The organism is Pseudomonas qingdaonensis (assembly GCF_018398475.1).
GTDB classification, from domain to species: Bacteria; Pseudomonadota; Gammaproteobacteria; order Pseudomonadales; family Pseudomonadaceae; genus Aquipseudomonas; species Aquipseudomonas palmensis.
Genome location: NZ_CP074676.1, coordinates 2,055,516 through 2,166,928 on the forward strand (window position 1 = coordinate 2,055,516; position 111,413 = coordinate 2,166,928).

General features: G+C 65.0%; 110 protein-coding genes (1 of these 110 only partly in view). 67 read left to right on the forward strand and 43 right to left on the reverse strand.

The window, feature by feature from the left end; translation table 11 throughout:
* The first annotated feature begins 316 nt into the window (after positions 1–316).
* The 3 genes from brnQ to KH389_RS09360 all read left to right on the forward strand — a co-directional run bounded on the left by brnQ (position 317) and on the right by KH389_RS09360 (position 2,947).
* Positions 317–1,630 (forward strand): branched-chain amino acid transport system II carrier protein, encoded by a 1,314-nt coding sequence (brnQ, locus tag KH389_RS09350; RefSeq protein ID WP_043863133.1) that lies wholly within the window; start codon positions 317–319, stop codon positions 1,628–1,630.
* A 178-nt stretch (positions 1,631–1,808) separates the two neighbouring features.
* A complete protein-coding gene (locus KH389_RS09355; RefSeq protein WP_054915669.1) occupies positions 1,809–2,549 on the forward strand; it encodes a DUF599 domain-containing protein in 741 nt (246 codons plus the stop codon).
* A complete protein-coding gene (locus tag KH389_RS09360; RefSeq protein WP_054915670.1) occupies positions 2,546–2,947 on the forward strand; it encodes an MAPEG family protein in 402 nt (133 codons plus the stop codon). Before KH389_RS09355 ends, KH389_RS09360 begins: the two co-directional genes overlap by 4 nt.
* 49 nt (positions 2,948–2,996) lie before the next feature.
* On the opposite strand, the gene KH389_RS09365 is transcribed toward KH389_RS09360, so the two are convergent.
* A complete protein-coding gene (locus tag KH389_RS09365; RefSeq protein WP_043863130.1) occupies positions 2,997–3,278 on the reverse strand; it encodes a hypothetical protein in 282 nt (93 codons plus the stop codon).
* A gap of 177 nt (positions 3,279–3,455) precedes the next feature.
* On the opposite strand from KH389_RS09365, the gene KH389_RS09370 reads away from it, so the two are divergent.
* The 4 genes from KH389_RS09370 (at position 3,456) to KH389_RS09385 (ending at position 7,168) form a co-directional block, all read left to right on the forward strand.
* The gene (locus tag KH389_RS09370) at positions 3,456–3,914 is read left to right on the forward strand and encodes a PaaI family thioesterase (RefSeq protein WP_078480455.1); all 459 of its coding nucleotides are present in this window, start codon (positions 3,456–3,458) and stop codon (positions 3,912–3,914) included.
* Positions 3,911–4,372, forward strand: coding sequence for a PaaI family thioesterase (locus tag KH389_RS09375; RefSeq protein WP_213607254.1), 462 nt, complete (start codon positions 3,911–3,913; stop codon positions 4,370–4,372). Before KH389_RS09370 ends, KH389_RS09375 begins: the two co-directional genes overlap by 4 nt.
* A 109-nt stretch (positions 4,373–4,481) precedes the next feature.
* Positions 4,482–6,386: a molecular chaperone HtpG gene (gene htpG, locus KH389_RS09380; protein WP_054915672.1), complete on the forward strand. Its 1,905-nt coding sequence runs from the start codon at positions 4,482–4,484 to the stop codon at positions 6,384–6,386.
* A 56-nt stretch (positions 6,387–6,442) separates the two neighbouring features.
* Complete coding sequence (locus tag KH389_RS09385) at positions 6,443–7,168, forward strand: dienelactone hydrolase family protein (protein WP_116053355.1); 726 nt, start codon at positions 6,443–6,445, stop codon at positions 7,166–7,168.
* Positions 7,169–7,228: 60 nt separating this feature from the next.
* Here the strand turns inward: KH389_RS09385 and KH389_RS09390 are convergent, their stop codons facing one another.
* Positions 7,229–8,089 (reverse strand): pirin family protein, encoded by an 861-nt coding sequence (locus tag KH389_RS09390; RefSeq protein ID WP_213607255.1) that lies wholly within the window; start codon positions 8,087–8,089, stop codon positions 7,229–7,231.
* A 113-nt stretch (positions 8,090–8,202) separates the two neighbouring features.
* Between KH389_RS09390 and KH389_RS09395 the strand changes: the two genes are divergently transcribed.
* The 3 genes from KH389_RS09395 to KH389_RS09405 all read left to right on the forward strand — a co-directional run bounded on the left by KH389_RS09395 (position 8,203) and on the right by KH389_RS09405 (position 11,498).
* A complete protein-coding gene (locus KH389_RS09395) occupies positions 8,203–9,207 on the forward strand; it encodes an amidohydrolase family protein (RefSeq protein WP_104572267.1) in 1,005 nt (334 codons plus the stop codon).
* Between the two features lie 60 nt (positions 9,208–9,267).
* The gene (locus KH389_RS09400; RefSeq protein WP_078480459.1) at positions 9,268–9,732 is read left to right on the forward strand and encodes a DUF3859 domain-containing protein; all 465 of its coding nucleotides are present in this window, start codon (positions 9,268–9,270) and stop codon (positions 9,730–9,732) included.
* Positions 9,733–9,872: 140 nt separating this feature from the next.
* On the forward strand, positions 9,873–11,498 hold the full coding sequence (locus KH389_RS09405; protein ID WP_123752250.1) for a methyl-accepting chemotaxis protein: 1,626 nt from the start codon (positions 9,873–9,875) through the stop codon (positions 11,496–11,498).
* Between the two features lie 141 nt (positions 11,499–11,639).
* On the opposite strand, the gene fabB is transcribed toward KH389_RS09405, so the two are convergent.
* The 5 genes from fabB to KH389_RS09430 form a co-directional block, all read right to left on the reverse strand.
* On the reverse strand, positions 11,640–12,860 hold the full coding sequence (gene fabB / locus KH389_RS09410; protein WP_054915677.1) for a beta-ketoacyl-ACP synthase I: 1,221 nt from the start codon (positions 12,858–12,860) through the stop codon (positions 11,640–11,642).
* Positions 12,861–12,871: 11 nt separating this feature from the next.
* Positions 12,872–13,387 carry a 3-hydroxyacyl-[acyl-carrier-protein] dehydratase FabA gene (gene fabA / locus KH389_RS09415; RefSeq protein WP_043863120.1) on the reverse strand — a complete coding sequence of 172 codons (516 nt, stop codon included), beginning with the start codon at positions 13,385–13,387 and terminating at the stop codon, positions 12,872–12,874.
* A 205-nt stretch (positions 13,388–13,592) separates the two neighbouring features.
* The gene (locus KH389_RS09420) at positions 13,593–15,518 is read right to left on the reverse strand and encodes an ATP-binding protein (RefSeq protein WP_116053358.1); all 1,926 of its coding nucleotides are present in this window, start codon (positions 15,516–15,518) and stop codon (positions 13,593–13,595) included.
* Positions 15,515–16,408 (reverse strand): ABC transporter substrate-binding protein, encoded by an 894-nt coding sequence (locus KH389_RS09425; RefSeq protein ID WP_043863118.1) that lies wholly within the window; start codon positions 16,406–16,408, stop codon positions 15,515–15,517. The genes KH389_RS09420 and KH389_RS09425 overlap by 4 nt, the downstream gene beginning before the upstream one ends.
* A complete protein-coding gene (locus KH389_RS09430; RefSeq protein WP_123752249.1) occupies positions 16,408–18,519 on the reverse strand; it encodes a TonB-dependent receptor plug domain-containing protein in 2,112 nt (703 codons plus the stop codon). Before KH389_RS09430 ends, KH389_RS09425 begins: the two co-directional genes overlap by 1 nt.
* Before the next feature lie 170 nt (positions 18,520–18,689).
* Here KH389_RS09430 and KH389_RS09435 point away from each other — a divergent pair, with 170 nt between their 5' ends.
* From KH389_RS09435 to KH389_RS09505, 15 genes are all read left to right on the forward strand, one after another.
* Positions 18,690–19,715 (forward strand): NAD(P)H-dependent glycerol-3-phosphate dehydrogenase, encoded by a 1,026-nt coding sequence (locus tag KH389_RS09435; protein WP_043863116.1) that lies wholly within the window; start codon positions 18,690–18,692, stop codon positions 19,713–19,715.
* Positions 19,716–19,731: 16 nt separating this feature from the next.
* Positions 19,732–20,079, forward strand: a complete 348-nt coding sequence (locus KH389_RS09440; protein ID WP_043863115.1) for a DUF4389 domain-containing protein — start codon at positions 19,732–19,734, stop codon at positions 20,077–20,079.
* Complete coding sequence (gene sixA, locus KH389_RS09445; RefSeq protein ID WP_213607256.1) at positions 20,076–20,531, forward strand: phosphohistidine phosphatase SixA; 456 nt, start codon at positions 20,076–20,078, stop codon at positions 20,529–20,531. Before KH389_RS09440 ends, sixA begins: the two co-directional genes overlap by 4 nt.
* A gap of 26 nt (positions 20,532–20,557) precedes the next feature.
* Positions 20,558–21,001: a hotdog fold thioesterase gene (locus KH389_RS09450; RefSeq protein WP_043863113.1), complete on the forward strand. Its 444-nt coding sequence runs from the start codon at positions 20,558–20,560 to the stop codon at positions 20,999–21,001.
* An 81-nt stretch (positions 21,002–21,082) separates the two neighbouring features.
* A complete protein-coding gene (locus tag KH389_RS09455; protein ID WP_213607257.1) occupies positions 21,083–21,430 on the forward strand; it encodes a hypothetical protein in 348 nt (115 codons plus the stop codon).
* Between the two features lie 92 nt (positions 21,431–21,522).
* Positions 21,523–22,317 carry an alpha/beta fold hydrolase gene (locus tag KH389_RS09460; RefSeq protein ID WP_054915681.1) on the forward strand — a complete coding sequence of 265 codons (795 nt, stop codon included), beginning with the start codon at positions 21,523–21,525 and terminating at the stop codon, positions 22,315–22,317.
* The gene (locus tag KH389_RS09465) at positions 22,314–23,165 is read left to right on the forward strand and encodes an alpha/beta hydrolase (RefSeq protein WP_054915682.1); all 852 of its coding nucleotides are present in this window, start codon (positions 22,314–22,316) and stop codon (positions 23,163–23,165) included. Before KH389_RS09460 ends, KH389_RS09465 begins: the two co-directional genes overlap by 4 nt.
* A 115-nt stretch (positions 23,166–23,280) precedes the next feature.
* Positions 23,281–24,090, forward strand: a complete 810-nt coding sequence (locus KH389_RS09470) for a DUF4892 domain-containing protein (RefSeq protein WP_213607258.1) — start codon at positions 23,281–23,283, stop codon at positions 24,088–24,090.
* Between the two features lie 11 nt (positions 24,091–24,101).
* Positions 24,102–25,154 carry an AI-2E family transporter gene (locus KH389_RS09475; RefSeq protein WP_043863108.1) on the forward strand — a complete coding sequence of 351 codons (1,053 nt, stop codon included), beginning with the start codon at positions 24,102–24,104 and terminating at the stop codon, positions 25,152–25,154.
* A gap of 193 nt (positions 25,155–25,347) precedes the next feature.
* Positions 25,348–25,437, forward strand: coding sequence for a K(+)-transporting ATPase subunit F (gene kdpF, locus KH389_RS09480; RefSeq protein ID WP_043863107.1), 90 nt, complete (start codon positions 25,348–25,350; stop codon positions 25,435–25,437).
* Positions 25,438–25,445: 8 nt separating this feature from the next.
* A complete protein-coding gene (gene kdpA / locus KH389_RS09485) occupies positions 25,446–27,140 on the forward strand; it encodes a potassium-transporting ATPase subunit KdpA (RefSeq protein ID WP_054915683.1) in 1,695 nt (564 codons plus the stop codon).
* A 10-nt stretch (positions 27,141–27,150) separates the two neighbouring features.
* Positions 27,151–29,202 carry a potassium-transporting ATPase subunit KdpB gene (gene kdpB / locus KH389_RS09490; protein WP_213607259.1) on the forward strand — a complete coding sequence of 684 codons (2,052 nt, stop codon included), beginning with the start codon at positions 27,151–27,153 and terminating at the stop codon, positions 29,200–29,202.
* A gap of 14 nt (positions 29,203–29,216) precedes the next feature.
* Positions 29,217–29,777 (forward strand): potassium-transporting ATPase subunit KdpC, encoded by a 561-nt coding sequence (gene kdpC / locus KH389_RS09495; RefSeq protein ID WP_054915735.1) that lies wholly within the window; start codon positions 29,217–29,219, stop codon positions 29,775–29,777.
* A gap of 15 nt (positions 29,778–29,792) precedes the next feature.
* Positions 29,793–32,447 (forward strand): sensor histidine kinase, encoded by a 2,655-nt coding sequence (locus KH389_RS09500; RefSeq protein ID WP_043863104.1) that lies wholly within the window; start codon positions 29,793–29,795, stop codon positions 32,445–32,447.
* Entirely contained in the window at positions 32,444–33,142 is a 699-nt protein-coding gene (locus KH389_RS09505) for a response regulator (RefSeq protein WP_043863103.1), read from the forward strand. Before KH389_RS09500 ends, KH389_RS09505 begins: the two co-directional genes overlap by 4 nt.
* A 16-nt stretch (positions 33,143–33,158) precedes the next feature.
* Here KH389_RS09505 and KH389_RS09510 read toward each other — a convergent pair whose 3' ends face one another.
* Entirely contained in the window at positions 33,159–34,178 is a 1,020-nt protein-coding gene (locus KH389_RS09510; protein ID WP_078480475.1) for a patatin-like phospholipase family protein, read from the reverse strand.
* A 160-nt stretch (positions 34,179–34,338) separates the two neighbouring features.
* On the opposite strand from KH389_RS09510, the gene KH389_RS09515 reads away from it, so the two are divergent.
* The 3 genes from KH389_RS09515 to KH389_RS09525 all read left to right on the forward strand — a co-directional run bounded on the left by KH389_RS09515 (position 34,339) and on the right by KH389_RS09525 (position 36,287).
* Complete coding sequence (locus KH389_RS09515; protein ID WP_043863101.1) at positions 34,339–34,617, forward strand: hypothetical protein; 279 nt, start codon at positions 34,339–34,341, stop codon at positions 34,615–34,617.
* Between the two features lie 14 nt (positions 34,618–34,631).
* Positions 34,632–35,399: a CHAD domain-containing protein gene (locus KH389_RS09520; RefSeq protein WP_043863100.1), complete on the forward strand. Its 768-nt coding sequence runs from the start codon at positions 34,632–34,634 to the stop codon at positions 35,397–35,399.
* Positions 35,400–35,483: 84 nt separating this feature from the next.
* Positions 35,484–36,287 carry an acyl-CoA thioesterase gene (locus tag KH389_RS09525; protein WP_088515671.1) on the forward strand — a complete coding sequence of 268 codons (804 nt, stop codon included), beginning with the start codon at positions 35,484–35,486 and terminating at the stop codon, positions 36,285–36,287.
* A 1-nt stretch (position 36,288) separates the two neighbouring features.
* Here the strand turns inward: KH389_RS09525 and KH389_RS09530 are convergent, their stop codons facing one another.
* From KH389_RS09530 to KH389_RS09540, 3 genes are all read right to left on the reverse strand, one after another.
* Positions 36,289–36,495, reverse strand: coding sequence for a hypothetical protein (locus tag KH389_RS09530; RefSeq protein WP_052504289.1), 207 nt, complete (start codon positions 36,493–36,495; stop codon positions 36,289–36,291).
* 84 nt (positions 36,496–36,579) lie between these two features.
* Positions 36,580–38,058 carry a methyl-accepting chemotaxis protein gene (locus KH389_RS09535; RefSeq protein WP_054915686.1) on the reverse strand — a complete coding sequence of 493 codons (1,479 nt, stop codon included), beginning with the start codon at positions 38,056–38,058 and terminating at the stop codon, positions 36,580–36,582.
* Between the two features lie 86 nt (positions 38,059–38,144).
* Positions 38,145–38,951 carry a TatD family hydrolase gene (locus KH389_RS09540; protein ID WP_213607260.1) on the reverse strand — a complete coding sequence of 269 codons (807 nt, stop codon included), beginning with the start codon at positions 38,949–38,951 and terminating at the stop codon, positions 38,145–38,147.
* A 164-nt stretch (positions 38,952–39,115) separates the two neighbouring features.
* Between KH389_RS09540 and KH389_RS09545 the strand changes: the two genes are divergently transcribed.
* The 3 genes from KH389_RS09545 to KH389_RS09555 all read left to right on the forward strand — a co-directional run bounded on the left by KH389_RS09545 (position 39,116) and on the right by KH389_RS09555 (position 41,745).
* Positions 39,116–40,537, forward strand: coding sequence for an MltF family protein (locus KH389_RS09545; protein WP_213607261.1), 1,422 nt, complete (start codon positions 39,116–39,118; stop codon positions 40,535–40,537).
* Positions 40,538–40,643: 106 nt separating this feature from the next.
* Complete coding sequence (locus KH389_RS09550) at positions 40,644–41,075, forward strand: DoxX family protein (RefSeq protein WP_043863095.1); 432 nt, start codon at positions 40,644–40,646, stop codon at positions 41,073–41,075.
* Between the two features lie 361 nt (positions 41,076–41,436).
* Positions 41,437–41,745, forward strand: coding sequence for a hypothetical protein (locus KH389_RS09555; RefSeq protein WP_054915688.1), 309 nt, complete (start codon positions 41,437–41,439; stop codon positions 41,743–41,745).
* Between the two features lie 4 nt (positions 41,746–41,749).
* Here KH389_RS09555 and greB read toward each other — a convergent pair whose 3' ends face one another.
* Genes greB through KH389_RS09570 form a run of 3 tightly spaced genes read right to left on the reverse strand, consistent with a single transcriptional unit; the run spans position 41,750 to position 45,475 of the window.
* Positions 41,750–42,247, reverse strand: a complete 498-nt coding sequence (gene greB / locus KH389_RS09560; protein ID WP_213607262.1) for a transcription elongation factor GreB — start codon at positions 42,245–42,247, stop codon at positions 41,750–41,752.
* A gap of 36 nt (positions 42,248–42,283) precedes the next feature.
* The gene (locus KH389_RS09565; protein WP_043863092.1) at positions 42,284–44,791 is read right to left on the reverse strand and encodes an ABC transporter permease; all 2,508 of its coding nucleotides are present in this window, start codon (positions 44,789–44,791) and stop codon (positions 42,284–42,286) included.
* Positions 44,792–45,475, reverse strand: a complete 684-nt coding sequence (locus KH389_RS09570; protein WP_043863091.1) for an ABC transporter ATP-binding protein — start codon at positions 45,473–45,475, stop codon at positions 44,792–44,794. It lies immediately after the preceding gene.
* Between the two features lie 10 nt (positions 45,476–45,485).
* On the opposite strand from KH389_RS09570, the gene KH389_RS09575 reads away from it, so the two are divergent.
* From KH389_RS09575 to KH389_RS09585, 3 genes are all read left to right on the forward strand, one after another.
* Entirely contained in the window at positions 45,486–46,091 is a 606-nt protein-coding gene (locus tag KH389_RS09575; RefSeq protein WP_043863090.1) for an arylesterase, read from the forward strand.
* 56 nt (positions 46,092–46,147) lie between these two features.
* Positions 46,148–46,435, forward strand: coding sequence for a hypothetical protein (locus KH389_RS09580; protein WP_043863089.1), 288 nt, complete (start codon positions 46,148–46,150; stop codon positions 46,433–46,435).
* A gap of 113 nt (positions 46,436–46,548) precedes the next feature.
* Positions 46,549–47,520: a L,D-transpeptidase family protein gene (locus KH389_RS09585; protein WP_043863088.1), complete on the forward strand. Its 972-nt coding sequence runs from the start codon at positions 46,549–46,551 to the stop codon at positions 47,518–47,520.
* A 122-nt stretch (positions 47,521–47,642) separates the two neighbouring features.
* Here the strand turns inward: KH389_RS09585 and oprI are convergent, their stop codons facing one another.
* Complete coding sequence (oprI, locus tag KH389_RS09590) at positions 47,643–47,894, reverse strand: outer membrane lipoprotei OprI (protein ID WP_037058464.1); 252 nt, start codon at positions 47,892–47,894, stop codon at positions 47,643–47,645.
* A gap of 509 nt (positions 47,895–48,403) precedes the next feature.
* Between oprI and KH389_RS09595 the strand changes: the two genes are divergently transcribed.
* The gene (locus KH389_RS09595; protein WP_043863087.1) at positions 48,404–48,685 is read left to right on the forward strand and encodes a GNAT family N-acetyltransferase; all 282 of its coding nucleotides are present in this window, start codon (positions 48,404–48,406) and stop codon (positions 48,683–48,685) included.
* Between the two features lie 64 nt (positions 48,686–48,749).
* Here the strand turns inward: KH389_RS09595 and KH389_RS09600 are convergent, their stop codons facing one another.
* Entirely contained in the window at positions 48,750–49,826 is a 1,077-nt protein-coding gene (locus tag KH389_RS09600) for a 3-deoxy-7-phosphoheptulonate synthase (protein WP_043863086.1), read from the reverse strand.
* A 282-nt stretch (positions 49,827–50,108) separates the two neighbouring features.
* On the opposite strand from KH389_RS09600, the gene KH389_RS09605 reads away from it, so the two are divergent.
* The 3 genes from KH389_RS09605 to cysB all read left to right on the forward strand — a co-directional run bounded on the left by KH389_RS09605 (position 50,109) and on the right by cysB (position 52,705).
* The gene (locus KH389_RS09605) at positions 50,109–51,017 is read left to right on the forward strand and encodes a 5'-nucleotidase (RefSeq protein ID WP_043863085.1); all 909 of its coding nucleotides are present in this window, start codon (positions 50,109–50,111) and stop codon (positions 51,015–51,017) included.
* Positions 51,018–51,108: 91 nt separating this feature from the next.
* A complete protein-coding gene (locus KH389_RS09610; protein WP_043863084.1) occupies positions 51,109–51,606 on the forward strand; it encodes a universal stress protein in 498 nt (165 codons plus the stop codon).
* Between the two features lie 124 nt (positions 51,607–51,730).
* Positions 51,731–52,705: an HTH-type transcriptional regulator CysB gene (cysB, locus tag KH389_RS09615; protein ID WP_043863083.1), complete on the forward strand. Its 975-nt coding sequence runs from the start codon at positions 51,731–51,733 to the stop codon at positions 52,703–52,705.
* Positions 52,706–52,861: 156 nt separating this feature from the next.
* Here the strand turns inward: cysB and KH389_RS09620 are convergent, their stop codons facing one another.
* Positions 52,862–53,596 (reverse strand): phosphoadenylyl-sulfate reductase, encoded by a 735-nt coding sequence (locus tag KH389_RS09620; protein WP_116053384.1) that lies wholly within the window; start codon positions 53,594–53,596, stop codon positions 52,862–52,864.
* Between the two features lie 128 nt (positions 53,597–53,724).
* Between KH389_RS09620 and thrH the strand changes: the two genes are divergently transcribed.
* Positions 53,725–54,342, forward strand: coding sequence for a bifunctional phosphoserine phosphatase/homoserine phosphotransferase ThrH (thrH, locus tag KH389_RS09625; RefSeq protein ID WP_043863081.1), 618 nt, complete (start codon positions 53,725–53,727; stop codon positions 54,340–54,342).
* Between the two features lie 65 nt (positions 54,343–54,407).
* Here thrH and pabB read toward each other — a convergent pair whose 3' ends face one another.
* From pabB to rloA, 4 genes are all read right to left on the reverse strand, one after another.
* Positions 54,408–55,751 carry an aminodeoxychorismate synthase component I gene (pabB, locus tag KH389_RS09630; protein WP_213607263.1) on the reverse strand — a complete coding sequence of 448 codons (1,344 nt, stop codon included), beginning with the start codon at positions 55,749–55,751 and terminating at the stop codon, positions 54,408–54,410.
* Between the two features lie 108 nt (positions 55,752–55,859).
* Entirely contained in the window at positions 55,860–56,840 is a 981-nt protein-coding gene (locus KH389_RS09635; RefSeq protein ID WP_043863079.1) for an alpha-L-glutamate ligase-like protein, read from the reverse strand.
* Positions 56,840–58,372 carry an osmotic stress tolerance membrane protein RloB gene (gene rloB / locus KH389_RS09640; protein WP_043863078.1) on the reverse strand — a complete coding sequence of 511 codons (1,533 nt, stop codon included), beginning with the start codon at positions 58,370–58,372 and terminating at the stop codon, positions 56,840–56,842. Before rloB ends, KH389_RS09635 begins: the two co-directional genes overlap by 1 nt.
* A gap of 5 nt (positions 58,373–58,377) precedes the next feature.
* A complete protein-coding gene (gene rloA, locus KH389_RS09645; protein WP_043863077.1) occupies positions 58,378–58,914 on the reverse strand; it encodes a retropepsin-like aspartic peptidase RloA in 537 nt (178 codons plus the stop codon).
* A 210-nt stretch (positions 58,915–59,124) separates the two neighbouring features.
* Here rloA and KH389_RS09650 point away from each other — a divergent pair, with 210 nt between their 5' ends.
* The 6 genes from KH389_RS09650 (at position 59,125) to prpD (ending at position 67,571) form a co-directional block, all read left to right on the forward strand.
* The gene (locus KH389_RS09650; RefSeq protein WP_213607264.1) at positions 59,125–59,841 is read left to right on the forward strand and encodes a GntR family transcriptional regulator; all 717 of its coding nucleotides are present in this window, start codon (positions 59,125–59,127) and stop codon (positions 59,839–59,841) included.
* A complete protein-coding gene (gene prpB, locus KH389_RS09655; protein WP_043863075.1) occupies positions 59,838–60,728 on the forward strand; it encodes a methylisocitrate lyase in 891 nt (296 codons plus the stop codon). The genes KH389_RS09650 and prpB overlap by 4 nt, the downstream gene beginning before the upstream one ends.
* A gap of 58 nt (positions 60,729–60,786) precedes the next feature.
* On the forward strand, positions 60,787–61,914 hold the full coding sequence (gene prpC, locus KH389_RS09660; protein WP_043863074.1) for a bifunctional 2-methylcitrate synthase/citrate synthase: 1,128 nt from the start codon (positions 60,787–60,789) through the stop codon (positions 61,912–61,914).
* 193 nt (positions 61,915–62,107) lie between these two features.
* Positions 62,108–64,696: a Fe/S-dependent 2-methylisocitrate dehydratase AcnD gene (gene acnD / locus KH389_RS09665; RefSeq protein WP_213607265.1), complete on the forward strand. Its 2,589-nt coding sequence runs from the start codon at positions 62,108–62,110 to the stop codon at positions 64,694–64,696.
* A 148-nt stretch (positions 64,697–64,844) separates the two neighbouring features.
* Positions 64,845–66,035 (forward strand): 2-methylaconitate cis-trans isomerase PrpF, encoded by a 1,191-nt coding sequence (gene prpF, locus KH389_RS09670; RefSeq protein ID WP_213607266.1) that lies wholly within the window; start codon positions 64,845–64,847, stop codon positions 66,033–66,035.
* A 51-nt stretch (positions 66,036–66,086) separates the two neighbouring features.
* The gene (gene prpD / locus KH389_RS09675; RefSeq protein ID WP_078480487.1) at positions 66,087–67,571 is read left to right on the forward strand and encodes a 2-methylcitrate dehydratase; all 1,485 of its coding nucleotides are present in this window, start codon (positions 66,087–66,089) and stop codon (positions 67,569–67,571) included.
* Positions 67,572–67,642: 71 nt separating this feature from the next.
* On the opposite strand, the gene acnB is transcribed toward prpD, so the two are convergent.
* The gene (acnB, locus tag KH389_RS09680) at positions 67,643–70,252 is read right to left on the reverse strand and encodes a bifunctional aconitate hydratase 2/2-methylisocitrate dehydratase (RefSeq protein ID WP_054915695.1); all 2,610 of its coding nucleotides are present in this window, start codon (positions 70,250–70,252) and stop codon (positions 67,643–67,645) included.
* Between the two features lie 406 nt (positions 70,253–70,658).
* Here acnB and KH389_RS09685 point away from each other — a divergent pair, with 406 nt between their 5' ends.
* Positions 70,659–71,126 carry a DUF1289 domain-containing protein gene (locus tag KH389_RS09685; RefSeq protein ID WP_043863069.1) on the forward strand — a complete coding sequence of 156 codons (468 nt, stop codon included), beginning with the start codon at positions 70,659–70,661 and terminating at the stop codon, positions 71,124–71,126.
* Between the two features lie 84 nt (positions 71,127–71,210).
* On the opposite strand, the gene KH389_RS09690 is transcribed toward KH389_RS09685, so the two are convergent.
* Positions 71,211–72,077, reverse strand: a complete 867-nt coding sequence (locus tag KH389_RS09690) for a universal stress protein (protein WP_043863068.1) — start codon at positions 72,075–72,077, stop codon at positions 71,211–71,213.
* Positions 72,078–72,236: 159 nt separating this feature from the next.
* Here KH389_RS09690 and KH389_RS09695 point away from each other — a divergent pair, with 159 nt between their 5' ends.
* The 5 genes from KH389_RS09695 (at position 72,237) to KH389_RS09715 (ending at position 77,716) form a co-directional block, all read left to right on the forward strand.
* Complete coding sequence (locus KH389_RS09695; RefSeq protein ID WP_213607267.1) at positions 72,237–72,842, forward strand: MiaE family protein; 606 nt, start codon at positions 72,237–72,239, stop codon at positions 72,840–72,842.
* A 190-nt stretch (positions 72,843–73,032) separates the two neighbouring features.
* A complete protein-coding gene (locus KH389_RS09700; RefSeq protein ID WP_043863066.1) occupies positions 73,033–73,506 on the forward strand; it encodes a MarR family winged helix-turn-helix transcriptional regulator in 474 nt (157 codons plus the stop codon).
* Positions 73,503–74,969, forward strand: coding sequence for an efflux transporter outer membrane subunit (locus tag KH389_RS09705; protein ID WP_213607268.1), 1,467 nt, complete (start codon positions 73,503–73,505; stop codon positions 74,967–74,969). Before KH389_RS09700 ends, KH389_RS09705 begins: the two co-directional genes overlap by 4 nt.
* Positions 74,970–74,987: 18 nt before the next feature.
* Positions 74,988–76,190 carry an HlyD/EmrA/EmrK family protein gene (locus KH389_RS09710; protein WP_043863064.1) on the forward strand — a complete coding sequence of 401 codons (1,203 nt, stop codon included), beginning with the start codon at positions 74,988–74,990 and terminating at the stop codon, positions 76,188–76,190.
* Positions 76,187–77,716: a DHA2 family efflux MFS transporter permease subunit gene (locus KH389_RS09715; protein ID WP_043863063.1), complete on the forward strand. Its 1,530-nt coding sequence runs from the start codon at positions 76,187–76,189 to the stop codon at positions 77,714–77,716. The genes KH389_RS09710 and KH389_RS09715 overlap by 4 nt, the downstream gene beginning before the upstream one ends.
* 127 nt (positions 77,717–77,843) lie before the next feature.
* On the opposite strand, the gene lpxH is transcribed toward KH389_RS09715, so the two are convergent.
* Together lpxH and KH389_RS09725 are read right to left on the reverse strand one after the other, a co-directional pair.
* Entirely contained in the window at positions 77,844–78,566 is a 723-nt protein-coding gene (gene lpxH / locus KH389_RS09720) for a UDP-2,3-diacylglucosamine diphosphatase (RefSeq protein ID WP_213607269.1), read from the reverse strand.
* Positions 78,563–79,066 (reverse strand): peptidylprolyl isomerase, encoded by a 504-nt coding sequence (locus tag KH389_RS09725; RefSeq protein WP_043863061.1) that lies wholly within the window; start codon positions 79,064–79,066, stop codon positions 78,563–78,565. The genes lpxH and KH389_RS09725 overlap by 4 nt, the downstream gene beginning before the upstream one ends.
* Positions 79,067–79,302: 236 nt before the next feature.
* On the opposite strand from KH389_RS09725, the gene KH389_RS09730 reads away from it, so the two are divergent.
* Positions 79,303–81,006 (forward strand): glutamine--tRNA ligase/YqeY domain fusion protein, encoded by a 1,704-nt coding sequence (locus KH389_RS09730; RefSeq protein ID WP_123752235.1) that lies wholly within the window; start codon positions 79,303–79,305, stop codon positions 81,004–81,006.
* Between the two features lie 10 nt (positions 81,007–81,016).
* The gene (cysS, locus tag KH389_RS09735; protein ID WP_043863059.1) at positions 81,017–82,399 is read left to right on the forward strand and encodes a cysteine--tRNA ligase; all 1,383 of its coding nucleotides are present in this window, start codon (positions 81,017–81,019) and stop codon (positions 82,397–82,399) included.
* A gap of 104 nt (positions 82,400–82,503) precedes the next feature.
* On the opposite strand, the gene KH389_RS09740 is transcribed toward cysS, so the two are convergent.
* From KH389_RS09740 to KH389_RS09750, 3 genes are all read right to left on the reverse strand, one after another.
* Complete coding sequence (locus tag KH389_RS09740) at positions 82,504–83,892, reverse strand: sensor histidine kinase (protein ID WP_054915700.1); 1,389 nt, start codon at positions 83,890–83,892, stop codon at positions 82,504–82,506.
* Positions 83,870–84,550: a response regulator transcription factor gene (locus KH389_RS09745; protein WP_043863057.1), complete on the reverse strand. Its 681-nt coding sequence runs from the start codon at positions 84,548–84,550 to the stop codon at positions 83,870–83,872. Before KH389_RS09745 ends, KH389_RS09740 begins: the two co-directional genes overlap by 23 nt.
* 170 nt (positions 84,551–84,720) lie before the next feature.
* Complete coding sequence (locus KH389_RS09750) at positions 84,721–85,740, reverse strand: branched-chain amino acid aminotransferase (protein WP_043863056.1); 1,020 nt, start codon at positions 85,738–85,740, stop codon at positions 84,721–84,723.
* A gap of 376 nt (positions 85,741–86,116) precedes the next feature.
* On the opposite strand from KH389_RS09750, the gene KH389_RS09755 reads away from it, so the two are divergent.
* A complete protein-coding gene (locus KH389_RS09755) occupies positions 86,117–86,647 on the forward strand; it encodes a cysteine hydrolase family protein (RefSeq protein WP_043863055.1) in 531 nt (176 codons plus the stop codon).
* Here KH389_RS09755 and KH389_RS09760 read toward each other — a convergent pair.
* From KH389_RS09760 to KH389_RS09780, 5 genes are all read right to left on the reverse strand, one after another.
* Positions 86,558–88,231, reverse strand: a complete 1,674-nt coding sequence (locus KH389_RS09760; protein WP_213607270.1) for an ABC-F family ATP-binding cassette domain-containing protein — start codon at positions 88,229–88,231, stop codon at positions 86,558–86,560. The genes KH389_RS09755 and KH389_RS09760 overlap by 90 nt on opposite strands.
* Before the next feature lie 165 nt (positions 88,232–88,396).
* Entirely contained in the window at positions 88,397–89,479 is a 1,083-nt protein-coding gene (locus tag KH389_RS09765; protein WP_104572286.1) for a hypothetical protein, read from the reverse strand.
* A gap of 151 nt (positions 89,480–89,630) precedes the next feature.
* Positions 89,631–90,476, reverse strand: a complete 846-nt coding sequence (locus tag KH389_RS09770; protein WP_213607271.1) for an ABC transporter permease — start codon at positions 90,474–90,476, stop codon at positions 89,631–89,633.
* Positions 90,473–91,483: an ABC transporter substrate-binding protein gene (locus tag KH389_RS09775; protein ID WP_213607272.1), complete on the reverse strand. Its 1,011-nt coding sequence runs from the start codon at positions 91,481–91,483 to the stop codon at positions 90,473–90,475. Before KH389_RS09775 ends, KH389_RS09770 begins: the two co-directional genes overlap by 4 nt.
* A 61-nt stretch (positions 91,484–91,544) precedes the next feature.
* Positions 91,545–92,159, reverse strand: a complete 615-nt coding sequence (locus KH389_RS09780) for a LysE family transporter (RefSeq protein ID WP_043863051.1) — start codon at positions 92,157–92,159, stop codon at positions 91,545–91,547.
* 247 nt (positions 92,160–92,406) lie between these two features.
* On the opposite strand from KH389_RS09780, the gene KH389_RS09785 reads away from it, so the two are divergent.
* From KH389_RS09785 to KH389_RS09820, 8 genes are all read left to right on the forward strand, one after another.
* Positions 92,407–93,261 (forward strand): glycoside hydrolase family protein, encoded by an 855-nt coding sequence (locus tag KH389_RS09785; RefSeq protein ID WP_078480494.1) that lies wholly within the window; start codon positions 92,407–92,409, stop codon positions 93,259–93,261.
* Between the two features lie 18 nt (positions 93,262–93,279).
* A complete protein-coding gene (locus KH389_RS09790) occupies positions 93,280–94,626 on the forward strand; it encodes an endonuclease/exonuclease/phosphatase family protein (RefSeq protein WP_054915704.1) in 1,347 nt (448 codons plus the stop codon).
* A 122-nt stretch (positions 94,627–94,748) separates the two neighbouring features.
* A complete protein-coding gene (locus KH389_RS09795; RefSeq protein WP_043863048.1) occupies positions 94,749–94,973 on the forward strand; it encodes an MbtH family protein in 225 nt (74 codons plus the stop codon).
* 10 nt (positions 94,974–94,983) lie between these two features.
* Positions 94,984–95,703 carry a thioesterase II family protein gene (locus KH389_RS09800; RefSeq protein WP_043863047.1) on the forward strand — a complete coding sequence of 240 codons (720 nt, stop codon included), beginning with the start codon at positions 94,984–94,986 and terminating at the stop codon, positions 95,701–95,703.
* A 117-nt stretch (positions 95,704–95,820) separates the two neighbouring features.
* Positions 95,821–96,372, forward strand: coding sequence for a hydrolase (locus KH389_RS09805; protein ID WP_088515689.1), 552 nt, complete (start codon positions 95,821–95,823; stop codon positions 96,370–96,372).
* Positions 96,373–96,385: 13 nt separating this feature from the next.
* Positions 96,386–96,880 (forward strand): DUF1543 domain-containing protein, encoded by a 495-nt coding sequence (locus tag KH389_RS09810; protein WP_043863045.1) that lies wholly within the window; start codon positions 96,386–96,388, stop codon positions 96,878–96,880.
* Positions 96,881–96,958: 78 nt separating this feature from the next.
* Positions 96,959–97,627 (forward strand): hypothetical protein, encoded by a 669-nt coding sequence (locus tag KH389_RS09815; RefSeq protein WP_196932967.1) that lies wholly within the window; start codon positions 96,959–96,961, stop codon positions 97,625–97,627.
* A 63-nt stretch (positions 97,628–97,690) separates the two neighbouring features.
* The gene (locus tag KH389_RS09820; RefSeq protein WP_104572291.1) at positions 97,691–98,770 is read left to right on the forward strand and encodes a DUF1615 domain-containing protein; all 1,080 of its coding nucleotides are present in this window, start codon (positions 97,691–97,693) and stop codon (positions 98,768–98,770) included.
* Positions 98,771–98,785: 15 nt separating this feature from the next.
* Here KH389_RS09820 and KH389_RS09825 read toward each other — a convergent pair whose 3' ends face one another.
* The 6 genes from KH389_RS09825 to KH389_RS09850 form a co-directional block, all read right to left on the reverse strand.
* A complete protein-coding gene (locus KH389_RS09825; protein WP_213607273.1) occupies positions 98,786–100,120 on the reverse strand; it encodes a lysine N(6)-hydroxylase/L-ornithine N(5)-oxygenase family protein in 1,335 nt (444 codons plus the stop codon).
* A 160-nt stretch (positions 100,121–100,280) separates the two neighbouring features.
* Entirely contained in the window at positions 100,281–101,564 is a 1,284-nt protein-coding gene (gene pvdN / locus KH389_RS09830) for a pyoverdine-tailoring periplasmic protein PvdN (RefSeq protein WP_213607274.1), read from the reverse strand.
* Between the two features lie 18 nt (positions 101,565–101,582).
* Positions 101,583–102,935, reverse strand: a complete 1,353-nt coding sequence (pvdM, locus tag KH389_RS09835; RefSeq protein WP_213607275.1) for a pyoverdine-tailoring dipeptidase-like protein PvdM — start codon at positions 102,933–102,935, stop codon at positions 101,583–101,585.
* Between the two features lie 185 nt (positions 102,936–103,120).
* Entirely contained in the window at positions 103,121–104,044 is a 924-nt protein-coding gene (gene pbpG, locus KH389_RS09840) for a D-alanyl-D-alanine endopeptidase (protein ID WP_043863168.1), read from the reverse strand.
* A gap of 191 nt (positions 104,045–104,235) precedes the next feature.
* Positions 104,236–104,424 carry a hypothetical protein gene (locus KH389_RS09845; protein ID WP_043863041.1) on the reverse strand — a complete coding sequence of 63 codons (189 nt, stop codon included), beginning with the start codon at positions 104,422–104,424 and terminating at the stop codon, positions 104,236–104,238.
* 121 nt (positions 104,425–104,545) lie between these two features.
* Positions 104,546–104,911 (reverse strand): hypothetical protein, encoded by a 366-nt coding sequence (locus KH389_RS09850; RefSeq protein ID WP_054915708.1) that lies wholly within the window; start codon positions 104,909–104,911, stop codon positions 104,546–104,548.
* Between the two features lie 192 nt (positions 104,912–105,103).
* Here KH389_RS09850 and KH389_RS09855 point away from each other — a divergent pair, with 192 nt between their 5' ends.
* On the forward strand, positions 105,104–105,919 hold the full coding sequence (locus KH389_RS09855; RefSeq protein ID WP_213607276.1) for a shikimate 5-dehydrogenase: 816 nt from the start codon (positions 105,104–105,106) through the stop codon (positions 105,917–105,919).
* An 87-nt stretch (positions 105,920–106,006) separates the two neighbouring features.
* On the opposite strand, the gene KH389_RS09860 is transcribed toward KH389_RS09855, so the two are convergent.
* Positions 106,007–106,651: a YceH family protein gene (locus tag KH389_RS09860; protein WP_043863038.1), complete on the reverse strand. Its 645-nt coding sequence runs from the start codon at positions 106,649–106,651 to the stop codon at positions 106,007–106,009.
* A 124-nt stretch (positions 106,652–106,775) separates the two neighbouring features.
* On the opposite strand from KH389_RS09860, the gene KH389_RS09865 reads away from it, so the two are divergent.
* Positions 106,776–107,285, forward strand: coding sequence for a DUF1993 domain-containing protein (locus KH389_RS09865; protein ID WP_043863037.1), 510 nt, complete (start codon positions 106,776–106,778; stop codon positions 107,283–107,285).
* 65 nt (positions 107,286–107,350) lie between these two features.
* On the opposite strand, the gene sstT is transcribed toward KH389_RS09865, so the two are convergent.
* Both sstT and nhaR read right to left on the reverse strand, forming a co-directional pair.
* A complete protein-coding gene (sstT, locus tag KH389_RS09870) occupies positions 107,351–108,562 on the reverse strand; it encodes a serine/threonine transporter SstT (protein ID WP_088515692.1) in 1,212 nt (403 codons plus the stop codon).
* Between the two features lie 242 nt (positions 108,563–108,804).
* Entirely contained in the window at positions 108,805–109,710 is a 906-nt protein-coding gene (gene nhaR, locus KH389_RS09875) for a transcriptional activator NhaR (RefSeq protein ID WP_043863167.1), read from the reverse strand.
* Between the two features lie 115 nt (positions 109,711–109,825).
* Here nhaR and KH389_RS09880 point away from each other — a divergent pair, with 115 nt between their 5' ends.
* Positions 109,826–110,080 (forward strand): hypothetical protein, encoded by a 255-nt coding sequence (locus KH389_RS09880; RefSeq protein ID WP_078480500.1) that lies wholly within the window; start codon positions 109,826–109,828, stop codon positions 110,078–110,080.
* A 31-nt stretch (positions 110,081–110,111) separates the two neighbouring features.
* The gene (locus tag KH389_RS09885) at positions 110,112–110,870 is read left to right on the forward strand and encodes a TerC family protein (RefSeq protein ID WP_043863034.1); all 759 of its coding nucleotides are present in this window, start codon (positions 110,112–110,114) and stop codon (positions 110,868–110,870) included.
* 82 nt (positions 110,871–110,952) lie between these two features.
* Here the strand turns inward: KH389_RS09885 and KH389_RS09890 are convergent, their stop codons facing one another.
* Positions 110,953–111,126, reverse strand: coding sequence for a hypothetical protein (locus KH389_RS09890; RefSeq protein WP_167400240.1), 174 nt, complete (start codon positions 111,124–111,126; stop codon positions 110,953–110,955).
* 156 nt (positions 111,127–111,282) lie between these two features.
* Here KH389_RS09890 and KH389_RS09895 point away from each other — a divergent pair, with 156 nt between their 5' ends.
* Positions 111,283–111,413, forward strand: partial view of a peptidase C39 family protein gene (locus KH389_RS09895; protein WP_054915713.1) — the start only. It continues 607 nt past the right edge of the window; only the first 131 of its 738 coding nucleotides appear in the window; its start codon is at positions 111,283–111,285; the stop codon falls past the right edge of the window.

A 111,413-nucleotide genomic window follows, 5' to 3' on the forward strand; every position in this document is an offset into this window, starting at 1 on the left:
CCACCCTCGGGTGGCCTTTGTGCTTTCTGGTGTACGCTGCCCTCTGTAGGAGCCGGCCTTGCCGGCGAAGCAGACAGCGCGTTCTTGCATAAAAGTCGGTCATCCACGCGACATGCATATTCGCTCATCGGACAAGCACCCCTCTGGCAGTGCGTTTTGCGGCCAGATTCGTTAACCTGTGCCCTCATTTTGTGCCAGCACCCCAAAAGGGAGCTACACGCTAAACGGGTCTGCTCCATCCGGGCAGGCAGCATTTCCCTCACCCAAGGGGAAGTCCCTCTCTAAATCCCGATTTCAGAAGTGTGGTATTTCCTTAATGAAAGTCTTGAAAGGCCAGGACATCCTGGCGCTTGGTTTTATGACGTTCGCGTTATTCGTGGGCGCAGGCAACATCATTTTCCCGCCTATCGTCGGCCTGCAATCGGGCCCCTACGTCTGGTTGGCCGCCCTGGGCTTTCTGGTCACTGCCGTGGGCCTGCCCGTGATCACCGTGGTGGCACTGGCCAAGGTCGGTGGCGGCATGGACGCGCTGAGCAGCCCGATCGGCAAGGTGGCCGGTGGCCTGCTGGCGGCTGCCGCGTACCTGGCCGTAGGCCCGCTGTTCGCCACCCCGCGTACCGCGACCGTGTCCTTCGAGGTAGGTGTGGCACCGCTGACCGGCGAGAGCCCGACCGCGTTGTTCATCTATAGCCTGGTGTACTTTGCCGTGGTGCTGGCCGTGTCCATGTACCCGGGCAAGCTGCTCGATACTGTCGGGCGCTTCCTGGCCCCGCTGAAGATCATCGCGCTGGCCGCGCTGGGCATCGCCGCGTTCATGCTGCCGGCCGGCACCATGGGGGTGGCGCAACCTGAATATGTCGCCGCGCCGTTCTCCCAGGGCTTCATCAATGGCTACCTGACCATGGATACCCTGGGCGCGCTGGTGTTCGGTATCGTCATCGTCAACGCGATCCGCTCGCGTGGCGTCGACTCGCCGCAACTGATCACCCGCTATGCCATCATCGCCGGCCTGATTGCCGGTGTCGGCCTGGCGCTGGTGTACATCAGCCTGTTCCGCCTGGGTGCGGGCAGCCACGAGATCGCCGCCGGTGCGAGCAATGGCGCGGCGGTGCTGCATGCCTATGTACAGCACACTTTCGGTTCGCTGGGCAGTGGCTTCCTGGCTGTACTGATCGCGCTGGCCTGCCTGGTCACCGCCGTGGGCCTGACCTGCGCCTGCGCCGAGTACTTCAGCCAGGTACTGCCGTTGTCGTACCGTATGCTGGTGGTGCTGCTGGCCGGCTTCTCGCTGGTGGTGTCGAACCTGGGCCTGACCAAGCTGATCGCGTTCTCGATCCCGGTGCTCACGGCAATCTACCCGCCCTGCATCGTGCTGGTGGCGCTGAGTTTCTGCGGCAACCTGTGGAACTCCCAGACCCGCATCATGGCCCCGGTCATGGCGGTGTCGCTGCTGTTCGGCGTGATCGACGCGCTCAAGGGCGCCAACCTCGCTGGCTGGCTGCCGGAGTCGCTGGCGCACCTGCCGCTGAGCGAGCAGGGCCTGGCCTGGCTGGTGCCTTCGGTGGCGATGCTGGCTGTTGCCGTGGTGCTTGACCGCATGCTCGGCAAGCCGCGCGAAGCGGTCGCCTGAGTGTCGGCCGCGGCAGGCGAGGGCCACAAGCCATGATCGCCTGCCGGGCCAGCCTCTGAAGAGCCCCGCATCCATTCGGATGCGGGGCTTTTTCGTCTCGGGGCCACGTGTCTTTTTGCCGCTGGCAGCGTCGAAAGGCGGACAATGCACCATCCTGTGCCATTTCTTCGGGAGCGCCATGAGCTTCATCCAGAACAACCTGATCAACCTGTTTGCCGCCTGCTGGTTCGTTGCCTGCTGGGGCGGCTACACCCGCTACGCCAGCTGGAAGGCCCGTGATACCGCCTGCCTGGCCAGCGTCATGCACCTGTACCGCGAGGACTGGATGCGCCGCATGCTGCTGCGCGACAACCGCATCGCCGACGCCAGCGTGATCGGCAACCTGGAGCGCAACGCATCGTTCTTCGCCTCCAGCACCCTGATCATCCTGGCCGGTATCCTCACCGTGCTGGGCGCCTCGGACCGTGCCTGGTCGCTGCTGGCCGACCTGCCGCTGGTACAGCAGACATCCCAGGGCATGTCCGAAATCAAACTGTTATGCCTGGCGATGGTGTTCGTGTACGCCTTCTTCACCTTCAGCTGGTGCATGCGCCAGTACAACTTCGCCGCCGTGCTGGTGGGCTCGGCACCGATGATCGGCGAGCGTCAGGTCAGCGAGCAGGAGCGCAAGGCCTTCGCTCTGCGCGGGGCGCGGGTTATCTCGCTGGCGGCCAACCAGTTCAACTTCGGGCTGCGCTCGTACTATTTCGGCATGGCCTTGCTCAGCTGGTTCATCAGCCCCTGGCTGCTGGTGCTGATGAGCACCGGGGTAGTACTGGTGCTGTACCGCCGCGAGTTTCATTCCGACGTGCTCGACGTGATGGTCTATACCCCTACAGAGGCGCCATTGCCTGAGCCGAACAAGGAACCGGTCGCATGAGTATTCCGTTCTGGTGTGTGTTGATCAGCGCACTGCTGATCTATGTGGCGCGGGTGCCGGTGGCGCGTGCGATGAAGCAACAGGGCAGCTACGACAACCACCTGCCGCGCAGCCAGCAGGCGCAACTGACCGGCATGGGCGCCCGGGCGGTGGCGGCGCACCAGAACAGTTTCGAAGCATTCATGTTGTTCGCCGTAGGTGTATTGATGGCGCACACCACCCAGACCCAGGGTTTTCTGATCGATACCCTGGCGATCATCTTCGTGATCGCGCGGATCATCTACCTGCCGCTGTATTGGTATGACTTTGCGTGGCAGCGCAGCCTGGTCTGGTCGATCGGGCTGATCTGTTCATTGTTGCTGATGCTCAGCCCGACCTTTCGCCAACTTCTGGCCTGACATGAAAAAACCCGACCTGAGTCGGGTTTTTTCATTAAAGCGCAGTTGCTTACTTGGCAGGTTCTGCCGGGGCGGCTTCTGGTGCTGGCGTCACAGGAGCGGCCTGGTTGTTTTCTTCTGCACGCTTTTGTTCGGCTTCAGCACTGTCTTTGGCGGCTTCGGCGTTTTCTTTGGCGGCGTCGTTCATCTTATCCTGAGCGTCGTCCATTTTCTTCTGGGCTTGCTCGGCATGTTCTTGAGCGTCCTGGGCTTTGTTTTCGCTGGCTTTATCGCAAGCAGCGAGGCCCAGGGCGGCGGCCAGCATAACGGCAAAGGCAATGGGTTTACGCATGGGGTGTTTCTCCTTGTGGAATAGAGTTGCTTGAATTATCTGAGTTCAAGTAAGCGACATAAGTTCCGCGTCGTTTGCACATATATAAGTGCCGGATCCATATAGACTTTCCCTCAGGCTTATGCAGCACCTGAGTTATTGCACAAGGAGCTGACCGTGAATGAACCGTCACCGTTGATGGCCCAGGCCGAACGTTTTCTTTCAGCGCTGCGCCATTGCCAGTTGTTGAAGATGCGCGTAGAGCGCGCCGATGCCGACGGCATCACGCTGTGCCTGCCGTACTCGCCGCAGATCGTGGGTAACCCGCAGAGCGGCGCGATCCATGGCGGTGCAATCACCACGCTGATGGACACTGCGCTGGGCATGGCCACCCTGTGCGCCCTGGCCGAGTTCGAGGTGTGCCCGACCCTGGACCTGCGCATCGACTACATGCACCCGGGGCAGGCCGACAAGGCGGTGTATGGCCAGGCGCAGTGCTACCGGGTCACCCGCGATGTGATCTTCATCCGCGGCTGCGCCTACCAGGACGACCCCGGCGAGCCGATTGCCCAGGTGGTGGGCACCTACATGCGCCTGGGCAAGGACATCAAGGGCGGCCTGGGCTTTGGCCGGCAGCTCAAGGCGGTGGCGCAATGATTCCCGCGGACGTGCATGCACAGCTGCGCCAGGCGCATGCCCAGGGCAACTACGCGCCATTGCTGCAACTGATCCCCTACGCCAGCCTGATCGGCATCCAGTGCTGCCGTGACGGCGACGACCTGCTGTTCTGCCTGCCGGCCAGTGCCGACAATATCGGCAACCCGTTGCTGCCGGCGATTCATGGGGGGGTGATCGCCGGGTTCATGGAACTGTCGGCGGCGCTGTACCTGCTGATTTTCAGCGAAAGCGCGAGCATTCCCAGGATCATCGACTTTTCCATCGATTACCTGCGCGCCGGCCTGTACCGCGATACCTATGCGCGGTGCCAGCTGTGGCGCCAGGGCCGGCGGGTGACCAACGTCGCGATCACCGCCTGGCAGGGCGACCCGGACCAGCCCATCGCCACGGCCCGTGCGCATTTCAAGATCAAAGAACTGCCCGTGCCCTTGAAATAGATATGCCAGCCCCCATCTGCTGTTCATCCCGCCACGAAAGGCCGGACGCTGCCCCGCGGGGGCCGTCGGCCCGAGTGACTACTGCCATCAGATCGGAGTGTTGAAGACCATGAGTGTGGAAACTCAAAAAGAAACCCTGGGCTTCCAGACCGAGGTGAAGCAGCTGCTGCACCTCATGATCCATTCGCTGTACTCGAACAAGGAAATCTTCCTTCGCGAATTGATTTCCAACGCCTCCGACGCCGTCGACAAACTGCGCTTCGAAGCCCTGGCCAAGCCCGAGCTGCTCGAGGGCGGCAGCGACCTGAAGATTCGCGTGAGCTTCGACAAGGCGGCCAACACCGTCACCCTGGAAGACAACGGCATCGGCATGAACCGCGATGACGTGATCACCCACCTGGGCACCATCGCCAAGTCCGGCACTGCCGACTTCATGAAGAACCTCACCGGTGACCAGAAGAAAGACTCGCACCTGATCGGCCAGTTCGGTGTGGGCTTCTACTCGGCGTTCATCGTCGCCGACCAGGTCGATGTCTACAGCCGCCGCGCCGGTACTCCGGCGAGCGAGGGCGTGCACTGGTCGTCCAAGGGCGAGGGCGAGTTCGAAGTCGCCACCGTGGACAAGGCCGAGCGCGGTACGCGCATCGTGCTGCACCTGAAAAAAGGTGAAGACGAATTCGCCGATGGCTGGCGCCTGCGCAACATCATCAAGAAGTACTCCGACCATATCGCCCTGCCGATCGAACTGCCCAAGGAAGCGACTGCCGCCGAAGGCGAAGAGCAGCCGGCCGTGGAGTGGGAAACCGTCAACCGTGCCAGCGCGCTGTGGACCCGTCCGCGTACCGAGATCAAGGACGAGGAATACCAGGAGTTCTACAAGCACATCGGCCACGATTTCGAAAACCCGCTGGCCTGGAGCCACAACAAGGTCGAAGGCAAGCTGGAGTACACCTCGCTGCTGTACGTGCCGGCCCGTGCGCCGTTCGACCTGTACCAGCGTGAAGCGCCACGCGGCCTGAAGCTGTACGTGCAGCGCGTGTTCGTGATGGACCAGGCCGAATCGTTCCTGCCCTTGTACCTGCGCTTCATCAAGGGTGTGGTCGACTCCAACGACCTGTCGCTGAACGTGTCGCGCGAGATTCTGCAGAAAGACCCGATCATCGATTCGATGAAGTCGGCGCTGACCAAGCGCGTGCTGGACATGCTCGAGAAGCTGGCCAAGAACGAGCCTGAGCAGTACAAGGGCTTCTGGAAGAACTTTGGCCAGGTGCTCAAGGAAGGCCCGGCGGAAGACTTCGCCAACAAGGAGAAGATCGCCGGCCTGCTGCGCTTTGCCTCCACCCATGACGACAGCGGCGAGCAGAGCGTGTCCCTGGCCGACTACCTGGCACGTGCCAAGGAAGGTCAGGACAAGATCTATTTCCTCACCGGCGAGTCCTACGCGCAGGTACGCAACAGCCCGCACCTGGAAGTCTTCCGCAAGAAAGGCATCGAAGTGCTGCTGCTGACCGACCGCATCGACGAGTGGCTGATGAGCTACCTGAGCGAGTTCGACGGCAAGGGCTTCGTCGACGTCGCCCGTGGCGACCTGGACCTGGGCAAGCTGGACTCCGAGGAGGACAAGAAGGCTCAGGAAGAAGTGGCCAAGGACAAGGAAGGCCTGGTCGAGCGTCTGAAAGCCGCGCTGGGCGATACCGTCAGCGAAGTGCGCGTGTCGCACCGCCTGACCGATTCGCCGGCGATCCTGGCCATCGGTGAACAGGACATGGGCCTGCAGATGCGCCAGATCCTCGAAGCCAGCGGGCAGAAGGTGCCGGACTCCAAGCCGATCTTCGAATTCAACCCGGGTCACCCGCTGATCGAGAAGCTGGACAACGAGCAGAGCGAAGACCGTTTCGCCGACTTCTCGCATATCCTCTTCGATCAGGCCGCCCTGGCGGCGGGCGACAGCCTCAAGGATCCGGCGGCGTATGTGCGTCGACTGAACAAGCTGCTGGTCGAACTGTCGGCGTAAGCAGTTGCAGGAAAGCCCGCTTCGGCGGGCTTTTTTCATTGTGCAAGGAGGGGTTCATGAGCAACGTGACGATCGAGTCGCTGGTGTACAAGCTTGACGGCAAGGTGTACGAAAGCCGCCTGGTGTATACCCACGGCGCCAAGGAACAGCCGGGCCTGGTGATGGCGCCGAACTGGATGGGCATCGGCGAGGGCGCCGAGCGCATTGCCAGGGAGGTGGCGGCCCAGGGCTATGTGGTGCTGCTGGCTGACCTGTATGGGCAGACGCTGCGCCCATCCAACATGGATGAAGCGGGGGCGGCGATGATGCCGCTGAAAAATGATCGGGTCGAGCTGCGCAAACGCATGAAGGCGGCGCTGGATCAGTTGCTGGGGCAATCGAAGGCAGTGCTTGCGCCGGGCAAGCTGGCCACCTTCGGCTTCTGCTTCGGCGGTTGCTGCGCACTGGAGCTGGCCCGTGAAGACCAGCGTCTGCGCGCTGCGGTGTCGTTCCACGGTACGCTGGACACGCCGCTGCCGGCCCAGGAGGGCAAGGTGTCGGCAGCGTTGCTGGTGTTGCACGGTGCAGCCGACCCGCTCGTGCCGCGCGAGCAACTGCCTGCCTTCGAGGCCGAGATGGATGCGGCCAAGGCTGACTGGCAGCTGGTGAGCTACGGAGGCGCGGTGCATTCGTTCACCGACCCCGCAGCGAACGTGCCAGGCAAGATGAAGTACGACGCCAGGACGTCCAAGCGCGCGTTCCAGGCGATGCACAACCTGCTGCGGGAAGTGTTCCAGGCCTGATGGCCTCTTCGCTGGCAAGCCCGCTCCTGCCTCTGCAGGAGCCGGCCTTGCCGGCGAATCTCAAGGCAACTCGATTCGCCCGATCTCGCCCGGTACCACCGGCCAATCCCCGGCCGCCCAGCGTGCCCGTGCCTGCTCGATCAGCGCCGGGTCACTGGCGACGAAGTTCCAGTTCATCCGCCGCGGCCCGTCCAGTGCGTCGCCGCCAATGATCACCAGGTGGCATTCGCTGTCGGCGTACAGGCTCATCGCTTCGCCTTCGGGCAGCACCACCAGGCTGCACGGCTCCAGTGGCTGATCGTCAAGGCTCGCCTCACCGTCGAGTACATAAACCGCCCGTTCAGCGTGTTCGGCGGGAATCAGCAGCGTGCTCGCCGCCTGCATGCGCACCTCGGCATACAGGGTCGCTGACAACACCGGCACTGGCGAGGTCAGGCAAAACCCCGTGCCCGCGATCATGCGGATACTCACCCCCAGCGCATCGCTGCTCGGCAAGCTGGCCGCCGGGTGATGGCTGTAGTGTCCCGGCCCCTGTTCGTGATCCTTTGGCGAGGCCAGCCACACCTGCAGCCCGTGCAGGCGCTTGGGCTGACCCAGCAGCTCCGGCGGGGTGCGCTCGATATGCGCCACGGCGCTGCCGGCGGTCATCCAGCTCACCTCGCCGGCCCCCACGCGCTGATCCGAGCCCAGGCTGTCCTTGTGCTGCAACTGGCCTTCGAACAGGTAGGTGAGGGTGGACAGGCCGATGTGCGGGTGCTGGCGAATGTCCATGCCACGCCCGGGCGGGTAGTCGGTCGCCAGCATGTGATCGAAGAACACGAACGGCCCGACGCTGCGCCGCCGTGCCGAAGGCAGCGGGCGCAGGATGGGTTGGCCTTCGACGGATTCGGCGCGCGGGCGGATTACCAGGGGAGGGTTCATCAGGGGCACCAGGGCGATGGAAATAATTGGAAGCATAACCTGCCCGGTGCCCGGGCTGAACCGTTGCGCCCGGCGGCAGGTCTACCCTGGGTCAATTGCACAAGGGGATTGCGATGTGGGCCAGGACGCTGGGGTGCCTGTTGCTGTCGGTGACGCTGTCGGGCATGGCCCAGGCGCGGGAGTACCGCTACAGCGACGCGCACCTGCATTATGTCGATTTCTTTCAGGAAAGCGCCGGCATGGACGAGTTGCTCAAGGCCATGGATGCGGCGCGTATCGATCAGTCGATGATCTCGGGTGTGGCGGTGGCCAAGAAATGGCATGAAGACGAGCCCAAGCGCCCGCGCTACTACGCCGGCGATGATGCCGCAGCCTACTGGTACAGCGCCACCGACATCTATGTGGCAGCGGCGCTGCAACAGTTGCCCGAGCAGCAGCGCCAGCGCTTTCACCCGTTTCTGACCGGCTTCAACCCGGTGGACAAGAACGCGGCCACCCATATCGAGCGTATGCTCGAGCTGTTTCCCGGCCTGTGGCAGGGCATCGGAGAAGTATTCACCCGCCACGACGACCTGACGGCGTTGACCAGCGGCGACACGCCACGGGCCAACAACGAGGCGCTGGGCCTCATCTATCAGCTGGCGGCCAGGCACGACATGCCGGTGCTGATCCACTCCAACATCACCTCCAAGCGCGAACGCAACCCGCTGTACCTGGAAGAGATCGAGCAGCCCCTGCGCGAGCACCCCGATACCCGTTTCATCTGGGCCCACGCCGGCACCAGCATGGAGATTCACCGCCACCAGACCCAGCTGGACTTTCTGCTGCCGACCCTGACGCGCATGCTCGAGCGTTATTCGAACCTGTACATCGACCTGTCGTGGAGCGTGCTCGAACCCTACCTGCTGGACGACAAGGGCGTGCCACGGCCCGAATGGGTTGCGCTGGTGGAGCGCTTCCCCGAGCGTTTCATGCTCGGTTCCGATGTGGTCGGCCGCTTCGCCAGCCTGGGCGAGCAACTGCACGGGTTCGACCGGTTCCTGGATGCCTTGCCCGAGGCCGTGGCGCACAAGGTGGCCAAGGACAACTTTCTCGCGGTACTGCCCAGGTCACGCTGATGTCATCAGCCTGTCATGCAAGCCCCATAGCCTGCCGCCATCAACCTGATGGAGAGCAGTATGTCGAAGAGTCGTTTGGGCGCCCTGGCCGCGCTGATGCTGGTGAGTGCGGTGGCCGGTGCAGAGGTGCGGGTGCAGGGGCCGGTGGAGTACGGCGTGTTCCAGACCCGCCACCAGGACTTCCAGCCCGGTGAACGGGTATTGACCCAGACCAGCCAGACCCTGGAGCACACCGACCGAGTGCCGGCCCGTCTTGGCAGCAAATTCGGCCTGCGCTATCGCCTTGAAGGCAAGGTGGCCGAAGACACGCCCCTGACGCTGCTGTACCTGACCCCCGGGGTGATCACCCCCGACGGCCAGCGCCATGACAAGTTCGAGGTGGTGCAGAAGCTGGTACCGGGGGCCGCGCAGGATGTCATGGCCTATGAATTTACCGAGCACCACGAAGTGGTACCGGGCCAGTGGCACTTCATGGTGTTCCAGGGGGACCGCCTGCTGGCCGAGCAGCGCTTCATCGTGCAATGAGGCATGCGCCGCCTGCGCTCGCAATGACAAGGCGTTTTGATATCACTTTTTCGTCTTACGCAAAAATCTCAAGGGCCGATACCTTCTAATAAGCACGTCAGCTGCATGACCGATGCAGCGCTTTTGGAGGGAACCGGAAGATGAGCTTGAGACGTTTGAACATTGCGCCGCGGGCAGGTCTGGGGTTTGGTCTGGTAGCGTTGCTGGTGTTTGCATTGGGGGCCTTCTCGCTCCTGCAGATGAGCAGCATGCGCCAGCAGTCCGAACAGGTCGACAGCAACTGGCTGCCCAGTGTGATCTCGGTGGGGCAGATCAGCCAGGACATGTTCCGGATACGGGCACTGACCCTGCGCCTGCTGCTCAACAGCGACAACGCCGCGCAGCAGCAGACCCATTCACGCATCGAGCAGATCAAGGGCGAGCTGGGCAAGGAACAGCAACGCTACCAGGCCCTGATTGCATTGCCCGAGGAGCAGGCGCTGTTCGACCGCTACCTCAAGCTCGAGCAGCAGTACCTGGGCTATCAGGCACGGGTAGTGCAGATGGCCCTGCAGGGCCAGACAACGGAGGCGGTGGCGCTGGTCAACGGTGAGATGAACCAGCTGGCCGATCAGCTCACCACCACCCTCAACGAGCTGATCGCCCTCAACAACCATCACGCCAACATGGCCACCGAGCTTGCCGGCACGGTGTATGAGCGTGCCCGCGTGTGGGTGGTCGGCCTGCTGGTGGCCGCACTGGTGCTCACCGTTGTGCTGGCGCTGACCTTGACCCGCAGTATCGTGCGCCCGCTGGCGCAATCGCTGCAGGTGGCCGAGGTGGTCGCCACCGGCGACCTGACCCCGCAGATCAACGTGGAGGGCAGTGACGAGCCGGCGCGCTTGCAGGCGGCCCTCAAGCAGATGCAGCAGAGCCTGCGCGATACCATCGGGCGTATTTCCGATTCGTCCAACCAGCTGGCCTCGGCGTCCGAAGAGCTCAGCGCAGTGACCGAGGACGCTACCCGCGGCCTGCACCAGCAGACCCAGGAAATCGAGCAGGCCGCCACCGCCGTGAACCAGATGACCGCCGCGGTGGAAGAGGTGGCGAGCAATGCGGTGGCCACCTCCCAGGCCTCGACCGAGTCCGATCGCATTGCCCGTCAGGGGCGCGAGCAGGTGCGCCTCACGGTAGCGTCGATCGAGGCGCTGGCCGATGGCGTTACCGCCAATGCCGCGGAAGTCGGGCAGTTGGCCGAGCAGGTGCACGGCATCACCAAGGTGCTGGATGTGATCGGTTCGATCGCCGAGCAGACCAACCTGCTGGCCCTGAACGCGGCCATCGAGGCGGCGCGGGCGGGGGATGCCGGGCGCGGTTTTGCAGTGGTGGCCGACGAGGTACGGGCACTGGCTCATCGTACCCAGCAGTCGACACGGGAAATCGAACAGATGATCGGTGGCATCCAGGAGGGTACCGACCGGGCGGTGGAGGGCATGCAGCAGACCAACCAGCGTGCCCAGGGCACCCTGGATGGCGCGCATGCGGCGGGTACGGCGCTGGAAGAGATTGCCACGGCCATCAGCCTGATCAACGAGCGCAACCTGGTGATCGCCAGTGCGTCCGAACAGCAGGCACAGGTGGCGCGGGAGGTGGACCGCAACCTGACCAACATCCGCGACCTGGCGCTGCAGAGCTCGGCGGGGGCCAACCAGACCAGCGCGGCGAGCCAGGCGTTGTCGCAGCTGGCCATCGAGCTCAATACGCTGGTGGGCAGGTTTTCGGTGTAACGCCTTTGGCCGGCAAGGCCGGCCCCTACAGGCATCGCGTGCCCTGCAGGAGCCGGCCTTGCCGGCCAATTGCCCCGAAAGCCGCAAACAAAAACGCCCCGAACCAGTCGGGGCGTTTCTACAGCAGGGGCGAGCCCTTGCTTACTTGCCAGCCCAGCGCTTGAGCACCAGGGTGGCATTGGTGCCGCCGAAACCGAAGCTGTTGCTCATCACGGTGTCGATCTTGGCATTTTCGCGGGTTTCGCGCAGAACTGGCAGGTCGGCCACTTCCGGGTCCAGCTCGTCGATGTTGGCGGAGCCGGCAATGAAGTTGCCTTCCATCATCAGCATGCAGTAGATCGCCTCGTGAACGCCGGCAGCGCCCAGCGAGTGGCCCGACAGGCTCTTGGTGGAGCTGATGGCCGGGGCCTTGTCGCCGAACACTTCACGCACACCCTTCATTTCGGCAACGTCACCGACCGGGGTCGAGGTGCCGTGGGTGTTCAGGTAGTCGATCGGGGTGTCGACGGTGGACAGCGCCTGCTGCATGCAGCGGATCGCGCCTTCGCCACTTGGGGCAACCATGTCGTAACCGTCGGAGGTCGCGCCGTAGCCAACGATTTCGGCGTAGATCTTCGCGCCACGGGCCAGAGCGTGCTCCAGCTCCTCGACCACTACCATGCCGCCACCGCCGGCGATGACGAAACCGTCACGGTCGGCATCGTAGGCGCGCGAGGCTTTTTCCGGGGTGTCGTTGCGCTTGCTGGACAGTGCGCCCATGGCGTCGAACAGGAACGACTGGCTCCAGTGCTCTTCTTCACCGCCACCGGCGAACACCACGTCCTGCTTGCCCATCTGGATCTGTTCCATCGCGGTACCGATGCAGTGCGCGCTGGTGGCGCACGCCGAGGCGATGGAGTAGTTCAGGCCCTTGATCTTGAACGGGGTGGCCAGGCACGCCGACACGGTGCTGCTCATGGTGCGGGTAACGCGGTATGGGCCGACGCGCTTGACGCCTTTTTCGCGCAGGATGTCCAGCGCTTCCATCTGGTTCAGGGTCGAGGCGCCGCCGGAACCGGCGATCAGACCGGTGCGCGGGTTGGACACCTGCTCTTCGCTCAGGCCCGAGTCCTTGATCGCGTCCTGCATCGCCAGGTAGGCGTAGGCGGCTGCGTGGCCGACGAAGCGATAGACCTTGCGGTCGATCAGCTCTTCGAGGTTGAGGTCGATGGAACCGGAAACCTGGCTGCGCAGCCCCATTTCCTTGTATTCCGGGTTGAAACGGATGCCCGGACGGCTTTTACGCAGGTTTTCGGAGACGGTCTCTTTGTCATTGCCCAGGCACGATACGATGCCCAGACCTGTGATTACGACGCGGCGCATGCGAATAACCCTTAGAAATTTTCAGTGGAGGTAAATACACCGACCCGAAGGCCTTCGGCGGTGTAGATCTCGCGGCCGTCGACGCTGACCGAGCCATCGGCGATGGCCATGTTCAGCTTGCCTTTCAGGACGCGCTTGATGTGGATGTTATAGGTGACTTTCTTGGCGGTCGGCAGTACCTGACCGAAGAACTTCACTTCGCCCGAACCCAGGGCCCGGCCACGGCCTGGCAGGCCTTGCCAGCCCAGGAAGAATCCGACCAGCTGCCACATGGCATCCAGGCCCAGGCAGCCTGGCATCACCGGGTCGCCTTCGAAATGGCAGGCGAAGAACCACAGGTCTGGACTGATATCCAGCTCGGCGACCAACTCACCTTTGCCGTACTTGCCACCCTCTTGGCTGATGTGCGTGATGCGATCCACCATCAGCATGTTAGGGGCGGGCAGTTGCGCGTTACCTGGGCCGAACAGCTCACCGCGACTGCAGCGCAGCAGGTCTTCCCGGGTAAAGGCGTTTTGTTTGGTCATGCGAGCTCCTCAATAGTCACCGTGCGGCACGGGGTAGATCTTCCCGACCGACCCAAAAGCCTCAGGCTTGGGGCGGCAGCCTACACATAGACTATTGCGTTGTAGTGAAAGTCACAGCACAGGGGACGAAGATGTACACTTGTGCACTGAAATTTTTATGACAAGCCCGGCAAGGGCCCGGTTCAGTCTGTAAGACTGCCGCACTTTAGCATTTATCGCCAGTCACAGATGCCTGTGCGGGCAGCCAGCGTTGCAGAATCTGCTGCAGATCAATGCGTTTGAACGGCTTGGTCAGGTAGTCGTTCATGCCGGCGGCCAGGCAGCGTTCGCGATCGCCCTGCAGCGCGTTGGCAGTCAGGGCGATGATCGGCATGGCTGCGGCATGGGGGATCTGGCGGATGCGCCGGGTGGCCTCGTAGCCGTCGATGACCGGCAGGCGGCAATCCATCAGCGTGGCGGCAAAGCGCTGGCGGCTGGCCAGCGCCACCGCCTGGGCGCCATCGGCGGCCACGCACACCTCGAACCCCAGGCTGCGCAGCATGGCCTGGGTCACGGCCTGGTTCACCGGGTTGTCCTCCACCAGCAGGATGCGTCGGCCCTGGCCAGGGTCACTGTTGTCGGCCCTGGGCGCAGGCAGCGTGGGGTTCTGCTGCATGCATAGCGCCAGCGGCATTTCCAGGGTAAAGGTCGAGCCCCTGCCTTCACGGCTTTCGGCACGCAGCGTGCCGCCCATGCGCTCGGTCAGGGTGCGGGCGATAGACAGCCCCAGGCCGGTACCGCCGTAACGTCGTGAAATAGAACTGTCGGCCTGCTGGAAGGCAACGAACATGGTTTCCAGGCGCTCGCTGTCGATACCGATGCCGGTATCGCGCACCGCACAGGTGAACCAGATCAGTTGTCGGTCCAGTACCTGCCAGCGCGGTTCGATCTGCACGCTGCCGTGTTCGGTGAACTTCAGCGCGTTGCCGATCAGGTTCACCAGCACCTGGCGGATGCGGGTCGGGTCGCCGGCCACGCGCAACTGTTCCATGCCCGGCGGCAGTGGCGCCAGCAGCAGCAATCCGCGCTGCTGGGCGACATGCTGGAACGACTGCGTGCAACTGCCCAGCAGCTCGGCCAGGTTGAACTCGATGTGCTCCAGCTCCAGCGTCGTGCGCTCGATCCGCGAGAAGTCGAGGATGTCGTTGATCACCTTGAGCAGATGGCCGGTGGACTCGCTGGCCACGGCCGCGTACTCGCTCTGTTCTTCGCTCAGCGCGGTGGTCTGCAGCAGTTGCAGCATGCCCAGCACCCCGTTCATGGGGGTGCGCAGCTCGTGGCTCATCATCGCCAGGAAGTCCGACTTGGCCTTGTTCGCCTGTTCCGCTTCCTCGCGGGCCTGGATCAGCTGGGCGATGGCCTGTTGCTGCTCGTGGCTGGCCTGTGCCAGGCCGCTGGCCAGGTTGTTGATGTGGCGGGCCAGGTGGCCCAGCTCGCTGTCGTCGACCACCGGCAGCGGCGCATTGAAGTCGCCTTTCTGGATGGCCTTGACCGCGTGCCCCATGTCGCTGATCGGACGCGACAGGCTGCGCGCCAGGCGCCGTGCGAGGATGAAGGTGAACAGCAGGGCGAACAGGGCCAGGATCGCGGCCTTGATCACGATTTCCTGCTGGCGCTGGTTGAAGGCGTCATCGGACATGCCCACGATCACCCGGCCCAGGTAATCGTCCTTGCGGGTCGAGGCCGAGCCACCGTTGTGCAGGAAATCGCTGTCCAGGAAGATCCGCTGCAGGCGGATAGGCGCCTGGAACACCTCGACCTGCTGGGGGCGGTTCTCGTGCTCGTCGGCCTGCTCGACATACACCAGGATGTGGTTTTCGCTGTCCTGCACTTCGAGAAAGCGCACATGCGGGATGGTCAGGGTGGCGCGCATCAGGCTCTCGAGCACTTCGTCATTGCCCGAAATGACCCCGTATTCCGAGGCCGGTGCCAGCTGGTTGGCGATCAGCTGGCCGGTATGGTTGAGCTCCTGGCGCAAGTCCTGGATGCGCACGAAGGTGAAGAAGCTGATCAGCAGCAACGTCAGCAGCAGGGCCGGCCCCAGGCTGATGATCTGGGTGCGGGTACTGATGTCCCAGGTCAGTTTTTTCATCGGTGCTTCTCTCCTGCGGCCACGGCCTGTTGTGCGGCCACCGGGTCTATCGCCTCGATGCCCAGGGCTCGGGCCACCTGCTGGTTGCCGGCCACGCGAAATCGCTCGGGGTACAACGTCCGCGGCCAGGCCGCCGGCGGCTGGTCGAGCAGGCGGTCGAGCACCGCCAGCCAGTCATGCTGGTCGCTCAGGGTACTGGCCAGCCCGCCGGCGCGCACGAACCCGGCATTCGGACCGATCAGCGGGACCTGGCGTGCATAGCTGCTCAGCAGCAGGTGCTTGGCCGTGGTGGCGTTGTACAGCAGTGGGTCGTCCAGGCCCAGTAGCACATCGCTGTTTTTGAGCACGGCCTGCAGCGGCCGATTGTCACGCGGGTCGGGCCAGGCCTGGGCGATGATCTCAAGGCGCAGCGCCTTGGCCGCCTGGCGCAGCTCGTCGAGCAGGAACCGGCTGTTCTCGGTATATAGCACACCAATGCGCCTGGCCTGGGGCAGCAGGTAGTGGGCCAGGCGCAACTGGCGCGCGGGCGGCGGGTCGCTCCACAGCAGGCTCAGGTAGGACGGGCGTCGGTCGCCCAGGTGCCGGCTGGCCTGTACCCGGCTGACCCGCAAGGCCAGCGTTGGCGGGCCTTCGGCCTGTTTCAGGCGCCAGTCCAGTGCGGCCAGGTCGAGCAGAATCAGGCGCGTGCCCGGCTTGAGCCTGTGCCCGGCAGGCAGTTCTGACACGGCGGTGAAGCGCACGTGATCGGTGGGGCGCTGCGCGCGCAGGGCGGTGACGAAGTCGCGCACGCCTGCATTGCCCTGGGCGGCGGTAACCAGAATGTCTGCGGCCGCCAGTGCGCTCAGCGGCCACGCCAGCATCAGCACCAGGCAAGCGTGCAGCAGGCGCATCAGAATTCCAGCTCCGCGCTCAGGTACAGCACCTGCCGGCTGTCGTAGCGGTTCTGCCAGTTGCTGGTGGGCTCGTCATCCAGGCGTTGCTGAAGCATCCCGGCCAGCTCCAGGCTGGCGTTGCGGATGGGGATGCGCCTGGCCACGCGCAGGTCGACACGCTCGAAGCGGTACTGGTTGAGGGCGTCGTCGCCGTAGTAGAACACTGCGCTCGACCAGCCTCGGCCCCAGTCGCGCAGCCAGCCGGCCGATCCGCTGTTGCGTGCGCTGAGGTGGCGGTCATCGGGGTTGCTGGCCCAGGCATCGACATAGGCGTAGGTCAGGCGCAGGCGGTCGGCACTGCGCAGTTGCCAGTCCAGTTGCGCCTCGCTGCCGGTGAAACGCGCCTTGTTGGCGTTGCTGGCGATGGGCCGGTTGTTGCGCAGCGGTTCGCTGACCATGCCGGTGAGCTGGTCATGGAACAGCTTGATGTCCAGGCTCAGGCCGATTTCGCTGAAAAAGCCGTTGTAGCCCAGCTCCTGCGAGCGCATGCGTTCCTGGTCGAGATCGCCCGGGCCGCGGGTGGTGACGAAGTACTCGGCGTGGCGCTGGCCGAAAGCGGCCGGGCGCAGGTTGTCGACGCGGTAGCTCCAGTTGACGTTGTTCTCGAACATGTCCGGCGAGCGTACCGCTTCCGAGTACACCGCACGCAGGCCGTGGCGCGGGGTGATCAGGTAGTTCACGGCCAGGCGCGGGGCCAGCGAGCTGCCCGCCAGCCGGGTGTCCTCGAACATCGCGCCGCCCTGCACGATCCAGTGTTCGTCGGCGCGCCACTCGAGCTGGCCGAACAGGCGCCAGGTGGTGTCGTCGAGGCTGCCATCGTAGTAGGTCTGCGAGTCGGCCCGGTCGTAGCGGTAGGCGACGCCGCTGACCAGGCGCAGGCTGTCGCTCAGGCTCAGGGTGTCCTGCAGCTCCAGGTCCAGGCGGCTTTCGCGGGTACTCTGGTCGATGTCGCCGCACACCGGGTTGGCACCGCCGTTGTGCCACTGCTGGCGGACCTCGCGGGCCAGCGCCTGCTCCTGGTCGCTGCCGGGAGGAATCGGCGCGTCGATGTTGCGGGCCAGGCGTTCGGTATAGCCCGGGTTGAGCCGCCACAGCTGCGCCAGTTGCGGGCTGAAGGCGATGGCCGCATCGCACGCGCGCCACACCTGCTGGCGATCCCAGTGCAACGCCGAACCCTGCAGGTACAGACTGTGCCACGGGTCCAGGTCGATGTTCCAGCGTACCGAGGCGGCGTAGTCCTTGGCATTCACGTCGGCGTTCGCCCCTGCGCCGCTAACGCCGGGGAACACCGGGGTGTAGGCATAGGGGCGCTGCTCGCTGCCTTCCTTGGCGGAAAACTGCCAGTCCAGGCTCTGCTCGGCGTTCAGCGCATGGCTGGCGCTCAGGCTCAGGCGGGTCAGGCGGCGGCCATCGCGGTAGTGCTGGCCCTGCGCGTTGTGGTCAAAGCCGTCGTCCTGCTGGCCCGACAGCGACAGGCGCAGGTCGCCGCCTTCCCAGCCCAGGCCCTGGCTGGCGTACCAGTCGTCGATGCCGCGCTGGCCGCGGATCACCTTGAGCCGCGTGCCATGGCTGTCGGCCGGGCTGCGGGTGAGGATGTTGACCACCGCCATCAGTGCATTGGCGCCATAGCTGACGGTGTTGGGCCCGCGGAACACCTCGATGCGCTCGATATCCTCCAGTGCCAGCGGGATATCGCCCCAGTCCACCGTCGCCAGCCCCGCGCGGTACACCGAACGGCCATCGACCAGCACCTGCATGCGCCGCGCATCGTTGACGCTGCTGCCGTGGTAGTTGGCCGCCGGCTGGTTGCCCGCGCCGTATCCGACCATCATGCCGGGCACCAGGCGCAGCAGTTCGGGTACGTTGCGCGCGCCGCTGGCGCGGATCAGCTCACTGTCGAGCACGCTCATGCTGCCGGGCACCGCCGCCGGCGACTGCCTGAGGCGGGTGGCGGTCAGGATCTGCGGCAGCGCCTGGCTGTCGACGAACAGGTCGTCCGCCACCGCCGGACCGCCCAGCAGGGCAGTCAGCAGAACCAGCGGGCGCGAGGGGGGAGGGCCAAGATGCACGGCGCGGCCTTGATGGCGGGTATCGAGCGGGCATGTTAACCGAGTAGCCGGCTTTTTCCAGCGATCAAACCCGCATTGCTGCGGTCCAATCGCACATCTGGCGCTGGCCGTGGCCTTAACGCTCCGTATAATGCGGGGGTCGCCACTTTATTGGTTTTAACGGATTGGATATGACTGAACAGCAGCCTGTTGCAGTTCTTGGAGGCGGGAGCTTTGGTACCGCCGTGGCGAACCTGCTGGCCGAGAATGGTGTCGAGGTACGGCAGTGGATGCGCGACCCCGAGCAAGCCGAGGCCATGCGCAACAACCGCGAAAACCCGCGCTACCTCAAGGGCGTGAAGATCCACCCGGGCGTCGAGCCGGTCAACGACCTGCTGGCCACCCTGCAGGCCTGCGAGCTGATCTTCGTCGCCTTGCCGTCCAGCGCCCTGCGCAGCGTGCTGGCGCCCCATGCCGAGCTGCTGAGCAACAAGCTGCTGGTGAGCCTGACCAAGGGCATCGAGGCGCACACCTTCAAGCTGATGAGCCAGATTCTCGAAGAGATCGCCCCACAGGCGCGCATCGGCGTGCTCTCCGGGCCCAACCTGGCCCGCGAGGTGGCCGAGCACGCGCTGACCGCCACCGTGGTCGCCAGCGAGGACGAGCAGCTGTGCCAGCGGGTCCAGGCCGTGCTGCACGGGCGTACCTTCCGTGTCTATGCCAGCAACGACCGCTTTGGCGTCGAGCTGGGCGGCGCCCTGAAGAACGTCTATGCCATCATCGCCGGCATGGCGGTGGCGCTGGGCATGGGCGAGAACACCAAGAGCATGCTGATCACCCGCGCGCTGGCCGAGATGACCCGCTTCGCCGTCAGCCAGGGCGCCAACCCGATGACGTTCCTGGGCCTGGCCGGTGTCGGCGACCTGATCGTCACCTGCTCTTCGCCCAAGAGCCGCAACTACCAGGTCGGCCATGCCCTGGGCCAGGGGCTGAGCCTGGACGAGGCGGTCAACCGCCTGGGCGAGGTGGCCGAAGGGGTCAACACCCTCAAGGTGCTCAAGGCCAAGGCCGAGCAAGTGCAGGTGTACATGCCGCTGGTAGCCGGCCTGCATGCCATCCTGTTCGAAGGCCGGACCCTGAGCCAGGTGATCGAGCTGCTGATGCGCGGCGAGCCGAAAACCGACGTCGACTTCATTTCCACCAGCGGTTTCAACTGAATTACAGGAGCAGGGCATGAACGAGTCCCCAAAACAGGCGCAGCGCGAATCGATCATCTTGCGTGTGCTGTGGATGCTGGTGTTCCTACTGGTATGGCAACTGGCCGAGCTGCTGCTGGGTGGCCTGGTGGTGGTGCAACTGGTGTACCGGCTGATCTACGGCGCACCCAGTGCCAGCCTGATGAACTTCGGCGACAGCCTGAGCCAGTTTCTGGCCCAGATCGGTCGCTTCGGCAGTTTCCACACCGACCAGAAGCCCTGGCCGTTCGCCGACTGGCCCACCCCGCGCGCGCCGGAAGGCGAAGCCGCCCACAGCGTGCCGCCTGCGCCACACCCGGCGCGTGACGAAGAGCCCAAGCTGTGAGGCTGTGGGTACTGCGCCACGGTGAAGCCGAGCCCCGCGCCAACAGCGACGCCGAACGCCGGCTGACCGCCCACGGTCGCGAGCAGGTGCTGCGCAGTGCCGCCCAGTTGCTCGGCTGCGCGCCGCAGGTGATCCTGGCCAGCCCCTATGTACGCGCGCAGCAGACCGCTGCGCTGGTCCACGAGGCGCTGGGTTTGGACAAGCCGGTGCAGACCGTGCCCTGGCTCACTCCCGAAAGCGACCCGCAGCAGGTCATCGCCGAGCTGGACAGGCTGGGGGTGGAGCAGGTGCTGCTGGTCAGCCATCAACCGCTGGTGGGCACGCTGGTGTGCCTGCTCGAGCATGGCCATCGCAAGGACCCTGCACCCATGGGCACCGCCAGCCTGGCCGAACTCGACGGCGACCACCCCCTGGCCGGGCTGATGACACTGCGCAGTCTCACTCCCCCCTGATCGCCAACCACGACAAGGAATGCTGCATGAGCCTCTGGAAAACCCAACCCGATATCGACCAGCTCAACGCCCGCCAGAAAGGCACCATCGGCGAAGTGCTGGATATTCGCTTCGAAGGCTTCACCGACGACTCCCTGAGCGCCAGCATGGTCGTCGACCAGCGCACCCACCAGCCGTTCGGCCTGCTGCACGGCGGCGCCTCGGTGGTGCTGGCCGAGAGCGTCGGCTCCATGGCCAGCTACCTGTGTATCGACACCACGCGCTTCTATTGCGTGGGCCTGGAGATCAACGCCAACCACCTGCGCGGTGTGCGCAGCGGGCGCGTCACGGCCACTGCCCGGCCCGTGCACATTGGCCGCAGCACCCATGTGTGGGACATCCGCCTGAGCACCGAAGACGGCAAGCTCAACTGCATCTCGCGCCTGACCATCGCCGTCATCGCGCTGGGCGACAACCCACCGGCGACCTGATATTTCTACCAGTTGTTGCCCATGCCCTGCCTTGCTAGCGTGCCCCCAGGACCCATCGGGGGCGCGAACAGGAGTTTGGCGATGAACACACCGGATCCGGAAATGGCAGGCTCGGCCTACTTCTACGACATCGTGCGCCAGGTCGAGCGTGCCCAGGCGCTGGATTTTGCCGAGTACAACGTGCTCAAGGACAGTGCCGAGGCCAAGCTCGACGAGTTGATGCGACGCCTGGAGGGGCTGCGCGAGCTCAGGCAATTGCGCGAGACGGGCCGCCTGATGGGGCATCAGTTGCAGGCCACCTGCCTGGCACTGCGCCGGGCCGAACTGAGTTGCGAGCACAAGCGCAAGGCACGTGATGCGCTCGAGTACCAGTTGCTGTACCTGCAGGCCTGCCTGCGCCGTTCGATTGCCAGCTTCGACGCGAATTGACCTGATCGTCGTGCTCCCTGGCCTGTACGGATGTTGCCGGGTGTTGCTGCGGCGGGGAAAATGGCCCGATTCCCCTTCGCGGACCGGCGACCATGACGCAGCAGATCTTCTTCGCCCATGCCAACGGCTTCCCCTCGGCCACCTACGGCAAGCTGTTCGCTGCGCTGGCCCCCGATTATCACGTCACCCACCTGCCGCAGCACGCGCACGACCCGCGCTTTCCGGTCAACGACAACTGGCAGAACCTGGTCGATGAACTGATCCATCACCTGGAGCAGCAGCCCGAGCCGGTGTGGGGGGTAGGGCACTCGCTGGGCGGGGTGCTGCACCTGCACGCGGCGATGCGCTGCCCGCAGTACTACCGTGGGGTGGTGATGCTCGATTCGCCGGTGCTGACCCGAGCCGACGAGTGGCTGATCCAGCTGGCCAAGCGCTTTGGCTTCATTGACCGCATCACCCCGGCCGGCCGCACCCTGGGACGCCGCGAGGCGTTCGCCGACCGCGAGAGCGCCCGGGCCTACTTCACCGGCAAGGCGCTGTTTCGACAGTTCGACCCCGACTGCTTCGAGGCTTATCTGGAACATGGCCTGCAGGACGAGGGCGAGCAGTTGCGCCTGCGCTTCGACCCGGCCACCGAGATCAGCATCTATCGCAGCCTGCCCCACGTAAGCCCCGGCCCGGCCCGCCAGCTGACGCTGCCGCTGGCGATGGTGCGTGGCAGCCAGAGCCGCGTGGTACGCCGCCACCACGCGTATGCCGTGCGCAGCATGCCCAGGGGCGAGTTCCACAGCCTGCCGGGCGGGCACATGTTTCCGCTGGAGCGCCCGCATGACACCGCGAGCCTGATCAAGGGCCTGTTCGATCGCTGGCAGGAGGCGGTGCAATGAGTGGCGTGGAGGAAGTGCGCCTGAACCTGGGGCACATCGAACTGGCAGCGCACCTGTTCGGCCCGCAGCAGGGCATCCCGGTAATCGCCCTGCATGGCTGGCTCGACAACGCCAACACCTTCGCGCGCCTGGCGCCCCGGCTGCATGGGCTGCGCATCGTGGCGCTGGACCTGGCCGGGCATGGCTATTCAGACCATCGGCCGGTGGGCGCCGGCTACGCGCTGTGGGACTACGCCCACGACGTGCTGCGGGTAGCCGAGCAACTGGGCTGGCAACGGTTTGCCCTGCTCGGGCACTCGCTGGGGGCGATCATCTCGGTGATCCTGGCCGGTGCCTTGCCCGAGCGGATCACCCGCCTGGCGCTGATCGACGGGGTGATCCCGCCCGGCGCCGGCCCCCAGGACACGGCCGAGCGCATGGGCATGGCCTTGCAGGCGCAGTTGCGCCAGGGCGGCAAGGGCAAGACTGTCTACCCGACCCTGGAGCTGGCGGTGCAGGCGCGCATGCAGGGCATGGTCGCGGTCACCCGCGAGGCCGCCGAGCTGCTGGCCCAGCGCGGCCTGATGCCGGTGCCGGGCGGCTACACATGGCGCAGCGACAGCCGCCTGACCCTGCCGTCGCCGCTGCGCATGAGCGAAGAACAGGCGCTGACCTTCGTGCGCCGCATCGCCTGTCCGACCCAACTGGTGGTGGCCGCCGACGGCATGCTGGCGCGCAACACCCCCCTGCTCGAGCAGCTACCCTTCAAGCTGGAACAGCTGCCGGGCGGGCATCACCTGCACCTGAACGACGAGTCGGGCGCCAGCCTTGTTGCAGACTGTTTCAATCGCTTCTTTGCCATTTCTTGACTTGCGGCGGGCAACTGTCGAGGCTTGGCGGGTTGAACAGGGAGACAACCATGACCAAGCGCGACACCGTTGCACCTTTTTTCGCCATCGAGGCCCTTAGCGCCATGGCCCGCCAATGAGTATTTCGCGTCTGATTCGAACAGGCCTTGCCGGCCTGGCCGTGCTTGCCAGCACGCCACTGATGGCCGATCAACTGCCGATTCCGGTGGATGCCAAGATAGTGGGCCAGACCAGTGCGCAGGAACTGGAGCAGGAACAGGAGCGGGTGTACCCCCTCGGTTCGCTGCGCAAGATCAGCAATGTGGTACGCATGGAGGGCAAGGTCGAGGGCCGCGGCAAGGTCAACTATGCCACCTACCAGCTGCCGGCCGAGCGCAGTGCCAACGAAGCCTTTACCGCCGCCCGCGAAGCCTTGCAGACCGCAGGTGGCTATCCGCTGTTCTGGTGCCAGGGGCAGGACTGCGGTGAAAGCAGCCTGTGGTCGGCGCAGCTGGCCGGGCGATTCAACCTGACCGGTGCCGACAACCAGCAGGCGTTCATTCTGTTGCGCCGCTCCGGCGCCTCCAGCGACACCCTGGTTGCGCTGTACAGCATCACCAAGGGCAATCGGCGCGCGTACCTGCATGTCGAGGAGTTCGTGGCCAACGCACCGCTGGGCGAGGTGTTGCCCACGCCGGCCACCGTGCAGCGGGAACTGCTGAGCACCGGCAAGCTCGACTATGCCGACCTCAAGGGCGAACCGCAGCCGGCCTGGGTCAACCTGCTGTCGCGCAGCCTCAACCTGAACAGTACCTTGCGCGTGACCCTGACCGGCGCCCAGGCCGAGGCCTGGCGCGAGCAACTGGTCAAGGCCGGGGTGCGCGCAGCACGGCTTGAAGTGGGGACGCAGCCGGCTGCCGGGCTGCATGTCGAACTGATCCGCTGACCGGGGCCGCTATGCTCAACAACGATCGCCTGCTGGTACAGATCATCCTTATCGGCCTGCTGGGGGCCGGTCTGTGGGTCATGGCCCCGTTCATTTCCGCGCTGCTGTGGGGGGCGATCCTGGCCTATGCCAGCTGGCCGCTGATGCGCCTGCTTACGCGCGTGCTCGGCGGGCGCGAAACCCTCGCGGCGAGTGTACTGACGGGCGTGTGGATGCTGCTGGTGGCATTGCCGCTGGTGTGGCTGGGCTTCAACCTGGCCGACCATATTCGTGATGCCACCGCGTTCGTGCGCGACGTGCAGGTCGACGGCCTGCCCGATGCGCCTGCCTGGCTGGGCGGCATACCCTTCGTGGGGGAGCGCCTGGTCGGCTTCTGGGACACCCTCGACCAGCAGGGCGCGGCCATGCTGGCGGCGATCAAGCCACACCTGGGGCAGGTGGGCAACTGGTTGCTGGCCCGCAGTGCGCAGATCGGCGGCGGGATTCTCGAACTGACCCTGAGCCTGGTGTTCGTGTTCTTCTTCTACCGTGACGGGCCGCGGCTGTCGGCCTTCGTGCTGCGCCTGCTGAACCGCCTGATCGGCGAGCGCGCTGAATACTACCTGGACCTGGTGGCTGGCACCGTGCAACGGGTGGTCAACGGCGTGATCGGCACCGCAGCGGCGCAAGCCCTGCTGGCGCTGATCGGCTTCCTGATCGCCGGGGTGCCGGGCGCGCTGGTGCTGGGCCTGGTGACCTTCCTGCTCAGCCTGATCCCCATGGGGCCGCCGCTGGCCTGGGTGCCGGCCACCGCATGGCTGGCGTGGCAGGGCCAGTACGGCATGGCGGTGTTCCTGGGGATCTGGGGCACGTTCATCATCAGTGGCGTGGACAACGTGCTCAAGCCCTACCTGATCAGCCGGGGCGGCAACCTGCCGCTGGTGATCGTGCTGCTGGGGGTGTTTGGCGGGTTGCTGGCGTTCGGCTTCATCGGCCTGTTCATCGGCCCCACGCTGCTGGCAGTGGCCTACAGCCTGCTGCTGGACTGGACCCGCAGCGAGCCGCAGCACCCGCCGCGGGCCTGATCGCACCGGCCTGGCTGGCCGGGCCGCCCTTGCCAGGCGCCGGCCCTGCCGGCCAACGGGGCGTCCCAGCCATGCCGACTCGCTCTCTTTACGCATTCTTTATACCCAACCCTCGCTAGCCCTCTCGCCCCTTTACGCCCCCCCTCCCGACAATCACCGTCAGCGGCACCGTGCCGCGGGACGGAGATTCTTCATGAGCATTCTGGACGGGGTGTCACTGCTGCTGGCAGTGGCGTTGTTTGTGTACCTGATGGCCGCGCTGCTGCGCGCCGATCGCGGTTAGGAGCAGCCATGCACAGTTACGATTACGCATTGCTGCTGGCCTTTTTCGCCCTGGTGCTGCTGCCGGCGCCCTGGCTGGGCCGCTTCTACTACAAGGTGATGGAAGGCCAGCGCACCTGGCTGAGCCCGCTGCTGGGGCCGGTGGAGCGGGGCTGCTACCGGCTGGCCGGGGTCGACCCCGCCACCGAGCAGAGCTGGAAGACGTACGCCCTGGCGCTGCTTGCCTTCAACCTTGCAGGCTTCGGGCTGCTGTTTGCCGTATTGCTGCTGCAAGGGCACCTGCCGCTGAACCCGCAGCACCTGCCCGGCCAGGAGTGGTCGCTGGCGTTCAACACCGCCGTCAGCTTCATGACCAACACCAACTGGCAGTCCTACAGCGGCGAAGCCTCGCTCAGCTACCTGAGCCAGATGCTCGGCCTCACCGTGCAGAACTTCGTCAGCGCCGCCACCGGCCTTGCCGTGTTGGTCGCGCTGTGTCGTGGCATTGCCCGACGCTCGGCCAGCACCCTGGGCAACTTCTGGGTCGACATGACCCGCGCCACCCTCTACGGGCTGCTGCCGCTGTGCCTGCTGCTGGCGCTGCTGCTGGTATGGCAGGGCGTGCCGCAGACCTTCACCGATTATGTGCATGCACTGACCCTGCAGGGCGCCGACCAGGTGATCCCGCTGGGCCCGGCTGCCAGCCAGATCGCGATCAAGCAGCTGGGCACCAACGGCGGCGGCTTTTTCGGGGTGAACTCGGCGCACCCGTTCGAGAACCCCAGCGCCTGGAGCAACCTGTTCGAGGTGGCCTCGATCATCCTGATTCCGGTGGCCCTGGTGTTCACCTTCGGCCACTACGTCAAGGACCTGCGCCAGAGCCGCGCGATCATCGCCTGCATGCTTGCGCTGTTCGTGATCGGCGGCGCCACCGCGCTGTGGTCGGAGTACCAGCCCAACCCCACCCTGAACAGCCCGCTGGTGGAGCAGACCGCGCCGCTGGAAGGCAAGGAGAGCCGCTTCGGCACCACCGCCAGCGTGCTCTGGAGCGTGACCACCACCGCGGCCTCCAACGGCTCGGTGAACAACATGCACGACAGCCTCAACCCGCTCAGCGGCATGGTCGCGCTGGTCAACATGATGGTCGGCGAGGTGATTTTCGGCGGCGTCGGCGCCGGGCTCTACGGCATGCTGCTCAACGTGCTGATCGCGGTGTTCCTGGCCGGGTTGATGATCGGTCGTACCCCTGAATACCTGGGCAAGAAGCTGCAGGCCCGCGAGGTGCAACTACTGGTCGCCACGCTGCTGGTGATGCCGGTGGGCGTGTTGGTGCTCGGCGCGCTGGCCACCAGCCTGCCGGGGCCTGCCGCCGCGGTCAGCAACCCGGGCCCGCACGGCTTCAGCCAGTTGCTGTACGCCTACACCTCGGCCAGTGCCAATAACGGCTCGGCGTTTGCCGGGCTGGGCGCCAACACCACCTTCCACAACCTGATGATCGGCCTGGGCATGTTGATCGGGCGCTTCGGCTACATCCTGCCGGTGCTGGCCCTGGCCGGCAGCCTGGCGCTGAAGAAGAGCGCGCCGGTGGGCCAGAACAGCTTCCCGACCCATGGCCCGCTGTTCGTCACGCTGTTGCTGGTGACCATCCTGCTGATCGGTGGCCTGACCTTCCTGCCGGCCCTGGCCCTGGGCCCGGTTGCTGAATACCTGAGCCTGGGCTTGTGAGGAGCCGACCATGAACCTGCCTGTTTCCGAAGTGAAGGCGGCCCCGTCCGCCACTGCCCGCACCACCTTCGCCGCGCTCTGGCGTCCGGCCCTGGTGCAGGCATTCGCCAAGCTCGACCCGCGCCAGCTCAAGCGCGCCCCGGTGATGCTGGTGGTGGAACTGACCGCTATCTTCACCACCCTGTTGTGCCTGCTGCCCAGCGACGTACCCACCGGCGTATCGGTGCAGATCGCCGTGTGGCTGTGGTTCACCGTGCTGTTCGCCAACTTCGCCGAGGCCCTGGCCGAAGGCCGTGGCAAGGCCCGCGCCGACAGCCTCAAGGCCGGCAGCCAGGGCCTGAACGCGCGGCGGCGCATGGCCTCGGGCGAGTTCGAGGTGGTGCCGGCCAGTGACCTGCGCAAAGGCGATGTGGTGCGTGTGGATGCCGGGGAGATGATCCCCGGTGACGGCGAGGTGATCGAAGGGATCGCCGCGGTCAACGAGGCGGCGATCACCGGCGAGTCCGCACCGGTGATCCGCGAGTCTGGCGGCGACCGCTCTGCGGTCACCGGCAACACCCGGCTGGTGTCCGACTGGCTGCTGGTGCAGATCACCAGCAACCCGGGCGAGTCGACCCTGGACCGCATGATCGCCCTGGTCGAGGGCGCCAAACGCCAGAAGACGCCCAACGAGGTGGCCCTGGACATCCTGCTGATCGGCCTGACGCTGATCTTCCTGGTAGTAGTGGTCACGCTGCAGCCCTTCGCGCACTTTGCCGGTGGCAGCATCCCGATGGTGTTTCTGGTGGCCTTGCTGGTGACCCTGATCCCCACCACCATCGGCGGCCTGCTGTCGGCCATCGGCATCGCCGGCATGGACCGCCTGGTGCGGCTCAACGTGATTGCCCGTTCGGGGCGTGCAGTGGAAGCGGCCGGCGATGTGCACGTGCTGCTGCTGGACAAGACCGGCACCATCACCTTCGGCAACCGCCGTTGCAGTGCGGTGCACGCCGCCCCCGGCATCACTGCCCGCGAGCTGGGCGAGGGCGCCTTGCTGGCCTCGCTGGCCGACGACACCGCCGAAGGCAAGTCGATCGTCGACTACCTGCGCCAGTTGCATGACTTCACCCCACCCGACGCTGCACACCTGGTGCCGGTGGCCTTCAGCGCCGAAACCCGCCTGTCGGGCGTCGACTTCGGCGCCCAGCGCTACCGCAAGGGCGCGGTGGATTCGGTACTGGCGTTCGTCGGCATGCAACGCCTGGACCTGCCGGCCGCCCTGGCCCGTGAAGTCGACCGCATTGCCCAGAGTGGCGGTACCCCGTTGCTGGTGTGCGTGGACAAGCGCCTGCTGGGCGTTATCCACCTCAAGGACGTGGTCAAGCCCGGCATTCGCGAGCGCTTCGCCGAGCTGCGCAAACTGGGCATTCGCACCGTGATGGTGACCGGCGACAACCCGCTGACCGCCGCGGCGATTGCCGCCGAGGCCGGGGTCGACGACGTGCTGGCCGAGGCCACGCCGGAGAAGAAGCTGGCACGCATTCGCCAGGAACAGAACGACGGGCGCCTGGTAGCCATGTGCGGCGACGGCGCCAACGACGCCCCGGCGCTGGCCCAGGCGGATGTCGGCATGGCCATGAATGACGGCACCCAGGCGGCCCGTGAGGCGGCCAACATGGTCGACCTGGACAGCGACCCGACCAAGTTGCTGGATGTGGTACAGGTGGGCAAGGAACTGCTGGTGACCCGTGGCGCGCTCACCACCTTTTCCATTGCCAACGACGTGGCCAAGTACTTCGCCATCCTGCCGGCGCTGTTCGCTGCGATCTACCCGCAGCTGGGCGTGCTCAACCTGATGCAACTGGCCAGCCCGCAGAGCGCCATCGTCTCGGCGATCGTGTTCAACGCGCTGATCATCGTGGTGCTGATCCCGCTGGCGCTGCGCGGGGTACGGGTGCAGGCCGCCAGCGCTGCCCACCTGCTGCGGCGCAACCTGCTGATCTACGGTCTGGGCGGGCTGCTCGTGCCGTTCGTGGGGATCAAGCTGATCGATCTGGCGCTCAATGCGCTGCACCTTGTGTGAACTGGGAGATGAACATGACGACGCTAGTACGCCCGGCCCTGAGCCTGATTGTGTTGATGACCCTGATCACCGGCGCGGTGTACCCGCTGGTGGTCACCGGGGTCGCTCAGGTGGCGTTCCCCGAGCAGGCCAACGGCAGCCTGCTGCGCGACGACAGTGGCCAGGTGCGCGGCTCGCGCCTGCTGGCCCAGCCGTTCAGTGGCGCGGGCTGGTTTCAGCCGCGGCCCTCGGCGGCCGACTATGCCACGGTGTCCAGCGGTGCCAGCAACCTGGCGCCGAGCAACCCGGCGTTGGCCAAACGCGTGGGCGAGCAGGCCCAGGCGCTGTATGTGCCGGCACAAGGCCCGGTGCCGCTGGCGCTGCTGACCACCTCCGGCAGCGGCCTGGACCCGCACCTGCCGCCAGCAGCCGTGGCCTATCAGCTGGCGCGGGTGGCAGCGGCGCGGCAATTGCCGCTGCCCACCTTGCAAGCCCTGGTGGAGCAGTCCACCCTGCACCCACTGGTGGGGCCGCCGGTGGTCAATATCCTGGCCCTGAATGCGGCCCTCGACCAACTCGCACCTGCTTCGAAATAAGGACGTGTGTCGACCATGAGTGATTCTGAACGCGCCGATGCGTTGTTGGCCGAGTTGCCGCGCGAGGGGCGCGGCCGGCTCAAGGTGTTCCTGGGCGCAGCGCCCGGCGTAGGCAAGACCTACGCCATGCTGCAGGCCGCCCATGCGCAGTTGCGCCAGGGGGTGAGGGTGCTGGCGGGCATCGTCGAAACCCATGGGCGCAGCGAAACCGAGGCGCTGCTGGGCGGCTTGCCGCAACAGCCGCTGGTGCGCTCCGAGTACCGTGGCGTGCAGTTGGAGGAAATGGACCTGGACGGCCTGCTCAAGGCCGCCCCGCAACTGGCGCTGGTGGACGAGCTGGCCCACAGCAACGCACCCGGCAGCCGCCACGCCAAGCGTTGGCAGGACGTGCAGGAGCTGCTGTCGGCCGGTATCGACGTGTACACCACGGTCAACGTGCAGCACCTGGAAAGCCTCAATGACCATGTGCGCGGCATCACCGGCGTGCAGGTGCGCGAAACGCTGCCCGACTGGGTGCTGCAGGAAGCCTTCGAACTGGTGCTGATCGACCTGCCGCCGCGCGAGCTGCTCGAACGCCTGCGCGACGGCAAGGTGTACGTGCCGGAGCAGGCGCGGGCGGCGATCGATGCGTTCTTCACCCAGACCAACCTGACGGCCCTGCGCGAGCTGGCGATGCAGACCGCCGCCGCCCAGGTCGATGCCGACCTCGCCCACGGCTACCGCAGCCTGGGCCAGGATGCGCCGGCGCTGCGTGGGCGCCTGCTGGTGGGGGTGGATGGCGATGCCCAGGCCGAGCGCCTGGTACGTCATGCCAGCCGCGTGGCACAGCGCCGCCACCTGCCCTGGAGCCTGGTGCACGTGGACAACGGCCGCCTGCGCGACGAAACCGCACGCCAGCGCCTGCAGGCCGCCCAGCAGCTGGCCGAGCGGCTGGGCGGCGAAGTGGTGGTGCTGCGCGCCGGCGAGGTGGCCAACACCTTGATCCAGCATGCGCTGGAGCGGCGTGCGAGCCTGGTGCTGGTGGGCCAGTCGCGTGATCGGCTGCGTCGGCGCTGGTTCGGTGCCGGTGTGGCGGCGCGCCTGTTGCGCGAGGCCCACGGGCTGGAAATCAACGTGCTCGACCGCGACGCACAGCCAGAACCGGTCAGCGCGCCGGTGGCGCGAGCCTGGGCCTGGCGCCACTACTTGCTGGCGCTGCTTGCCACCGTGCTGGCCAGTGCACTGGCCTGGGGCGTGGCCGGGGTGCTGGCGCTGCCCAACATCTCGCTGGTGTTTCTGGCAGCAGTGCTGCTGGTGGCGGTGCGCAGCAGCTTGGGCCCGGCGCTGGTGTGCGCCGCGCTGTCGTTTCTGGCCTACGATTTTCTGTTCATACCGCCGAATTTCTCGCTGAGCATCCAGCGCGAGGAGGACGTGCTGACCCTGGTGTTCTTTCTGCTGATGGCCGCCCTGACCGGCAACCTGGCGGCGCGCCAGCGGCGTCAGTTGCAGGCGCTGCGCGAAACCCAGGAGCAGACCGGCCAATTGCTGGACCTGACCCGCCGGCTGACCGCGGCCACCGACCGCCAGGCGGTGTTCAATGCCGCCAGCCACCACCTTGAGGGCTGGACGGACGTGCAGATGTGCCTGCTCGAACGCGATGCCGAAGGTCGCCTGCAGGTGGCCAGCGGCGGTGCCCTGCAGTTCAACGACACCGAGCGGGCGGCCGCCGACTGGGCCTGGCAGCATGACCAGGCCGCCGGCCTTGGCAGCGACACCTTGCCCAACGGGCGCTGGTGGTGGTGGCCGCTGTCGGTGGAGGAAGGCCCGCTGGCCCTGCTGGGCGTACGCCCGCGCGAGGGCCAGGTGCTGACGGCCCAGCGCCGGCGCCTGCTCAAGGCCCTCAGCCAGCCATTGGCCCAGGCCCTGGCCCGGGCGCGGCTGGCCGATCAGCTGGAGGCGGCGCGCCTGCACGGCGAAACCGAACAGTTGCGCAGTGCCTTGCTGGCCTCGGTGTCCCACGACCTGCGCACCCCGTTGACTGCCATGCGCGGCAGCATCGACAGCCTGCTGGCACTGGGTGAGGCAATCAGTCAGCACGACCGTCGCGAGCTGCTCGAAGGCACCCGCGACGAGGCCGAGCGCCTGGACCGTTACATCCAGAACCTGCTCGACATGACCCGCCTGGGGCATGGCGGGCTCAAGCTCGCGCGGGACTGGGTGGCGCCGACCGACATCGTCGGCAGCGCCCTGAGCCGCCTGCGCGTGGTGCTGGCCCCGTTGCAGTTGCGCACCGAGGTGCCGGCAGAGCTGCCGCTGCTGTTCGTGCATGCCGCACTGATCGAGCAGGCCCTGATCAATGTGCTGGAGAACGCGGCACGCTTCTCGCCGGCCCACGGGCGCCTCGAACTGCGGGTGAGTGTGGAAGGCGAGCAGCTGTGCCTGGCCGTCGCCGACGAGGGCCCGGGGATTGCGCCGCAGGACCGGGCGCGCATCTTCGACATGTTCTACACCGCTGCGCGCGGGGACCGGGGCGGGCAGGGCACGGGGCTGGGGCTGGCGATCTGCCAGGGAATGATCGGCGCCCATGGCGGGCAGATCCGCGTAGAGGACGGCATCGATGGCCGTGGCACCTGCATCACACTATGCTTGCCGCTTCCGGCCCAACCTGAACTGGACAGCGAGACCCCATGAGCCAGACCGCGACCGTGCTGGTCATCGACGACGAACCGCAGATCCGCAAGTTCCTGCGCATCAGCCTTGGCTCGCAGGGCTACAAGGTGCTGGAGGCGGGCACCGGTGCCGAGGGCCTGAGCCAGGCGGCGCTGGGTCGGCCGGAGCTGGTGGTGCTCGACCTGGGGTTGCCCGACATGGACGGGCAGCAGGTGTTGCGCGAACTGCGCGAATGGAGCCAGGTGCCGGTGCTGGTGTTGTCGGTGCGGGCCAGCGAAGTGCAGAAGGTCGAGGCGCTGGACGGCGGGGCCAATGACTACGTGACCAAGCCGTTCGGCATCCAGGAGTTTCTGGCGCGGGTGCGCGCGTTGCTGCGCCAGGTGCCCCAGGCGGTGGCCGAAGAGTCGGCGCCGCGCTTCGGCCCGTTGACCGTGGACCTTGCCTATCGGCGCGTGACCCTGGCGGGCGAGGAGGTGGCGCTGACCCGCAAGGAGTATGCGTTGCTGGCGCAACTGGCGCGTCACCCGGGGCGGGTGATCACCCAGCAGCAGTTGCTCAAGGATATCTGGGGCCCCACCCATGTGGAGGACAGCCACTACCTGCGCATCGTGGTGGCGCATGTGCGGCAGAAACTGGGGGACGACCCGACGGCGCCGCGGTTCATCGTGACCGAGCCGGGGGTGGGGTATCGGTTGATCGGGCCGGAGCAGGCTTGAGGGCCCCTTCGCCGGCCTAGCGCCTCTCGGCCTCATAGTTGTCCAGCGTATCGCGTGCAATCTCGCGTCCCAGCGCGATCAGCTCCGGCGCCTTGTAGAACTCGAAGAACCGGCACACCCGCTTGGGCACGTTGATCAGTACATCCGGCGGGTAGCCGGCGATCTTGTACTGCGCCAGCGACGTCTGCATCACCTCGAAGCTCTGGTTGATCAGGTCCAGCAGCGAAGCCGGGCCCACGTTGTCGACAATGAACGAGCCGGCCGCCGATTTCGGCGCGCCGTCAGTCTCGGGCGCCGCCGAGGGCTGCTGCGCCTCGGGCTCGGCCGCATCGCTGAGCCACGGGTTGGGCGCCGCCTGCTCGATGCGGATCAGCCCTTCGGCGGCCTTGCGCCGGAACGGCAGGTGCGAGCCCAGCGAGTTGATCAGGTTGTCGAAGCGCAACTTGAACGCCGCCGGCCGCTCGATCACCGGCAACTGGTAATGCTTCTGGTTGGTGGAGTTGAGATTCACCGCCACGATCAGGTCGCAGTGGCTGGACACCACCGGGATGATCGGCAACGGGTTGAGGATGCCGCCATCGACCAGCATGCGGTTGCCCTGCACCACCGGGGTGAACAGGCTGGGGATCGCCGCCGAGGCGCGCATGGCCTGGTGCAGGCAGCCTTCCTGGAACCAGATCTCCTGCTGGTTGGTGAGGTCGGCCGCCACTGCGGTGTAGGGGATGCGCAGGTTCTCGATGTTGACCTCGCCGACGATCTTGCGGATCTGCCCGAACACCTTCTCGCCGCGAATCGCGCCCAGCCTGAAACTCACGTCCACCAGGCGCAGCACATCCAGGTAATCCAGGCTCTCGATCCAGCGTCGGTAGTCGTCGAGCTTGCCGGCGGCGTAGATGCCGCCGATCACCGCGCCCATCGAACAGCCGGCAATGCAGGCGATGTCGTAGCCGCGCCGCTCCAGCTCCTCGATCACGCCGATGTGTGCATACCCTCGGGCGCCCCCCGACCCCAGCACCAGTGCTACGCGTTTGCTCATGGTCGTTCCTTGCGGCTGTTCTGCTCGTGGGCCTAACAATGCACCCATTCAGGGCTGTGCTTCAATCGTGACAAGCGCTGGGCTACGCTGAGCAGGGCACTTTTCAGCGTGCGTGCCGTCGAAGTGCCACCCCGAACATTTTCCTTTTGAGGTAACACCGATGAAAGCCTGGATCTGCCTGCCCCTGATTGCCCTGGTACTGAGCGGCTGCGCCGGCAAGACGGCGTACCGGGACAGCTGCGCCAATCAGCTGGATTCGGCCTGGAAGGAGCTGGACCTGGCCAAGGCCGAGGGCTTCGCCGGCACGGTCAGCTATTCCAAGGCCCTGTCGCTGCTGACCGGCGCCAAGACCCAGCAGCAGTTCGAAGCCTTCGAAGGCTGCAGCAACAAGGCCGAGAAGGCACGCTTCTACATCCGTGAATCGCGCGCCGGGCGCTGAGGGAGGACCAGGCCATGTCGGCAATGCTCGACCATGTGATCGCCCAGGTGCTGACCCTGCACGTGCGCCTGCTGGCCTGCCAGGCGCGCCTGGCGGCCAATACCGACAGTGAGGCGCTGCATGACCTGCGTACCAGCGTGCGTCGCCTGCGCAGCCTGCTGCGGCCCCTGCGTGGGCTGCCGGGGGTGGACAAGCTGGAAGATGCTGCCGCCGAGCTGGGGCGCCTGACCACGCCGCTGCGCGATCGCGAGGTGCTGGCCGCGCAGTTGCTCGAACGCGGGCTGCCCGAGGTGGCCCGCCAGCAGCTTGGCGACCCGGCCCGCACCTTTGCCCGGGTGGCGGCCAGCGCCGAGCTTGCGCGGCTGCTGGCGATCATCGATGCCTTCCCGATGTTCCTGCGCGCGGCCCAGCGCCAGGGCCTGGTACGCCGCCTGGAGGCGCGGGTGGGCAAGCGCCTGCACAAGCAGTGGCGCAACCTGCAGGCGGCCATGAACGACCCGGCGCACGACCGCCACCGCCTGCGCCTGCTGATCAAGCGGGTGCGCTATGGCGCCGAGGCCTATCCACAGCTCGAACGCCTGCGCCCGGCCCTGCGACGCGGGCTCAAGCGCGCCCAGGGCGATCTGGGCGACTGGCACGACCTGTTGCAGTGGCTGTTGCAGGCCGAGCAGCAGCCTGGCCTGGCGCCCTGCGTGGCGCACTGGCAGGCGCAACAGGCGGCGGCCGAGCAACGTGCCGACCGCACGCTGGAGACACTGCTGAGCGAAATCCAACGTCGATAAGTCGCGTGTTTGGCGCAAATGCGGCCTGTGCGCGGCGCGGCGGCTGGTTAACATCGCCACATTTGCCCACTGGTCGAGGTCCCGATGAATTTTTCCCAACTGCTCACCGCCGTGCGCCTGCAGCCCCAGGCGGTGACTATCCCGGCCGAATGGGCCCAGGGGCGTGCCTGTTTCGGCGGGCTGATGGCGGCGCTGGTGTACGAGGCCATGCACGCCAAGGTCGCCCCGGACCGTCCGGTGCGCTCGCTGGCCATCACCTTCGTAGGGCCGGCCGAGCCTGGGGTGCCGATCAGTTTCGAGGTGGAGCTGTTGCGTGACGGCAAGGCGGTCAGCTCGCTGCTGGGGCGCGCGGTACAGAATGGCCAGGTGGTGACCCTGGTGCAGGGCAGTTTCGGTGCCGGGCGCGATTCGGTGGTGCAGGTGTCAGGGCTGGCGCCGGTGCCGATGAGAAGCCTTGCCGAGTCCAGCCCCGAGTTGCCCTTCATCAAGGGCGTGACCCCCGAGTTCATTCGCCACCTGGCCATGCGCTGGGGCATTGGCGGCTTGCCGTTCAGCGGTAGCCGGTCACGCGAGATGGGCGGCTGGGTGCGCCTGCGCGGTGAGGATGTGGTCGAGGAGCCGGTGACCGAAGCCCACCTGCTGGCGCTGGTCGATGCCTGGCCACCGGCGTTGATGCCGCACCTGAGCAAGCCCGCTGCCGGCAGCACCCTGACCTGGACCATCGAGTTCGTGCAGCCGGTGGCCAGCCTGACCACCCTGGACTGGTGCCAGTACTGCGCCCAGATCGACTACGCGCGTGACGGCTACGGCCATGTGGCGGCCGCCTTGTGGAACGGAGCCGGTGATTTGCTTGCCATCAGCCGCCAGACGGTGACCGTGTTCGCCTGAATCACTGGCGCTGGCGCTCCACCGCCACACCGGCCAGCAGGCCGATGACGCCGACGGCCAGGGTGCCCAGGTCGGCGTCGAGCGCGCCGCTCAATACCAGCAGCGCGCCGATGGCCAGCAGCGGCAGTGCAATCAGCTGCAGCGCGATGTTGGTGGGGGTACGAGGGGCGTGATGCCAGTGGGGCAGGTGAAACAGGTGCTTGTTCATCACGGTTCTCCTCAAGGTGCAAAACGGATAACCCAAGCGTAGTTTGGCCCCCGCCAGGGGGCCAATTGCGCGCGGCTATCGCGTTTATAGCTTGAGTTGACCGATGGCCTTGTTCAGCTCGCCGGCCAGGGTGGCCAGTTCGCTGCTGGTGGTGGCCGAGTCGACGGTCTGCTGCACGGTCTCTTCGGTCACGTCGCGGATGCTCACCACTGCGCGGTTCATCTCTTCGGCCACCTGGCTCTGCTGTTCGGCCGCCACGGCGATCTGGGTATTGCTCTCGCGCATCTGCGCCACCGCGCCGGTGATCTCCGCCAGAGCCTCGCCGGCTTCCTGGGCCTGCTTGACGCAGTCGTCGGCCTTGAACGAGCTCTCGGTCATGAACTCCACCGCATCGCGGGTGCCGGCCTGCAGGGCAGAGACCATGGTGGTGATTTCATCGGTGGAGCTCTGCACGCGCTTGGCCAGGTTGCGCACCTCGTCCGCCACCACCGCGAAACCGCGGCCCAGGTCGCCGGCACGGGCCGCCTCGATCGCCGCGTTGAGGGCCAGCAGGTTGGTCTGTTCGGCGATGCTGTGAATCACCCCGACCACGCTGTTGATCTTCTGGCTGTCCTCGGCCAGTTGACGAATCATCTCGGCTGTCTGCTGCACGCCGGTGGAGAGCCCCGAGATCGACGACTGCACGCGGCTGACCACGTCCTTGCCGCTGCCGGCCAGGGTGTCGGCGCTTTGCGACAGGTCGCGTGTGGCGCCGGCATGCTGGGCGATGTGGTAGACGGTGGCGGTCATTTCGTTGATGGCGGTGGCGGCCTGGTCGGTTTCGCTCTGCTGGCCGAGCATGCCGTGGCGCACCTCGTTCATGCTGGCGGCCAGGCGCGCGGCGCCGGCATCCAGCTGCGCGGCGGTTCGCGCCACGGTGTTGACCACGCGGTGGTAGGTGGTCTGCATGGCGTTGAAGGCGCTGGCCATCTGGCCGATCTCGTCGCCGCAGGACAGCGGCACCCGTGCCGACAGGTCACCGGTCTTCTCGACGTGCAGCATCACGTCCTTGAGGATGTTGAGCTGGCTGAGCAGGAAGCGGATCAGCAACTGCGAAGCGCACAGCATGGCCAGCATCAGGATCAGTACGCACACCGCATAGTTGACGAAGCGGTCGGTGAACACCTGCGCCATGCTCGGGGCCTGGGCCAGTACCGCGATCTGCTGGCCATCGCGCTGGATGACCTGCGCGCCGATCAGCGGGTCGCTGCCCAGCAGCGGCATGCCGTTCAGCTCGACCCAGCCCTGGGCAGTGGCCAGGGCCGGCAACGCCTGGCCATCGAAGGTGGGCGCCTGCCCGGGTGTGAAGCTGACCCAGGTGGCGTTCTGCGGCAAGGCCTGGCCGGCGGGCCAGGCGGCCAGCAGGCGGGCTTCGGATTGCACCCGGGCCTGGGCCGTCTCGGCCCTGGCGCGGGTTTCCAGGTGCACCGCATACAGCACCACGAACAGGGTTGTGACGAAGGCGACTGCGTTCACCGCCCAGAACTTGTACTTCAGTGAGATATTGCTGAGCCAGGCACCCATGGATAGGTCTTCTCTGATTGAGCGGAAACAATTTGGCAAGGTGCCATCAGTGTGCCAGCCAATTCAAAGACAAATCTTGATATGCGTCAAACTATGTCGGGGAGCCCGAAGAAGCGCCGGGCGCAGTCGCTGGTGTGCGCAGCCACTTGCTCGGGTGTCTCGCCCCGGTGCAGGGCCACTTCGCGCAGCACTTCGGGCAGGTAGGCCGGTTCGTTGCGACCGCTTTTGGGTTTGGGGCGCAGGGTCCGGGGCAGCAGGTAGGGGGCGTCGCTCTCCAGCATCAGGCGGCCAGTGGGGATGCTGGCAACCAGCGGGTGCAGGTGGGTGCCGCGACGTTCGTCGCAGATCCAGCCGGTGATGCCGATGTGCAGGTCCAGGTCCAGGTAGCTGAACAGGGCGCTGCGCTCGCCGGTAAAGCAGTGCACCACCGCGGCGGGCAGTCGGTCGCGGTAGTCCTTGAGAATCTGCAACAGGCGTTCGTTGGCATCACGCTCGTGCAGAAACACCGGCATCTGCAGCTGCACCGCCAGCGCCAGTTGTTCTTCCAGGGCCTTTTCCTGTTGCGGGCGCGGCGAGAAGTCGCGGTTGAAGTCCAGCCCGCATTCACCCACCGCGTGCACCCGTGGCTGTTCGAGCAGCGCGCGCAGATGGCGCGCGGTGTCGCTGTTCCAGCTGCTGGCATCGTGGGGGTGTACACCGGCCGTGCTGAACAGGCGCCGGGCCTGCGGGTCGAGATGCTCGCACAGGTGTAGCGCGGCTTCGCTGCCGGCCAGGCTGGTACCGGTCACCAGCATCTGATGCACCCCGGCGGCCTCGGCACGCTGCAAGATGGCCTCGTGCTTGCCGTCGAAACTTGGGTTGGTCAGATTGACGCCGATGTCGATGAGTTGCATGGTGCTACCTCAGGTTGTGCGGCAAAAGCGCTTGGCAGCGCCGAAAAATACCAATAACGCCAAGAACTTCAAGAAGTTGTCGCGGTCTTTTGCGGTCAATTGTCACGGACCGACCGCTCATTATGGCGTCAAATACTCAATCGCGGCCCATTGCCGGAGACCGGATGACGCGATCACTTTGGCTTTTTTTGCTGTGTGTGGGCCTGCTGTGCGCCGGCCCGGCCCACGCACGCCTGCCTGGCCCGCAGCAGGCGGTGCCTGCGGCCAAGGTGCGCGACCTGGCGCAGATCCGTGAAAGCCGGGTGTTGCGCGTGCTGGTCAACCAGAGCCGCAACAGCTCCGGCGAGGTCAAGGGCCAGCCGGTGGGCATCGAATACCATCGGCTGATCGCCTTCGAGCACTACCTCAACGGGCGTGCCCGTGACGGTCAGCAGATCCGCCTGAAGATCATCCCCAAGGCCAAGGACCAGTTGATCGGCGCATTGCAGCGTGGCGAGGGCGATCTGGTGGCGCCCGGCGAGCTGATCGATTTGAGTTCCACCCGCGGGGTGATGGCCAGCGACCCGGTGCTGGAGAATGTGCCGCTGGTGCTGGTGGGGCGCAAGGGCGAACGGACCTACCAGCGCGTCGAGCAGCTTGCCGGCCGCACCGTGACCCTGACCAGTTCGAGTGCGGCAGGCGATACCCTCCACGAAATCAACCAGCGCCTGGCCCTGCGCAAGCTGGCGCCGCTCAAGGTGGAATGGGCGGACCCCAGCCTTGCGGTGGAGGATGTGCTGGAAATGGTGCAGGCCGGCATCTTCCACCTGACCGTGGTCGAACAGCCGATTGCCCGGCGCTGGGCGCAGGTGATGCCCAAGCTGCTGGTGCAGCGCAAGGTGCAGCTGGCCCAGCCCGAGGCGATGCATTGGTACGTGCGCCGCGACGCGGCGATGCTGCACGCCAGTGTCGATCGCTTCCTCAAGGGGTATCACGCCCCGGCCGATCAGGATGTGGCGTTCGAGCGTATCTACCGGCGCCTGTACAAGGTGCATTACCCGCTGGCCCAGGCCAACCGCCAGCGCCTGGAAAAACTGCGGCCGGTGCTGCAGCGTCACGCCCAGGCCCAGAACCTGGACTGGCTGAACCTGGCGGCACTGGCGTTCAAGGAGTCGGCCCTTGACCCGGCGGCCAGGGGCGCAGGTGGCGCCCATGGGCTGATGCAGATCACCCCCGGTGCGGCGCAGCGGGTGGGGATCAGCGATATCGCCAATGTCGATGGCAATGTACAGGCCAGCGCGCGCTACCTGGCACTGATCCGGCGCAAGTTCTTTTCCAGCAACCAGCTCAACGAACGCGAGCGCATGGCGTTCGTGCTGGCCGGCTACAACCTGGGGCCGGAGCGGGTTCAGGCCATGCGGGCCGAGGCGCGGCGACGCGGCCTGAACCACAACCAGTGGTTCTTTCAGGTAGAACGTGTGGCGCTCGAGCAGGTGGGAATGGGGCCGGTCAGCTATGTTAATAGCGTCAACAAGTACTTTCTGGCATTCGACCGCGAACGCGACGCGCTGGAAGCCCGGGGACGAAAAGTGGCCTCACGCAAGTAATCGAAAATTACGATTGGTATGTGCAGATAATCGCGATTTTAACATTTGAAAATATGATTAAGATGGCGACCTCTACCACACACCTGCATCGCTTAAGGAAGACAGCATGAACGCCATCAACTCCGTATTGTTCACCCGCGCCGGCTGGGGCATTACCGTACTGCGCATCTTCATCGGCATCATCTTCATGGCCCATGGCTCGCAGAAGCTGTTCGGCCTGTTTGGTGGCGGCGGGCTGGCAGGCACCGCGCAGTACATGGAAAGCCTGGGGCTGACCCCGCCGACACTGATGGCGGCGCTGTCCGGTGGGGCCGAGTTCTTCGGCGGGCTGGCACTGGTCATCGGCCTGCTGGCACGCCCGGCGGCCCTGGCGCTGGTGGGGTTGCTGCTGGTGGCGATTTTCTCGGTGCACATCGGCAACGGTCTGTTCATGGCCAACAACGGCTATGAGTTCGCCCTGGCGCTGCTGGGTGGCGCGATTGCGGTACTGGTGGAAGGGGCGGGCAGGGCGTCGGTGGACCGCATGATCGCCAAGTGAGCCTTGGCGTTGTGGCACAAAAAGGGCCTGCATTGCAGGCCCTTTTTTGTGCCCGACCCGGCTGCTTGCTTCTGCGGCAACGCAGGCGCCTTCAAGGGCACCGACAGGTGCAGGAACCGGCGTCGCCGTCGAATGCGAGAAACTCGCTTGTTTTTCCGGCGTCCGGGTCGTTTATCAGACGATGGCATTGTTGACAGCCGGGCCGGCGCTTCTCTAGGATGCTGGCTTGCGCCGATTTAAACAGCTACTTGCGGGGCGCAGGAAGACCACCAGCAGGTCGTCCGAATACCGCTAAAGCGCTGGTTCGGTGACGCCTCGCACCGCAGCCCAGCGGGATCTGCGAGGCACAGAGAAGTACACCATGAGTTGCCCACGTACCAGCGTTTGCCTCACCCCTCTCCCTACCAGCCAGGCGGCTCGCACGCCGCGCATTCTGCTGAGCGGCAAACACCAGCCGACCCTGCTGCGCTACCTCGATGGCTGGCCCCGCCCCAAAGGCCGCGCCACGGCGTTCCTGATCCAGTTCGCCGACTCCTGCGAAACCCTCGCCCGGTTCGGCAACGACCGTTTCGACCTGGCCGTGGTGCAGGCGCCCTCGAGGGCCGATGCCGCCGAAGTGATCCACCACCTGACCCGCGTCGCCCGCCAGGGCTTGATCACCCGCGCCTGATCGCTCAGGGGTACTCGATCTCGACGATGTACACCGTCTGTTCGCCAGTCGGTGTCTGCACCCGCACTTCAGCGTCCAGCGCCTTGCCGATCAGGGCGCGGGCCAGGGGCGAATCGATGCTGATCAGGCCCAGTTTCAAGTCCAGCTCGTCGGGCCCGACGATGCGGTAGCGCGATTGTTCGCCGTCTTCGTTCTCGACCGTGACCCAGGCCCCGAAGTACACCTTGTTCGGGTCGCTGGGCCGTTCGCTCACCACTTTCAGGTTTTCCAGGCGCTTGGTCAGAAAGCGCACGCGGCTGTCGATTTCACGCAGCATCTTCTTGCCGTAGGTGTATTCGGCGTTTTCCGAACGGTCACCTTGCGCTGCTGCCTCACTGACTGACAGGGTCACCTGGGGCCTGCGCACATGCCACAGTTCATGCAGCTCGGCGCGCATGCGCGCCTCGCCCTGTGGGGTGATCAGTGCGGTGCCGGCAGTGCGGGGCGGGCGGTATCGGCTCATGGGCTTCCAGGCTCGGGTAGGTAGCCGCCGAGTCTATCAGCCCTCGCGAAGCACTGTCAGCGGGCTGGCATTGAGCGCCCGGCGCGTGCCGAATACCCCCGCACCCCCCACCAGCAACGCACCGATCACCGGCAACAGCAGCAGCCACGGGTGCGGGCTCCAGTGCAGGTCGAATGCGTAGCGGTACAGCAGCAGGCTGATCAGTTCGGTGCCCAGCGCCGCGAGCAGGCCGCTGGCGGCGCCCAGCAGGCCGAACTCGATGCGCCGGGCCTTGACCAGCAGGCTGCGGCTGGCGCCCAGTGCCCGCAGCAGCGCACCCTGGTGGATGCGCTCGTCCAGGGTGGCCTGCAGCCCGGCGAACAACACGGCCAGGCCCGCCGCCAGCACGAACAGCAGCACGTACTGTACCGCCAGGGTCACCTGGGCCAGGATGCTGCGCAACTGCTCCAGCAGCGCATCGACCTGCAGGATGGTGGCTGCCGGGAACGCTCGCGACAGGGCCACCACCTGCTGGTCGTGGCCTGGGGCCAGGTAGAAGCTGGTGAGATAGGTGGTCGGCAGGTCCTGCAGGGTGCCGGGCTGGAAGATCATGTAGAAGTTGGGCTGGAAGCTGTCCCAGTTGACCGTGCGCAGGCTGCTGACCTGTACCTGGCGCTCCAGGCCACCGATGCTGAAGGTCAGGGTGTCGCCCAGCTTGAGCTTGAGGCTCTCGGCCAGCTGCGCCTCCACCGACACGCCGGGCAAGGCATCGGCCGTTGGCTGTGCCTGCCACCACTGGCCGGCGCTCAAGGTGTTGCCCTGGGGCAGGTCGGCGGCCCAGGTCAGGCTCAGGTCGCGCTGGACGGCGCGGTCACCGGTGGATTCCTTGCTGACGATCTCGCGCACCGGCTCGCCATTGATGAGCGTCAGGCGCCCGGGAATCACCGGGAACAACGGCGCGGCATGGACCGAGAATTCGTTCAGGCGCTGGGCGAAGGTGTCCTTGTCGTCCGGCAGGATGTTGAGCACGAAATAGTTGGGAGCATCCTTGGGCAGCTGGTTCTGCCAGGTGTCGAGCAGCTCGGTGCGCAGCAGGGCGATCAGGGCCATGGCCAGCAGGATCATGCCGAAGGCCAGCGACTGGCCTGCCGCCGCCAGCGGATGCTTGAGCAGTTGCCCCAGGCCCAGGCGCCAGGCCAGCGGGGCGCCGGCCAGCAGCCGGCGCAGGCTGCGCAGGCCGAGCAGCAGCAGACCGCCCAGCACCAGCGCGGCCACCAGACCACCGCCGAGCAGGGCGAAGGTCAGCAGCAGGTCCAGGCTCAGGCGCCACATGATGAGGCCCAGGGCCAACAGCGCTGCGCCATACACCAGCCAGCTGCTTGCCGGCACCGGCAGCAGGTCGCGGCGCAGTACCCGCAGCGGCGGCACCCGGCCCAGCGCTGCCAATGGCGGCAGGGCGAAGCCGGCCAGCGCCACCAGCCCGGTGGCGATCCCGGCCAGGGCCGGGGCGATGCCACCTGGCGGCACCTGCGAAGGCAGCAGGCCCTGCAGCAGGGCGAACAGGCCCAGTTGCGCCAGCCAGCCGAGCAGTGCGCCCCCCAGGGCTGCCACGCTGCCCAAAATCGCCAGTTGCAGGCAGAACAGGCTCAGCGCCTGGCGTCGGGACAGGCCCAGGCAGCGCAGCAGGGCGCTGGCATCGAAGCGGCGCATGGCAAAACGGCTGGCCGACAGCGCCACGGCCACGCCGGCCAGCAGCACCGCCACCAGGCTGGCCATGTTCAGGTAGCGTTCGGCCTTGCCCAGTGCACCGCCGATCTGCTGGTTGCCGTCACGCGAGTCGCGCAGTTGCTGGTGGGCGGCAAGCCCCGCCTTGGTAGCCTGGGTGTAGCTTGCCAGGGCCTGGGGCTCGCCGCGCCACAGGTCGCGGTAGGTGACCCGGCTGCCGGGCTGCACCACGCCGGTGGCATCCAGGTCGGCGAGGTTCATCAGCACCCGCGGGGTGAGGCTGTAGAAGTTGCCGGCGCGGTCCGGCTCATAGGTCAGCACGCGGCTCAGGCGCAGGGTCTTCATGCCCACGTCGACGCTGTCACCGATCTTGAGGTTCAGCGCCGCCAGCAGGCGCGACTCGACCCAGGCTTCGCCCGGCGCCGGACCACCGCCGGCCACCTCCGGCCCGTAGGCCTCGGCGGCACTGCGCAGCTCCCCGCGCAGCGGGTAACCCGTGCCGGCAGCCTTGACACTGGAGAGCTGGATGCCGTTGTCGGTGGCGATCACGCTGGAGAACTCGACCACTTTCGCATGGGCCAGGCCCAGCTGCTCGCCGTTGCGGATCTGTTCCGGGGTGGCCGGGGCGCTGCCCTGCAACACCAGGTCGGCGCCAAGGAACTCGGTGGCACGCAGCAGCATGGCGCCGTTCAGGCGGGCGCCGAAGTAGCCGATGGCGGTGCTGGCGGCCACGGCCACCAGCAGGGCGAAGAACAGCACGCGCAGTTCGCCGGCGCGTGCATCGCGCATCAGTTGACGCAACGCCAGGCTCGGCAGGCGCAGAAACGACAGGTGTGCCATCTAGGGCTCCAGCGGGGTGACCAGGTGGCCGGCTTCCAGGCGAATCAGCCGGCCGCAGCGGTGCGCCAGGCGTTCATCGTGGGTGACCAGGACGAGGGTGGTGCCGCGTTCCTTGTTCAGTTCGAACAGCAGGTCGCTGATGCGTTCACCGGTGTGGCTGTCGAGGTTGCCGGTGGGCTCGTCGGCGAACAGCACCGCAGGCTCGGCGGCAAAGGCGCGGGCAATTGCCACCCGCTGCTGCTCGCCGCCGGACAACTGGCGTGGCGAATGGCTCAGGCGCTGGCCCAGGCCGACCCGTTCGAGCAGGCTGCGGGCGTGTTCGCGGGCATCGCGGCGTCCGTCCAGCTCCAGGGGCAGCATCACGTTCTCAAGGGCATTGAGGCTGTCGAGCAGCTGGAACGACTGGAACACGAAGCCGACATGCTCGGCGCGGACCTGGGCGCGCTGGTCTTCGTCGAGCGGGCCCAGGTCGTGCCCGGCCAGTGTCACCGAGCCTGCACTGGGCAGGTCGAGGCCGGCCAGCAGGCCGAGCAGGGTGGACTTGCCCGAGCCGGAGGCGCCGACAATGGCCAGGCTGTCGCCCTGTTTCAATTCCAGGCTCAGTTCGTGCAGGATGGTCAGGTCGCCTTCCGCGCTGGGGACCACTTTGCTAAGGTTGCGCGCAGTCAAGATGCTGGGGCCCATGGAGAATCCAATGCGAGTGTGGTTATTGAGTGCAGGCCTGGCCTTGCTGTGCATGGCCCAGGGCGCATCGGCAGGAACGGTGTTGATCGTTGGGGATAGTATCAGTGCCGCTTTTGGCCTGGATACCCGTCAGGGGTGGGTTGCCCTGCTCGAACAGCGGCTCAAGGCCGAGGGTTTCGATGACAAGGTGGTCAATGCCTCGATCAGTGGCGACACCAGTGCCGGGGGCCAGGCGCGGCTGCCTGCGCTGCTTGCAGAGCACAAGCCCAGCCTGGTGGTGGTGGAGCTGGGCGGCAATGACGGGCTGCGCGGGCAGGCACCGGCGCAATTGCAACAAAATCTTGCCTCGATGATCGATCGCTCCCGTGATGCCGGTGCCAGGGTGCTGCTGCTGGGCATGCGCCTGCCACCCAACTATGGCAAGCGCTACACCGATGCGTTCGCACAGGTGTATGCCGATCTTGGCAAGGAAAAGGACGTGCCGCTGGTGCCGTTCTTTCTCGAAGGGGTAGGTGGCGTGCCCGAGCTGATGCAGGCCGATGGCATCCATCCGGGGCAGGGCGCCCAGGCGCAGTTGCTGGAAAATGCCTGGCCATCAATAAAACCGCTGCTTTGACGCTTTTATACTGATCGGCTTTCGGCTAATGTTGCGCCCCCGATTTGGAGCCCCCGATGCCGCGTCCCGCCTGGTCCCTGTATGCCTATCAATTGATCGAGCCTGACGAACAGCTTGACCTGTTCGCCTGCCAGGAGAGTCGCGTCCACCTGATCGCCCGCCAACTCGAACTGGGCGGCTCCGTCGACCGTACCCTGTGTGGCACCCTGTTGCCGGCGCAACCGCGCTGGTCGGGTGTGGAACGCAGCATCTACCGTGACCAGCGCCTGTGCCGCCTGTGCCGGGCGATCCTCGAGGCGCAGCGGCGCGGCACGCGTCCGGTATGGCCCGAGCTGCAGGCCTGACGTCGGATCTTTTACGTTTGGCAAGGGTTCTGTGCCCGGATGCCTCCCGATCCCGCGGGGGGCGGTGTACAATTGCCCGCTTGACCCACCTGAATTAGCGAAGGATTTCCCGGATGTTGCCGCGCTTTCCCGCCGTCACCCGTTGCCTGTCCCTGGCCGCCCTGCTGGCGGCGGGCCCTGTTGCCGCTCTGGAGTTCCCCCTGCCGCCGCCGGGCGAGGATGTCATCGGCCAGGTCCAGGTGATCAAGGCCAAGTATGAGGACACCTTCGCCGACATCGGTACCGCCAACGACCTTGGCTACCTGGAAATGGTCGCGGCCAACCCGGGCGTGGACCCCTGGCTGCCAGGCGCCGGCACCGAGATCGTGCTGCCGACCCGTTTCATCCTGCCGCCGGGCCCGCGCGAAGGCATCGTGATCAACCTTGCCGAGTACCGCCTGTACTACTACCCCAAAGGCGAGAACGTGGTGCACACCTTCCCGCTGGGCATCGGCCGCGAAGGCTGGGGTTCGCCTATTGCCAACACCAAGGTCACGGCCAAGACGCCGAACCCGACCTGGACCCCACCGGCCTCGATCAAGGCCGAGCACGCCGCCGACGGTGATCCGTTGCCCAACGTGGTGCCGGCCGGCCCGGACAACCCGCTGGGCCCGTTCAAGTTCACCCTGGGCGTACCGGGCTACCTGATCCACGGTTCCAACAAGAAGTTCGGCATCGGCATGCGTACCAGCCATGGCTGTTTCCGCATGCTCAACAACAACGTGCTGCAACTGGCGAGCATGGCACCGGTGGGGACTTCGGTGCGTATCATCAACGAGCCGTACAAGTTCGGCCTCAGTGGTGGCAAGGTCTACCTCGAGGCGCATACCCCGCTGGATGACAAGGGCGACCCGTCGGTGGTCGACAAGCACACGGCAGTGATCAATGCCCTGCTCAAGCGCGAAGACCTGGCCAACAACCTGCGCATGAACTGGGACATGGTGCGTGACGTGGTGGCGGCCGAAGATGGTATCCCGGTAGAGATCGCGGTGCCGGGTGACGCCAGTGCGCCGATGGTATCGAGCGTTCCGCTCGAAATGCAGTAACCCGCCCGTGTTTGCACGAGGCCCGCTTCATGCGGGCCTCGTCGTTTGCGCAGGACGGTTCTGCAGGCAATAAAAAAGCCGACCCACAGGTGGGTCGGCTTTTTAACAATCCCGAAGGATTATTACTTGCGGCTGGCTTTTTCCAGCATACGCAGAGCGCGCTCGTTAGCTTCGTCAGCAGTTTGCTGAGCTTTCTGAGCGGCGGCCAGAGCGTCATCAGCCTTGCGGTAGGCTTCATCGGCACGAGCTTGTGCACGGGCTGCTGCGTCTTCGGTTGCAGTCAGACGGGCTTCGGTTTCTTTGGAGACGCTGCTGCAACCGGTGGCCAGTACTGCGGCCAGAGCCAGAGCAGAGAATTTCAGAACGTTGTTCATCGTGTTCCCCTTCAAGGACTTTCTATTAAAGAGCCATCTCTCAACAAAGAGAAACTGGCCGGCGTACATAGTACCCATTACTTGTAGTAAGTAAACTGACCGAGCGCAAGAACCGGAAAAAAATTGCGCGGTTGCGCAGGCCGCCCCGGCGGGGGTGTGAAAAGAATGCAGGCGCTTTTGTAGCGGCGCTGAAACACCGCTGTAAATGCGTCTTTGTAGTGAACTAAAAGTGACTCCAAGTGTCATTGTTCGTCTTACCACTACATCATCCGGCTACTGTTGGCAGTGTGGCTCGCTGCCGTGTTCGCATGCTGCAAGTGCAGGTTTTTTACGATCAAGTACCTTGAGCATCTGTGCACTGGGCGCCTACTATTTGTAGGTGCTCAGTTGCCAGAGAACAACCAGGCTGTTCTCGCTGTCCAAACGGGCACGGGGTGGCGTAGAGGTTCCTTCGCCGGACAAACATCGGTAAGGTAAGGGTCTGACGAGAAGACCCGCGAGGAGTAGTGATGAGCGAGGCGTTGTCCATCCACCATGACCAGGCTGGTCATCAGTTCGAGACCAATGTGGACGGTCATCGTGCCTACCTGACCTACATGGACCTGGGTAAGCAGACATTGGATATCTACCGCACGTTCGTGCCCAATGCGCTGCGTGGGCGAGGCATCGCTGCGGCGCTGACCGAAAAGGCCCTCGCCTATGCCGAGGACATGGGCTACACCGTGATCCCCTCGTGCTCCTATGTCGAGCGCTACATGGAACGTCATCAAAAGCATTCCAACAAGGCCTGAGCCTGCTGACACCCTGTTGAAAACGAAAACGCCGGGCATTGCCCGGCGTTTTCGTTGATGGCTTTCAGCCGCGGTTGCGCTTGGGCAACACGTCCTTGAGCTTGGCGCGCATGCTGCGCACGGACTTCTCGGTGGCTTCCCAGTCGATGCAGGCATCGGTGATCGACACGCCGTACTGCAGTTCGGCAAGGTCCTTGGGGATGGCCTGGCAGCCCCAGTTGAGGTGGCTTTCGACCATCAGGCCGATGATCGACTCGTTGCCTTCGAGGATCTGGTTGGCCACGTTGTCCATCACCAGCGGTTGCAGGGCCGGGTCCTTGTTGGAATTGGCGTGGCTGCAGTCGACCATGATGTTCGGCTTGATCCTGGCCTTGGCCAGGGCCTGCTCGCACAGGGCGACGCTGACCGAATCATAGTTGGGCTTGCCGTTGCCGCCGCGCAGCACCACGTGACCGTAGGCGTTGCCCTTGGTGGTGACGATGGATACGCCACCTTCCTGGTTGATGCCCAGGAAACGGTGCGGGCTGGAAACCGATTGCAGTGCGTTGATCGCCACGGTCAGGCCGCCGTCCGTACCGTTCTTGAAGCCGACGGCCGAAGACAGGCCCGAGGCCATCTCGCGGTGGGTCTGGGATTCGGTGGTGCGCGCGCCGATCGCCGACCAGCTGATCAGGTCCTGCAGGTACTGCGGGGAGATCGGGTCGAGGGCTTCGGTGGCGGTGGGCAGGCCCATTTCCGCCAGATCCAGCAGCAGTTGGCGACCGATGTGCAGGCCGTCCTGGATCTTGAACGAGTCATCCAGGTACGGGTCGTTGATCAGGCCCTTCCAGCCCACCGTGGTGCGCGGCTTCTCGAAATACACGCGCATCACCAGGTACAGGGTGTCGGCGACTTCGGCCGCCAGCACCTTCAGGCGCTCGGCGTATTCGTGTGCGGCCTTGAGGTCATGGATCGAGCAGGGGCCGATCACCACGAACAGGCGGTGGTCCTTGCCGTCGAGGATATTGCGTACCACTTCGCGGCCCGCGGTCACGGTCTGCAGGGCGGTGGCGCTGAGTGGAATGTCCTTCTTGAGCTGATCGGGGGTGATCAAGGTCTCGTTGGAGGCAACGTTAAGGTCGTCGATCGGTAAATCAGCCATCGTGTTACTCGTCAGGTCACGGGTGCCGGCCGCCAGCTACCCGCGCGGCGGAGCAGCATGATTGAACGCGGCGGGGTGCCGAACCTTAGCGCGTTACACCGTGATTCGACAATGGGCAGGGCCCGCTTTCCTGCCGCTTTGGCCCATTGGTATGGGGTTTCTGATCAAAAGTGCCGTCACCCGACACGCTCGCAGGTTGCGGGCGGCAGCGCCCGGCCTGATAGTGTGTCGATTGTTTGACCTTATGGCGCCCGATGCAGGGCAGTGCGGAGCAGAGCGGCGATGAGCAAAGGCCTTGGCGACAAACTGGTGGTAGCCATTTCATCACGGGCACTGTTCGACCTCAGCGAGAGCCATCGGCTGTTCCTGGCCGAGGGTGTCGAAGCCTACCGCCAGTACCAGATCGAGCACGAAGACGAATACCTGCAACCGGGTGATGCGTTCCCGTTGGTGGAAAAGCTGCTGGGCCTCAACGCCAGCCTCGGCCAGGCCCGGGTCGAGGTGGTGCTGGTGTCACGCAACAGCGCCGACACCGGGCTGCGGGTGTTCAATTCCATCGAGCATTATGGTCTGGGTATCTCGCGGGCAGCCTTCGTTGGCGGGCGCAGTCCGTATCCGTACCTGGCCGCCTTTGGTTGCCACCTGTTTCTGTCCACCGATGCAGAAGATGTGCGCCGCGCACTGGACGCCGGCTTTGCCGCTGCCACCATCCTTTCCGGCGGGGCACGGCGTGCGGCCAGCGCGGAGCTGCGTATCGCCTTCGATGGCGATGCAGTGGTGTTTTCCGACGAGTCCGAGCGCGTCTATCAGCTCGGCGGCCTGGAGGCGTTCCAGGCCAGCGAGCGCGAGTCGGCCCGCGAGCCGCTGCGCGGCGGGCCGTTCAAGGCCTTCCTGGCGGCGCTCAACGTGCTGCAGAAAGAGTTCCCCAGTGGCGCCTGTCCGATTCGCACCGCACTGGTGACGGCGCGCTCGGCGCCGGCCCACGAGCGGGTCATCCGCACCTTGCGCGAATGGGACATTCGCCTGGACGAGTCGCTGTTTCTCGGCGGCCTGGACAAGTCGGCGTTTCTCGAGGCGTTCGCGGCCGATGTGTTCTTCGACGACCAGGCAGGGCACTGCGAACGCGCCAGTGCAGTGGTCGCCACCGGCCATGTGCCCCACGGCATCAGCAACGAACGTACCCCCGGCTAGGCCGCCTGGCAGGGCGCCGGACGGCTCTGCGCGTCGTTTTGGCGCTGCTAAGCTGAACCTTGCCCTGCCGTATCGGCAGCTAGGAGGTCAAATGATCCGTTCGATGCTGTGTGCCACCGACCTCGGTTGTTACTCCCCTTATGTCATGCAACACGCGCTGGCGCTGGCACGCAGCTTCAGCGCCGAACTGTACGTGGTCCATGCCGTGGAACCGATGGGCCAGTTCGCCGAATCGCTGCTGGAAAGCTACCTTGATGAACATACCCTGTCCCATATGCGCGGTCGGGCGCTCAATACCGTGATGGCGAACATCGAACAGCGGGTGCTGGAGAACTTTCAGGATGAACTGGGCGAGAAGGAAGACCTGGCGCTGATCCGCGCGGTGCGGGTACGCCAGGGCGACCCGGCCGACGTGATCCTGGAGCAGGCCCAGCGCCTGAGCGTCGACCTGCTGATCGTCGGCAGCCACAGCCAGGGCGCCGGTAGCGAGATCCCCTTGGGGCGCACGGCGGTACGCGTCCTTCAGCTGTCGCCGGTGCCTGTGTACATGGTGCCCCTGGCGCAGTACCTGGGGCGGCGCAAGTCATAGGGGAGGCGGTGTAGGACGTTGTAAGAAAGCTGAAGAAATAGTTCTAGATTTATTCTTCAAACCACTAATATAGTTATAACTCGTCGCTGCTGCCGGTGACGCCCAGTTGATTTGAGGGATACCTATGAAGCTTCAACAATTGCGCTACATCTGGGAAGTGGCGCACCACGACCTCAACGTCTCCGCGACAGCGCAGAGCCTGTATACCTCCCAGCCGGGGATCAGCAAGCAGATTCGCCTGTTGGAAGACGAGCTGGGTGTGGAAGTGTTCGCCCGCAGCGGCAAGCACCTGACCCGCGTGACCCCGGCAGGTGAGCGCATCATCACCACCGCCGGCGAGATTCTGCGCAAGGTCGAGAGCATCAAGCAGATCGCCCAGGAATTCTCCAACGAGAAAAAGGGCACCCTGTCGATCGCCACCACCCACACCCAGGCACGCTACGCCCTGCCGCCGGTGATCAGTTCGTTCATCAAGCAATACCCTGAAGTGGCGCTGCACATGCACCAGGGCTCGCCGATGCAGATCGCCGAGATGGCGGCTGACGGTACCGTCGACTTCGCCATCGCCACCGAGGCCCTGGAGCTGTTCGGTGATCTGGTGATGATGCCGTGCTACCGCTGGAATCGTTGCGTGGTGGTGCCGCAGGGTCACCCCCTGACCAAGCTGCCCAAGCTCACCCTGGAGGCGTTGGCCGAATACCCGATCGTGACCTATGTGTTCGGCTTCACTGGCCGCTCCAAGCTCGACGAAGCCTTCAGCCATCGCGGCCTGACCCCCAAGGTGGTGTTCACCGCGGCCGATGCCGACGTGATCAAGACTTACGTGCGCCTGGGCCTGGGCGTGGGCATCGTGGCCAAGATGGCGGTGGACACCAAGCTCGACAACGACCTGGTGGTGCTCGATGCCAGTGAGCTGTTCGAGTCCAGCATCACCAAGATCGGTTTCCGTCGTGGCACCTTCCTGCGTGGTTTCATGTGCGACTTCATCGAGAAGTTCGCGCCCCACCTGACCCGTGAAGTGATGGCCAAGGCCATCCAGTGCCACAACAAGCAGGAACTCGAAGAGCTGTTCGCTGGCGTCGAACTGCCAGTGCACTAAGCCCTAGCAGTGCCTTCAGGCCGCCAGCACGGTGGCCTGAAGGCGCTCCTGCAGATAGCCCCGCGAGCAGGTAGCCCAGCCACTGGCCGCGATGCCCTTACTGCTGACGCAATGTCTGGCAGGTGGGGCCAGGTGCTGCGCTCAGGGTGTGCATGTTCAGCCCTTGGTAATCAGGTTGCCGGCGTGCAGCCCGCATTCCTTCTGAGTCGACTCCTCCCACCACCAGCGGCCTTCGCGCTCGTGCTGGTTGGGCAGTACCGGGCGCGTGCAGGGTTCGCAGCCGATGCTGATGAAGCCGCGTTCATGCAGGCTGTTGTAGGGCAGTTCGAGCATGCGGATATAGCCCCACACCTCTTCGCTGCTCATCTGCGCCAACGGGTTGAACTTGTACAGGGTGCGCTCGGGGGTGGAGAAGGCGCTGTCGATTTCCAGCGCGGCCACCTGGCTGCGGGTGCCCGGGCTCTGGTCGCGGCGCTGGCCGGTGGCCCAGGCGCTGACGGTGCTCAGCTTGCGGCGCAGCGGCTCGATCTTGCGGATGCCGCAGCATTCGCCGTGGCCGTCCTTGTAGAAGCTGAACAGGCCCTTTTCCTTCACGAAGGGGTCGAGTGCACTGCGATCGGGGGAAAGGATCTCGATCGGCAGCTTGTACTGCTCGCGCACCTGGTCGATGAACCGGTAGGTTTCCGGATGCAGGCGGCCGGTGTCGAGGCTGAACACCTTGAGGTTCTTGTTCAGCTTCCAGGCCATGTCCACCAGCACCACGTCTTCGGCGCCACTGAAGGAGATCCACAGGTCGTCGCCGAAGTGTTCGAAGGCGAGCTTGAGGATGTCCTGCGGGGACTTGTTGGCATAGGTCGCGGCGAGGGCGGCGACGTCGAAGGGTTGGCTCATCAGGCGGCTTCCGGTTATTGAATGGCGCTTGGCGCTCGTAATGGGCGAATGTTAACAAAAATTGCCGGGTTAGACGGCGCGCCTGTAGAGTGCGCCTTCCATTTTTAGCGTTGTTCGAGGAGTGAGCTGTGGAAATTGCCTGTCTCGACCTGGAAGGTGTACTGGTCCCGGAGATCTGGATCGCCTTTGCGGAAAAAACCGGAATCGAATCGTTGCGGGCCACCACCCGCGACATTCCCGATTACGACGTGCTGATGAAGCAGCGCCTGCGCATCCTGGATGAGCATGGCCTGAAGCTTTCCGACATCCAGGCAGTGATTGCCACGCTCAAGCCGCTGGACGGCGCCATCGAGTTTGTCGACTGGCTGCGCGAGCGTTTCCAGGTGGTGATCCTGTCCGACACCTTCTACGAATTCTCGCAGCCGCTGATGCGCCAGCTGGGTTTCCCGACCTTGCTGTGCCACCGCCTGATCACTGACCAGAGCGATCGTGTGACCGGCTACCAACTGCGCCAGAAAGACCCCAAGCGCCAGTCGGTGCTGGCATTCAAGAGCCTGTACTACCGGGTGATCGCTGCGGGTGACTCGTACAACGACACCACCATGCTGGGCGAGGCGGATGCAGGCATTCTGTTCCATGCGCCGGAAAACGTGATTCGCGAGTTCCCGCAGTTCCCGGCGGTGCATGATTTCGAGGCGCTGAAGAAAGAGTTCATCAAGGCCTCGAACAGGTCGTTGAGCTTGTAATACCGCCTTCGCCGGCAAGGCCGGCTCCTGCACGCTGTAGGAGCCGGCCTTGCCGGCGAAGCGTTCTAGAGGCCCTGCAGGGTCTGGAGCAACACCCTGACCTTGGTGATCGACTCCTCGTACTCCGCCTCCCACTGCGAGTCCGCCACCACCGCACCACCCCCCCAGCAGCACACCTGGCCGTCCTTCACCAGCAGGCTGCGGATGGCGATCGAGCTGTCCATCTCCCCGCGCACGTCCACATACAGCAGCGAGCCGCAATACAGCGCGCGCCGGCTCGGCTCCAGTTCGTCGATGATCTGCATCGCCCGAATCTTCGGCGCCCCGGTGATCGAGCCGCCGGGGAAGCTGCCGGCTATCAGGTCCAGCGCATCCTTGCCCGGTGCCAGGCGTCCGGTCACGCTGCTGACCATGTGGTGCACGTTGGGGTAGCTCTCCAGGCTGAACAGCTCCGGCACCTGCACCGAGCCGGTAGCGCAGCTGCGCCCCAGGTCGTTGCGCAGCAGGTCCACGATCATCAGGTTCTCGGCGCGGTCCTTGGTGCTGGCCAGCAGCTCGGCAGCATTGGCGGCATCCTGCACGGGGTCGCTGCTGCGCGCACGGGTGCCCTTGATCGGGCGGGTTTCGACCTCGCCCTGGCTGACCCTGATGAAGCGCTCGGGCGAGAAGCTCAGCAGCGCGCTGCCATCGGCCAGTACCTGATAGCCGGAGAAGGGCGTAGGGCAGGCAGCCCGCAGCGCCTGGTAGGCCGTCCACGGGTCGCCCTGGCAGGGTGCGCGAAAGCGTTGGGTAAGGTTGATCTGGTAGCAGTCGCCGGCATGGATGTACTGCTGCACCCGCTCGAACGCCTGACGGTAATCCTCGGCTGCGAGGTCGCCGCGCATTGGCGCCGCAAGCCTGAATGCGCCGGCTACCGTCGGGGCGTCGTGCTCGAACAGTGCCACCAGGCGCTCGCGTTCGGTGGCGGGCAGCGCCGGATGAAACACCAGCTGGCTGCGCTGCAACTGATGGTCGCTGATCAGTGCCCAGGCATACAGCCCCAGGCTTGCGTCACCCAGCCCCAGGTCGTCGCAGGCAATGGCGGGCAGGCGCTCCAGGCGCCGGCCGAAGTCGTAGCTCAGGTAGCCGATCAGGCCGCCGACGAACGGCAGCTCGACACCTGCCGGCAAGTGCGCGCGCCCAAGCCCGCCCAGTTGCTCGCGCAGGCGCTGCAGGTAGTGCTGGCCGTCTTCTTCGGCGTCCGGGGTCAGCGTGCACAGTGGCCAGGCGCTGAGCAGGTCGAAGCGCCCACGCACGGCGCCAGGCCGCGCGCTGTCGAGCAGCACGGCGCCAGGTGCCCGGCGGATACGGGCAAAGTAGGCGGCCGGGTCGGCCTGGTAGGGCAGGGGGTGAAGTGTGCAGGTCGGCATTCGGGTGAACAGCTGTCGAGGCGGGGCGAGCATTGTAGCCCTGTGCAGGCGATGCTCCTAGCGGATCGGCGACCGCCCTGTGCGCTGCTGCGCCAGGGCGGTGGCAGATTACTGCGCCGGGATGTGGCCGAACAGTTCCTGGGCGAAGCGCACGCGCTCTTCGACGCTTTCCTTGATGCCATTGCTGGCCAGTTCCTCAAGGTGCGCCTCGACGGCGTGGGTGCGCAGGGTCAGGCCGCAATCGTTGGCGATCTGGATGTTCAGGCCGGGGCGGGCGTTGAGTTCCAGGATCAGCGGGCCCTTGTCCTGGTCCAGCACCATGTCCACGCCGATGTAGCCCAGGCCGCACAGTTCATAGCAGCCGGCGGCCAGCTTCATGAAGCCGTCCCAGTTGGGCAGTTGCACGCCGTCCACCGCATTGGTGGTGTCGGGGTGCTTGCTGATGATGTTGTTCAGCCAGGTACCGCGCAGGGTCAGGCCGGTCGCCAGGTCCACACCCACGCCGATGGCGCCCTGGTGCAGGTTGGCCTTGCCGCCGGACTGGCGCGTGGGCAGGCGCAGCATGGCCATGACCGGGTAGCCCATGAGCACGATGATGCGGATGTCCGGTACGCCTTCGTAGCTGATGCTCTTGAAGATCTGGTCCGGGGTTACCCGGTACTCGATCAGCGCGCGGTCGCGATGGCCACCCAGCGAATACAGCCCGGTGAGGATGCTCGACACCTGGTGCTCGATTTCCTCGTGGGTGATGATCTTGCCGGACACCGTGCGGTAGCGGTTCTCGAAGCGGTCGGCGATCACCAGGATGCCGTCACCACCGGCGCCCTGCGCCGGCTTGATGACGAAGTCGCTGCGCCCGCCGATGATCTCGTCGAGCTTGTCGATGTCCTTTTCGGTGGAGATCACCCCGTACATTTCCGGCACGTGGATGCCGGCCTTGATCGCCCGCTCCTTGGTGATGATCTTGTCGTCGACGATCGGGTACAGGTTGCGCTTGTTGTACTTGAGCACGTAGTCCGCGTTGCGCCGGTTGATACCCATGATGCCCCTGGCTTCCAGGGCCTTCCAGGTTTTCCATAGGCCGAACATCAGGCGTCAGCCTTCACGAAGGCCTTGAAGCGCACCAGCTCCGTCAGGCGGTAGCCGCGGTAGCGACCCATCGCCAGCATGAAGCCCACCAGAATCAGCAGCACCGCCGGGAAGGTGAACACGAAGTACACCAGTTCGGGCACGCTCATCAGCAGGTGCGCGACCGAGGCGGCGAACAGGGTGCCGATGGCGACTTTCATGGCGTGGCCGCCGCCGCGTTCCTCCCAGGTGATCGACAGGCGTTCGATGGTCATGGTCAGAATCACCATCGGGAACAGTGCCACCGACAGCCCGCGCTCCAGGCCCAGCTTGTGGCTGAACAGGCTGATGGCCGCGATCAGCACCACCACGAAGGTCAGTACCACCGACAGGCGCGGCAGCATCTGCAGCTTCAGGTGTTCGAGGTAGGAACGCAGGGTCAGGCCCAGCGCGGTGATCACCGTGAACAGGGCGATACCGAAGCCCAGCTGGGTCTCACGGAAGGCCAGGGCGATCAGCACCGGGGTGAAGGTACCCAGGGTCTGCAGGCCGATCAGGTTGCGCAGCACCAGGATCACCAGCACGCCGATCGGGATCATCACCATGATCATGAAGGTCTGCTGGGTCTGCAGCGGCAGGCCGTACAGCGAGTATTCGAGGAAGTCGGCGTCGGTGTTCTCGTCGGTCAGCTTGGCCAGGCGGATGGCGTTCATCTCGCTGTTGTTCAGGCTGAAGCTGACGTTGACCTTCTTGCCGCCATCGACGGTGATCAGCGGATCATCGCCGGTCCACCACAGCAGGCGGTCGGCCGGCAGGCCCTGCTCGCCGGTGTCCGGGTTGAAGTACAGCCAGTCGTTGCCGTTGAAGCTGCGCAGCCACAGTTCCGGGCTCTGCGGCTGGTCGGCCAGCAGGCGGATGGTGTGCACCTTCTCCACCGGTACGTGGGCGATCGACAGCAGCAGGTCGATGACCTTGGCCTTGTTCAGCGAAGAGGCATCGCCGGCCAGCAGCAGCTTGACGTTGTCGTCGTTGGGGTTGTTGACCCGCTTGATGGTCTCGCTGACGAAGGTCTCGACGTCGGCCGAGTGCTGGCGGATAGGTGCCATCAACGCTTCGGCGGCGATCTTCTCCGGCCCTTCGACCGGCTGGCTGTCACGGAAGGTCGGGCCCTTGATCTTGACCTTTTCGCTGCTGTAGCGCTTGGTCAGTACCAGGCGGTAGTAGAGGGTCTGGTTGCCCTTGGCGCGCCGCGCCGACCAGGTCACCTTGCGGTTGCCATCGACACGGTTGACGCTCACGCCGTAGTTGTTGGAGATGAAGCTCTCATTGAGGCTGACGTAGTCGTTGCTCAATGGCGGCACGAACATCTGGATCTTGATCGGGTCCTTGGGGCTGGCGACGAACTCGACCTTGGCATCGATGTTCCACAGGTCGTCGGTTTCGTCTTCGGTCACCGGGATGCCGAGCATGAAGATCTGGTACGCCGTGATCGACACACCCAGCAACACCAGGAGGGTGATCAGGACTTTCAGATGAAGGGTAAGAGAGCGCATCGAAATTACTCTGCGGTATGAGCGTCAGTGGCGCAGGCAGGTTTGCCGGCAGCGTATTTAAGGCTTGGGTCGACCAGCGCGTCGAAGTGCTTGAGCGCCTCGGAGCCGATCAGTAGCGGGTACTGGAAGGCACTGCGGTCGGTCAGGTTCACTTCGATGCTGCGCAGGGCCGTACCCATGCAGATATTCAGCGCGATCACCGGGCGGGAGGTATAGGCCTTGCCTTCGTCCGGGTTGTAGTCACCGGCGCGTCGCTTGATCTTGCTGACACGAGCCAGTGGTCGTTCTATCGGATGCGAATGGGCTGCGTCAATTGCCAGATAGAAGCGCACCCACGATTCGCCGTTGCGCTTGAAGCGCTTGATATCGCGCGCGCTCAGCGAGGCGGTCTTGGCCCCGGTGTCGAGCTTGGCCGCAACCTCGAGGTCGATATCGACAAGGCGGGCATATTCATTGAGGCCATAGACAGTCTTGTCTGCCGCCTGGCTCAGGGCAGGCAGCCCACAGAGGCTGAGTAACAGTAGAAAGGGTGTGAGTCTCATAAATCCTGACGCGATGCTGTGGGGGTTTGCCCCCTCAGAGGCGGCGGCATTCTACCACGCTGGTGTGTCGATGCCAGCGGCTGGAGTCAGACAACACCGACAGACACGAAGTTCGTTCTTAGACGATTGTCGACAATATTGAATTTGTCTTTGACTGGGGTGGCTTAATTAGCTAGTTTTGGCCCTACAGATTTTCAAGGTGTCGACAATATGCTGGATGCAGCCCAAGCCTCCGCCCCCCTTCAGGAAGATTCGGAGACGCTTTCCGAAAACGTCTTCCGGCGCATCCAGGCCGCGATCGTCAAGGGCGAGATCGCCCCCGGCAGCAAGATCTCCGAGCCGGAGCTGGCGCGTACCTACGGCATCAGCCGCGGCCCGCTGCGCGAGGCCATCCACCGCCTGGAAGGCCAGCGCCTGCTGGTGCGGGTGCCGCACGTAGGGGCGCGGGTGGTGTCGCTGAGCCATGCCGAGCTGATCGAGCTGTACGAGATTCGCGAGTCCCTCGAGGGCATGGCCTGCCGCCTGGCTGCCCAACGCATGAGCGTAGCCGAGATCGACGAGTTGCGCCGGGTGCTCGACACCCATGAGCGTGATGCCGCGTTCCAGGCCGGGGTGGGCTACTACCAGCAGGAGGGCGACTTCGACTTCCACTACCGCATCATCCAGGGCAGCGGCAACCGCACCCTGGTGCAGATGCTGTGCGGCGAGCTGTACCAGCTGGTGCGCATGTACCGCATCCAGTTCTCCGCCATGCCCAACCGCCCGCACCAGGCGTTCGCCGAACACCACCGGATTCTCGATGCCATCGCCGACCGTGACGGCGAGCTGGCCGAATTACTGATGCGCCGCCACATCGGCGCATCCAAGCGCAATATCGAGCGTCATTACAAAGACGCCACCGCCCCTAGCCCACGAGGTGAGTCATGAGTCAGAAAAGCAGTCCCGGCCAGCGTTTTCGCGATGCAGTCGCCGCCGAGCACCCGCTGCAGGTCGTCGGCGCCATCAATGCCAACCATGCGCTGTTGGCCAAGCGCGCCGGGTTCAAGGCCATCTACCTCTCCGGTGGCGGCGTGGCGGCAGGCTCGCTGGGCCTGCCCGACCTGGGCATCACCGGCCTGGATGACGTGCTGACCGACGTGCGCCGCATCACCGACGTGTGCGACCTGCCGCTGCTGGTGGACGTGGACACCGGGTTCGGTTCGTCGGCGTTCAACGTGGCGCGCACGGTCCGCTCGATGATCAAGTTCGGCGCCGCCGCCATTCATATCGAGGACCAGGTGGGCGCCAAGCGCTGCGGCCATCGTCCGAACAAGGAAATCGTCTCGCAACAGGAGATGGTCGACCGCATCAAGGCGGCCGTGGACGCGCGTACCGACGACAGCTTCGTGATCATGGCGCGTACCGACGCCCTGGCGGTAGAAGGCCTGGAGGCCGCGCTGGATCGCGCTGCGGCGTGCATCGAGGCCGGTGCCGACATGATCTTCCCCGAGGCCATCACCGAGCTGTCGATGTACAAGACCTTCGCCAACCGCGTGAAGGCGCCGATCCTGGCCAACATCACCGAATTCGGCGCCACGCCGCTGTACACCACCGAAGAGCTGGCCTCGGCCGACGTGTCGCTGGCGCTGTATCCGCTGTCGGCGTTCCGCGCCATGAACAAGGCGGCCGAGAACGTCTACACCGCGCTGCGCCGCGACGGCACGCAGAAAAACGTCATCGACACCATGCAGACTCGCATGGAGCTTTACGATGCCATCGACTACCACGTGTTCGAGCAGAAGCTCGACGCACTGTTCGCTCAGAAGAAGAGCTGAACCGCAGCACACCGCAATTAGCCGATTCCCATAACAAATTCAAAAGTGGAGAAAACCAATGGCCGAAGCAAAAGTACTCAGTGGTGCCGGCCTGCGTGGTCAGGTGGCCGGGCAAACCGCACTGTCGACCGTGGGCCAGGCCGGCGCCGGCCTGACCTACCGTGGCTATGACGTTCGCGACCTGGCCGAGCACGCGCTGTTCGAAGAGGTCGCCTACCTGCTGCTGTACGGCGAGCTGCCGACCCAGGCCGAGCTGAGCGAGTACCAGCACCAGCTCAAGGCGCTGCGCGACCTGCCCCAGGCGCTCAAGGAAGTGCTCGAGCGCATTCCGGTCACCGCCCACCCGATGGATGTGATGCGTACCGCCTCCTCGGTGCTCGGCACCCTGGAGCCGGAGCTCAACTTCGGCCTGCAGCACGAGAAGACCGACCGCCTGCTGGCGCTGTTCCCGGCGGCCATGTGCTACTGGTACCGCTTCAGCCACCATGGCGTGCGCATCGACTGCACCAGCGACGAAGATACCCTGGGCGGGCACTTCCTGCACCTGCTGCACGGCAAGAAGCCGAGCGAGCTGCACGTCAAGGTGATGAACGTTTCGCTGATCCTGTACGCCGAGCACGAATTCAACGCCTCGACCTTCACTGCCCGGGTGTGTGCCTCGACCCTGTCGGACCTGTACTCGTGCGTGACGGCGGCCATCGGCTCGCTGCGCGGGCCGCTGCACGGTGGTGCCAACGAGGCCGCGATGGAAATGATCGAGCGCTTCAAGACCCCGCAGGAAGCCGTTGCCGGCACCCTCGGCATGCTCGAGCGCAAGGACAAGATCATGGGCTTCGGGCATGCCATCTACAAGGAGTCCGACCCGCGCAACGAAGTGATCAAGGGCTGGGCGAAGAAGCTCGCCGACGAGGTGGGCGACACCGTGCTGTACCCGGTGTCCGAAGCCATCGACAAGACCATGTGGGAGCAGAAGAAACTGTTCCCCAATGCCGACTTCTACCATGCCTCGGCCTACCACTTCATGGGTATCCCGACCAAGCTGTTCACCCCGATCTTCGTCTGCTCGCGCCTGACCGGCTGGGCGGCGCATGTGTTCGAGCAGCGTGCCAACAACCGCATCATCCGCCCGAGCGCCGAATACACCGGCGTCGAACAGCGCAAGTTCGTGCCAATCGAACAACGCTGAGACTGGCGTGCAGTACCTTTGATATGGCCCTGCCGAACCTGGTGGGAGCGGGCTTGCCCCGCGATAGCCGCTGCGCGCAGTAGCTGATACCGCGCCGATGCCATCGCGGGTCGAGCCCGCTCCCACAGGGGGCGGGGTATGCCATCAGGGGGACTGCGCACCGCCGACTTATCCGTGATTGAGTCCCGCGTCCATGAATACTGAATTTCGCAAGCACCTGCCGGGCACCACGCTCGACTACTTCGACGCCCGCGCCGCCATCGACGCCATCAGCCCCGGCGCCTACGACAAGCTGCCCTATACCTCCCGCGTACTGGCCGAAAACCTGGTGCGCCGCTGCGACCCGGCAACCCTCGATGCCTCGCTCAGCCAACTGATCGAGCGCAAGCGCGACCTCGACTTCCCCTGGTACCCGGCCCGCGTGGTGTGCCATGACATCCTTGGCCAGACCGCACTGGTTGACCTTGCCGGCCTGCGTGACGCCATCGCCGACAAGGGCGGCGACCCGGCCCAGGTCAACCCGGTGGTGCCGGTGCAACTGATCGTCGACCACTCGCTGGCCGTGGAGTGCGGTGGCTTCGACCCGCAGGCGTTCGAGAAGAACCGCGCCATCGAAGACCGTCGCAACGAAGACCGCTTCCACTTCATCAACTGGACCAAGAAGGCGTTCAAGAACGTCGATGTGATCCAGCCCGGCAACGGCATCATGCACCAGATCAACCTGGAGAAGATGTCGCCGGTGATCCACGCCGAGCAGGGCGTGGCCTATCCCGATACCTGCGTCGGTACCGACAGCCACACCCCCCACGTGGATGCCCTGGGCGTGATCGCCATCGGCGTCGGCGGCCTGGAGGCCGAGAACGTGATGCTGGGTCGTGCGTCCTGGATGCGCCTGCCGGAAATCGTCGGCGTGCAGCTCACCGGCAAGCCGCAGCCAGGCATCACCGCCACCGACGTGGTGCTGGCGCTCACCGAGTTCCTGCGCAAGGCCAAGGTGGTCGGCGCCTACCTCGAGTTCTACGGCGAGGGCGCTCGTGCGTTGACCCTGGGCGATCGCGCGACCATCTCCAACATGGCCCCCGAATACGGCGCGACGGCGGCGATGTTCTCCATCGACCAGCAGACCATCGATTACCTCAAGCTCACCGGTCGTGAAGACGCCCAGGTCAAGCTGGTGGAAACCTACGCCAAGGTCGCCGGCCTGTGGTCCGACAGCCTGGTCAATGCCGAATACGAGCGTGGCCTGCAGTTCGACCTGTCGAGCGTGGTACGCAACATGGCCGGCCCGTCCAACCCGCATGCGCGGGTGGCCACCAGCGAGCTGGCTGCCAGGGGCATTGCCGGACAATGGGAAGAGGTGCCGGGGCAGATGCCCGACGGCGCGGTGATCATCGCTGCCATCACCAGCTGCACCAACACCAGCAACCCGCGCAACGTGATCGCTGCCGGGCTGCTGGCGCGCAATGCCAACAGGCTGGGGCTGACGCGCAAGCCGTGGGTCAAGTCGTCGCTGGCGCCAGGCTCCAAGACCGTGGCCCTGTACCTCAAAGAGGCGGGCCTGGAGGATGAGCTGGAGCAGCTGGGTTTTGGCATCGTGGCGTTTGCCTGCACCACCTGCAACGGCATGTCCGGCGCTCTGGACCCGGTGATCCAGCAGGAAATCATCGACCGCGACCTGTACGCCACCGCCGTGCTGTCGGGCAACCGCAACTTCGACGGGCGTATCCATCCGTATGCCAAGCAGGCCTTCCTGGCCTCGCCGCCGCTGGTGGTGGCCTACGCCATTGCCGGCACCATCCGTTTCGATATCGAGAAGGACGTGCTGGCCGTGGTGGGCGGCAAGGAAATCCGCCTCAAGGACATCTGGCCCAGCGACGAAGAGATCGATGCAGTGGTCAAGGCTGCGGTCAAGCCGGAGCAGTTCCGCCAGGTGTACATCCCGATGTTCGCCGTGCACGAAGACACCGGACCCAAGGTCGACCCGCTGTACGACTGGCGCGCCATGAGCACCTACATCCGTCGCCCGCCGTACTGGGAAGGCGCGCTGGCAGGCGAGCGCTCGCTCAAGGGCATGCGCCCGCTGGCGGTGCTGCCGGACAACATCACCACCGACCACCTGTCGCCGTCCAACGCGATCATGCTCGACAGCGCCGCAGGCGAGTACCTGGCGAAGATGGGCCTGCCCGAAGAGGACTTCAACTCCTACGCCACCCACCGTGGCGACCACCTGACCGCGCAGCGCGCGACCTTCGCCAACCCCAAGCTGTTCAACGAGATGGTGCAGGAGAACGGCAAGGTCAAGCAGGGTTCGCTGGCGCGTATCGAGCCGGAGGGCAAGGTGACGCGCATGTGGGAGGCCATCGAGACCTACATGCAGCGCAAGCAGCCGCTGATCATCGTGGCCGGTGCCGACTATGGCCAGGGCTCGTCACGCGACTGGGCGGCCAAGGGCGTGCGCCTGGCCGGTGTCGAGGCCATCGTGGCCGAGGGCTTCGAGCGTATCCACCGTACCAACCTGGTGGGCATGGGCGTGTTGCCGCTGGAGTTCAAGCCGGGCACCGACCGCAAGACCCTGGGTATCGATGGCAGCGAGACCTATGACGTGGTGGGGCAGCGGACACCGCGGGCCACCTTGACCCTGGTGATCACGCGGCGTGACGGCGAGCGCCTGGAGGTGCCGGTGACCTGCCGTCTGGACACGGCGGAAGAGGTGTCGATCTACGAGGCGGGCGGTGTACTGCAGCGCTTTGCCCAGGACTTCCTCGAGTCGTCGGTGGCATAAAAGACTCAGCTTGCCTCGCCCTAGTGGGAGCGGGCTTGACCCGCGATGCAGGCGACGCGGTACTGGCTGTAACCGCATCGCTTGCATCGCGGGTCGAGCCCGCTCCCACAGAGCAGGTGGCTCGATCACATTACAGGACAAGATTTCCATGCCACACGTACCCCAGATCAGAATCCCCGCCACCTACATCCGTGGCGGCACCAGCAAAGGCGTGTTCTTCAACCTCGAAGACCTGCCCGAAGCCGCCCAGCTCCCCGGCGCCGCGCGCGATGCGCTGCTGCTGCGGGTTATCGGCAGCCCCGACCCCTACGGCAAGCAGATCGACGGCATGGGCGGGGCCACCTCCAGCACCAGCAAGACGGTCATCCTGTCGCGCAGCATCAAGCCCGGGCACGACGTCGACTACCTGTTCGGCCAGGTCGCCATCGACAAGGCCTTCGTCGACTGGAGCGGCAACTGCGGCAACCTCTCGGCGGCAGTCGGCTCGTTCGCCATCAGCGCCGGCCTGGTCGACGCCAGTCGCATCCCGCGCAATGGTGTGGCTGTGGTGCGCATCTGGCAGGCCAACATCGGCAAGACCATCATCGCCCACGTACCGATCACCGAAGGCGAAGTGCAGGAAACCGGCGACTTCGAACTCGACGGCGTGACCTTTCCGGCCGCCGAGGTGCAGCTCGAATTCCTCGACCCGGCCGCCGACGAAGACGGCGCGGGCGGCTCGATGTTCCCCACCGGCAACCTGGTCGACGACCTGGTGGTGCCCGGTGTCGGCACCTTCAAGGCAACCCTGATCAACGCCGGCATCCCGACCATCTTCATCGACGCCCAGGCCCTGGGCTACACCGGCACCGAGCTGCAGGACGCAATCAACGGCGACCCCGAAGCCCTGGCGCGTTTCGAAACCATTCGTGCCCACGGCGCCGTGCACATGGGCCTGATCGAGTACGTCGAGCAGGCCGCGCAGCGCCAGCACACGCCCAAGGTGGCGTTCGTGGCAGCGCCGGCCGACTACCAGTCCTCCAGCGGCAAGACCGTGGCAGCGAGCGATATCGACCTGCTGGTGCGTGCGTTGTCGATGGGCAAGCTGCACCACGCCATGATGGGTACGGCAGCGGTGGCCATCGGCACCGCGGCGGCCATCCCCGGCACCCTGGTCAACCTTGCTGCCGGTGGCGGCGAGCGCAGCGCCGTGCGCTTCGGTCACCCCTCGGGCACCTTGCGCGTGGGCGCCGAGGCGCGCCAGGTGAATGGCGACTGGACCGTTACCAAAGCAATCATGAGCCGCAGCGCTCGCGTGCTGATGGAGGGTTGGGTACGCGTACCTGGCGATACCTTCTAGAGGCAGCGGTGCTCGGCTCTCCTTTCACCCCATGTGAACAGAGAGACGACAATGAGTGCCAATGTTGACCTGAACGACCGCCCCGACTACGACCGGGTCCTGCAGGACATTGCCGACTATGTCCTGCACTTCAGGGCCGAGCCGGGGGAGGCGCTGGACACGGCGCGCAACTGCCTGATGGACACCCTGGGTTGCGGCCTGCTGGCGCTGCGCTTTCCCGAGTGCACCAAGCACCTGGGGCCGCTGGTGGAGGGTACCGTGGTGCCCCATGGCGCGCGGGTGCCCGGCACCGCGTACCGCCTCGACCCGGTCAAGGCGGCCTGGGACATCGGCTGCATCGTGCGCTGGCTGGACTACAACGATACCTGGCTGGCCGCAGAATGGGGTCATCCCTCCGACAACCTCGGCGGCATCCTCGCGGTGGCCGACCACCTCTCGCAAAAGCGCGTGGCCAACGGCGACGCGCCGCTGACCCTGCACACGGTGCTCGAGGCCATGATCATGGCCCACGAGATTCAGGGCGTGCTCGCGCTGGAAAACGCTTTCAACCGGGTGGGCCTGGACCACGTGCTGCTGGTCAAGGTCGCATCCACGGCGGTGTGCGCCCGGCTCATGGGCGCCAATCGCGAGCAGTTGCTGGCGGCCCTGTCCCAGGCCTTTGTCGATGGCCAGGCGCTACGCACCTACCGCCATGCCCCCAATGCCGGCTCGCGCAAGTCGTGGGCGGCCGGTGATGCGTCGAGTCGCGGGGTGCGCCTGGCGGACATCGCCCTGCGCGGCGAGATGGGCATCCCCGGCGTGCTCACCGCGCCGCAGTGGGGCTTCTATGACGTGCTGTTCAGCCATACCAACAAGGACCTGGCGCTCAAGCCCGAGGGCAAGCGCGAGTTCAGCCTGTCGCAGCCGTTCGGCAGCTACGTGATGGAGAACATACTGTTCAAGATCAGCTTTCCGGCCGAGTTCCATGCGCAGACCGCCTGCGAGGCGGCGGTGACCCTGCATCCGCAGGTGCGCAATCGCCTGCATGAAATCGAGCGCATCGTGATCACCACCCATGAGTCGGCGATTCGCATCATTTCCAAGGTCGGCACGCTGGCCAACGCAGCGGACCGGGACCACTGCCTGCAGTACATGACGGCGGTGCCGCTGATCTTCGGCAACCTGGTGGCCGAGCATTACGAAGATGATTTCCATGCGGCGCACCCGACCATCGATCGCTTGCGCGAGAAGATGGTGATCGTCGAAGACCCGCGTTTCAGTCGCGAGTACCTGGAGGCCGACAAGCGCTCGATCGCCAACGCGGTGCAGGTGTTCTTCACCGACGGCTCGAGCACCGAGCAGGTGGTGGTGGAGTATCCCATCGGGCACCGGCGCCGACGCGCCCAGGGCATCCCGCTGCTGGAGGACAAGTTCAAGGCCAACCTGGCGACGCGGTTTACTGCGCAGCGTTCGGCCGAAATTCTTGCGCTGTGCAAGGATCAGGCGAGGCTTGAGGCGACGGCGGTGCATCGGTTCATGGATCTGTTCGTGATCTGAGGGGCGAAGCTTTTCAGAAGGCAACAAAAAGCCCCGCCAATTGGCGGGGCTTCTTTTCACGCTAAGTCAGCTTACGCTTGAACGACAGGGATATTGGCGTTCGCAGCGGCTTCACGGAACTCGGCGATCTGGTCGAAGCTCAGGTAGCGGTAGATGTCGGCAGCCATGCTGTCGATATTCGCCGCGTACTCCATGTACTCCTCGACGGTTGGCAGCTTGCCCAGGATCGAGGCAACGGCAGCCAGTTCGGCGGAGGCCAGGAACACGTTGGCACCATCGCCCAGACGGTTCGGGAAGTTACGGGTCGACGTCGACACAACGGTCGAGTTCGGCTCTACGCGTGCCTGGTTACCCATGCACAGCGAGCAGCCCGGCATTTCCATGCGCGCGCCAGCCTTGCCGTAGATGCCGTAGTAGCCTTCCTCGGTCAGCTGGTGAGCGTCCATCTTGGTCGGCGGCGACAGCCACAGACGGGTTGGCAGCTGACCCTTGACCTTGTCCAGCAGCTTGCCGGCAGCGCGGAAGTGACCGATGTTGGTCATGCACGAACCGATGAACACTTCGTCGATCTTCTGGCCCTGGACGCTGGACAGCAGGCGAGCGTCGTCCGGGTCGTTAGGAGCGCAGAGAACCGGCTCCTTGATATCGGCCAGGTCGATCTCGATGACTTCGGCGTACTCGGCATCGGCGTCGGCCGACAGCAGCTCGGGCTTGGCCAGCCAGGCTTCCATCGCCTGTGCACGGCGCTCCATGGTGCGCGCATCGCCGTAGCCTTCGCTGATCATCCAGCGCAGCAGGGTGATGTTCGACTTCAGGTACTCGGCAATGGCTTTTTCAGGCAGCTTGATGGTGCAACCGGCAGCCGAACGTTCGGCCGAGGCGTCGGACAGTTCGAATGCCTGTTCCACGGTCAGGTCGTCCAGGCCTTCGATTTCCAGGATGCGGCCGGAGAAGGCGTTGATCTTGCCCTTCTTCTCGACGGTCAGCAGGCCTTTCTGGATGCCGTAGTAAGGGATGGCGTGAACCAGGTCACGCAGGGTGATGCCTGGGTTCAGCTTGCCCTTGAAGCGCACCAGTACCGACTCCGGCATGTCCAGTGGCATCACGCCAGTGGCAGCGGCGAAGGCGACCAGGCCGGAACCGGCCGGGAACGAGATGCCGATCGGGAAGCGGGTGTGCGAGTCACCACCGGTACCGACGGTGTCCGGCAGCAGCATGCGGTTCAGCCAGCTGTGGATGATGCCGTCGCCTGGACGCAGGGACACGCCGCCACGGGTGCGGATGAAATCCGGCAGGGTGTGGTGGGTGGTCACGTCGATCGGCTTCGGATAGGCCGCGGTGTGGCAGAACGACTGCATGACCAGGTCGGCCGAGAAGCCCAGGCACGCCAGGTCTTTCAGTTCGTCACGGGTCATCGGACCGGTGGTGTCCTGGGAGCCGACGGTGGTCATCTTCGGTTCGCAGTAGGTGCCAGGACGAACGCCCTTGCCCACTGGCAGGCCGCAGGCCTTGCCGACCATCTTCTGGGCCAGGGTGTAGCCCTTGCCGGTGTCGACAGGTGCTTCAGGCAGCTTGAACAGGTCGGTCGGGCCCAGGCCCAGCTCGGCGCGCGCCTTCTCGGTCAGGCCACGGCCGACGATCAGCGGGATACGACCACCGGCGCGGACTTCGTCCAGCAGCACGGGGGTTTTCATCTCGAAGGTGGTGATGACTTCGTCGGTACCGTGCTTGCACACCTTGCCGGCGTGCGGGTACAGGTCGATCACGTCGCCCATGTGGATGTTCGACACGTCGAATTCGATCGGCAGGGCGCCGGCGTCTTCCATGGTGTTGTAGAAGATCGGGGCGATCTTGGAGCCGAAGCAGAAACCGCCAGCGCGCTTGTTCGGCACGTAAGGGATGTCGTCGCCGAAGAACCACAGCACCGAGTTGGTCGCCGATTTACGCGAGGAACCGGTACCGACCACGTCACCGACGTAGGCGATCGGGAAGCCTTCGTTGCGCATCTGCTCGATCTGCTTCATCGGGCCGATGGCGCCTTGCACGTCCGGCACGATGCCGTCGCGGGCCATTTTCAGCATGGCCAGGGCGTGCAGCGGGATGTCAGGGCGCGACCAGGCGTCCGGGGCAGGGGACAGGTCGTCGGTGTTGGTTTCGCCGGTGACCTTGAAGACGCGCAGGCTGATCTTGTCGGCCAGGGTCGGACGCTTCTTGAACCACTCGCCGTCAGCCCAGGACTGCAGTACCGCCTTGGCGTGAACGTTGCCGTTCTTGGCTTTTTCGGCCACGTCGTGGAAGGCGTCGAACATCAGCAGGGTGTGCTTGAGCTGTTCGGCGGCAACGGCGGCCAGTTCGGCGTCGTCCAGCAGCTCGACCAGGGTGGCGATGTTGTAGCCGCCCTGCATGGTGCCCAGCAGTTCAACGGCGCGCTGCTTGCTGATCAACGGGGAGGTGGCTTCGCCCTTGGCGACCGCCGACAGGAAACCGGCCTTGACGTAGGCGGCTTCGTCCACTCCTGGTGGTACGCGGTTGGTGATCAGGTCGACGAGGACGGCTTCTTCGCCAGCGGGGGGATTCTTCAGCAGCTCGACCAGGCCTGCGGTTTGTTCGGCGTTAAGCGGCTGGGGCACGATACCCTGGGCGGCACGCTCTTCGATGTGTTTGCGGTAGGCTTCAAGCACAGTTATTACCCTCATCAGTGGTCCCAAATGGGTGTCCGGGACGCTCATCCAGAATGGCCGGCACCCATGCGCAATACGGCTTTTTGAGCCGCGTAGCCAGGGTTGCAGGACATCCTTACAGAAGCTGCTTTCAAAGTTTTACGCCTGTAGAACGGAGGCTGATGAGGGCTGGCGCGGTGCATTCGATGTTCGAATACCCCGAGCCAACGCCGTTCTACCGGATCAACTGTGCTCGTGACGCTTTGAAAACAGCTTCTAACGGACATTGCTGCCTTAAAAAGGCCGGGTGATTCTACGGTAAAAACGCGCCAAAGGTAAGGCGATTGCAACGACTTTACGGCGTGACCCCCGTTAGACAAAGGGCTAACATGGCCGTCTGTTCCATCGCCATGCCGTTGAATCTTTCATGTCCAATCAGTCAATAAAAACGCCTTGTGTCGGCCTGTGTTCCACGGTTTACGGGGACCTGGTGTGTCGCGGGTGCAAGCGTTTTCACCATGAGGTGATCCACTGGAACGGCTACAACGACGATGAAAAGCGTGCGGTGTGGCTGCGCCTGGAACACCTGCTGGTGCAGGTGATGGCGGCCAAGCTGGAGGTGTTCGACGCCGACAAGCTGCGCGGCCAGCTGGAGCTGCGCAAGATTCGATTCGTGCCGCATCAGTCCGAGTATTGCTGGGCTTATCAGCTGATTGCGCGGGGCGCGCGGGTGATCCGCGAGCTGGAAGCGTACGGGATGGTGCTGCTGCCGGAGTTTCGCGACTGGGAGCTGCCCGAGCTGCGCGATGCCATCGATCGGGAATTCTTTCTGTTGTCCGAGGCGCACTATCAGCGCTACATCGCGCCGGGCTTTCTCAAGGATGCGCTGGGTTAAGCGGTGTTCCCATCGCAGGTCACGCCCGCGCCCACTGGATCACCGCTTACCCTGTGGGCGCGGGCTTGACCCGCGATGGGGTCTTCAGCCTCTGGCCAGCTCGTCCAGGTGCTTCACCTGGTCCTCGGTCTTGAGCACCAGCACATCGCATTCCAGCGAATCGAGCACCACCTCCGCGGTGTTGCCGATCAGCGCACCGGTAATCCCGCTACGCCCCACCGTACCCATCACCGTCACCACGGCTTCGTACTTTTTAGCCGTGTGCGGAATCAGCACGTCCGCCGGGCCTTCGGCCACATGCAGGCGATCGTCGGCGATATCGAATTCGGCCTGGAACGCAGCGCATTCGTCGCGGTACTTCTTCTCGATGGTGTCCTTGAGCTGGTACACCGGGTCCGCCGCCGAGAGCATGGGCGAGGGGTGGGCGCTGATCACGTGCAGGTTGCCCTTGGCCACGCTGGCAATGGCATAGCCGTGGTCGATGATGCTGGCGTGCAGCTTGCGATGCTCCTGATCGTCGTTGCCCACGTCCACCGCCGCCAGAATCACGCCACCGGTCCAGGGGCGCTCGGTCTTGACCATCAGCACCGCGCACGGGCACTGGCGCAGCAGTTTCCAGTCCGAAGGCGTCAGCAGGAACTTCTTCAGCGCGTTTTCCGGTCGGTGTTCCTTGATCACCAGCTCACAGCCTTCGGCTTTCTGCACGTCGATGATCGACTCGTGCAGGGTGTCGTGCCAGGCCTGCTCATAGGTGACATTGTCGTAGCCATCGTCGTGCAACTGGCTGGCGAGCAGGCTGAGCAGGGCACTGTGGTCCTGCTTCTTGTCGCACATCAGCAGGTGCAGGCGTGCCTTGGTGACGCCGGCGATCAGCTTGGCGCGGGTCAGGGCCTTGCTGTGGGCGTGGTCGGGGTCGAGCACCACCAGGATGCTGCGAACTTCTAAAAGCATGAGGGAGAACTCCTTCGACAATGGCATGCGATGCCTGACTATAGTCGGCGCCCCGGATGCGGTGGATGTTGATATGCATCAAGCATAGTCACTGGTGATCGCCACTGCCGCCGGTATAATCGCCGGTCTTGTCGACACCCCATGCCCGTTTGTGAGCCTATGTCCCTTATTCCCGAAATCGAAGCCTTCCTCGCCTGCCGCACCCCGGATGCCTGGGTCGATGCCGCCCTGGCCGACCAGGAGACGATGCTGATCGACCACAAGAACTGCGAGTTCAAGGCCGCCAGCACGGCGCTGAGCCTGATTGCCAAGTACAGCACGCATGTCGACCTGATCAACATGATGTCGCGCCTGGCCCGCGAGGAGCTGGTGCATCACGAGCAGGTGCTGCGCCTGATGAAGAAGCGCAAGGTGGCCTTGCGCCCATTGTCGGCAGGGCGCTATGCCTCGGGGCTGCGAAAGGTGGTGCGCGCGCACGAGCCGGTGAAGCTGGTGGACACGCTGGTGGTCGGCGCGTTCATCGAGGCGCGCAGCTGCGAGCGCTTTGCTGCGGTGGTGCCGCACCTGGACGAGGAACTGGGCAAGTTCTACCACGGGCTGCTCAAGAGCGAGGCGCGCCATTACCAGGGGTACCTGAAGCTGGCGTATCAGTATGGCGAGGCGGCGGATGTGGAGCGCACCGTGGAGCGGGTGCGCGAGGTGGAAGCCGAACTGATCACCACGCCGGACGTGGAGTTTCGCTTCCATAGCGGCGTGCCGGCCTGAAGCATCGCGGGCCAAGCCCGCTCCCACGGCTAATGGACCCATCCTGTGGGAGCGGGCTCGACCCGCGATACGGGCGCCGCAATACCTCCTTTTGTCGACCAAATAGAAAGCAAGCTAATTAATGCTTGGACATTCGCTGCCTGAGCAGTAATATCTGCGGCATCCACTGCCTAAGCAGGTATCTCCCTTCATGCAGCACTTCACCCCCGAAAACTTCCAGTCCTGCACCATCGGCATGCTCCTGGGGCGCGCCGCACTGGTGAAGGACCGCATTCTGGACAGCCACCTGCAGGACTTCGGCGTCACCGCCGCGCAGTTCAAGGTGCTGATCATCGTGTCCCAGTACGGGGTCGATACCCCCGCCGAACTGTGCCGTTTCCTCAGCCTGGACAGCGGGTCGATGACGCGCATGCTCGATCGCCTGGAGCAGAAGGGCCTGATCGCCCGCAGCCGCTGCCCGCAGGACCGGCGCCAGGTACGCCTGGAGCTCACCGCCGATGGCGATGTGCTGGCCGGCCAGTTGCCCCAGATCGGTGCCTCGGCGATGAACGAGCTGGTTGGCGTGCTGGCCCCGGACGAGCTCAAGACCCTGGAAAAGATCCTGACCAAGGTGCTGCTGGCGGCCGGCGATGCCGTCACCGCTCTGCGCGTGGAGGCCCAATGAAACCACGAGCCCTGCGTGCCGGTGCAAGCCTGCTGGTGTTTGCCCTGAGCCTGGCCGGTTGCGCCAACTACAGTGGCCTCGATACCCAGGGCCGGCGCCTCGGCGCCGCCGACCTGCAGGCAGGCAAGACCCTCGGCGGTGTTGCCCTGTCGCCTGCGGCCTGGCCCAAGGGCGACTGGTGGACCCGCCTTGGCGACCCGCAACTGAACAGCCTGATCGGCGAGGCCTTGCGCGACAGCCCCGACATGCAGGTTGCCAGCGCCCGTGCCCATCAGGCCAGCGCCGCGGCCTACGCTGCCGACGCCGAGCGCATGCCCACGCTGGATGCCAGCGCCGGGGTCAGCCGCTCGCGCCTGGCCCGTGATCAGGACCCGACGGGGCAGGGCGGCAGCTACTCCACCCTGCGCAGCCTGAGCGCGACCTTCAACTACACCTTCGATCTCTGGGGTGGCCAACGCGATGCCTGGGAAGCCGCCCTGGGCCAGGCCCGTGCCGCCGAGGTGGACCGCCAGGCCGCACAACTGACCCTGGCCGCCGACGTTGCCCGTGCCTACAGCCAGCTGGGCCAGGCGCACATCGTCAACGACCTGACCCAGGAAGACCTCAAGCGTACCCGCCAGATGCTCGAACTCAGCCAGCGCCGGCTGGCCTCGGGTATCGACAGCCAGTACCAGCTGCAGCAGACCGAAAGCCTGGAGGCCAGCTCCCAGGAGCAGGCCATCAATGCCCAGAAGCAGCTACGCAGCGCGCAGATCGCGCTGGCGGTGCTGCTGGGCAAGGGCCCCGACCGTGGCCAGCAGATCGCCCGCCCCAATGTGCTCAAGCCTGCTGCGGTGGCGCTGCCCTCGGTGCTGCCGGCCGAGTTGCTGGGCCGGCGTCCGGACCTGGTGGCCGCGCGCTGGCGGGTCGAGGCGGCGAGCAAGTCGATCGATGCGAGCAAGACACGCTTCTACCCCAACCTCAACCTGAGCGCCGCCGCCGGCACCCAGGCACTGCTGGGCGATGCGATCTTCGGCGCGCCGAGCCGCTTCTTCAACATCGCCCCGACCGTGTCGCTGCCGATTTTCGACGGCGGGCGCCTGCGCGCCGACCTCGATGCCCGTGATGCCGACTACGACCTGGCCGTGGCGCAATACAACAAGAGCCTGGTGCGTGCACTGGGCGAGGTCAGCGACAGCATCGACCAGCTGCATGCACTGGGCCAGCAGATTGCAGCCAAGCAACGTGCCACCGACATCGCCCAGCAGTCCTACGACACCGTGATGCAGCGCTATGGCTCCGGCATCGGCAACTACCTGGATGTGCTGAGCATCGAACAGCAGCTGCTGCAGTCGCAGCGTCAGCTGGCCGAACTGAACGCCGAACAGATCGACCTGTCGATCCAGTTGATGCAGGCGCTGGGGGGCGGCTACCAGGCCGACACCCAGGCCGCCGCATTGCCCTCGACTTCCCGCAATCAATAAAACGCCAAGGTATTTCTCATGGCCACTGCATCCTCCCCGGACACTGCCCCTACCGAGCAGGACCTCAACAATCAGCGCAAGCGCAAGACGCTGCTGCTCGGGCTGCTGGTGCTCGTACTCGTGCTTGGCGCCGGTGTGTGGGCCTGGCACGAGCTCTACGGGCGCTGGAGCGAAAACACCGACGACGCCTATGTGAACGGCAACGTGGTGGAAATCACCCCGCTGGTCACCGGCACCGTCACCAGCATCGGCGCCGACGATGGCGACCTGGTGCACGCCGGCCAGGTGCTGATCCAGTTCGACCCGAGCGACACCGAGGTCGGCCTGCAGAGCGCCGAGGCCAAGCTGGCCCGCGCCGTGCGCCAGGTGCGTGGGCTTTACAGCAACGTCGACGGGCAGAAGGCCCAGGTGGCGGCGCGCAAGGCCGAGCTGCAGAAGGCCCAGGAAAACTACAACCGACGCAAGACCCTGGCCGCCGGCGGGGCGATCTCGCAGGAGGAGCTGTCCCACGCCCGTGACGACCTGGCATCGGCACAAAGCGCGCTGAGCAATGCCCAGCAGCAGCTCAACACCACCACCGCGCTGGTCGACGACACCGTGGTCTCCTCGCACCCCGAAGTGCAGGCTGCCGCCGCCGACCTGCGCCAGGCCTACCTGGACAATGCCCGCACCACCCTGGTGGCGCCGGTCACCGGTTATGTGGCCAAGCGCACGGTGCAACTGGGCCAGCGCCTGCAGCCGGGCACCGCGACCATGGCGGTGATTCCGCTGGATCAGCTGTGGATCGACGCCAACTTCAAGGAAACCCAGCTGCGCAACATGCGTATCGGTCAGCCGGTGGACATCGTTGCCGACCTGTACGGCAGCGACGTGAAGTACAGCGGCACCATCGACAGCCTGGGCGCCGGTACCGGCAGCGCCTTCGCCCTGCTGCCGGCGCAGAACGCCACCGGCAACTGGATCAAGATCGTCCAGCGCGTGCCGGTGCGGATCCACATCAACCCCGAGCAACTGGCCGAACACCCGCTGCGGATCGGCCTGTCGACCCAGGTCGACGTCGACCTGCACGACCAGAGCGGCCCGGTGCTGGCGCAACAGCCGCCGCAGAAAGCCTCGTTCGCCACCCAGGTGTACGACCGCCAGCTGGTGGAGGCCGATACCCTGATCGCGCGCCTGATCCATGACAACAGCGCCGCCAGCGGCAAGACTGCGCAGCGATGAGCGGGCAGGCTTCGTTCACCCCGCCAAGCCTGCTGCTGACCACCATCGGCCTGTCGCTGGCGACGTTCATGCAGGTGCTCGACACCACCATCGCCAACGTCGCCCTGCCTACCATCTCCGGCAACCTGGGGGTGAGTTCGGAGCAGGGCACCTGGGTCATCACCTCGTTCGCGGTGAGCAACGCGATAGCCTTGCCGCTGACCGGCTGGCTGAGCCGGCGCTTCGGCGAGGTGAAGCTGTTCATCTGGGCCACGCTGCTGTTCGTGCTGGCGTCGTTCCTGTGCGGTATCTCGCAATCGATGCCCGAGCTGGTCGGCTTTCGTGTGTTGCAGGGCGTGGTGGCCGGGCCGTTGTACCCCATGACCCAGACCCTGCTGATTGCGGTGTACCCCCCGGCCAAGCGGGGTATGGCCCTGGCGCTGCTGGCGATGGTCACGGTGGTGGCGCCGATTGCCGGGCCGATACTCGGTGGCTGGATCACCGACAGCTACAGCTGGCCGTGGATCTTCTTCATCAACGTGCCGATCGGCCTGTTCGCCGCCGCCGTGGTGCGTCAGCAGATGCGTACCCGTCCGGTGAGCACCAGCCGCCAGCCGATGGACTACATCGGGCTGCTGAGCCTGATCGTCGGGGTGGGGGCATTGCAGATCGTGCTCGACAAGGGCAATGACCTGGACTGGTTCGAGTCCAGTTTCATCGTCATCGGCAGCCTGATTTCGGTGGTGTTCCTGGCGGTGTTCATCATCTGGGAACTGACCGACAAGCACCCGGTGGTGAACCTGCGTCTGTTTGCCCACCGCAACTTTCGCATCGGCACCATCGTGCTGGTGGGCGGGTATGCGGGGTTCTTCGGCATCAACCTGATCCTGCCGCAATGGCTGCAGACCCAGATGGGCTACACCGCCACCTGGGCGGGGCTGGCGGTGGCGCCGATCGGCCTGCTGCCGGTGCTGATGTCGCCGTTCGTGGGCAAGTACGCGCACAAGTTCGACCTGCGTGTGCTGGCGGGGCTGGCGTTCGTGGCAATCGGTGCCAGCTGCTTCATGCGGGCAGGGTTCACCAACGAGGTGGACTTCCAGCACATCGCCCTGGTGCAGCTGTTCATGGGTATCGGCGTGGCGCTGTTCTTCATGCCCACCTTGAGCATCCTGCTTTCGGACCTGCCGCCGCAGCAGATCGCCGACGGCTCGGGGCTGGCGACCTTCCTGCGGACCCTGGGCGGCAGCTTTGCCGCGTCGCTGACCACCTGGATCTGGATTCGCCGGGCCGACCAGCACCATGCGTACCTGAGCGAAAGCATCAGTACCTATGAGCCGGCCACCCGTGACATGCTCGGCCACCTGGGCGGGGCGAACGGGCAGTCGTATGCGCAGCTGGAGCAGATGCTCAACAGCCAGGCGTACATGATGTCGACGGTGGATTACTTCACGTTGATGGGCTGGGTGTTCGTCGGGCTGGTGCTGCTGGTGTGGCTGGCCAAGCCGCCGTTCGCGGCCAAGGCCGGGCCGGCATCGGCGGGGCACTGAGGCACAGCGTCAGCGCGCTGCGCTGACATCGCGGGTCAAGCCCGCTCCCACAGGTACATCAATGATCATCAGAGCAATGATCTACCTGTGGGAGCGGGCTTGACCCGCGATAGGGCCCGCACGGCCTTCAGGCAAAGTCGAAGGGTGCCAGCTGGAACCCTTGTTCATCCACCTGCAGCGCCCACCCCTGGCGATCCCAGTCGCCCAGCACGATACGCCGCGCCGGCGCATCGCCCACCATCAGCTTGTGGATCGCCGGGCGATGGGTGTGCCCATGCACCAGGGTGCGCACGCCATGCTGCTGCATCACCCGCGGTACCTCCTCGGGCGTCACATCGACAATGTCATTGGCCTTCATGCGCGTCTGCGCGCGGCTTTCGCTGCGCAGCTTGCGCGCAAGCTTGTGCCGCGTGTGCAACGGCAGGTGGCGCAGCACCCACAGGCTCACGGGGTTGCGCAGGTAACGGCGCAGCTTCATGTAGCCTTCGTCACGGGTGCACAGGCTGTCGCCATGCATCAGCAGCACCGGCTCGCCGCCCAGCTCGACCACGCTGGGGTCGGGTAGCAGGGTGGCGCCTGCGGCCTTGCAGAACGCCTGGCCGATGAGGAAGTCGCGGTTGCCGTGCATCAGGAACACCTGGGTGCCCGTGTCGCTCAGCGCACGCAAGGCCTGGCAGATCGACGCCTGGTAGGGCGTCATGGCGTCGTCGCCGATCCAGGCCTCGAAAAAGTCCCCGAGAATGTACAGCGCTTGCGCGCTGCGGGCACGGGTGGCCAGCAGATCAAGAAACGCCCGGGTAATGTCCGGGCGTTCTTCTTGCAGGTGCAGATCGGAGATCAGCAGTATCACCCAATGATCTCGGCTTTCTCGATGATCACGTCTTCGGCTGGCACGTCCTGGTGGCCGGCTTTGGAACCGGTGGCAACGGCCTTGATCTTGTCGACCACGTCGGTGCCTTCGGTGACTTTGCCGAACACTGCATAACCCCAGCCCTGCACGTTCTTGCCGCTGTGGTTGAGGAAGCTGTTGTCGGCGACGTTGATGAAGAACTGCGCCGAGGCCGAATGCGGCTCCATGGTACGGGCCATGGCGATGGTGTACTTGTCGTTGCTCAGGCCGTTGTCGGCTTCGTTCTGGATGCTCGGGCGCTTGTCTTTCTTCTCTTTCATGCCCGGCTCGAAACCGCCGCCCTGGATCATGAAGTTGCCGATGACGCGGTGGAACACGGTGTTCTCGTAGTGACCGGCTTTGACGTACTCGATGAAGTTGGCCACGGTGATCGGGGCTTTCTCGGCGTTCAGCTCGATGACGATGTCACCGTGATTGGTGGTCAGTTTGACTTGGGTCATGCTCAAATTCTCGCTTTTCAGGCATTCAAGAAATGGGTGCGCAGGATCGCGTAGTAACCCTGACGCACAGTTTACAGGCCACGATACGCACGTCACGGCAGTTTTTTTGCCCGGCCAGCCGAATATAGCGCCAGTTTGTCGGCGCTGCCCTGTCGGCAGCTCGGGCGCTTGGGCTATGATAAGCGCTTTGATTCAGTCGGCCTACCCTGGCCGTGTACCGGTATTTCAAGGATCCTATGAGCAAGCCCACCGCTGACAACGCTCCCAACGCCGCTGCCAAAGGCGCGCCCGCCGTCCCTGTGAACTTCCTGCGTCCGATCGTGCAGGCCGACCTGGATTCGGGCAAGCACACCAGCATCGTCACCCGTTTCCCGCCGGAGCCCAACGGCTACCTGCACATTGGTCACGCCAAGTCGATCTGCGTGAACTTCGGCCTGGCCCAGGAATTCGGCGGTGCCTGTCACCTGCGCTTCGATGACACCAACCCGGCCAAAGAGGACCAGGAGTACATCGACGCCATCCAGCGTGACGTCAAGTGGCTGGGCTTCGAGTGGACCGGCCCGGTGCGCTATGCCTCGCAGTACTTCGAGCAGTTGCACGCGTGGGCGGTCGACCTGATCAAGTCGGGCAATGCCTATGTGTGCGACCTGACCCCGGAGCAGGCCCGCGAGTACCGCGGCAACCTGACCGAGCCGGGCAAGAACAGCCCGTTCCGCGAGCGCAGCGCCGAGGAAAACCTCGACCTGTTCGCGCGCATGAAGGCCGGCGAGTTCCAGGATGGCGAGCGCGTGCTGCGCGCCAAGATCGACATGGCCTCGCCGAACATGAACCTGCGCGACCCGATCCTGTACCGCATCCGCCATGCCCATCATCACCAGACCGGCGACACCTGGTGCATCTACCCGATCTACGACTTCACCCATGGCCAGTCGGACGCCATCGAGGGCATCACCCACTCGATCTGCACCCTGGAGTTCGAAAGCCATCGTCCGTTGTACGAGTGGTTCCTCGACCACCTGCCGGTGCCGTGCAAGCCGCGCCAGTACGAGTTCAGCCGCCTGAACCTGAACTACACCATCACCAGCAAGCGCAAGCTCAAGCAACTGGTGGACGAGCAGCACGTACAGGGCTGGGACGACCCGCGCATGTCCACGCTGTCGGGCTTCCGCCGTCGTGGCTACACCCCGGCGTCTATCCGCAATTTCTGCGAGATGGTCGGCACCAACCGTTCCGACGGCGTGGTCGACATGTCGATGCTCGAATTCAGCATCCGTGACGACCTGGACCGCACCGCGCCACGGGCCATGTGCGTACTGCGCCCGCTGAAGGTAGTCATCACCAACTACCCCGAAGGCCAGGTCGAGCAGCTCGAACTGCCGCGTCACCCCAAGGAAGACATGGGCGTGCGTGCACTGCCGTTCGCCCGCGAGATCTACATCGACCGCGACGACTTCATGGAAGAGCCGCCCAAGGGCTACAAGCGCCTGGAGCCGGCCGGTGAAGTGCGCCTGCGTGGCAGCTACGTGATCCGCGCCGACGAGGCGATCAAGGATGCCGAGGGCAACATCGTCGAGCTGCGCTGCTCGTACGACCCCGACACCCTGGGCAAGAACCCCGAGGGCCGCAAGGTCAAGGGTGTGATCCACTGGGTGCCGGCCGCGGCCAGCGTCGAGTGCGAAGTACGTCTGTATGACCGCCTGTTCCGTTCGGCCAACCCCGAGAAGACCGACGACGGCGGCAGCTTCCTTGACAACATCAATCCCGATTCGCTGCAGGTGCTGAGCGGTTGTCGTGCGGAACCTTCGCTGGGCCAGGCCCAGCCCGAAGACCGCTTCCAGTTCGAGCGCGAAGGCTACTTCTGCGTCGACCTGAAAGACTCCACGCCGGGTAAGCCGGTGTTCAACCGCACCGTGACCCTGCGCGATTCGTGGGGCAGCTAAGGAACTCTACGTGCTAAGCATCTACAACACCCTGAGCAAGACCAAGGAAGTTTTCGTTCCGCTCGATGGCAACAAGGTTCGCATGTACGTGTGCGGCATGACCGTGTACGACTTCTGCCACCTGGGCCATGGGCGCAGCATGGTCGCGTTCGACCTGGTCACGCGCTGGCTGCGCTACAGCGGCTACGACCTGACCTATGTGCGCAACATCACCGACATCGACGACAAGATCATCAACCGCGCCAACCAGAACGGCGAATCGTTCGAAGCGCTGACCGCGCGCATGATCGACGCGATGCACGAGGACGAGCGCCGTCTGAACATCCTGCCGCCGGACCAGGAGCCGCGTGCCACCGACCACATCGCCGGCATGCACGCGATGATCCAGACCCTGATCGACAAGGGTTATGCCTACGCGCCGGGCAACGGCGATGTGTACTACCGCGTCGGCAAGTTCGTCGGCTACGGCAAGCTGTCGCGCAAGAAGATCGAAGACCTGCGCATCGGTGCCCGCATCGAGGTCGACGAGGCCAAGCAGGACCCGCTCGACTTCGTGCTGTGGAAGGGCGTCAAGCCCGGCGAGCCGAGCTGGGAATCGCCGTGGGGCCCGGGCCGTCCGGGCTGGCACATCGAGTGCTCGGTGATGTCGACCTGCTGCCTGGGCGAGAGCTTCGACATTCATGGTGGCGGCAACGACCTGGAGTTCCCGCACCACGAGAACGAGATTGCCCAGAGCGAGGCGGCCACCGGCAAGCAGTACGCCAAGGCGTGGATGCATTGCGGCATGATCCGTATCAATGGCGAGAAGATGTCCAAGTCGTTGAACAACTTCTTCACCATTCGCGACGTGCTCGACAAGTATCACCCGGAGGTGGTGCGCTACCTGCTGGTGTCGAGCCACTACCGCAGCTCGATCAACTACTCCGAGGACAGCCTGCGCGAAGCCAAGGGCGCGCTGGAACGCTTCTACCATGCGCTGCGCGGCTTGCCGCGCGTGGCCGCGCAAGGTGGCGAGGCGTATGTCGAGCGTTTTGCCGCGGCCATGAACGACGACTTCGGCACGCCTGAAGCCTGTGCGGTGCTGTTCGACCTGGTGCGCGAGATCAATCGCGTGCGCGAGGCCGAGCCTGAGGTGGCCGCTGGCCTGGCGGGCCGTTTGCGCGAGCTGGCCGAGCTGCTGGGCGTGTTGCAGCTGGAGGCCGACGACTTTCTGCAGGCGGGCGCCGAAGGCAAGGTCGATGCGGCTGAAGTGGAGGCGTTGATCCAGGCGCGTCTGCAGGCACGTACCGACAAGAACTGGGCCGAATCGGATCGCATCCGCGACCAGCTGACCGCCATGGGCGTGGTGCTGGAAGACGGCAAGGGCACGACGACCTGGCGCCTGGCTGACTGATCGGCGCTGCCCTCATCGCGGGTCGAGCCCGCTCCCACAGGTTGATCACTGTGCTCTAGATCAGTGATCAACCTGTGGGAGCGGGCTCGACCCGCGATGAGGCCCTAACTGGCCACCTTCGGCCGACACTGCAACACCAGCCGCGCCCCGCCCAATTCGCTGTCTCCTACCTCCAGCTCAAACCCATGCAGGTCGACGATCGCTGCAACGATCGAAAGCCCCAGCCCGAACCCGTTGTGCCGATGACCTTCCTCGCTGCGGTAGAACCGCTTGAGCACGGCCTCGCGCTCGTCCGCCGGAATCCCCGGCCCGCTGTCCTCCACCTCGATCAGCACGCCCTGGGCGTCTTCACGGGCTCGCATCCGCACCTGACCACCGGCCGGGGTGAACTTGATGGCATTGCCCAGCAGGTTGGCCAGGGCCTCGAACAGCAGCTCGCGGTCGCCCTTGAGCGCCGGCAACTGGTCGGGCAGCACCAGGGTCAGGCGAATTTCGCCGTCCTCGGCCAGCGGCAGGTAGAAGTCATGCAGCTCTACCAGCAGGGCACGCGGGTCCAGCTCGACGAAGCCGGCACGGCGCTGGCGGTCTTCCAGTTCGCTGATGCGCAGCAACCCGCGAAAACGCGCCATCAGGGTGTCGGTTTCGCTGATGGCCTGGTCCATCTGGTCGGCCTGGATCGAGTCGTCGCCGACCTGCTGGCGGATCCGGTACAGCTGGGCCCGCAGGCGCGTCAGCGGGGTGCGCAGGTCGTGGGCAATGTTGTCGCACACGCCTTTGACCTCATGCATCAACCGCTCGATGCGGTCGAGCATGGCGTTGACGATGGCTGCCAGCATGTCCAGTTCGTCACGGCGCGACGACAGCGGCAGACGGTGGGTGAGGTCGCCGGCCACGATCAGCTCGGCACTGGCCTGGATCGCCCTTATGCGCTTGAGCGGGCGGCGCCGCAGCAGGTACCAGCCGGCGATGCCGGGAATGATGGTCAGCGACAGCCCCCACAGCAACGCATGCAGAATGATCCGCGTGACCACGAACAGCGAACCGTTGTCGCGTACCAGCACCAGCCAGCGGCCATCGCGCACCTTGAGCGCCACGGCATCACAGCTGTCTTTTGGCATGCGCGGGTCGTCGGCGTCCAGGCAGCGGCTGAGCTCGTGGATCCTGCCATCCAGGCCCAGCTCGGGCGGGATCTGGCGGATCTGCCCGCCCAGTGGGTTGAACTGCGCGTCGAACAGCCCGTAGGCATCGAAGCTGCGTTCGTCGAAGGCCTGGCTGGCGATCAGGGCGTCGTCGAGCTGCTTGCCGCTCATGTGTGCGAACAGATGCTGGCGCTGCAACAGGGAATGGCGGGTGAGCTTGTTCAGGTAGCCGGACACCTCGAAGTACAGCACCCCCATGAGGATGCTGCTCCAGGCCACGAACAGAAAGCTGTACAGCGCCAGCAGGCGGCTGGTGGACGAACTCCAGCCCTTAGACGGGTTCGGCAATGGCATAGCCGGAGCCCCGCACGGTGCGAATCAGCGGGGTTTGCCCGGCGGCGTCGATCTTCTTGCGCAGACGCCCGATGTGCACGTCGATCAGGTTGGTGCCGGGGTCGAAGTGGTACCCCCAGACTTCCTCGAAGATCATCATGCGGGTGATGACCTGGCCGGCGTGGCGCATCAGGAATTCCAGCAGCTTGTACTCGGTGGGCAGCAGGTTGAGGGTCTGCTCGCCGCGCCGGGCCTCGTGGCTTATCAGGTCCAGCTCCAGGTCGGCGACCTGCAGGCGGGTCTGGGCCATCGGCACGCTGTTGCGGCGCAGCAGCACTTCCACGCGCGCCGCCATCTCGTCGGAGGCAAACGGCTTGGTCAGGTAGTCGTCACCACCGGCGCGCAGGCCGCGCACGCGTTCGTCGACATCGGAGAGGGCGCTGATCATCAGGATCGGCGTGGCGATCTTGAGGTTGCGCAGGGTGGTGACGATGGTCAGGCCGTCGACTTCGGGCAGCATGCGGTCGAGGGTGATCAGGTCGTAGCCGCCGGCGATTGCCTTGGCCAGGCCTTCACGACCGTTGTCGGCCCAGTCGACCTCAAGGCCGTGGCTGGAGAGTTCGGCGACGATTTCCTGGCCGGTGACGGCATCGTCTTCGATAGTCAGTACGCGGGGCATGCTCTTACCTGGGCGGCGTGTGGAGACTCGATTGTGCCAAAGAATAGGCGGTGCCCGGGTTAAAGAAAAATTCATCTTGAAAAAGGGCTGCTGCGCAGCCAGTCACGGGTCGAGCCCGCTCCCACAGGGTTGCGATGAACCTGTGGGAGCGGGCTTGACCCGCGATGCATTCAGGCGACCTTGACGATCCAGCCCGCCGGCGCTTCGACGTCACCGCTCTGGATACCGGTCAGCTCGGCGTAGAGCTTCTGGGTCACCGGACCGACTTCGGTCTCGCTGTGGAACACGTGCAGCTTGCCGTTGTACTGGATGCCGCCGATCGGGGTGATCACCGCAGCGGTGCCGCAGGCACCGGCTTCGATGAAGCGGTCCAGCTGGTTGATCAGCACGTCGCCCTCGATCACCTTCAGGCCCAGGCGCGATTCGGCCAGTTGCATCAGCGACAGGCGGGTGATGCCCGGCAGCACCGAGGCGGATTTCGGGGTCACGAACTCGTTGTTGGCGGTGATGCCGAAGAAGTTGGCCGAACCCACTTCCTCGATCTTGCTGTGGGTCAGCGGGTCGAGGTAGATGCAGTCGGCAAAGCCGGCCTTCTTGGCCTCATAGCCTGGTTGCAGGCTGGCTGCGTAGTTGCCACCGACCTTGGCGGCGCCGGTGCCCTGGGGCGCGGCACGGTCGAAATCGGAGATCAGGAACTTGTGCGGGGTCATGCCGCCCTTGAAGTACGAGCCAACCGGGATGGCGAAGATCGAGAAGATGAACTCCGGCGCGGTGCGTACGCCGATGTTGTCACCCACGCCGATCACGAACGGACGCAGGTACAGGGCACCCTTGCCGTGCGGCGGTACGAAGCGTTCGTTGGCCTGGACCACCTGCTTGCAGGCCTCGATGAACTGTTCGGTCGGCACCCGCGGCATCAGCAGGCGATCGCAGCTGCGCTGCATGCGCAGGGCGTTCTGGTCGGGGCGGAACAGGTTGATCGAGCCATCCTTGCAGCGGTAGGCCTTCATGCCTTCGAAGCATTGCTGGCCGTAGTGCAGCGCGGTGGAGCCTTCGCTGATGTGCAGTACGTTGTCTTCGGTCAGGGTGCCCTTGTCCCACTCGCCATCACGGAAGTAGGAAAGGTAGCGCTTGTCGGTCTTGATGTAGTCAAAGCCCAGCTTGTCCCAGTTAATGCTCTCGTTACTCATGGCACCCTCGATCGGTTGGCAAATGCCTGTATGGTCAGGCCACGCATATTGCGCAAGCAGCCACGATAATACATCCCGTGCAGATCGGAAACGGGCAGATGCCGATTGCGCCGGTGCCCGGCCGCCATCGCTTCAGGTCCGGCGTGACCGAGCGTGAGTCGTCGCGCCGCCATGGGCTTGACCGACGCAGGGCTCGTGGAGCATTGTGCGTGACATGAATATCGACCTGTTGACCTCGACCCGCACCACCACGACCGCCATCGGCGGGCGATGGGTGGCTGTGTAAAGCGAACGCAGCAGGTCACCCAAGGCCCCGCCAGCAATGGACGGGGCCTTTTGGTTGGCGCGTCCGGCTGGCATCTTAAGGAGAGACACCATGCCCGTACGGCGCGCGTTACTGATTCTGGATATGCAGGTCGGCCTGTTCCATGGACCCGAACAGCCCTGGCAGGGCGAGCGGATACTGGCCAACATCAACCGCCTGATCGGCACCGCACGGGCGGCCCGGGCGCCGATATTCGTCGCGCGCCACACCGGCCCGCAGGGTTCGCCGATCGAGGCCGGCAGCACACCCTGGCAACTGCTCCCGGCGCTGGAGGTAGACGAGCAATACGACCGCGTGTTCGACAAGTTCCGGCCCAGTGCCTTCTGGAACACGCCGCTGCGTGAGTGGCTGCAGCAGGCGGGCGTTGAAGAGCTGGTGGTGGTCGGCATGAAAACCCAGTACTGCGTCGATACCAATTGCCGCGTTGCTGCCGAGCTGGGCGTGCGCCCGGTACTGGTCAGCGACGCGCACACCTGCATGGATACCCCCGGCCTAGGCGCCGAGGCCATCGTCGCCCATCACAACCTCACCCTGGGCAGTGGCTTTGCCACCTTGTGCGTCACCGAAGCCGTGCAGTTCTGATTGCGGCATGCACAGCTGCCCCTGCAACTGCAGGTGTTGCAGGAACACCAGGTCATGGGACGCCACCAGCAGGGTCCCCTGATACTGGCAGAGCATCTGTTCCAGGGCCTGCAACGATGGCAGGTCGAGGTGGTTGCTGGGTTCGTCGAGCAACAGCAGTTGCGCTGGCTGGTCGCTGTAGAGTACCGCGGCCAGCGCTGCCTTGAGCCGTTCGCCGCCACTGAGCAGGCCGCTGGGCAGGGTGATGCGGTCTGCATCCAGGCCCAGTTGTGCCAATCGGGTGCGCACGCTGCTCTGGTCGAGTTCACGGCACGCCTCGCGCACATGCTCCAGCACGCATACGCTCGGGTCGAGCAGGCTGCACTGCTGGTCCAGGTACGCCACGCTGGCGCGGGTCTCGCATTCACCCTTTCTAGGCGGCAGTTGCCCGGCCAGCACCTTGAGCAACGTGGATTTGCCGCTGCCGTTGGCGCCGGTGAGGGCAAGGCGCTGGCCGACGTACAGCACCAGGTCGAGCGCGTGCGGATGCTCGATGTGGGGTAGCTCAAGGTCACGCAGCCAGGCGATCTGGCTGCCTGGCGGCAACTGACGTGCCGGCGCGTGCAGTACCACTGGCTGCTGTGGGTCCAGGCGTTGAGCGGCTTCACGCACCTGGCCGTCCATGGCCTGGCGCGTGGCCAGGTGGTTGCGCTGCTGCCTGCCTGCGGTGGCCTCGCTGCGTTGCTGTTGACGGTCGAGCAGGATCTTCGCCTGGTTGCTGTGCCTGGCCTCGTGGCCGGCCCTGGCCTGGTGGCGTTCGAGGCGCTCGTGTTGACGCTGCAGGTTGCGGGCCTGGCGCTGGCGTTCGAGCTTCAGACGCTCGAGATTGCGCTCGGCCAGTTCGGTGTCGCGGGCCTTGCAAGCGGTGAATGCGCTGTAGTCGCCCCCGTAGCTGTGCAGGCCCGAGGGCGACAGCTCGACGATGCGCTGCATGCTGGCGAGCAGCGTGCGGTCGTGGCTGATGACCAGCAGCCCCTTGTTCCAGCGTTCGAGCATGATCATCAGGGCGGCGCGGCTGGGGGCGTCCAGGTGGTTGGTGGGCTCGTCGAGAATCAGGTAGTCGGCGTTGCCGAGAAACGCACCCAGCAGTGCCACGCGCATGGCCTGGCCGCCGCTCAGCGTTTCGGCGGGGCGATCCCAGCGCAGCATGCCGAGCTGCTCGCGGGCCAGGTGGCTGTGCAGTTGCTCGCGTATGTTCCAGCGTTCGCCGACAGTCTCGAAGTCGCTCGCGGCGGTACTGCCAGCCTCGATGCGTTGGAGCGCTTCTATCACCTGGCGTACCTGGGCCAGGTCGGCGACCGTGGTGCGGGAGGTGATCGGCTGTTGAGCGAGGTAGTGCACGCGCCCCTGGCGCAGGCAGCGGCCATCGCTGGGCTCGAGCTGACCGGCCATCAGGCGTGCGAGTATGGATTTGCCCACGCCGTTGCGCCCCACCAGGCCGGTGCGGCGCTGGTCGAAACGTTCGGTGAGGTTGGAAAACAGCAGCCTGCCGTCTGGCAGTGCATAGGTGACGCTGTCCAGCGTCAGGGATGACGTGTTCGTCATGCGAACCTCCAAGGATGCCTGGTGCTTCCCCCGGTGAAGGGGCTGAAGACGGGCCGTCTGAAACGACGGTGGCATCAATGGCGCATTGGACGAATACCTCGAGATGCGGGAAAAGGCCTGTAGTCTAAGGGGATAGCGGCAGTCGGTAAAGGCCCTCCAGTGCCATTACCGGTCGAGTTTTTCATAGCCTATCGCGCCCGAGACGGGTTGTGCCCGGCTGATATCGAAGGCGTGTTCGAGTAGCGGCCTGGCTTGCTCCCATTGCGCGGCGCCCGTACCGTCTCGCCCTGTTACCGAGAGTGCGATCAGCTGTGCACTGAGGTGCTTCAGATCAAGTGGCTGGGCGTCATTGGCCGTTTCCGGCAGCCTGTCTGCCACCTTGTGGCGGCTCGAGTCCTGTTTGGCATAGTTGCCGAACTGTTCGACGCCCTGCACCCCTGCCAGCCGAGAGACGTGCTCATCATGCAGGGGGAAGCGCCGTACATGGCTGTCGGAGAAGGAGTCCTGCAGCAGGTGCAGCAACGAGCCCAACGCCAGGTTCTGGATGGTGCTGGCAGCATGCTCATTGTGCGAATCGTCACAGCGCGACTCTGTCCAGCCGTGTCCTCGCAGCATTGCCTTGAGTGCGGGCATACGCGTGCAGTTCCTGCTGAAAAGGTCTTCGGGCTGCCATAGCAGCCGTCGGGTGTTGCTGTGGGTGAGCGACTGGCTGAACTGCTCGCCACCTTCAGGGCTCATCAGTTGCGGCACGCTGCGAAAGTAGCGGTTCTTGGGGATTTCTCCGGTGGAAACACGGAATGTGAATTCGGCCCACATCATGATTCTGGCGCGTGTTTGTGTCGTGGTTTCCAGAGCGCTTGAGGCCATGGCGTGAAGGTACTGCATGTCGCCGCAGTGGGTGCGATACATGAGGTCCCAGGTGGGATTGATCTGTGTTGAACGCTTGCACGAGTCTTTGAACGACAGGTAGAAATCCACTGGTACACCCGTCTTCATGAAACCCAGCGGATCATCGTTCCAGCGTGCGCCCGCGATGAGGCTTTCGATGAAGTTCTGATCCGCTTTAAGGGCATCGGGAATCGCTGCCTGCCTGATCGATGCCAGGGTCAGGTTTTCGTGTACCGCCTCGCTGAAGACACGAGTGTAGGCACCATTGTTCACCTTGCCGTAGGGTGACAGTTGGAAAGCGCTGGCCGATGCACTGACCAGGCACAGTGTTGCGGCGGACAGGATACGGTAGGCTCGCACGCTCGAACTCCCTTTCAGTGTGCCGGCAGGCTTTTGAGCAGCGTAGACGAGTTGCGTTTAGCGCGCGCGGGCTGAACGGCCCCTTTGGTCTATCCGGCAACGAGTACTTTGAAAGGGCGGTGCAGGTCAACGCTGTTGCACCAGGAAGGCTTCACCGCGGCTTGCCATACGCCTGGGTGATGCGGTCGATCACGATCGCCAGCGCAACGATGGCCAGCCCTGCTTCGACCCCCTTGCCCACGTTCAGTGTCTGGATACCGGCCAGCACGTCCTCACCCAGGCCGCGCGCGCCGATCATCGAGGCCACCACCACCATCGACAGCGCCATCATCACCGACTGGTTCAGGCCGGCCAGGATGCTCGGCAGCGCCAACGGCAATGCCACCCGGCGCAAGCGCTGACACCGGTTGGCGCCCAGCCCCTGAGCGGCCTGGGTCAGCGACGGGTCCACCTGCGACAGGCCCAGTTCGGTGAGGCGTACCAGCGGCGGCAGGGCATACACCAGGGTGGCGAAGATCGCCGGCACCTTGCCCAGCCCGAACAGCATCAGCACCGGGATCAGGTACACGAAACTGGGCAGGGTCTGCATCACGTCCAGCACCGGCATCAGCAACCGGCGCGCCAGTGGCCGGCTCGCCAGCAAGATGCCGAACGGAATGCCGATCAGGAGGCACAGGCCGGTACTCACCAGCACCAGCGCGCAGGTCTGCAGCAGCTTGTCCCACAGGCCGACCACCCCGATCAGAAACAGCAGGCCGCTCAGCAGCAGCGCCCGCCGCACACTGCGCGTGGCGTGCCAGGTCAGCAGTGCCACCAGCGCCAGCAGCAACCACCACGGCGTGGCGCGCAGCAGGTTTTCCAACCCTACCAGCAGTTGCAGCAGGCCGTCCGAGACCGCCCGAAGCTGGTCGCCGTAGGCCAGCACCAGCCAGTCGACGAAGCGATTGACGCTGTCTGCGAACGAAACGTGCAGCGCCTCGGGAAAGCCCGTACTCACAGGGCCGACTCGACCCTGGTCGCCACCTCGGCGGGCAGCCAGGCCTTCCAGATGCTCGGGTTCGCCTTGAGAAAGGCCTGCGCTGCAGCGTCCGGTGCCTGGCGCTGCTCGCTCATCGTTGCCAGGGCGCTGTTGAGGGTGGCGATCGGCAGATCGACCTTGGCGAAGAATGCCACCAGCTCCGGGTATTGCTGGCGAAACGGCGCCGATACGCCGATCGACAGCCTGGCCGGCAGCGAGCGGGTGCCTTTGGGCTCGGGGTTGCTGGGGTCGGTGAGGGTGGCCCAGGCCTGGGCGTCGAATGGCGGCTCTTCAAGGCGCACCAGCTCGTAGCGGCCCATCAGCGGGGTGGGCGACCAGTAGTAGAACAGCACCGGCTTGCCACGGCGGATGGCGGAGGTGATTTCGGCGTCCAGCGCCGCGCCCGAGCCGCTGCGAAAGTTCACGTACTGCCCGTCCAGCCCGTAGGCCTTGAGCTTCTGGCTGTTGACGGTCTCGGAGGTCCAGCCGCTGGGGCTGTTGAGAAAACGGCCCTTGTCGGGTGACTCGGGGTCCTTGAACAGTGGGGCATGGCGCTTGAGGTCCTGGACGGAACGCAAGTCCGGGGCCAGTGCCTTGAGGCCGCGCTGTTCATCGCCCTTGATCACGTAGGCGGGCACGTACCAGCCTTCGTCGGCGCCCTTGACCGTGTCACCGATGCTGAACACCTGGCCGGCCTGCTCGGCCCTGGTCCAGGCCGGGCTGCGGCCAGCCCACTCCTCGGCGATCACCTGGATGTCGTTGCGCGCCAGCGCCACCTCCATGCTCACGGTGCTGCCGGGCAGGGTGTCGGTGGGGTAGCCGTAGCCTTTCTCGACGATAAAGCGCAGCAGTTGCGTGGTCAGGCTGCCGCTTTCCCAGGTGATGTCGCCAAAGTGGATGGGGGCCGCAGCGGGCGCCGCCAGGCTCTGGGAGGCTGCGCCCAGTGCCAGCAGGGCGCCGCCGATCAATTGTGTCAGTCGCTTCATGTCGTCTCACTTGCCGCGCCGCTTCAAGGTCAGGCAAGTGTAGTAGACCTGCGCCAGGGGTTTAGCGCAGTACCGCCAACTTGATGCTGAAGCCCACCAGGCACATGCCGGCCAGGCGTTCGAGCAGGTTCGAGACCTTGGGGTTGGCGCGCAGGCGGGCGGCCAGGTTGTGGGTCAGCAGCACGGCCACCAGGCCATACAGGAAGGTCAGCACGGCAATGGTCACCGCCATGAAGCCGAACGTCACGAAGCCCTGGTGCCGGACCGGGTCGACGAACAGCGGAAAGAACGCCATGTAGAACATGATCGCCTTGGGGTTGAGCAGGGTGATCATCATGGTCTGGCGCAGGTAGTGCTTGGACTTCATCGGCCGTACCGGCGTGCTGCCGGGTTTGGCCAGGGCCATGCGCAGGCCCAGGTAGGCCAGGTACGCTGCACCCAGCCATTGCACGGTATGGAACGCTGCCGGGTAGGTGGTGAGCAGCGCTGCCACACCGGCCACGGCCAGCCACAACAGCACCTGGTCACCCAGGATGACGCCGAAGGTGGCGCCCAGGCCGCCTTTGATGCCGCCCTTGCCGGTGGCAGTGATCAGCGCGAAATTGCCCGGCCCCGGGATCGCCAGCAGCACCAGGAAGGCAATCACGAAGGCACCGTAGTCCGTTACGCCAAGCATGGGGAAACTCCGTGTTACCTATCAGGATTCGAGTGCATACGATACGCCTGCGCTGCGCCGGTGCGAACCCCGTGTTGTGCATCTGGCCCGAACAATCGCACAGCGATGTGCGCCTGCTGCCAGCCCGGCAGGTCACGCCCGGGCCCGTGCAACTTCCGGTTTCTCACGTACACGCTGGGCTTTGCCCGGCTGATCCGGCCGGGCTGCGCTGTTCTACTGGGGGCTCTTTGTACCTCTGGAGCAGGCGATGCAACTTTGTTACGCAGCCAACATGCACGGCATCTTCAACCGTGCTTTCCCTACCGAGTCGCAGCCTGTGGCTGGCGGTTGCCGGGTAGTCGTACACCGGGGCGTGCTCTATTGCGCCTACAACGCCGACGGCAACGTGGCCGAATTCGTCGCGAAAGTGAGTGGCATCGACGTATGGACGACGCCGGCGGTGCTGCCACTGATGGTGACCCCGAGCAGGTCACTGGCGCTTTTTGTGTTCAAGGACAAGGTCCATGCGTTTCGAAGCGATGACCAGGGTGAATACACCCTGGCCTCCTACAACGACACGCTCATGGGGTTCGAGCCCATGACGTTGAGTCAGCCCATGCACGGCTCGCCGTCGCTGGTGGAGTTTCAAGGGCGGTTGCACGCCTTCTATCGGCACGGCCACACGAGGCAGATCGAGTGCCTGAGCAGCGAAGACCTGGAAAACTGGGGCAATGGCCCGGTGCTCAGGGCCAGGGGGGTAGCGGTGACCACCCCCGACGACCCGATCGCCATTGTCTACCAGGGCCTGATCCACCTGTTCTACAAGGATGGCGATGGTCGGACCCTGTTGGTGAAGTACGACGGCAAGCAGGCCTGGACCGAGCCACGGGTGTTCATCGAGCAGGCCTACCCGTTCATGCCGGGTGTGACGGTTCACGCGGGGCTGCTCAAACTCGCCTTCACCCGCAGCATTGCCAATGCCGACGGTCGCGCGCTCTATCAATACGCCTATGACGGCAATGCCCTCAGCCCGGCAACGGTCAGCAGCAACCTGGCCGCTACCGAGCGGGTGGGGCTGGGCGTGCTCGATGGCGAGCTGTTTGCGCTGTTCCAGAAGGCCTGACCCGGTGGAGGTGTTCCCATGCCCGTTGACCGTGTCATTGGCCTGTACATCGACAACAACCTGGTGCCCGACATGCCGGCCGTTGCGTTCGAAGAGCAGGTCGATGTGGTGTTCATGGACGCGGTGGCGCTGCTCGCCGCCGCCAGGCCCCGGGACTGCGTGCATACCCTGGTCTACCTGAACTACATCGTTTCGGCACGCCTGATACGCAGCAGCAACCATGAGGCACAGGCCGGCTATGGGGCATGCATGACCACCCTGTTGCGCCGCTGGTACAGCGACACCACGGTGCTGCAGCATCTTCAGGCCTCGCCAGGGCTGTATCGTCATGGCGTGATGATCGGGCTCTACCGTGTGCACCATGCCCTGGTCATGAATGGCCTAAGGAGCGTACAGGGGCCACACCTGCTGGATCCTGGCGACCCCTTGCGCATGCTCCAGCACGGGGTCATGGCCATCTTCGGCCCGTGGCATGCGCACATTCGCCTGCATGGGCGCATTCGTGATTACTACCACAGCCGATTGAACACTGCAGGGCCCTCGGCACAGATCGAAATAGGTCGCAGCGCGCGCACTGAGGTGCCGATACGGGTGGCCACCTGGAACCTGCAGGGCGCATCGGTCAGCACCGAGAGCAAATGGTTGACCGGGGTCCTGCCGCTGCTGCGCAGCAACGATGTGGTGGTTCTGCAGGAGGTCGGCGTTGCCCCGCATTCTGCGGTGTTCAGCCGCACCGAACGGGTGGCCGACCAGTTCGGCAGTCACCACGACATCCATGTCTACAGCTGGCAGGCCGGCACCCGCAGCCGGCCCGAGCGCTACCTGATCTACTTCCTCGATGTGCAGCGGTTGCGGGTGAACCTGGCGATCGTGATGCCTGACCCCGGCGAGTTCATGGTCAGCCAACTGGCCATCATCTCGGACGGGCAATTGCCGGTGGCGGGCCCGCCCCTTTACCGCCCGGCCATGGGGGTGCGTGTGAGGCGACGAGCGCTGGCGGGCAACACGCCGGAGCTGGCGATCTTCAACCTGCATGCCATTTCCGGCGGGGGCGTCAACGCCGCGCGCATGTTGAGGGAGATCAGCTGGCACACCGATACGCCGTTCGCGCTGCTGGGGGATTTCAACCGCGATCCGCGACCGACCACTCCCCCGGTGCCGACGCGTGGCAACTGGGTGTCGCCCGAAGACATCGCCCGTATCGAGCTGGCGGGCGGCAGTACCCACCCCAGCGTGGCGCCGAGCAACATGCTGGACTATGCGGTGACCAATGGCACCTCGCAGGTGCCGGCGCCGGGGAACGTCTCTGCGCCGGGGGCATCGGACCACCGCTCGGTGCATTACAACCTGACCTTCAACTGCTAGCGCCGGCAGGTGCCGCGGGATTTTCCCAGCGTCGCTAATTTATCCGCACGCCGCTTCGTCTCCTCCAGTAGCGCCCGTACGCCTCCCGCGCCACGAGCCTCATTCAACCAAGGAGACAGGCAATGACTTCCGTATTCGATCGCGACGATATCGTGTTCCAGGTTGTGGTCAACCACGAGGAACAGTACTCCATCTGGCCGGACTACAAGGCTATCCCCAACGGCTGGCGCACCGTCGGCAAGAGCGGTTTGAAGGCTGAGTGCCTGGCGTACATCGATGAGGTATGGACCGATATGCGCCCGCTGAGCCTGCGCCAGAAGATGGCCGAAACCGCTGCGGCGCAGTGAGGGGCGGCACGTGTCGTCACTGACCCTGTTGTGCCTGCCGTACTCGGGTGCCAGCGCCATGGTCTTCAGCCGCTGGCGGCGCAAGGTGCCCGCCTGGTTGAACGTGCGCCCGGTGGAGCTGCCAGGGCGGGGTGCACGCCTTGGCGAGCCGTTGTACACCGACATGCAGGCCCTGGCCCGGCAACTGGCCGCCGAACAGAGCCTTGTCGCCCACCAGCCCTACGCGGTGCTGGGGCACAGCCTGGGGGCGCTGCTGGCGTTCGAGCTGGTGCACGAGCTGCAGGCGCTGGGCTGCCCGCCACCGGTGGCGTTGTTTGCCAGCGGCACGGCGGCGCCGACCCGTCGTGAAGGCTACGACGACGAAAGCTGGCGCGAACCCAAGAGCGACCCGCAACTGATCGAAGAGTTGCGCACCCTGGGCGGTACTTCGGAGGAAGTGCTGGGCAATGAGGAACTGATGAGCCTGACCCTGCCGGTGTTGCGCGCAGACTTTCTGTTGTGCGGACGCTACGCCTATCGGCAGCGCCCGGCACTGCGTTGCCCGCTGCATGTGCTGGGGGGCGAGGAGGATCGCGCGACCCAGGAACAGTTGCTGGCCTGGCGTCAGGAGAGCCAGGGTGATTTCTCGCTGGCGCTCTTCCCCGGCGGGCACTTCTTCATCCATGAGCATGAAGAGCAGGTGCTGGGCGTGCTCAGCCAGGCCCTGGAGCCGCACCGCCTGACCGCATGAGCCTCGCGTGGTAGCATCCGACCGGGCCCGGGCAGCCATCGCGCTGCCCGGGTTTCTGTCCGCAAACCGCCTGGCGGTGACACCCATCGCCCCGGCGCCCGCCATGGAGCGCACGCAATGCTGATCGACCCTACCCAGGCCACGCTGCTGGTCATCGACGTTCAGGAAAAACTCATCGGCGCGGTCAGCGACCCTGCCGGCACGCTGGCCCGCACCCGCTGGTTGCTGGCGGCGACGGCCGAACTGGGGTTGCCCACGGTGATTTCCGAACAATATCCCAAGGGCCTCGGGCACACCGTCGGTGCGCTGCTCGAGGCGGCGCCCGCTGCCGAGGTGGTGGAAAAGGTGCACTTTTCCTGCGTGGCTGCCGATTGCCTGCCCGCCAGCCTGCTGGCCCGCCACCAGGTGATTGTGTGCGGCATGGAAACCCACGTGTGCGTGCTGCAGACAGTGCTCGGCCTGCTGGCGTTGGGCAGGCAGGTGTTCGTGGTGGAGGACGCCTGCGACAGCCGCAGCCTGCTCAGCAAGAGCGCCGGCCTGCAGCGCATGCGTGATGCCGGCGCGCAGATCGTGACCCGCGAGATGGTGGTGTTCGAGCTGCTGGGCAGCGCCGGCCACGAGAAATTTCGCCACATCAGCAAGACCTTCCTGGTCGGCGAGCAACCTTGAGGGTGGGCGGATCATGTTGTTCGTGGTGATGCTGGGGGGCAAACACCCCCGGGCCCGCATCGAAGTGCACGATGTGGTGTTCGTGGTGGCCCCGACCCTCGAAGCGGCCTACCCGCAACTGCGCGAGCAATGGTTCGGCAGCGCCAGGGGCGTGCACATCGATTCCTGGCTGGAGGTTGACGGGGTCGACGGCTACAAGCTGCACTGGTCGGACATGCAGCCGGCTGCCGGCGAGCCACGTCTGTATTTCATCAACCTGGGCGGCTATGAGCCCGGTGCGTTCGGCGAGGCGCACCAGTACCTGTTGGTGGTGGCCACCAGCAAGGCCCAGGCCAAGGCCATCGGCAAGCAACGCATGGCACGTCACTGGAGCCAGGCGCACACCGATGCAGTGATGGACGTGGATGACTGTATCGCCATCGACCAGCTCGGTGGCCGATACGTGCGCCTGATTGCAGGCGAGCATGCCCCGCTGGTGCAGCGCAGCGACTACATCGTGCTGGGCTGATGGGCGAGCTTGATGGCTATTTGCCGTTAGCCTGGATTACAGTACGCGCTTCATTTTCTGCCCTTACAGGATGTTCCGATGCGTTCACGTGCACTGTCTGGCTTCTGCTGCGCACTCACCCTCAGCGCTCTGCCGAATCTGGCCCTGGCCCAGGCCACGGTGGCCCAGGTGTTCAATGGCGAGATGCTGGGCACCAACCTGCGTTTCTTCGAGTCGGTAGCCGGTGTTGCGCGTACCTCGTTCGGCGACACCCATACTTACAAGGTGCAAGGCTGCGAAATCACCGCCACGGCCGGCGGCGGCACGGTCAGCGAGCTGCGCATGGAGCTCTCGCCCACCTGCAAGGCAGACCTGAGCACGTTCATCGGCGACTTTGCGCCGCCGGCCGCGCAGCCCCTGACGTTCGGTGCAATGGCCAGGTCTTCGGGAGGCGGGCTGGAGTTCTACGCCAGTTGCCTGAGCATGTGCGGCAATGCCGCCGACCCGTCGGTGTACGCGCTCTGGCAAGGACCGCGGGCAGTGGGGTTTACCGAAGTGCTGCTGGAGGTGGTGCTGGTGGATGATGAGGCCAGCGCGGCGGCCGGTCACTGGAGCGAGGCCATGCAGAAGGCCAAGGGTGACGACTTTGTGGTGGACACCCGCTTCAACTGCGAGCGCACCTTCGATGAAGTGGCGCAGGCCAGCTTCGACAAGGTCAAGGTCAATGCGGTCACCATCGGCACCGAGTTGACCAAGCCGGGCTGCTGACGGTTTGCACGGGCCGGCCCCGGCTGTGTACTGTGGGGCCCTCGACCGATAGCCGGGGGCTGTATGCCTTTACGCGGATGGATGGTGCTGGCCACGCTGGCGCTGCTGTTGCAGGGGTGCGCCGGCCAGCGTGGGGCGCAACAGGCCACGCCGGCCCAGGTGCGCGCCACGGTGGTTGCACTGATGCCAGCCGCCACTGGCGACCGTGAAGGGTGGGCGGCGGACATTCAAACGGCGTTTGCCGCACAGAAGCTCGACCCCAGCCGCAGCAACCTGTGCGCGGTGCTGGCGGTGACCGAGCAGGAGTCGACCTACCAGGCCGACCCGCAAGTGCCCGGCCTGGGGCGCATTGCCCGCGCCGAGATCGACCGGCGTGCGGCGCGTCTGCATGTACCGCAGCGGCTGGTGGAGGCCGCGCTGCAAACCCACTCGCCCGATGGCAGAACCTACAGCCAGCGACTGGCGGCGGTGCGCAGCGAGAAGCAACTGAGTGCACTGTTCGACGACCTGATCGGTTCGCTGCCGCTTGGGCGTACCTTGCTCGGCGACCTGAACCCGGTGCGCACCGGGGGGCCGATGCAGGTCAGCATCGCGTTCGCCGAACGCCACGCCCAGGACTACCCCTATGCCTACAGCGGCACCCTGCGCCAGGAAGTGTTCACTCGGCGCGGCGGGCTGTACTTCGGCATCGCCCATCTGCTGGGTTACCCAGCCAGCTACGAGCAGCCGCTGTATCGGTTTGCCGACTTCAATGCAGGCTGGTACGCAAGCCGCAACGCGGCGTTCCAGCATGCGGTCAGCCAGGCGTCGGGCGTGGAACTGGCGCTGGACGGCGACCTGATCGCGCCAGGGGCGATTTTTCCGGGGGCCACCGAACAGGCGGTACGGCGCCTGGGTGACAGGCTCGGCCTGCGCAACCCGACCATTCGCAGTCAGCTGGAGGAGGGGGACAGCCTGGCATTCGAGCGCACGCGGCTGTATCAGCGGGTGTATGCACTGGCCGAGGCGGCTGCGGGCAAGCCGTTGCCGCGGGCACAGTTGCCAGGCATCGAACTCAAGAGCCCCAAGATCACCCGAAAGCTGACCACGGCATGGTTTGCCAAACGGGTGGATGAGCGCTATCGGCGCTGCATGCAGCGCTGATAGCACGGGGCAGGTTCAGGCGCTGGCCAGGGTCGCGCTGGCGCGGGCGTTGCTGGCGCGCTGGCCCAGGCTCTGGTACAGCGACTGGCCGATCTCGGCTGCGCGCACCGGCAGTACCGACAGCAGGGTATCGCTCAGGCCGTGTGACGCTTCGCAGAAGCCCTGCAGGTAGACCGCCGCGTTGAGCTCCGGGCTGGCCAGCACGCGATAGTCGCGGTCCACTTCGAAGTCCTTGAGGTGCTGTTGCAGCGGCGCCAGCAGCTCGCGATGGGAGCGGCGCTCATAGCCGGTGGCAAGAATCACCGCGTCGTACACGTGGGTCTGCTGGATACCGGTGGCCAGGTCGCGCAGGGTCAGCTCGATGCCCTTGTCGGTGCTGACGGCGGCCTCGATGTTGCGTCGGCACAGAACGGCGTGACGGTACTGATGGGCGACTTTCTGACGGTAGAGCATGCCGTAGATGCGTTCGATCAGGTCGATGTCCACTACCGAGTAGTTGGTGTTGTGGTACTCGGAGATCAGCTTGGCACGCTCGGCCTGGGGCTGGTTGAACACCAGGTCGGTGTAGTCGGGGGTGAAGACCTCGTTGACGAACGGGCTGTCATCGGCCGGCTTGAGTGCCGAGCCGCGCAGGATCATGTCGGCCTTGACCGACGGGTAGCTGTCGTTCAGGTCGATCAGGGCCTCGGCGGCGCTTTGCCCCGAGCCGATGATCGCGATGCGCATGGGCTTGCCCTGGGTGCACGGCAGTTGTTCCAGGCTGTTCAGGTACTGGGAGTGGTGGAACACGCGCGGATCGTCCTTGAAGGGCGCGAATACCGGCGGGATCTTCGGCGTGCCCCCACTGCCCACCACCACCGAGCGTGCCCGGCGCAGGCGTTCATGGCCCTGGGCGCTGCGGGAGATCACGCGCAGGTGGTCGATACGCCCGTCCAGCAGTTCAGGTTCCACGCGCAGGATCTCCTCGCCATACACCGCCTGGGTGGCGAAGTGCTCGGCGGCCCAGCGCAGGTAGTCGTTGTACTCCAGGCGGCAGGGGTAGAAGGTGCCCAGGTTGATGAAGTCGGCCAGGCGCTTCTTCTGGTGCAGGTAGTTGACGAAGCTGTAGGGGCTGGTGGGGTTGCGCAGGGACACCAGGTCCTTGAGGAAGGAAATCTGCAGTTCGCTCTGGGTGGCCAGGGTGTTGCCGTGCCAGCGGTAGTCGCTCTGCTTGTCGATGAACAGCGCATCGAGGGCATGGCCGGTGGTCTGGGCGAGTTCTTCCAGGGCGATGGCCAGGGCCAGGTTGGAGGGGCCGAAGCCGACGCCGATCAGGTCGTGGATTGTTTCGGATGTTGAGGGCTGGTTCATGGGTGCGGCTCCCGTGTGTGGTCGAGGTGGGGCGCCAGTTTTTTGCGCCCCTGATCCTGCTCAGGTACTCCGATAGAACGAGCTGTGAGGCTTGGAATTTACCGCTGACCCTGCTTCAGGGAGCCCTGCCGCCCGGCGGCAGGGCTGGAAACGGGCTCTGTCAGAGGTATTGGGTCAGCAGGGCCATGGCCCGATCGATCTGCTGTTCGTCGTTGAGCAGGCCGGGTGCGAAGCGGATCACCGGCCCGGCATCGCGGGAGACGGCATCGACCATCACGCGGTTGCGTACCAGATGGGCGGCCACGGCGCGGGCGTCGTGGTCCTTGATGCGCAGGAAAGTAAACCCGGCGGAGTACTCGGTGCTCAACGGTGTCACCAGCTCGATCGCCTTGTGTTCGAGCAGGCGCTGTTTGAGCGCGGTGTTGAGCTGGTGGATGCGTGCCTGCACCTGCGCCTTGCCCAGTTGCAGGTGCAGTTCGAAGGCCTTGCCCAGTGCCCATCGATGCTCGAAGGCGTGGTAGCCCCCGGGGGTCATGATGGTGGCGAAGTCCTCATCCTCGGAGAAGGTCGCGAAGGTGGGCACCAGATGCTGCATTTTTTCCGAGGCGGCGCAGATGATTCCCGTACCCCGCGGACCGAACATCCACTTGTGGGTACCAGCGATGAAATAGTCGCAGTTGAAGTCGTCGAAGCGCTGGTTGTCCACGCCGAACCCGTGCACGCCGTCGATCACATACAGGATGCGGTCCTGCTCGCTGCGTTCGCGATTGTGGCGGCGCACCAGAGCGCCGATCTCGCCCACCGGCAACTTGACCCCGCTGCCCGAGTGCACCCAGGTCATGCCGAGCACGCGGGTGTTGGGGCGGATATTCTGGTCGATTGTGCTCAGCACCTGGTCGGTGGACACCTGCCAGGGCTGCTCGAACAGGCGCAGTTTGCGCACGGACGTGCCCTGGCGCTGGTGGCGGAAGGCCAGGCATTTATGCGTGGAGTAATGCTCGTGCTCGGTGGTCAGGATCTCTTGCCCGGGGCCCACCTGCAAGCCACCGTAGATCATGCCCAGCCCTTCGGTGGTACTGCCGGTAAGGGCGATCTGGCGGGGCTTGACCTCCAGATAACGGGCCGCCCAGTTGCGCACTTCGCCTTCACGCTTCCACTCGTTCTGGCTTTCCCAGTCCATCTGCTCGGCGGGATTGAGATCGACTTCGGCACGAAACCGATCGATGGCCTCCTGTACCGGCCTGGGGTGGGCGGTGACCAGGAAGTTGGCGAAGTGGGCCACATTCGGGTCCAGCGGGAACAGTTGACGCAGGTTTCGCCATTTGTCCGGGCCGTTTAGCTGCGCGGTAGGGGCCGCCTGGGCGGCTGGCAGCAGGCTGGTGCCTAGCGGCAGACTGGCGGCAAGTACCCCGGCCTGCTTGAGGAATGTACGACGGTCGGTCATGTCGGCGCTCGATAAGGGTCAGGGGGCTAGCGTGGCAACGGGTTGTGCGGCTTTCTGCACCTGGGCCCACACGCGCAGGAAGTTGCCACCCCACAGCTTGGCGATGTCTGCTTCGGAGTAGCCGCGGCTGAGCAGTTCGGCAGTCACGTTGCGGGTTTCGCTGGCGTCCTTCCAGCCGTCCAGGCCGCCACCGTCGTTAAAGTCCGAGCTGATGCCCACATGGTCGATGCCGATCTTCTTCACGACGTAGTCGATTGCATCGCCGAAATCCTTGAGGGTGGCCTTGGGCTCCTCATCGATGATGCCGTAGAGGTTGCCGGCATACTCGCCAAAGCGCGCCTCGGGCCAGATCGCAATCACCGCATCGCCCGGCATCAGCGCATTGGCCAGCCCCTGCAGGGGCTGCAGGTCGAAGCGGGCGCGCAGAGCCTCGAGTTTGTCCAGGGTCGGTTTGCTCAGGGGCTTGAGATAGGTGCCGAAGCCGACGACCTGGACCACGCCGTCGCTGTCCCTGATCAGTTTCAGTTCCTTGTCGCTGAGGTTACGCGGGATATCTACCAACGCCCGTGGCGCCGAGTGCGAGGCCACGATCGGGGTGCGGCTCAGGCGAGCCACGTCCTCCAGGGCCAGGGTCGACATCTGCGAGACATCGATGATCACCCCCAGATCGTTCAGGCGCTTGACCGCCTGCTTGCCGATTGGCGACAGCCCTCCCAGGGCGTCAGCGGTGTCGTTGAAGAACGGCAGCGGCCGCGAGGAGTCCGCCCAGTCATTGTTGCCGGTGTAGCTGAAGCCGAACATGCGCATGCCACGGGCCGCCCACAGGTCGAGCTGGGACAGGTCGTTTCCCAGTGGGTAGGCGTTGAGCATGCTGATGAAGATGGCGAACTTGCCCTCGCCATGCAGGCGGCGCATGTCGTCGGGGGTGTAGGCGATGCCGATCTGGTTGGGGAAGTCGCGCACCATGGCGCTGATGATCTTGTAGCGCACCTCCTGTTGGTGGCGGGCCTCGTCGACAAATCCCGGAGTGGGGCGGTGGGGCGCATTCGGGCCGTTCCACAGTTCGGGCCAGCCGAAGATCGTCAGCGCCGCGCCGGATAGTCGCCCCTGGCCGGCCTTGACCAGATCGAGCTGGCCGCCGCTGTTCTTGTCCACCTCGTGGCCAGCGGTGCCCATGTCCAGCGGTACGGTGACGTGGCTATCGAAGGACAGCATGTGCTCGTGCAGGGCATTGGCCTGCTCGACGATCTCGCGGGGGTAGGCAGGCCCTTGCTTCCAGTACAGGTAGCCAGCGGCGGCTGCGCCCACGACTGCTGCCAGGGCAAGCGGCAGGCCGATGTACAGGGCTTTTCGGGAACGGGTTCTGGTCATTGCCATCTCGGTCGCAGTACTGATCGGTCCGACGGCCTGGCTGTGTCAGGCGAAGGTCGGGTGTCAGGGGAAGGACGATTGATGGAGGGCTAAATTTACAACCTCCGGCGCGCGCTCGGAGTTGTGGCTTCACGATCTTGGCGGGTGGGGTGTCTGCCGTGCGCGAGGCACGGCAGTGTGTGCGATCAGTCGACCGCAGGGCGGTTCTGGCTGCGTTCGGCCTTGTAGCGGATCGCGACGGCCGGGGCGGGTTTGGCGTCGCCGGTTTCCAGCCATTGGCGCATGCGGCTGGCATCGGCGAAATGGGTGTACTTGCCGAAGGCGTCGAGTATCACCATGGCCACCGGGCGATTGTCCATCCGCGTCAGCAGCACCAGGCAATGGCCGGCCTCATTGGTGAAGCCGGTCTTGGTCAGCTTGATGTCCCAGTTGCTCTTGTTGACCAGGTGGTCGGTGTTGCGAAAGCCCAGGGTGTAGTTGGGTTTCTTGAAGGCCACGGTCTTTTCGCGGGTGGTGCTCAGCTCGCTCAGCAGCGGGTAGCTGCGCGCGGCCAGCAGCAGCTTGCTCAGGTCGCGGGCGGTGGACACGTTGCTGGTCGACAGGCCGGTGGGTTCCACATAGCGGGTATGACTCATGCCCAGGGCCTTGGCCTTGGCGTTCATGGCCTTGATGAAGGCGGCGTAGCCACCGGGGTAGTGGTGCGCAAGGGTCGCGGCGGCCCGGTTTTCCGAGGACATCAGGGTGATCAGCAGGGTGTCGCGACGGTTCAGCTCGCTACCCAGGCGAACCCGCGAGTACACGCCCTTCATTTCCTTGGTCTGGGCGATGGTGATGGTCAGGGGTTCGTCCATGGCCTGCTTGGCATCGAGCACCACCATCGCGGTCATCAGTTTGGTGACCGAGGCGATCGGCACCACACGGTCCGGGTTGCTCGCATACAGCACCTTGTTGGTCTGCAGGTCGATCAGCAGTGCACTGCCCGAGGCCAGGTGCAGCTTGGCAGGGTCGCGCTGGACCTGGGGGGCCGGTTGGGCAACAGCGTTCGACGTGACGCTGGCAGTGCCAGTGAGCATCAGCAGCAGGCTGAGAATAGACAGGGAGGTTTTCACGTTGGTGCTCACTAAATGTAGGTATGTCGTTGGCTGTGCACGGGTTTTTTATTACAAGCCGTTACATTCTAGGAGTATGGTCGAGTCTGTGTCGATTGCCCCGTAAACATTGGGCGAACTATGAAATTTATTTAACCTTGGGCTTCGTTTGCAGTGGCTGGATCGGCGTGCCGAACCAGCCGAGCGGGACCTTAGCGGGACTTGAGGTAGCCGGCGGTGACGGCCTTGAGCAGCTCGTGGCCTGCCTCGGCCGCCTTGGCGGGCGTCTGTGGCAGCTTGTACTGGCCGCTGAGGATGATCGCCAGGGTCATCTGCTGCGCGGCGGCAAGGGGGTGTTGGGCTGGGTCGAGCGGGGCTGGAAATCCTTTTTCAGCGGTCATGCGAACTCCTGGGTTCAGGCTGTGAGGGTATGCCAGCCTAGGCTTGAACGGCGATCAAGCCAATGCGGGCGGTTTCCCCGACAGCCAGCGCCCTGCCCGCAGGCAGGGCGCTGGGCCGGTGCTACCAGCGGGGCGGTCCGTAGTACACCGGTGGCGGGCCGTAGTAGCGCTCGCGATAATACGGCGGCGGCACCGGTACGTAGCGCTCCACTACCGGATACGGCGGGTACGGCTGGTAGTACACCGGCGGCGGCGGGGCCTGGACATACACCGGCGGGGGACCGTAGTAGGCCGGCTGGCGCTCGACGTAGACGGTACGGTCGTGATTGCCGGACACCACCGCACCCACCACGGCACCGACGACGGCCGCGCCAAGCACCGGGCCGGCACCGCCGTGCCAGCCGCCGCCACCACCGTGGGCGGCCGCTTGCCCGCAGACGGCCAGGGCGCCAACCAGCAGGGCGATTCTCGGGATGTGACGGTTCATGAAGACTCCTCGGTTTGCAGCCCCGGCGCTGGTGCTGTCGAGACACCCAAGACGTGGCGCGGGGATACCCATAAGACCGCAGCCCCCGGAAAAATGGCACGGGCGTTGAGTAAAGGTTGTGTAAGCCCCGATCAACGGTTCGGTGGGCAGTGAGTGCATACTGGTGCCCCTGCCGTTTTCAGGAGCCAATCGATGACCCCCAGCAAAGACACCGTTTTGTGCATGTCCCTGGCCGGGCGCCCCGGTACCTTCGGCGTGCGCTTTCATAACCATCTGTACCAGCAGCTGGGGCTGGATTACTACTACAAGGCCATGACCACCACCGACCTGCCGGCCGCCGTGGCCGGCATTCGCGCGCTGGGTGTGCGTGGGTGCGGTGTGTCGATGCCGTTCAAGGAGGCCTGCATCGCGTTGCTCGATGAGCTGGACCCGTCGGCGGCGGCCATCGATTCGGTGAACACGCTGGTCAACACCCAGGGGCATCTCAAGGGCTTCAACACCGACTACCTGGCGGTGCGTCAACTGATCCACCAGCATCGCCTGGACTCTGCATGGAACGTGGCGCTGCGCGGCAGCGGCGGCATGGCCAAGGCGGTGGCGTGCGCGCTGCGCGATGCCGGTTTCAGCGACGGCACGATCGTTGCGCGCAATCGCGAGGCTGGCGAGCGGCTGGCCCGCACCTGTGGCTATCGCTGGCAGGCCGAGCCACACGGTGTGCGGGCCCGGTTGCTGGTGAACGTGACGCCGATCGGCATGGCGGGCGGGGCCGAGGCGCAGCAACTGGCCTTCGAGCACGAGCAGATCGAGGCGGCGCAGGCGGTGTTCGATGTGGTGGCGATGCCGGCGCAGACGCCCTTGATCGTGGCCGCCCAGGCTGCTGGCAAACCAGTGGTTACCGGGCTGGAGGTGATTGCGTTGCAGGCGCTGGAGCAGTTCGTGCTGTATACCGGGGTGCGCCCCGATTCACGGCAGATCGCCGAAGCGGTGGCGTTTGCGCGGGGCGATTGAGCCCTGCAGGCAGGTTCGCGCCAGGCAGTGAGCGGGAGCGGCTGAACGCGCTCCCGCAAAGCGTTGCTCGACCCTGTGCCGAGCTGGCTACTCCAGCTGCGCCAGGCGTTCTTCCAGCGCCGCGATCCGCGCCTCCAGTGCCTCGATGCGCTCGGCCGACACGCCGCCGACAGGGCGTTCCGCGCCTTGCTGGCGTGCCGCCAGAATCGCCTCGATGTCGGCCGGGTCGCCGAAGGCATGGGTGTAGCGGTCTTCGCGCTGGCCGGGCTGGCGCGGCAGGTGCAGGGCAAAGCCCCGGGCTACCAGGCGCTCCAGCTGATGCAGCACCTGTTCGGCATCCTCGAATTCATGCATGCGGTTGCTGCGCGTCAGCAGCTCGCTGACCGTCTGCGGCCCGCGCAGGAACATCAGCCCCAGCAGCACCTGTTGCGCCGGTACCAGCTCCAGCGCCTTGTCGACGCGGTGCTCCCAGCGGTCGGCCCGGCTGCCCATCTGCAGGCGCGCCAGGCCCTGGCTTTCGAGGGCACGCAGGCTCTGGCCGACCTGGCCCTGGGTCAGGTTCATCACCGGCTCGCGGCTGGTCTTCTGGTTGCAGGCCAGCACCACGGCGTTGAGGGTGAGGGGGTAGGTTTCGGGGCTGGTGGCCTGCTTTTCGATCAAGGCGCCGAGGATACGGATTTGCGTGCTGTCGAGGCGCTGCTCGTCAACGGGGGTGTCCAACTCAGTGCTCATCGCGCGTTCCCTATGCTGTGGAAGGCAACTAGCCTAATCCTTGCAGAATAAAAGACAAGCCGCCGGGCGCCGCCAAGCGTGTCTATAATCGGCCACGCTCAATCCATCACCCAGCGAGACTGTCATGACCATTTCCCTGTACGCCGCCTCTGTTCCCGTTTTCAAACAGATGCTCAATGCCCTGAGCGATGTGCTGGGCAAGGCCCAGGCGCACGCCGAGGCTAAGAATATCGACGCCAATGTCTTCCTGCAGGCGCGCCTGTACCCCGACATGTTCCCGCTGGTTCGCCAGGTGCAGATTGCGGTGGACTTCGCCAAGGGGGTTTCGGCCCGCCTGGCCGAGGTCGAACTGCCCAAGTACGACGACACTGAAACCACCTTTGCCGAGCTGCAGGCGCTGATCGCCAAGGTGTTGGCCTTCGTCGAGCAGATCGAGGCGAAGCAGATCGACGGCAAGGAAGGCATCGAGATCATCACCCGCCCGGGTACGCCGAAAGAAAAACGCTTCACCGGCCAGAGCTACCTGCTGACCTACGGCCTGCCGCAGTTCTTCTTCCACGTGACCACGGCCTACGCCATCCTGCGCCACAATGGCGTGGAAATCGGCAAGCGCGACTACATGGGCGCGTTCTGATTACCCAGGCATGAAAAAGCCCGGCAAGGTCGACGCCTTGCCGGGCTTTTTCATGCCTGCCAGGATCAGCTCGCCTGGCGTTCCTCGGCCTCGCACGCGGCGGCCGTGAACAGCACGTCGGTGGACGAATTGAGCGCCGTTTCGGCCGAGTCCTGCAGGATGCCGATGATGAAGCCTACCGCCACCACCTGCATGGCCACCTCGCTGGGAATGCCGAACAGGCCGCACGCCAGCGGAATCAGCAGCAGCGAGCCGCCCGCCACACCCGAGGCGCCGCATGCGCACACGGCGGCGACCACGCTGAGCAGGATGGCCGTGGGCAGGTCGACGCTGATGCCCAGGGTATGCACCGCCGCCAGGGTCAGCACGGTGATGGTGATGGCCGCGCCGGCCATGTTGATGGTCGCACCCAGCGGGATCGACACCGAGTAGGTGTCCTCATGCAGCCCGAGTTTTTCGCTCAGTGCCAGGTTGACCGGAATGTTGGCGGCCGAGCTGCGGGTGAAGAACGCGGTGATTCCGCTTTCGCGCAGGCACAGCAGCGTCAGCGGGAATGGGTTGCGACGGATTTTCCAGTACACGATCAGCGGGTTCATCACCAGCGCCACGAACAGCATGCAGCCGATCAGCACCACCAGCAGGTGCAGGTAGCCCAGCAGGGCCCCCAGGCCGGATTCGGCCAGGGTCGCAGCCACCAGGCCGAAGATCCCCAGAGGCGCGAAACGGATGACCATGCGCACGATCAGCGTTACGCCCTTGGACAGGTCGTCGACCACGGTGCGGGTGGTTTCACCGGCATGTCGGATAGCCACGCCCAGGGCGATCGCCCAGGCCAGGATACCGATGAAGTTGGCCTCCATCAGCGCGGTCACCGGGTTGGCCACCACGCTCAGCAGCAGGCCTTGCAGCACTTCGCTGATGCCACCAGGCGGGCTCATCGCCACATCATGAGTGGCCAGCACCAGCTGGGAGGGGAACAGCATGCTGGCGACCACCGCCACTACCGCTGCGGAAAAGGTGCCGAAAAGATAGAGCACCAGAATAGGGCGGATATGGGTTTCCTGGCCGTGCCTGTGGTTGGCGATGGAAGCCATCACCAGGATGAACACCAGAATGGGTGCCACCGCCTTGAGCGCACTGACAAATACCTTGCCGATAAATGCCAGGTTCAGCGCGGCGGCTGGCCAGAGCAGCGCCACGGCAATGCCGGCCACCAGGCCGATCACGATCTGCAGTACCAGACTGGTACGGTTCAACAGGTTCAGAAGTGGGGTCATGACAGGTGTTTCTCGTTCTTGTGCAAGGTCCGGGAGGCCCGGATAGCGTAGCAAAGGCATGCCGCGGGCAAGCCCTGCGGCGAAAGGGGCGGGACTTTAGCACAGCACGCGGGCCCTGACCGCAGCACACTGCCTGGCGGTAGGTGGGGCGTGTTGTCGCGATGCGTCGGCGCGTCCTTCTATCGACGGTTCGGGCCGTGGAATGTTTAGGCCCGGGATGTGATGTCGGTGCCGTGTGTCTCTCAGGGCGCAGGCCAGTTGAACAGCTCGCGGCGGGCACCTTCGGTGATCGCGACGATACCCGGGTGCTTGACCTTGCGCTCTACCGAAATGGCATAGAACGACTCGGTGACGGCATCGGTCTGGCCGATCAACTCCACCCCGTACTGGCGGCAGACCTCGTCGGCGATCACGCTGGGGGCGATGAAGATGCCGCTGCCCGACTGCCCGAATGCCTGCATCAGCGCACTGTCATCGAATTCGCCGACGATGCGCGGCTGCAACTGTTGCTCGGCGAACCAGCGCAGCAGCCGGCTGCGCACCACCGTCTCCTGGCCGGGAATGAGCATCGGTGCATGCTGCAAACCGACAGGAAAGGGCGCCGGATGCAGGGCAGCCAGTGCCGGGGTGGCGAAGAAACTGATGCCGCACTCCCCGAGCTTCTGGCTGTAGCCCTTGATGTCCAGATGGCTGGGCATCGGGCTGTCGGAGATCACCATGTCCAGGCGCTGTACTGCCAAATCTGCCAGCAGGCGTTCGAGCTTGTCCTCGCGGCAGGTCAGGCGCAGCGGGTCGGGCAGCTCCATGGTCGGCGCCAGCAGCCGGTACACGATCGACTTGGGCACCACGTCGGCCACCCCCACGCGAAACAGAATCTGCTGCTCATCGGGCTGAGCGCGCAGCACTGCTTCCAGTTCGCCGCCAATCTGGAACATCTGCTCGGCGTAGGACAGGGCCTGGCGCCCGGTCTCGGTCAGTTCGAGCTGGCGTCCCACACGGCGAAACAATTCGATACCGTAGCTATGCTCAAGCAGGCTGATCTGCCCGCTGATGGTCTGCGGGGTGAGATTGAGCTGCTCGCCGGCACGCACGATGCTGCCGGTCTTGGCCACGACCCAGAAGTAATGCAGTTGTCGGTAGTTGAGCATATGCATCTCCGATTCGTAAAAACCGAAGTATAACTGCTGAAAATACGAATTTTCCGGATGTTTCAGTCTCTTTAGAATGCGTCGCTATCAAGGCAAGACCTTCAGAGAGGAACCCATGCTGTATTTCAAATCGATTGGCACACCCCTGGTGATGGCGCTGGCGCTGCTGGCCATGAGCGGTTGCGAGCAGGCGGAAAAATCTGCCCAGCAGATGCTCAACCAGGCTGCCCAGTCGGCCAAGGAAGCGATCGACAAGACCAACGATGCCGCCCAGCAGGCGCTCAGCGACGCGACCGGTTCGCCCCTGGCGAAAAAGCCCGATGAGTCCCAGGACAAACCCGAGCGCGACGACAGCGCCCGGGAAATCTGATTTTTTACCCACACTGATTCAGGATTGATTCATGGAATACCTGTTGGAACTTGCTGCAAGCCCGACCGCCTGGGTGGCCCTGGCTACCCTGGTGGCCATGGAGATCGTGCTGGGCATCGACAACCTGATCTTCATCTCGATTCTCACCAACAAGCTGCCTGAGCAGTTCCGCTCCAAGGCACGGCGCATCGGTATCAGCATGGCGCTGGTGATGCGCCTGGGCCTGCTCAGCACCGTGGCGTGGATCGTGCAGCTTACCGAGCCGGTGGTGGACGTGTTCGGCCATGCCTTCTCGTGGAAGGACATGATCCTGATCGCCGGTGGCCTGTTCCTGCTGTGGAAGGCGACGTCCGAGATTCACCACAGCGTCGACCCGCGTGCCAAGGAAGAGACCAAGGCGTCGTCTACCGTGACCCTGGGCTTTGCCGCGGCGATCGGGCAGATCCTGGTACTGGACATCGTGTTCTCGATCGACAGCATCATCACGGCCGTGGGCATGACCGAGCACTTGCCGATCATGATCATCGCGGTGATCAGTGCGGTGATCGTGATGCTGGTGGCCGCCGATCCGCTGGCCCGGTTCATCAACGACAACCCTACCGTGGTGATGCTGGCCCTGGGCTTCCTGATCATGATCGGCATGACCCTGATCGCCGAAGGCTTCGGTGCCCATGTGCCCAAGGGTTATGTGTATGCGGCGATGGCGTTCTCCACCGCGATCGAGGTGCTCAACATCATGTCGCGCCGGGCTCGCGAACGGCGCGAGGCGCTGCAAGCGAAACCTGACTGACCGCTTCGCCAGCGACGTCGGCTCTGCAGGACGCACCTGCAGACGCCGGCGTTGTCGGCGAAGGTTGTTATGCAGTGTCGCGTCAGTGCGCGTTGGCGTGGCGGCGAGCGTGCCGCTGTGCCTCGGATGCAGCCCTGGTCGGCTGCGGATGGTGCAGATGGTGGCGGCGCGCGATGCGCAACACCCCCCAGAGCATGGCTGCGGCTACCACCAGCCACGTGCCTATCAACAGAAAGATTCCCATCGTCAGACTCATTGCGTGCCTCCTTCGACTGGGCAAGCTGCACTCGCCATTCGGACACAAGCTCAGTCTAGCCCATCGTCTGTGACAGACGGTTGACCAGTGGTCCAGCGCCTTGGTTCAGTTCGCTCTAAGCGTGCCGCGGGCTATACCGCAGGCCTGCGCCAGCCTATGATCGCAAGCCAGGGCCGGGCGTCGTCTGCCCGGCATCAGCACAAGCGAGTGTCCATGTTGCCCACCGCCCCCAAACGTCGCGTGTCCCATCGTCTGCTGCTGGCTTGCCTGCTGGCCGCCAGCCTGGC

Coding starts and splice junctions, on each gene's coding strand:
- KH389_RS09510 (WP_078480475.1), bottom strand. CDS start 34,178: ATGAGCAAACGCGTAGCACTGGTGCTGGGGTCGGGGGGCGCCCGAGGG.
- KH389_RS09465 (WP_054915682.1), top strand. CDS start 22,314: ATGAGTGGCGTGGAGGAAGTGCGCCTGAACCTGGGGCACATCGAACTG.
- KH389_RS09850 (WP_054915708.1), bottom strand. CDS start 104,911: ATGAACCGTCACATCCCGAGAATCGCCCTGCTGGTTGGCGCCCTGGCC.
- KH389_RS09505 (WP_043863103.1), top strand. CDS start 32,444: ATGAGCCAGACCGCGACCGTGCTGGTCATCGACGACGAACCGCAGATC.
- KH389_RS09360 (WP_054915670.1), top strand. CDS start 2,546: ATGAGTATTCCGTTCTGGTGTGTGTTGATCAGCGCACTGCTGATCTAT.
- prpC (WP_043863074.1), top strand. CDS start 60,787: ATGGCCGAAGCAAAAGTACTCAGTGGTGCCGGCCTGCGTGGTCAGGTG.
- prpD (WP_078480487.1), top strand. CDS start 66,087: ATGAGTGCCAATGTTGACCTGAACGACCGCCCCGACTACGACCGGGTC.
- KH389_RS09705 (WP_213607268.1), top strand. CDS start 73,503: ATGAAACCACGAGCCCTGCGTGCCGGTGCAAGCCTGCTGGTGTTTGCC.
- KH389_RS09455 (WP_213607257.1), top strand. CDS start 21,083: ATGAACACACCGGATCCGGAAATGGCAGGCTCGGCCTACTTCTACGAC.
- rloB (WP_043863078.1), bottom strand. CDS start 58,372: ATGCGCTCTCTTACCCTTCATCTGAAAGTCCTGATCACCCTCCTGGTG.
- pvdN (WP_213607274.1), bottom strand. CDS start 101,564: ATGACCGACCGTCGTACATTCCTCAAGCAGGCCGGGGTACTTGCCGCC.
- KH389_RS09390 (WP_213607255.1), bottom strand. CDS start 8,089: ATGAACCCTCCCCTGGTAATCCGCCCGCGCGCCGAATCCGTCGAAGGC.
- KH389_RS09795 (WP_043863048.1), top strand. CDS start 94,749: ATGACTTCCGTATTCGATCGCGACGATATCGTGTTCCAGGTTGTGGTC.
- KH389_RS09825 (WP_213607273.1), bottom strand. CDS start 100,120: ATGAACCAGCCCTCAACATCCGAAACAATCCACGACCTGATCGGCGTC.
- greB (WP_213607262.1), bottom strand. CDS start 42,247: ATGAGCCGATACCGCCCGCCCCGCACTGCCGGCACCGCACTGATCACC.
- cysB (WP_043863083.1), top strand. CDS start 51,731: ATGAAGCTTCAACAATTGCGCTACATCTGGGAAGTGGCGCACCACGAC.
- KH389_RS09600 (WP_043863086.1), bottom strand. CDS start 49,826: ATGGCTGATTTACCGATCGACGACCTTAACGTTGCCTCCAACGAGACC.
- KH389_RS09775 (WP_213607272.1), bottom strand. CDS start 91,483: ATGAAGCGACTGACACAATTGATCGGCGGCGCCCTGCTGGCACTGGGC.
- kdpB (WP_213607259.1), top strand. CDS start 27,151: ATGAACCTGCCTGTTTCCGAAGTGAAGGCGGCCCCGTCCGCCACTGCC.
- pvdM (WP_213607275.1), bottom strand. CDS start 102,935: ATGACCAGAACCCGTTCCCGAAAAGCCCTGTACATCGGCCTGCCGCTT.
- nhaR (WP_043863167.1), bottom strand. CDS start 109,710: ATGCTCAACTACCGACAACTGCATTACTTCTGGGTCGTGGCCAAGACC.
- KH389_RS09395 (WP_104572267.1), top strand. CDS start 8,203: ATGTGGGCCAGGACGCTGGGGTGCCTGTTGCTGTCGGTGACGCTGTCG.
- KH389_RS09595 (WP_043863087.1), top strand. CDS start 48,404: ATGAGCGAGGCGTTGTCCATCCACCATGACCAGGCTGGTCATCAGTTC.
- KH389_RS09745 (WP_043863057.1), bottom strand. CDS start 84,550: ATGCCCCGCGTACTGACTATCGAAGACGATGCCGTCACCGGCCAGGAA.
- KH389_RS09605 (WP_043863085.1), top strand. CDS start 50,109: ATGAGCAAAGGCCTTGGCGACAAACTGGTGGTAGCCATTTCATCACGG.
- KH389_RS09885 (WP_043863034.1), top strand. CDS start 110,112: ATGGAATACCTGTTGGAACTTGCTGCAAGCCCGACCGCCTGGGTGGCC.
- KH389_RS09365 (WP_043863130.1), bottom strand. CDS start 3,278: ATGCGTAAACCCATTGCCTTTGCCGTTATGCTGGCCGCCGCCCTGGGC.
- KH389_RS09750 (WP_043863056.1), bottom strand. CDS start 85,740: ATGAGTAACGAGAGCATTAACTGGGACAAGCTGGGCTTTGACTACATC.
- KH389_RS09725 (WP_043863061.1), bottom strand. CDS start 79,066: ATGACCCAAGTCAAACTGACCACCAATCACGGTGACATCGTCATCGAG.
- KH389_RS09785 (WP_078480494.1), top strand. CDS start 92,407: ATGCAACTTTGTTACGCAGCCAACATGCACGGCATCTTCAACCGTGCT.
- kdpF (WP_043863107.1), top strand. CDS start 25,348: ATGAGCATTCTGGACGGGGTGTCACTGCTGCTGGCAGTGGCGTTGTTT.
- prpB (WP_043863075.1), top strand. CDS start 59,838: ATGAGTCAGAAAAGCAGTCCCGGCCAGCGTTTTCGCGATGCAGTCGCC.
- KH389_RS09710 (WP_043863064.1), top strand. CDS start 74,988: ATGGCCACTGCATCCTCCCCGGACACTGCCCCTACCGAGCAGGACCTC.
- oprI (WP_037058464.1), bottom strand. CDS start 47,894: ATGAACAACGTTCTGAAATTCTCTGCTCTGGCTCTGGCCGCAGTACTG.
- KH389_RS09690 (WP_043863068.1), bottom strand. CDS start 72,077: ATGCTTTTAGAAGTTCGCAGCATCCTGGTGGTGCTCGACCCCGACCAC.
- fabA (WP_043863120.1), bottom strand. CDS start 13,387: ATGACCAAACAAAACGCCTTTACCCGGGAAGACCTGCTGCGCTGCAGT.
- KH389_RS09370 (WP_078480455.1), top strand. CDS start 3,456: ATGGCCCAGGCCGAACGTTTTCTTTCAGCGCTGCGCCATTGCCAGTTG.
- KH389_RS09520 (WP_043863100.1), top strand. CDS start 34,632: ATGTCGGCAATGCTCGACCATGTGATCGCCCAGGTGCTGACCCTGCAC.
- KH389_RS09865 (WP_043863037.1), top strand. CDS start 106,776: ATGACCATTTCCCTGTACGCCGCCTCTGTTCCCGTTTTCAAACAGATG.
- brnQ (WP_043863133.1), top strand. CDS start 317: ATGAAAGTCTTGAAAGGCCAGGACATCCTGGCGCTTGGTTTTATGACG.
- KH389_RS09400 (WP_078480459.1), top strand. CDS start 9,268: ATGTCGAAGAGTCGTTTGGGCGCCCTGGCCGCGCTGATGCTGGTGAGT.
- KH389_RS09755 (WP_043863055.1), top strand. CDS start 86,117: ATGCCCGTACGGCGCGCGTTACTGATTCTGGATATGCAGGTCGGCCTG.
- KH389_RS09820 (WP_104572291.1), top strand. CDS start 97,691: ATGCCTTTACGCGGATGGATGGTGCTGGCCACGCTGGCGCTGCTGTTG.
- KH389_RS09385 (WP_116053355.1), top strand. CDS start 6,443: ATGAGCAACGTGACGATCGAGTCGCTGGTGTACAAGCTTGACGGCAAG.
- KH389_RS09525 (WP_088515671.1), top strand. CDS start 35,484: ATGAATTTTTCCCAACTGCTCACCGCCGTGCGCCTGCAGCCCCAGGCG.
- KH389_RS09695 (WP_213607267.1), top strand. CDS start 72,237: ATGTCCCTTATTCCCGAAATCGAAGCCTTCCTCGCCTGCCGCACCCCG.
- KH389_RS09855 (WP_213607276.1), top strand. CDS start 105,104: ATGACCCCCAGCAAAGACACCGTTTTGTGCATGTCCCTGGCCGGGCGC.
- sstT (WP_088515692.1), bottom strand. CDS start 108,562: ATGACCCCACTTCTGAACCTGTTGAACCGTACCAGTCTGGTACTGCAG.
- KH389_RS09620 (WP_116053384.1), bottom strand. CDS start 53,596: ATGAGCCAACCCTTCGACGTCGCCGCCCTCGCCGCGACCTATGCCAAC.
- KH389_RS09425 (WP_043863118.1), bottom strand. CDS start 16,408: ATGCGCCTGCTGCACGCTTGCCTGGTGCTGATGCTGGCGTGGCCGCTG.
- KH389_RS09845 (WP_043863041.1), bottom strand. CDS start 104,424: ATGACCGCTGAAAAAGGATTTCCAGCCCCGCTCGACCCAGCCCAACAC.
- KH389_RS09570 (WP_043863091.1), bottom strand. CDS start 45,475: ATGGGCCCCAGCATCTTGACTGCGCGCAACCTTAGCAAAGTGGTCCCC.
- KH389_RS09685 (WP_043863069.1), top strand. CDS start 70,659: ATGTCCAATCAGTCAATAAAAACGCCTTGTGTCGGCCTGTGTTCCACG.
- fabB (WP_054915677.1), bottom strand. CDS start 12,860: ATGCGCCGCGTCGTAATCACAGGTCTGGGCATCGTATCGTGCCTGGGC.
- KH389_RS09700 (WP_043863066.1), top strand. CDS start 73,033: ATGCAGCACTTCACCCCCGAAAACTTCCAGTCCTGCACCATCGGCATG.
- KH389_RS09545 (WP_213607261.1), top strand. CDS start 39,116: ATGACGCGATCACTTTGGCTTTTTTTGCTGTGTGTGGGCCTGCTGTGC.
- rloA (WP_043863077.1), bottom strand. CDS start 58,914: ATGAGACTCACACCCTTTCTACTGTTACTCAGCCTCTGTGGGCTGCCT.
- KH389_RS09635 (WP_043863079.1), bottom strand. CDS start 56,840: ATGTTCGGCCTATGGAAAACCTGGAAGGCCCTGGAAGCCAGGGGCATC.
- KH389_RS09540 (WP_213607260.1), bottom strand. CDS start 38,951: ATGCAACTCATCGACATCGGCGTCAATCTGACCAACCCAAGTTTCGAC.
- KH389_RS09515 (WP_043863101.1), top strand. CDS start 34,339: ATGAAAGCCTGGATCTGCCTGCCCCTGATTGCCCTGGTACTGAGCGGC.
- KH389_RS09475 (WP_043863108.1), top strand. CDS start 24,102: ATGCTCAACAACGATCGCCTGCTGGTACAGATCATCCTTATCGGCCTG.
- KH389_RS09355 (WP_054915669.1), top strand. CDS start 1,809: ATGAGCTTCATCCAGAACAACCTGATCAACCTGTTTGCCGCCTGCTGG.
- htpG (WP_054915672.1), top strand. CDS start 4,482: ATGAGTGTGGAAACTCAAAAAGAAACCCTGGGCTTCCAGACCGAGGTG.
- KH389_RS09435 (WP_043863116.1), top strand. CDS start 18,690: ATGACTGAACAGCAGCCTGTTGCAGTTCTTGGAGGCGGGAGCTTTGGT.
- KH389_RS09780 (WP_043863051.1), bottom strand. CDS start 92,159: ATGCTTGGCGTAACGGACTACGGTGCCTTCGTGATTGCCTTCCTGGTG.
- kdpA (WP_054915683.1), top strand. CDS start 25,446: ATGCACAGTTACGATTACGCATTGCTGCTGGCCTTTTTCGCCCTGGTG.
- KH389_RS09790 (WP_054915704.1), top strand. CDS start 93,280: ATGCCCGTTGACCGTGTCATTGGCCTGTACATCGACAACAACCTGGTG.
- KH389_RS09420 (WP_116053358.1), bottom strand. CDS start 15,518: ATGAAAAAACTGACCTGGGACATCAGTACCCGCACCCAGATCATCAGC.
- KH389_RS09580 (WP_043863089.1), top strand. CDS start 46,148: ATGCCGCGTCCCGCCTGGTCCCTGTATGCCTATCAATTGATCGAGCCT.
- KH389_RS09530 (WP_052504289.1), bottom strand. CDS start 36,495: ATGAACAAGCACCTGTTTCACCTGCCCCACTGGCATCACGCCCCTCGT.
- KH389_RS09760 (WP_213607270.1), bottom strand. CDS start 88,231: ATGACGAACACGTCATCCCTGACGCTGGACAGCGTCACCTATGCACTG.
- KH389_RS09810 (WP_043863045.1), top strand. CDS start 96,386: ATGTTGTTCGTGGTGATGCTGGGGGGCAAACACCCCCGGGCCCGCATC.
- KH389_RS09585 (WP_043863088.1), top strand. CDS start 46,549: ATGTTGCCGCGCTTTCCCGCCGTCACCCGTTGCCTGTCCCTGGCCGCC.
- KH389_RS09890 (WP_167400240.1), bottom strand. CDS start 111,126: ATGAGTCTGACGATGGGAATCTTTCTGTTGATAGGCACGTGGCTGGTG.
- KH389_RS09565 (WP_043863092.1), bottom strand. CDS start 44,791: ATGGCACACCTGTCGTTTCTGCGCCTGCCGAGCCTGGCGTTGCGTCAA.
- KH389_RS09450 (WP_043863113.1), top strand. CDS start 20,558: ATGAGCCTCTGGAAAACCCAACCCGATATCGACCAGCTCAACGCCCGC.
- KH389_RS09460 (WP_054915681.1), top strand. CDS start 21,523: ATGACGCAGCAGATCTTCTTCGCCCATGCCAACGGCTTCCCCTCGGCC.
- KH389_RS09730 (WP_123752235.1), top strand. CDS start 79,303: ATGAGCAAGCCCACCGCTGACAACGCTCCCAACGCCGCTGCCAAAGGC.
- KH389_RS09575 (WP_043863090.1), top strand. CDS start 45,486: ATGCGAGTGTGGTTATTGAGTGCAGGCCTGGCCTTGCTGTGCATGGCC.
- KH389_RS09375 (WP_213607254.1), top strand. CDS start 3,911: ATGATTCCCGCGGACGTGCATGCACAGCTGCGCCAGGCGCATGCCCAG.
- prpF (WP_213607266.1), top strand. CDS start 64,845: ATGCCACACGTACCCCAGATCAGAATCCCCGCCACCTACATCCGTGGC.
- KH389_RS09715 (WP_043863063.1), top strand. CDS start 76,187: ATGAGCGGGCAGGCTTCGTTCACCCCGCCAAGCCTGCTGCTGACCACC.
- KH389_RS09805 (WP_088515689.1), top strand. CDS start 95,821: ATGCTGATCGACCCTACCCAGGCCACGCTGCTGGTCATCGACGTTCAG.
- kdpC (WP_054915735.1), top strand. CDS start 29,217: ATGACGACGCTAGTACGCCCGGCCCTGAGCCTGATTGTGTTGATGACC.
- pabB (WP_213607263.1), bottom strand. CDS start 55,751: ATGCCGACCTGCACACTTCACCCCCTGCCCTACCAGGCCGACCCGGCC.
- KH389_RS09470 (WP_213607258.1), top strand. CDS start 23,281: ATGAGTATTTCGCGTCTGATTCGAACAGGCCTTGCCGGCCTGGCCGTG.
- KH389_RS09500 (WP_043863104.1), top strand. CDS start 29,793: ATGAGTGATTCTGAACGCGCCGATGCGTTGTTGGCCGAGTTGCCGCGC.
- KH389_RS09740 (WP_054915700.1), bottom strand. CDS start 83,892: ATGCCATTGCCGAACCCGTCTAAGGGCTGGAGTTCGTCCACCAGCCGC.
- KH389_RS09535 (WP_054915686.1), bottom strand. CDS start 38,058: ATGGGTGCCTGGCTCAGCAATATCTCACTGAAGTACAAGTTCTGGGCG.
- KH389_RS09405 (WP_123752250.1), top strand. CDS start 9,873: ATGAGCTTGAGACGTTTGAACATTGCGCCGCGGGCAGGTCTGGGGTTT.
- KH389_RS09880 (WP_078480500.1), top strand. CDS start 109,826: ATGCTGTATTTCAAATCGATTGGCACACCCCTGGTGATGGCGCTGGCG.
- KH389_RS09860 (WP_043863038.1), bottom strand. CDS start 106,651: ATGAGCACTGAGTTGGACACCCCCGTTGACGAGCAGCGCCTCGACAGC.
- KH389_RS09440 (WP_043863115.1), top strand. CDS start 19,732: ATGAACGAGTCCCCAAAACAGGCGCAGCGCGAATCGATCATCTTGCGT.
- KH389_RS09610 (WP_043863084.1), top strand. CDS start 51,109: ATGATCCGTTCGATGCTGTGTGCCACCGACCTCGGTTGTTACTCCCCT.
- acnD (WP_213607265.1), top strand. CDS start 62,108: ATGAATACTGAATTTCGCAAGCACCTGCCGGGCACCACGCTCGACTAC.
- KH389_RS09815 (WP_196932967.1), top strand. CDS start 96,959: ATGCGTTCACGTGCACTGTCTGGCTTCTGCTGCGCACTCACCCTCAGC.
- KH389_RS09555 (WP_054915688.1), top strand. CDS start 41,437: ATGAGTTGCCCACGTACCAGCGTTTGCCTCACCCCTCTCCCTACCAGC.
- KH389_RS09550 (WP_043863095.1), top strand. CDS start 40,644: ATGAACGCCATCAACTCCGTATTGTTCACCCGCGCCGGCTGGGGCATT.
- KH389_RS09650 (WP_213607264.1), top strand. CDS start 59,125: ATGCTGGATGCAGCCCAAGCCTCCGCCCCCCTTCAGGAAGATTCGGAG.